Consider the following 111,985-nt stretch of genomic DNA (forward strand, 5'->3'; position numbering starts at 1 on the left):
GTTCAGGATCGCCGTCGCGTCACGGAATTCGGCCTCGGTGAGGCGGACGTCGCGGATGAAGCCGTGCAGATGCGTCACCAGCGAAACCATGATCTCACGCGTCCGCGGATCCTGCGTTCGCTTCATCACCTCCAGCACGGCCGGCGTGACGTCCTGCTGTCGCTCGATAAGCATGCCTCACCTCCCCTGGCATTTTTTGCAGGCGGCTGCGGCTTATCAAAAATAATCGATGATTTGTCAATCCTTGGCGCTCAAGCAGCCGGCGCCCTGCATCAGAATTCTTGCCATCATATTGAAATACCGTACTCTCGTTCAGGACTATAGATCAGAACGAGGTAGAGTTGACTTAGGATAATCGTTTATTTAAGACCTGCCGAGTGACATGACGCGAGAGGCTCCCGCAGTGACCGCTGACGGCGCTCCCAAAAGAACAGTGTCGGAGGCTCGCGCTGCGGCCGTGCTGAACGCTGGAGTGGATGGCGCCGGGGCTTGGCAGAGCGTGTTTGTCGACGACGGCAAGAACACCATCGCGAGCCAGCTGGTCGAGCGCCTGCGCGAAGCGATCGTTTCGGGCCAGCTCGAGGCCGGCGCCAAGATCAATCTCGACCGGGCCCGCGAGATCTTCGCGGTATCCCTCAGTCCGCTGCGGGAGGCTCTGGCCCGTCTCATCCCGGATGGTCTGGTCATCTTCGAGGACAATCGCGGCTATCGCGTCGCGCCGGTGTCGGTCACCGATCTTCGCGAGATCACGAGGCTACGGGAAGAATTCGAGACGCTGGCCTTGCGCCAGGCGACGTCGGTTGCCCCTCCCGAGTGGGAGGGCGACGTGATGAGAGCCCTCCACAGGCTGAACACCGCTGAACGAAACCCGGCGGATCCGGCGACGCTCGAGCGCTGGGAGGCGCTGCATCGGGAATTCCATCTCACTTTGCTCGCCGGCTGCCAGATGCCGCTCCTGCTCGGCTTCTGCCGAACCCTTCTCAATCTCAACGACCGCTATCGCCGCAGCTTTCTCGTTCGCACGTCCGGCGATCGCAATGTCAGCGTCGAGCATAGCGAGATCGCGCAAGGCGCGGTGGCGCGCGACGCCGATTTCGCCTGCGAACGCCTGCGGGAGCATATCCATCGGACGGGGAGCAATCTGGCCGCACATCTCTCGGACAGGATAGCGCCGTGAGCCGAACCTCGCCGCCCCTGGGTATCGCGCATTTCTCCTGCATCGAGATGCGTCCGGCCGATTTCGTCGATTTGGCTGGGCAGGTCGGATACGCCTCCGTCGGCCTGCGGCTCCACCCCGCCTTCCCGGGAGCGCCATTCTATACGCTGGCCCCGCGCAGTGCAGAGATGCGTCAAACCAAGACCGCCCTTCGGCAGGCCGGGATCGGCGTCTATGACATCGAGTTCGTCGTGCTCGACGGCGCATTCTCTCCGACGAATCTCTCCGCCGTCTTGGATTCTGCGGCGGAGCTCGGTGCACGCCGATTGAGCGTCTGCGGTGATGATCCGGACAATGGGCGCTTCGTCGCGAACCTCTCGGCCTTGGCAGAATTGACGGCCGCTGTCGGCATGGCAGTCGATCTCGAGATCATGCCGTGGCGGCAGATCGGGACGCTCGAGACCGCGGTCAGGGCTGTCGCCGCGACAAGAATGACGAATGTCGGCGTGCTCGTCGATGCGCTGCATTTGGCGCGTTCGGGCGGCAGCCCGGGCGATTTGATCAGGCTGCCGCCGAGCATGATCCGAAGCGTTCAGCTTTGCGATGCACAGGCCGAGCGTCCCGAGGACACTGCAGCTCTGATTGCCGAGGCGCGCGGCGGGCGGCTGCTCCCGGGGTTCGGAGCTTTGCCGCTCGGCGACCTCCTCGGCGTCATTCCACAGGACGCCGTGATCTCGGTCGAAGTGCCGAAAGGTGCTGAACCCGGCGAGGTTCATCTGCGAGCGCTCTTCGACGCGACAACGAGGATACTCCACACGAGAAGGTCCGCCGCGTAACCCGTCCGCCCTGCGCGGCGCTCACTGACATCACCGGACTGATCCTTCAGAAGATCGGCCGTCCCGGGAGAGGTTATGAACTACACGCTCGATTTCACGCCTGTGATCGAAGGCATGCCGGCCCTGCTCATGGCGTGCCTGGGCACTTTCGGCCTCGCTTTGGGCGGGATGGCGCTCGCCATCGTCATCGGCGTCGGCGGCGTGATACTGCGCGACTCGAAGATCGCTCCGGTGCGCTGGCTGGTGAAGGCCTTCGTCGAGCTGATCCGCAACACGCCCTTCCTGGTCCAGATCTTCTTCATCTATTTCGCGTTGCCGCTGGCGGGCGTGAGGCTCGATCCGACGCCCACCGCGATCATCGCGCTCGGCATCAATGGCGGGGCCTATGCGATCGAGATCATCCGCGGCGGCGTGCAGTCGATCGGCAAGGGCCAGATCGAGGCTGGCCTCGCGCTCGGCCTGCACAAGGCGCAGGTCTTCCGGCTGATCGTGCTGAAGCCGGCACTCAGGGCGATCTTCCCGTCGCTGACCAGCCAGTTCGTGCTGCTGACGCTGACCACGTCTGTCGCCTCGGCGATTTCGGCCTATGAGCTGACTTCGGTGGCGCAGCGGATCGAGTCCGACAGTTTCCGCTCCTTCGAGGTCTACGGCACGATCACGCTGTTCTACCTCGTCATCTCCTGGGTGATGATGCGCTTCTTCGCGGCGATCTCGACCCGTTACTTCAGCTATCCGGTGAAGTGAGGGCGCGATGGGTGCGAACGAGTTCCTCTTCCTGCTCACCGGCCTCAAGTGGACCGTGCTGCTGTCGATCGTCGGATTCATCGGCGGCGGCGTCTTCGGGCTCGCCATCGCGCTGGCGCGGACCTCCGGCCGGCCGCTGCTCGAGCGGATCACGGCCGGCTATATCGCCCTGTTCCAGGGCACGCCGCTGCTGATGCAGCTCTTCGTCGTCTATTATGGGCTGGCGCTGGTGGGGCTGAAGCTCGATGCCTGGGTCGCCGTCGCGATCGGCTTCACGCTCCATGCCAGCGCCTATCTCGGCGAGATCTGGCGCGGTTCGATCGAGGCCGTGCCGAAGGGGCAGACCGAGGCCGCCAAGGCGCTGAGCCTGCATTACGTCTGGCGGATGAAGGACGTGATCCTGCCGCAGGCGATCCGCATCTCGCTGCCGGCGACGATCGGCTTCCTGGTCCAGCTGATCAAGGGCACCTCGCTCGCCGCCATCGTCGGCTTCACCGAGCTGACGCGCGCCGGCAACATCGTCTCCAACCAGATCTTCCAGCCGCTGCTCGTCTTCGGGATCGTCGGCGCACTCTACTTCCTGCTGTGCTGGCCGCTTTCGCTCTACGGCTCGCATCTGGAGCGGCGCATGGCCATCGCCACGCGCTGAGCAGACCTCCTTCACCGCCTACCCGTCAACAACGACCAAGGGAGAGAAACATGTCGATCTTCAAGCCCACCCGCCGCAGCCTGCTCGTGACCGGAGCAGTGAGCCTCGCGATGCCGGCCGTGCTCACCCGCGCGGCCTTCGCCACCACGCCGGATGAGATCAAGAAACGCGGCAAGGTGATCGTCGGCATCCAGGGCGACAACCCGCCCTTCGGCTTCGTGAATACCAGCGGCAAGCAGGAAGGTCTCGACGCTGCGATGGGCGAGCTCTTCGCCAAGGAGCTCGGCGTCCAGGTCGAGTTCACGCCGCTCGCAGTCGCCAATCGGATTCCGGCACTGACCGCGGGCCGCGTCGACGTGCTGTTCGCGACCATGGCGATGCTGCCCGAGCGCGCCAAGGCCGTTCAGTACAGCAAGCCTTACGCGGCTAACTACATCACGCTGGTCGCGGCGAAGAGCACCGTCGTCAAGACCAATGCGGATATGGGCAAGCTGGTGATCGGCGTGCCTCGATCCAGCACGCAGGACACGCAGATCACCAAGAATGCGCCCGAGGGCACGACGATCCGCCGCTATGACGACGACGCCGCAACCCTCCAGGCGCTGTTGTCCGGGCAGGTGCAGGCGGTCGGTGCCAACATGTTCTATGTCCAGCGGCTCAACGCGCAAAAGCCCGATACCTTCGAGGACAAGCTCGAATTCCAGCGCCTCTACAACGGCGCCTGCACCCGCCTCGGCGAAAAGGAGATCAACGCGACGCTCAACAGCTTCATCGACAAGATCAAGGCCAATGGCGAGCTCGCCAAGGCCTATGCCACCTGGATGAAGGTGCCCCTGCCCGAATTCCCGGCCAGCGTCGAAGGCGTGCCCTTCGTCGTGAGCTGAGCGAGCGACCGATCGGAACCGGGGCCATGAACCAGCCGAATGCCGAAGCGCCCTTGGGCGGGGCGGACGCCATGATCGCGATGAACCATGTCGAGAAATGGTATGGCGAGTTCAAGGCCCTGACCGACATCAATCTCGCGGTCCGCAAAGGCGAGCGCATCGTGCTTTGCGGGCCGTCAGGGTCCGGCAAATCGACGCTGATCCGCTGCATCAACCATCTGGAAGGCTACCAGAAGGGCGAGATCCGGGTCGGCGGCACCAAGCTCGGAGACGATGCGAAGACGATCGACGCGGTGCGCCGCGAGGTCGGCATGGTCTTCCAGCATTTCAACCTGTTCCCGCATCTGACCGTGCTGCAGAACTGCATGCTGGCGCCGATGCGCTCGCTCGGGGTGAGCAAGGCGGAGGCCGAGGCGACCGCCCGCACGCTGCTCGGACGCGTCAAGATACTCGAACAGGCGGAGAAATATCCGGCGCAACTCTCCGGCGGCCAGCAACAGCGCGTCGCCATCGCGCGGGCGCTCTGCATGAGACCCAAGGTGATGCTGTTCGACGAACCGACGTCGGCGCTCGACCCGGAGATGGTCAAGGAGGTGCTAGACACCATGATCGCGCTCGCCGAGGAGGGCATGACCATGATCTGCGTCACCCATGAGATGGGTTTTGCCCGGCAGGTGGCGAACCGCGTCATCTTCATGGCCTCGGGCGCGATCGTCGAGGAAGCGCCGCCGGAAGAGTTCTTCGGCAATCCGCGTCACGAACGGACCCGGCGGTTTCTCGGCGAAATCCTGCACAAGCACTGACAACCCCAACTGAACGGATCGCAGATGTCACGCCTCGTCTATGTCCTGAACGGACCGAACCTCAACCTGCTCGGCAAGCGCCAGCCGCACATCTACGGCCATGAGACGCTGGCCGATGTCGAGCGCGACTGCCGCAAGCTTGCCGAGGAACTGAAGCTCGAGCTGCGCTTTCACCAGTCCAATCGCGAATACGAGATCATCGACTGGATCCACGAGGCGCGTGAGACCGCCGGCGGCATCGTCATCAACCCGGCTGCCTTCACCCATACCTCGGTCGCGATCCTCGACGCGTTGAACACCTTCGAGGCGCCCGTCATCGAGTGCCACATCTCGAACGTGCACAAGCGCGAGGCCTTCCGGCACCATTCCTATGTCTCGCTGCGCGCGGACGGTGTCATCGCCGGCTTCGGCACCCAAGGCTACCAGCTCGCTTTGCGCCGCGTCGCCAGGCTCATCGACGAGAAGGCCGCGTGAGGGATCGATCCGATGACGCCCGTGAAGATCGCGGTGATGGGAGCCGGGCTGATCGGCAAGCGTCACGCCGAGCACGTCGCCAGCGAAGCCGGCGCCACGCTCTGCGCCATCGTCGATCCGTCCGAGATCGGCAGGACATTGGCCGAGCGGCTGGGCGCGCGCTGGTATCGCAGCTTTAGCGATATGATCGCCGAGGATCGGCCGGACGGTGTGATCATCGCGACACCCAACCAGCTCCACGTCGCGAACGGGCTGGAGGCGATCGAGGCCGGCATCCCCGCCATCGTCGAAAAGCCGATCGCCGACGATCTGGCCGGCGGCGCCAGGCTGGTGGAGGCTGCGGAGCGGGCTTCGGTTCCGCTCCTGGTCGGCCATCACCGTCGCTACAACCCCATGATCGCCAAGGCCAAGGAAATCATCGACAGCGGCAGGCTCGGCCGCGTCCTGTCCCTGCACGGACATTTCTGGCTGATGAAGCCGGATGACTATTTCGATGTCGGCTGGCGGCGGGAGGAAGGCGCGGGTCCCGTGCTCCTCAACCTGATCCATGATGTCGATCTGTTCCGCTACCTCTGCGGCGAAGTCGTCTCCGTGCAGGCGCAAGGCTCGAACGCCGTCCGAGGGCATGCGGTCGAGGAGACGGCCGTCATCCTGCTCCGCTTCGCCAGCGGCGCGCTGGGCACGGTGAACGTCTCGGATTCGATCGTGGCGCCGTGGAGCTGGGAGCTCACCACCGGGGAGAACCCCGTCTATCCGCAGCAGGACCAGGGCTGTTACCAGATCGGCGGCACCCATGGCGCCTTGACGGTGCCGCAGCTCGAGGTCTGGTCGAACCGCGACAAGCGCAGCTGGTGGGAGCCGTTGCAGCGCGAGCGGGTGCCGTTCGTCCCCGAGGACCCGCTCAAGCTCCAGATCCGGCACTTCTGCGACGTCATTCGCAATGGCGCCGCACCGATCGCTTCGGGGCGCGAAGGCCTGGCGACGCTCGCCGTCATCGACGCCGTCAAGCGCTCGGCGGCAACCGGGACGACCGTCTCGCTCGGTTGACGCCTCTCGGTGTGCCCCGCGCGGCTACTCGTACAGCCAGTTCGGCTCCCGGCGCTCCAGGAAGGCGCTCTGGCCCTCGATCGCGTCACGGCTTTCGAGCATCCGGATCGCCGCCGGGTAGGACCGGCTCATCGAGGCCGCGAGATCGGGGCTGGCGAGGCTGTCGCGGATGATGGCCTTGGACGCTTCGATCGCCAGCGGGGCATTGGCGACGATCATATGGGCGACGTCGCGCACCTTGCTGCGCAGTTCCGCTGCAGGAACGTGATCGTTGATCAGGCCGAGGGTCTTCGCTTCCGCGGCCGAAACCCGCCGGCCCGTCAGGGCGAGATCCATGGCGAACTTGGTCGGCAGGCTGCGCGCGAGGCGCTGCAGGCCGCCGCCGCCGAGCGCGGCCAATCCGACGCGAGGCTCCGGGAACCCGAACTCGGCATGGTCGGCCGCATAGGCCATGTCGCAGGCGAGCACGATTTCGGCCCCGCCGCCCAGGGCGAACCCGTTCACCGCAGCGATGACGGGCTTGTCGAGATCGAAGCGAGCGGTCAGTCCTGCATAGCCGGTCGGCGGATAGTCGTCGGCATTGGTCCGGGCACGGGCCTTGATGTCGCTGCCGGCGCAGAAGGCGCGCTCGCCTGCGCCCGTCAGGATCGCGACGCGTAAGGTGGGGTCGGCGGCATAGGCGTCGAAAATGCGGTGGAGTTCGCGGTGCGCCGACGGGTGGAGCGCATTGCGAACCTCGGGGCGGTTGAGGGTGATCCACAGCAGCGGCCCCTCGACCTCGACGAGGATGTGTTCGAGGCTGGTCAGGTCAGTCATGCGCCAGGCCGCCCAGGAACAGTTCGGCGACGCGAGGATCGTGCAGGATCTCCTTCGCTGGCCCGAAGATCCGTGCCTGCCCGAGCTCCAGCACCAGCGCGTGATCGGAGATCTCCAGAGCCGAACGCGCATTCTGCTCGATCAGCAGGATCGTGACGCCGGCGGCGCGCAATTCCTGCAAGGCGGCGAAGGTTTCCTGGACGAGTTTCGGAGACAGGCCGATCGAGGGCTCGTCGATCAGGATCAGCTTGGGATCGAGCAGGAGGCCGCGCGCGATCTCGAGCTGCTTCTGCTGCCCGCCGGAGAGGGTGGATGCCTGGACGGACGCCTTTTCGCGCAGTGCCGGAAACCGCTCGAACGCGCGCTCGATCCGTCGCGGCAGATCGTCGAGGCGCCGCGCCGCCGTCACGGCGCCGAGCTCGATGTTATGGCGCACCGAGAGCTGCGGGAAGATGTTGCGCCCCTGGGGAATATAGCAAATCCCTGCCGCCAGCAGGTCACGTGGCGGCAGGTTGGTGATGTCCCTCCCCTCGAAGCCGATCCTGCCGGCGCGCGCGGGCAGCATGCCGAAGATCGTCTTGAAGACGGTCGACTTGCCGGCCCCGTTCGGTCCGATCACCGTCGTGATGCCGCCGCGCGGGACCGAGAATGTCGTCCCGTTGAGAATGGTCATCCTGCCGTATCCGGCGGTGACGTTCTCGAGGGCCAGGACCGGTTCGCTCATCGAAGGATCAATGTCCGAGATAGGCATCGATCACGGCCGGGTTCGCCCTGATCTCGGCCGGAGTGCCGATGGCCAGAACGCGTCCCTCCGCCATCACCACGACGCGCTGACAGAGGCTCATGACGAACTCCATATTGTGCTCGATGACGACGAAGGTGGCGCCGAGCTCGGTATTGATGGCCCGCAACCGCTCTTTCAGCGCGCCCAGCATGGTGAGGTTGACGCCGCCGGCCGGCTCGTCGAGGAGGACGAGGCGCGGGCCCGCCATGAAGGCCATCGCCGCGTCCAGGAGCTTCTGCTGGCCGTAGGACAGGCCGCCGGCCTTCTCGCCGGCCAGATGCGACATCTTGAAGAATGCGATCATCCGGTCCGCCGCCTCGCCGAGGCCCGCATCGCGCGGCCCGAACAGCCGGCTGACCATCGTGCCGCGATGCTCCTGTCCGGCCAGGATCAGATTCTCGCGCACCGACATCTCCGGGAAGACCTGGAGAAGCTGGAACGTCCGGCTGACGCCAAGCCGGCTCAGCCTGGCCGGCCTCATGCCGGTGATGTCGTGTCCATCCAGCATCACGCGGCCGGCGGTCGGTTCGAGCTGACCGAGGACCGCGTTGAACAAGGTCGACTTGCCGCAGCCATTCGGGCCGATCAGGCCGAGGATCTCGCCCTTGTTGACATCGAAGCTGACGCCATCCACGGCGCGGATGCCGCCGAAATGCTTCTTGATGCCGTGGATCTCCAGAACCTTGGTCATGAGGCGCTGCCTGCATCATAGGTCGGAACGGCCGCCTGACGGGCGAGCGAAGCGCGGCGGGTACGGGCGTCCGCCGTCCGGCGCTCGACCCAGCCGAGGATGCCCGAAGGCGAGTAGATCAGCAGGACCATGACCAGCAGCGCATAGGCGATGAGATAGTACCCTTGCGTGTAGTCGCGCAGCCATTCGGGCAGGAGGACGGCGATCAGGGCTCCGAGCGCCGGCCCGAGGAAATAGCCGGAGCCGCCGACGATCACCATCAGAAGCAGGCTGAAGGATAGCGGCAGGCCGAACGGGTTGGGGTCGATGAACTCGACCAGCGGCGCGTAGAGCACGCCCGCCACCCCGCCCATCGTCGAGCCGATCGCGAAGGCCATCAGCGTGTAGCGGCGGGTGTCAACGCCGAGGGACTGCGCCCGCGCAGGGTTTTCACGCAGAGCAGTGAAGGCGCGTCCCCAGGGGGAATTGACCAGCCACAGCATCAGGCCGGCGCAGATCACGAGCCAGGCGAGCGAGAAATAATAGAAGTTCAGGTGGTGCTTGAGCGAGATCCCGAAGAGGGTCGGACGCGGAATGCCGAAGATCCCGTAAGTGCCCTTGGTCAGCCACTCCTCGTTGCGGAAGACGAGGTAGGCCAGCGTCGCGAAGGACAGGGTGACGAAGGCGAGGTAATGATGCTGGACACGCAGGGCCGGATAGCCGAGCAGCCAGCCGATCGCGAAGCACAGCGCGACGGTCAGCAGCAGGGGCGCATAGAGCGGCCAGCCATTCACCGTCATGATCGCCGTGGCGTAGGCGCCGATGCCGACGAAGGCGCCCTGCGCGAGCGACACCTGGCCGGCATAGCCGAGCGTCAGGTTGAGCCCCATCGCCGCGATGGTCATGACCGCCCACATGGCGAGCATGTAGTTGCCGAACCGCGAGAGCGTCAGCGGCAGGAAAAGCAGGATACAGGCCACGCCGATCGCAAGGGCGCAAGCGGCGGGGCGGGAGCGCAGCAAGGCGATCATACCGTCCGCTCCTCTTTGCGTCCCGCGATCCCGTGCGGGCGGAACAGGATCACGGCGATCAGGATGAAGAGCGGCACCGCGCTGCGGTACTGGGTGGAGATGTAGGCGGCGGCCAGATTGTCGACGACGCCGAGCAGGAAACCGCCGATGATGGCGCCGCGGAGCTGGTTGAACCCGCCGATGATGGCGGCGATGAACGCCGCAAGACCAAGGGTCTCGCCGCTGGAGAATTTGGCCAGATAGATCGGCGTGACCAGCAGCGAGGCGATCGAGACGAGCACCGCGTTGATGACGAAGGTCAGCAGGATCATGCGCTCGACCGGAATGCCGAGCAGCCGCGCCACGGTCGGGTTCTGCGCCGTCGCCTGCATCTGGCGCCCGATGGAGGTGCGCTCGAGCAGCAGGGTCAGGCCGATGATCGCGCCGATCGCGGTGACGATGATTCCGATGTGCTGCAGCGAGATGTTGGCGCCGAGAATGGCGAGATTCCTGTCAGGGACCAGCGAGGGAAATGGGTAGGCTTCGGCGCTGTAGAGATCCTTGACGCTTTCCTTCATGAAGATCGCCAGCGCCATCGTCGCGATCGCCATGGGCAGGACCCCGTGCTTGATCATGGGATCGACGAGCATCTGCTTGAACATCGCGCCGAGGATCACGACGGACATGCCGATCGTCACCAGGGCGGCCAGCCAATAGGGCGCGCCCATGCCCATCGCGATCAACGCGAAAAACGCCGGCAGCATGACGAACTCGCCCTGGGCAAAATTGATGGTTTGTGACGCCTGCCAGAGCAATGCGAAGCCGATCGCGACGACGGCGTAGATCGCGCCGGTGGCAAGCCCACCGACGATCAGGGTTGAAAATGTCGACATGGGCTCGTTCGAGACGCGAGGGGTTTCCGAGACACCACCAGAGCGGCGCCGGCCGGGCTACGGCTTCAGCGCGGGAAGGGTCTTGGTGATGACGGTGGTGCCGTTCTGGACCTCGGCGAGGAAGCCGATCCGGTCGAGATCGCCGTTCTGGTCGATGCTGACGTCCATCAGCATGCCGGGCTCGTCGGCAGCCTTGACCGACAGGCCCTTGAGCGCTGCGGTCAGACCCTTGGGGTCGAGCTTGCCCATTTTCTGCGTGCCGGCCTTGATCGTGTAGATGCCGAGATAACCCTTCATCGAATTGTGGTCCGGCACGTAGTTGTACTTCGCCATGAACTTGCGCCGATAGGCTTCGATCGAGGGGATCGGCGCATCAGCCGTCAGGCCGACATGGCCGCGGACGCCGTTGGCAGCGTCGCCGGCGAGCTCGATCACCTTCTGGTTGAGCAGCGTCGTTTCACCGATCAGCGGCTTCTTGATCCCCTGCTTCTGGATCTCCTTGAGGATGCGGGCGCTTTCCTCCTCGTGGAGATAGATGAAGACGGCATCGACCTCGGCCTGCTTGAGCTTGGCGACGTCCGCCGCGAAATCGACCTGCGCCGCCTCCGTGGAAATGTCGGCGCTGATCGTCACGCCGCGCGCCTTGAGCTCCTTGGTGATGCCGTCGCGGCCACCCTTGCCGAAATCGTTGTTCACCCAGATGACCGCGACATTCTTCGCCTTGAGATCGTCGGCCATATAGGCTGCGAGTTTCGGCATGGAGATCTGCTGGCCGAACGATGTCCTGATCAGCGTCTTCAGCCCCATCTGCGTCAGCTCGGCCGCTTCGCCGCCGATGACGTTGGTGACGCCCGACTCCGAGGTGAGCTGGGCGGTGACCTTGATGGAGCCCGAATAGACCGGCCCGAGCACCGCATAGGGATTTGCGTCCAATGCCTTCTGCACGAGGCCGCGCGCGACGCCGGGATTGGTCTGGCTGTCGGCGCAGTTCATCTCGATCTTCTGGCCGAGCAGCCCGCCGGCGGCGTTGATCTCCTCGATCGCGAGGTTCGCCCCATTGCGGAAATTGATCCCGACTGTCGCTCCCGGCCCGGAAAGCTCGCTGACACAGGCGATCTTCACCTGCGCCTGCGCCAGGTCGGCGAAGGCCACCACGGCGACGATTGACAGCGACGGCAGCATCAGGTTGCGCAGAGTCATGGAACCCTCCCCTTGGTCTCTTGCCGACAGGAACCGGGCGATGCCGCATCTGTCGACTGGACGTTCTCAGGGGTAATAGCGAGGCGCATCGCCGCCATGTCTATGCAATGAAGACAATGATCGTCATTGAGATAGTCAATGTCACTTCCGCTCGGCCTGCCTGGTGAATACCCGCGCGCACAGCGACCTGAGCCATTGGTTCGCCGGATCCCGATGATAGCGGGCGTGCCAGTGCTGCTTGACGAAGAAGCCGTCGATGGCGAACGGGCATTCGTGAACGGCAAGGCCGCCGAGCCTGGCGAGCGTCGTGCCGATATGGCGGGGCAGGGTCGCGATGAGGTCGCTATCCGCGAGGATCGACGAGAGCCCCAGAAATCCGGGAAGACGCAGGACGATCCGGCGATCGATGCCGTGGCTCGCCAGGGCCTTCTCGAGCAGCAACTGTCCGGTTCCGTAGATGATGCCGATATGGGCCGCAGCCTGATATGTGCGCAGCGACAGCCCCTGCGTCAGCTGCGGATGCCCTTGGCGCGCGAGACAGATCCAGTCCTGCTCGAACAGCTTCTGCTGATAGAAGCCGTTCTCGAGGCTCGGGATCAATCCCAGCGCCAGGTCGACATCGCCGGATTGCAGGGCGGCCGACAACCGGTCGTCGATCCGCGTGACGTCCAGCCGAATGCTCGGCGCGATCTCCCAGGCTGCCGACAGGAGCTCGGGAAGCAGGGTGATGTGACTCGCGTCGGTCATCGCGATGACGAACGACCGGGAGGAGGTCCCGGCGTCGAACGCGTTCCGCCATTCCGAGACCTGGCGCAGCGCCTGGAGCGCGTCCCGAACCGCGACGATAAGGCCGTCGGCGAGCGGTGTCGCCAGCATGCCGTCCGGCGTCCGCACGAAGAGCGGATCGCCGAAATGGCGCCGGAGCTTGCCGAGACCAATGCTGACGGTCGGCTGCGACAGGTCGAGCGCGTCCGCGGCTTTGGTAATGCTGCTGGTGGCGTGGATCGCATCGAACAGGCGCAGAAGCCGCAGGTCGAGGACGTCGATATCGTTCTGGCTCATTGAAAAAAGCTATGATGGTGATTTCCTTCATTACATAGACAGCTCACTCGCGCGGTCATAGCCCTTTCGCGATCGGATCGGTTGGGAAGGTCGACAGTGCGGATCTGCATCCTTGGCGCGGGAGCTCTTGGCTCCGCTATCGGAGGGACGCTCGCCGAGGCTGGGCACGAGGTCACGCTCGTCAACCGCAATCGTGGACATGTCGACGCCATTCGCGAGCGCGGGCTCGTTTTGAGGGGCGATGGCCATGATCGGATCGTGCATCTGGCTGCCGCCATCGACACCGCCGGGATGGCGCCCGTCGACCTCGTCCTCGTGCTCGTCAAATCTCCCGATACCGAGGCGGCGGTCTCGGCCGCCCGCAGCATCGTCGGGCCGGATACGTTGGTGATCTCTCTCCAGAACGGCGTCGGCCAGGAAGAACTGCTGACGTCGATCCTGGGCCGGCGGCATGTCCTCGCCGGCAGGACCTATACCGGCGGCGTCATGCTCGGGCCAGGCCATGTGCTCTGCGGCGTCGCTGGCAAGGAAACCATCATCGGCGAAATGGACGGCGCGGTAACGCCACGCGCCGCCGCTCTTGCGCAGGCGTTGACCGAGGCCGGCCTGGACACGCGCGTCAGCGCCGAGATCCGCGCCGTGATCTGGGACAAGCTGCTCGTCAATGTTGCGACAGGGGCGCTCGCGGCGGTGACCGGCCTGACCTATGGCCAGCTCTACCAATTGCCCGAGATCGAGGAGACCGCCGTCGCGGCGGTCGCAGAGGCGATGGCGGTGGCACAGGCCTGTGGAATCCGGCTGGCGACGAGCGACCCTCGCGCGCCCTGGAGAAAAGCCTCGTCGGGCCTGCCGCCGGAGTTCAAGACCTCGATGCTGCAAAGCCTCGAGAACGGCCGGCGGACCGAGATCGATTTCATCAACGGTGCCGTCGTCCGGGAAGGACGCCGGATGGGTGTTCCGACCCCGGTGAACGCGACGCTGGTCGCGCTGGTCAAGGGCGTCGAGACGAGAACGGGCATCTCGGCACGGGCGGTCGCCGCATGACGACACAGGCCTATCTCGAACATGTCGCGATTCGCGTTCGCGATCTTACCTGGCATATCCGCTTCTTCGAGGCCGTCTTCGGATGGAGGGTCCGGCAGGTCGACGGCGACGGCGCGGATCCGAAGCAGATCTGGATCGGCGGCATGCAACTGATCGCGGCTGCGGATTTCGACGGTGTGCGAGGCCATGCCGATCATGTCGGGATCCGGTGCGGCGACGTCGCGGCGGCCATTGCGGCCGCCCATGCCTTTTCCGACGTGACCACAGATCCGCGCGGAAGCCATTGGCTCAAGCTGCCCGATGGCTTCGTCGTCGAGCTCCTCCCGGCAGGCCCAGAGGCGCCCGCTGTCTACTCCACGCTTTGAGGTCTGCCATGGACGCCAAGAGCCCGCCCAAAAAAGCGCACGAACGCTACTTCGACGAGGTCGAGGTGGGCGAGGAAGGCATCACGCCCGAAGTCACCGTGACCAAGGAGATGATCAAGGCTTATGCCGACCTGACCGGCGACCATACGCCCGTGCATGTCGACGAAGACTTCGCCAAGGCTTCGCATTTCGGCGGCATCGTCGCTCATGGCCTCTTCGGCCTCTCGCTCGCGGACGGCCTGAAGACGCGCGGCTCGCTGCAGTTCCCGCCGGGCGCTTCGCTCGGCTGGAACTGGGATTTCAAACTGCCCATCCGCGCCGACGACACGATCCATGTGAAGTATCGCGTTGCCTCCATGCGCGAAACCCGCAAGCCGGGCTGGGGAATCGTGTCGATCGCCTCCGACCTCATCAACCAGAAGGGCGAGATCGTGCAGACCGGCGAGCACAAGCTGATGATCCTGAAGCGGCCGGAGGCCTGAGATGCCACAGACCCTGCCCCTCAGCGGAATCCGCGTGATCGACTACAGCCACTTCCTGGCGGGGCCGCACATGTCGCGTTGCCTGGCGGCGATGGGCGCCGACGTCATCAAGGTCGAGCGCCCGGGCGGCGGCGACGCCGGCCGCGCGCACGGCTATTTCAAGGACGGGCAATCCGGATATTTCCTTCAGCAGAACATGGGCAAGCGCGGCATCTGCGTCGACATGAAGGACCGACGCGGCTTCGACATGATGATGAATCTGGTCGAGACGGCGGACGTGTTCGTCGAGAACTACCGCCCCGGCGCGCTGGAAAAGCTCGGCCTCGGCTATGCGGCTCTCTCGGCGCGCAATCCCCGGCTGGTCTATTGCTCGGTATCCGCTTACGGGCACACCGGGCCGGATGCCGCAAGGCCTGGCTTCGGCCTGATCGCCGAGGCTAAATCGGGCGCCATGGCGCAGCTCGGCACGGACGGGGAGGCGCCGCCGCTGCTGCGCATTCCGATCGCCGACATGTATGCCGGCATGCACGGCGTCGCCGCAATCTGCGCCGCCCTGCTGGGCCGCGTCGCGACCGGCAAGGGACAGCATATCGACCTGGCGCTCTACGACTGCATGATCTCGATCCATGATTATGCCGTGCAGCGCTACACCTTCTCCGATGGCGAAGAGCTCCCCAGGCGCACCGGCTCGGATTCGCCGGAAACGCCGATCTATGGCGTCTTCCCGAGCTCGGACGGTTATATTGTGATCGCCGCCCAGGTTGACGAGGCCTGGGCCCGACTGGCGAGCCTGATCGGCGGCGCTGCGCTAGACCCGAAGTTCGCGACGCCGACCGGCCGTGCAACGCATTACCGGGAGGCGACCGCGCTGGTGAAGACCTGGAGCTCGGCACGCACGACGCGCGAATGCCTTGCGGCTCTCGACGCGTCGTCCGTTCCGTCCGCGCCCGTGCAGACGATCGACCAGGTGCTCGCGGATCCGCAGGTCGCGGCCCGGAACATGATTCTCGAGCAAACCCATCCGGTGCTCGGCAAAGTCAGGCTTCCCAATCTGCCGTTCCGGTTCTCGGACTGTGACACGACACCCCAGCGGGTCGCACCCTTGCTCGGTCAGCACAATGTCGAAATCGCTCGCGAGCTCGGCATCAGGGAAGAGGAGATCGCCGATATGCAGAGGGCGAACGTCTTGGCGAGCGAGCCGGCGGCCGGCTGACACACCGCTCCGGTCGTGCCGGCGGCGTTGGCCCCGGTCAAGCCGCTCTCGGCAGGCGCAAGCCCGGCGCGAGGCGGCCGACATGCTTGAGATCGTCGAGGAAGCGCCGGGTCTCGTTTTCCTTCGCCTCCTCGTCCGGCAGGCGCAGCAGATATGACGGGTGGACGGTCGCCAGCAGCGGCGTCCCATCCGGCAGCGCAAGCTCGCGCCCGCGTGCTGCCGCCAGCGGGCCGGCATGGCCGGTCAGCGCCTTGAGCGCGGTCGCGCCCAGCGCCACCACCAGCTGCGGCTTGACCAAGCCGAGCTCGAGATCGAGCCAGAAGCGGCAGGCCTTGACCTCGCCGGCATTCGGCTTCTCGTGGATGCGCCGCTTGCCGCGCAGCTGGAATTTGAAATGCTTCACCGCATTGGTGACATAGGCTCGGGTGCGATCGAGCCCTGCATCCGCCATGGCGCGATCGAAGACCTTGCCGGCCGGGCCGATAAAGGGCTTGCCGGCGAGATCCTCATGATCGCCCGGCTGCTCGCCGACGAAGATCACCGGCGCATTGCGCGGGCCTTCGCCGAAAACCGTCTGTGTCGCATCGCACCAGAGATCGCAGCGCCGGCAGGAGCGCGCAGCGAACGCCGCATCCTCCCAGCTCTCGATTGCCGAAAGGTCGGCAGCGGCCAGGTCCGGCGCCGGAGCAGGCCGTCGCTTCTGGGGTGATGTCGGCGCGCTCATGATCATCTCCTGCGTTCGCCTGGCGGCATCGGCAATCAGGGGAGCAATCAGTTCGGCCTCCGGCAGGTTCCGCCAGTATTTCACCGGCATCTCGGCCTTCATCGCCTTCGGCTTCAGCCGGGCCGGGTTGAAGATGCTGGCGTAATAGGTTCGCCACCACTCCTCCATCGCATCACTGGTCGGCGCCTGCGCCCGCGTCGCCGCCTCGCCGAGCTTGAGTTCGCGCCCGTCCCAGAGCAGCGTCCCGCGCGGCGTCAGGATCGTCCAGCGCATCGTCGTGAAACGCTCGACGAAGAAGGGCGCGACCTTCTCCAGGATGTGATGCTCGGGCTCGAACCAGGCGACGAAGGCCTCGCCGCCCTCCCCGTCATCGACCTCGCGGAAGCGCACGAAGGCGGTCATCTTGTGCATGTCGCGCCGGACCGAGCGCGCCAGCGCCTCGGCGCGATGGACGTCGTGATCGGAGGCGATCTGGAGCAGCTCGCGCTCCTCCTGCAGGCGCCAAAGCAGGCGGTAGAGCAGGTCGAAGCGCGCGGGATCGCTATGGCAGATCACCTGCTGCGCCAGCCCGACGAAGGCGCGCGGCACGCTGAGCGCCCTGCCGTCGCCGCCCTCGACCACATCCTCGCCGAACAGGCCGGTATCTTGATCGCCGACGCGCCAGTCGATCGCCGAGGGTGCGACCAGCGCTTGCGCGAAGCGCCGGGCGAAGTCGCGCCAGCCTTCGAAGTCGGCTGGATGGGACAGACGCGCGACGTACATCAGAGCAGCGCCAGTTGCTGCGGCTTCGGCGCCAGCTGCGCCTTCAGCCGCTCGCCGTCAAGCGCCGAGCCCGGCCGCCAATCGCTGGTGACGATGAACTGCCGGAGCACGCGCAAGGAGCGCACCAGCCGCCCGACATCCTCCAGCCTCAAGCTCCGGAAGCGGCGCATGGCGAGGATGCGATCGACGCTGCGCGTGCCGAGCCCGGGAATGCGCAGCAGCATCTCGCGCTCGGCGCGGTTGACGTCGACGGGAAAGCGGCCGCGATGGCGCAAGGCCCAGGCGAGCTTGGGATCGACGGAAAGGTCGAGCATGCCGCCCGGCGCTGCGTCCATGATCTCGTCGACCTCGAAGCCGTAGAAGCGCGTCAGCCAGTCGGCCTGGTAGAGGCGATGCTCGCGCATCAGCGGCGGTTCCGACAGCGGCAATTGCTTCGACGAGTCGGGGATCGGGCTGAAGGCGGAGTAATAGACCCGGCGCAGGCCATAGGCACCATAGAGATTGGCGCTGCGCTGCAGGATGGTCGCGTCGGTGGCATCGTCGGCGCCGACGATCATCTGCGTGCTCTGCCCCGCCGGCGAGAAGGCCGGCGCCCGTTTCGAGCGCTCGCGCTCGGCGGCGGCCTCGTCGATCCTGAGCTTGAGCCCGCCCATGGCGCTGCGGATGTCGAGCGGCTGCTTCTCCGGCGCGAAGCGCTTGAGCGAGGTTTCGCTCGGCAGCTCCACATTGATCGAGACCCGGTCTGCGAACAGGGCCGCGCGGTCGATCAGCTCCTGGCTCGCGCTCGGGATCAGCTTGAGATGGATGTAGCCGCGAAAATCGTGATCGAGCCGCAGGCTCTCGGCGACGCGCACCAGTTCGCCCATGGTGTAGTCCGGCGAGCGGATGATGCCGGAGGAGAGGAACAGACCCTCGATATAGTTGCGCTTGTAGAAATTCAGCGTCAGCGCCACGACCTCCTCGACCGAAAAGCGCGCCCGCTGGACGTTGCTCGAACTGCGGTTGATGCAGAAGACGCAGTCATAGGAGCAGAAATTGGTCAGCAGAATTTTCAGCAGCGAGATGCAGCGCCCGTCCGGCGCATAGGAATGGCAGATGCCCGAGCCCGTGGTCGAGCCGATGCCCTTCCCACCGACCGAATGGCGCTTCGCCGTCCCGCTCGACGCGCAGGAGGCGTCGTACTTCGCGGCATCGCTGAGAATTTCCAGCTTTTGAAGCGTGGTGAGCTGCGCCAAGCAAGCCTCCATGTTCACTATATGTTCTATCATGACGCAAACGCATCCCGTCCGCCAGAGGTTCCAAAGCGCACGATCGTCGCAGCCTCGCTCTCAGGTGGTTGGATGTTCCGCGCTAATCGCCATCGCATCAGCGATGCGCCAGGAGCTTTCGTTGACGAACTGCTGGGAACCGGACGTTCCTACCCGGCAGACCAAGAGCGAGCTTTCGTCAGGCCAAGTCAGGCCGCCAGCTCAAGTCACGCGACGGACCGACGCGCCAGGAACAGCTGTTCGAATTCAGGCGCGGGAAGCGGCCGACCGAAGTGATAGCCTTGCCCTTCGTCGCAGCCCATGCCCTTGAGGCGATTGGCCGTTTCGAGGTCCTCGATACCTTCGGCGATGATCGAGAGGCCGAGTGAGCGGCCGAGATCGATCGTGGCGCGGACGATGGCGGCGTCGCCGCTGTCATTCAGCAGCTGACGCACGAAGGTCTGGTCGATCTTCAACGTGTCGAGCGGGAACGCCTTGAGATAGCTCAGGCTGCCATAGCCGGTCCCGAAATCGTCGAAGGCGATCTTGACGCCGCGCGCGCGGATTTCGCGGAACGTCTTCTGCGCCTTTTGGGCATCCTCGATCAGGATGTCTTCGGTGACTTCCAGTTCAAGCAGCTCCGGCGCGAGGCCGGTTTCGTCGAGAAGCGTGGCGACCGTGTCCTGCAGCTCGCTGCCCTGCAATTGCGAGGGCGACAGGTTGACGCCGACCCGGACCGGCGTGCCCGCCATCTGCCATTGCCGGGACTGCTGGCAAGCCGTGGCCAGAACCCAGGTCGCAACCGCATCGGATAGAGGAGAATTGTTCAGCACCGGAATGAACTGCCCCGGCGGGATCAGCCCGCGCACGGGATGGCGCCAACGGATCAGTGCTTCCGCCCCGATCACGCTCCGATCCGAAAGGAGCACTTGCGGCTGGTAGAACAGCTCGAACTGATTTTTCTCGAGGGCAAGGCGGAGCTCGGCTTCGAGCGCCAGTTGCGACGCGATCCTGTCGCGCATGGCAGCTGCGAAACCGATCGGCTGTTCGTCGCGGGCCAGTATGGCTGCCTCGAGCGCCAGATGGGCGTTTCCGATCAGGTGGTCGGCACTCCAGCCTGATTCTGCCACGGCATAGCCGATGCGTACCGCCACCCGCTGGCGCCATTCGCCGAAGACAAGAGCGGCAGACCCAAAATCACGCGCAACGTCATTCGCCACCGCTGCTGCGAACTCCTTGGGCGCAATCAGAGCGAACTCGTCATCGGCGAAACGAGCGGCCTCGGCATCGGCAGGCATCAGCGCGCGCAGCCGTGCGGTAAACGCGACAAGCACCTGATCAGCGAATTCCCGGCCATGGATGTCGCTGAAGTGATGGAAGCGGTCGATGCCGATCAGGATCAAGGCCGATACGGGCGCGCCGCCCTTATCGAACTCTGATGCCAGACGCTCTGCGAGCGCATGCCGGTTGAGCAGCCCGGTCAGGTCGTCATGCTCGGCCAGATAACGAATCCGTTCGCGCTCGCGCTGCTTGATGGTGATGTCGCGCAGGACGAGGCCGAACTGACGCCCGTCAGTGCCCTGCCAGCTGGAGACGCTCGCCTCGAGGGCAAAGCGCTCGCCGTTGCGCCTGAGCCCGACGAGATCGAGGATGTGGTCGTCCACCGCCGCGGCATGCTGCAGGCGGGCGAGCTGCTCCGGGTCGGCAAGGCAGGCGGTGAAAGGCTTGCCGAGCGCATCCGCCTCCGGATAGCCGAATATCTTGGCCGCGCCGGGGTTCCAGAAGACGATGCGGCCTTGATCGTCGAGGCAGACGAGCCCATCGCCCAGCGACATCGCGATACGCTGGAAGCGTCGTTCGGCGATCCCGCGCAACAGCCCGCGCAAATCGATTTCGTGAAGCGCGATGGCGATCAGATAGGCGCCGAGCAGAAGGAGCCAACTGCTCGTGTCCACGATGATCGGCCAGGTCGTCTGGATGAGGAACGCCCCGACCTCCAGTGAAGCCGCCGCCCACAACACGATGGCGACGCGCGCCCTTGCGCTGGTGCGCCGCCAGAGCACGACCATCCCCACGAGAATGGCGACTATGCCGACGAGCGACAGCGGCAGGCCGGTGCTCTGCAGGGCGCGGCCCTGCAGCAGCGATTCGGCAGCCAGCAGTTGCAGCATGGAGCCCGGGATGACGCGGCCATTGGGGACGTTGAAGCGGTCGCCGAGTTCGACGGCCGTTCCGGCGACGATGACCTTGCGCCCCTTGAGGCGCGCCAGTGCCTGTGGCTCGCCGTCGAGCACCGCGATGTAGGGCACGGCCGGTACCGTATCGGTGCCGATGCTGAAATCGATGCGGAACGGTGCGCCCTGCTCGTCATGGCGGCCGACCAGCAGCGCGCCGAACGACGGCAGGAACTCGCCGATGCGTGCGCCGAGACCATAGCGGCGAACCAGCCCGTCCGTCTCGGGCAGAACATTCACCACGGCCGACCAGCTGTGAGCCGCGAACTCCGGCAAGGGCCGGTTCACATGCAATGTCAGCCCGCGATTGAGGTCGCCGGCTCTCTGCTGGAAGGTCGGCAGCACGACGGAACCACCGGCCTTCGCCAGCGCCTCCGCGAAAGCCGCGTCGTCGACGGGATTGGAGCGGGCGCTGAAGTCGACGTCGAAAAGGATCTCGGTGGCGCCTGCCGTCTCGAGCTGCTCGATCAGCTTGGCATGATGGCGGCGCGGCCATGGCCAGACGCCGATTCGCGCCAGCGAGGGGGCGTCAATCTCGACCAGCGCTATGGTTTCGCTGGCCGGACGCTTCGGCCAGAGGAAACGCTTGTCGCTGATGAGATCCGCGAATGCTGCGGGCAGGCCGACCAGCCAGGCCAGCGCAAGCAGCCCGCAGGCAATCAGGTGTGGCCGATACAGCGTCACGTCCGTCTGCCACCCTGCCGGGTATCGAGTTCAGTCATCCCGACCCTAGCGCGGAAAAGCTGACGATTTCGTCAAGACATCAGCGCCCGAGATTCACCCTCACGCTGAGGCCGCCGAGGTTCAGCCCGATATTCACGCCACCGGCACCATTGCCATTGCCGTTTCCACCGCCGTTCCCGTTGCCGCCGGCATTGTTGCTGCCATTGCCGCTGTTGCCGTCAGCGTTGCCACCGCCGTTTCCGTTGCCGTTGCCGCCGGCATTGTTGTTGCCATTGCTGCTGTTGCCGCCAGCGTTGCCATTACCATTTCCGTTGCCACCGCCGTTCCCGTTGCCGTTGCCGGCGTTGCCTGAGGCATGGCCGTCGCCGCTGTTGCCGCGGCCGTTCCCGCCGACATTGCCATTGCCGTTGTTACCGCTGCCATTGCCGATGCTGCCGGGGCCGCTGGACTTGGCGTTCGCCTGGCCGTTGACGCTGGCCAGAGTCTGCGCAGCCTCGGAGCGACCGAGCTCCGAACTGCCGCCGCGCTGGACATTGTTCGAGGTGCTGCCTGCGGGCGACAGGTCCTGGGTCGACCAGGTCGTGCTCTGCCTGCGCCCGGAGGCATTGGCTGTCGCATCGGCATTGCGCGCCAAGCCCTTGGTCACCGCCTGGACGTTGACATTGACCTCGCCCAGCGCCGTGCCGATGCGCACGGTCCCGCCGCTGCTGGAAACAGCGCGGTGCGAAGGCTCGCCGGCGCTGGCCCGGCGCTCTTCCTTGCCTGCCGCTGGCGGCCGCGACAGGCCGTCACGCGGGACGGAAATCGCGCGGATCGAGGGGGTGCGCGGCGCTCCCTGCTGGATCGGATTGAACTGCCCGCTGCCAGAGAACCTGAGGCCAGAGGCCCCGGTTCCGGCCACGCTGGCGGCCTGGCCGGGCTGGACCAGCGCGAACTGACCGGAGCGGAAATCCGAGACCTGCACCTGGCCGCGCTGAACGTCGACCTTGGCGCTGCCCGAGGTCACGGTGACGCGGAACTGCGTGCCCTTGACCACGGCGGCGAGGAAGGGGGTCTCTACCTCGAAATGCTGGACGTTCTTCTTCTCCACGTCGAGCAGGATCGAGCCCGCCTGCTGGAGGATGGTCGAGCGACCCGAGCCACTCGTCGTCGGCACGGCGACCTGCGCGTTCGCCGAGATCAGCATGCTTTCGGCGCCGCGGACCAGGAGGACGCGGCCATTGCGTCCGGTGCGGATGGTATCGCCGGGCTTCAGCGTCGTGGCCTGGCCGAGCGAGACCGGCTGCACGCCGGCCCCGGCGATCCAGGCTTCGCCCGAGACCTTGCTGACCTGCCAGATATTGTCCTCCGCCAAAGCCGGCCTCGGGCTCAACGCTTCCAAGAGGGCCAGAAGGCCCGCAGCGAAGAGTATGCGGATCGCTCGCGGCATGGGTCGGCGGTCTCCATCCTGGAGGTGAAAGCCAGCTATGCCCCTTTGCTAACAGCCAGTTATGAATTCTGACTTAGCGTGGTCGTCTATAATCGAAGGCCGCATTAAGCTTTGATTAACCATGTCAATTTACCGATTTTGGTGGGGTGCAGGCTGGCTGAGCCCAAAAAGGCGGATGCGTACTGAGCATGGCACGGCGGCGGGCGGACAAGCTATGCAACGACAGCTTGCGGGCAGCGATACTTCTGCTCTCTCTGTGTTCGCCGGTCTTGATCGCGCCGGCGCATGCCCAGAACAGCCTCCGTCCGGTTCCGCCAATCCAGCCCAGTGACCAGGGTCTCGAGCAGCGGCGGGCCGAGCGGCTGCAGGAAACCCAAACCGGGATCTCGGTCCCGACTGCCAGATCCGCGCCCGACCAACCGGCCGGCGAAGACCGGGCGCTGTTCACGCTTGCCGCGGTGAGGATCGAAGGCGACAGTCCACTCGATTCCGGCGATATCGCTGCCGTCTATCGGGACAGGCTCGGCAGGCCGATCTCACAAGCGGGCCTCGCCGCCCTCGCGAACCAGATCGGCCAGCTCCATCGCGACGCCGGCTATCATCTGACACGCGCGATCGTCCCGCCCCAGGACATCAAGGGCGGCATCGTCACGATCCGGATCATCGCCGGTACCATCACCGAGCTCGTGGTGCAGGGCGACGAGGCTAACCGATTCGGCACGCGCCGCATGCTGGCGCCGATCAGCGAGGAGACGCCGGCCAGGTTGGAGACGCTCGAACGCCGGCTCCTGCTCGTCAACGATCTGCCGGGCGTGCGCGTCAAGGACACCACGCTGGAGGAGATCGGCACCAGTACCGGACGCTTTCGCCTGACCGTGATGCTCGACAGCTGGAGCGTGTTCGTCTCCGCGGGCTTCGACAATGCGGCTTCGAATGCCGTCGGCCCCTGGCAGGCCTATTTCGGCGCGGCGCTGAATTCGCTGCTCATCCCCGGCGATACGCTGGCGGTCAATCTCTCATCGGTACCGGGCTCGACGCGGGAGCTCCGCTATGGCCGCATCTCCTATGACGCACCGCTCGGCGGTGATTGGCTGCGGGTCGGCGTCTCGGCCTCGCGCAGCGTGGTCTGGCCCGGCGACCTGCGTCGCCTCGACCGTGTTCGGTCCGATGCCGAGAACCTGGAGGCCAGAGCGACCATCGTCGCATTGCAGACACAGCGGCAGTCGCTCTCGCTCACCGCAGGGTTCGGGCTGAGCGACGTCACCGAGGAGAGCGCCTTCGGCGTCAACTACCGCGACCGCCTGCGGATCGCGAGCCTGACCGCCGACTATCGCCTTCGCGATGATTGGCAAGGGACGACCTATGCCACGCTCGGCCTGCGCAAGGGCCTCGGCATCGACGGCGCCTCACGCCGCTACGACCCGCTGCTCTCGCGCTTCGACGGCTCGGGCAACTTCTACGCCCTGCAGGGCGCGCTGACGCGCTATCAGGGCCTTGGCGGCAACTGGTCGATGAAGCTTGCGGCCTCGGGTCAGGTCAGCTCCGAGGCGCTGCTGATCTCGCAGCAATTCTATCTTGGCGGCGCCGCCTTCGGCCGCGCTTTCCAGAGCGGCTGGCTCGCCGGCGACAACGGCATCGCCGGTTCGACCGAGCTGCGCTACGACTACCGGCCGGCTCTGTCTTTCCTGAAGAACGTCCAGCTTTTCGGCTTCGTCGAGGGGGGAGCCGTTCGCAGCTATGCAGTGCCGAAAGACATCGTCCAGTCCCTCTCCGCCGTGGGTGGCGGCGTGCGCCTGCGGTTCAACGATTCCGTCGAGGCGGGCCTCACCGTTGCTGCACCACTGAGCTACAATTCGCCTATCCGAGGCGGCCGGGGCGCAACCGTCCTGTTCTCACTCTCGACGGTTCTGAAGGCTTGTCCCGAGCGAAGCGAATGGCGCTGCGGATAAGCAGCCCCCCTGCCCTGACCATCTTGCGATGGCGGAACATGCGTGGTCGCCGCCACTTCATGGTTCACGGCCTGTGCGGCAGGCAGTACCTGCGGCATGGCAGCGGCAGCGCCGCGTCACTCGGAATATCCGTTCCAAAAAGGGTGACTGGATTTGAGACGCACGCAAGCGCTGGATATTCCCGCGCTTTTTGCTCTTCTGGTCCCGCCTGATCACAACATCGCCTGCCGCCACCCTTCGCCCTGTCAGGCCGGGACGAGCTTCGGTGGATTGCCGCGAACTTTGAACGACTCCTTCAAAGCCCAGTTCCTGAAACCTTGCACGCGCGGATCGTCGAAACGGCTTTCGTGGATCAGGAGGTAATATTCTCCGGCGCTGTCGAGCTCGCTGGTCAGCGGAACGGTCAAGCCGCGCATGCCCTCCTCATGCGCCAGGATGATGTCCGGCACCAGGGCAATGCCACGGCCCTGGCGCGCCGCATCGAGCGACATGAAGAAATGCCCGAACTGCAGCGTTTGCTCGATCTCGACCGCCGCGCGCACGCCATGAGCCTTGAGCCAGTCGGGCCAGGCATGGCGGCGCGTCGAGGTATGGATCAGCGGCCAGCGCACCAGATCGGCCGCAGTGACGTCCGTCTCACCCAACAGACCCGGTGAGCAGACCGGGACCAGCCGATCGGGAAAGAGTTCGTCGGCATGGACCCCGTCCCAGCGCGTCAGCATGGATAGCTCGATCCGTGGCTGGTTGCGCTCGTAATGCCGGCCCGGCAGGCGGCCGACGCGGATCGCGACATCGGCCTCATGGGCGAGCAGATCCGCCGGCTCGATCGACGAGACGACGCGCAGCTCGATCTGCGGGTGCAGGCTGGTGAAGAGGTGAAGCCGCGGCATCAGCCAGACCGAGGCGATCGTCGGCAGCACCGACACCGTCAACGTCGCCCTGTCCTTGCGCCGGCTGAAGCGGCCGGCGGCGCGCTCGAGCTCGTCGAGCATGCTCTCGACACTCCGGAAGAACTGCTCGCCCTCGGCGGTGAGCTCGATCCTGCGGGTAAAGCGGCGGAACAGCTCCTGCCCGAGATGGAGCTCGAGCTCCTTGACCTGCCGGCTGACGGCGCCCTGCGTCAGGCTCAGCTCCTCGGCCGCCTTGGTGAACGACAGATGGCGCGCAGCAGCATCGAAACCGCGCAGCGCATTCAATGGCGGCAGACGCCTCTTTCGCATGCAGCACCTCTCTCATGCATGAGACTAGATCATGCATGAGCGCCGAACAATTCGTTTGTGACGACCGGGCGACGGCTTCATCGTCTCGTCAACGCCGGACCTGCCCTGGGCAAGGCACCGGTGAACGGGGAACTGCCGATGACGATCGAGCCAGCGATCGCGCTCGCCATGCGCGACATCGCCAAGCGCTATGGCGCGACCTGCGCACTGCGCAGCGCCGAGCTGACCTTGCGCGCCGGCCGCGTCCACGCTCTGCTCGGCGAGAACGGCGCCGGCAAGTCGACCCTGGTGAAGATCATCGTCGGCGCGGTGAAGCCCGACAGCGGCAGCGTCGCTCTGTCCGGGAAGCCCGTCGCCTTCCGCTCGGTGGCCGAGGCGATCGCCGCCGGGATCGTGCCGATCTATCAGCATCTGAGCCTGTTTCCCGAGCTCTCCGTCCTCGACAACCTTTCCGCCTTCCAGCTCGTCGCCGGCCGGGCCGGCCTCAGCCGCAAGGCGTTGGTGCCCCGGGGCGAGGCCAAGACCTGGCTCGCCCGCGTCGGGCTCGACCTCGATCTCGACCGCGCGGTCTCGTCGCTCTCGCTCGGCGAGCGCCAGTTGCTCGAGATCGCCCGCGGCGTCGGCCGCAATTGCCGCATACTCGTCCTCGACGAGCCTACTGCAGCGCTGAACGGGGCCGAGGCCGACCGGCTCTTTGCCGTGGTCCGCGATCTCTGCGCAGGCGGGACAGCCGTGCTCTTCATTTCGCACAAGTTCGACGAGATCGAGCGCCTCGCCGACGAGGTCACCGTGCTGCGCGACGGCGCCACCGTGATCGACGCAGCCCCGATCGGCCGGCACGACCGCGCCACGCTGGTCAAGGCGATGCTGGGCATGCAGGTCGAGCACGAGCACCGTTCCGGCAGCGCCCGGACGGAGCCCGTCCTGACAACAGCCAATGTCCGCATGGCAACTGGCCATAGTCTCGACCTCTCGGTAAGCGCCGGCGAAATCGTCGGCCTCGCGGGCCTGGTCGGCTCCGGCGCGCTCGCCATCGCCGCGACCCTGGCCGGAGCCGCTCCCGGGCAGGGCGAGATCGCCGTCGGCGAGCAGAGTTTCGCCCTCGGCGACCGGCGCGCGGCCGTCCGCCTCGGCGTTGCCTATGTTCCGGCCGACCGCCATGCCGAGGGGCTGTTTCCGCCGGTCAGCGCCATCGGCAACGCCTCGGCCAGCGCGCTCGGGCGCTTCTCCGCCCGCGGCCTCCTCGGCAAGGCACGCGAGCGCAATGCGATCGAGCCGCTGCTGCGCCGCCTGCACCTGCACCCGGCCCGCCCCGATGCCGAGGCCGCGAGCTTCAGCGGCGGCAACCAGCAGAAGCTCCTGATCGCGCGCTGCCTCGCCTTGCCGAACCTGCGCGCTCTCGTCCTGCTCGAGCCGACGCGCGGGGTCGATGTCGCGGCCCGCGCCATGATCCACCGCGCCGTCATCGACATGGCCCGCACCGGCGTTGCCGTTCTGGTCGCATCGAGCGACCTCGATGAGCTCACCGCGCTCTGCGACCGCTACCTCGTGGTCCGGGACGGCTCGATCGCGCAGGACCTGCCGGGCGATGCCTCGACCGAGACGATCATGGCCGCGCTCGCCGGAAAGGCCGCGGCATGAGCAGCTTTCCTCTCGGCGACCGGGGCCCGCCCAGCATGCCTGCCATCCTGCGCCCGCCAGCCATCCTGATCGTCACGGCGCTGCTCTTCGGGCTGAGCGCCCTGGCGGTGCCGCGCTTCGGCACGCTCGGCAATATCGAGAACGTGCTGCGCATCGCCGCCATCCTCGGCATCGTCGCCTGCGGCCAGGCCATCGTCGTCATCCTCGCGGGCATCGAGTTCTCCTTCGGCGCCTCGGCAGCGCTGGCGAGCGTCGTCATCGTCATGGCTCTCCCGACGGCCGGTGTCGTCGGCGCCTTCCTCCTCGGCGCGTTGCTGATCGTGGGTGTCGGCATGGTCAACGGCCTGCTCGTCGCGCGCTTTGCCGTGCCGCCGGTGATCGCGACGCTCGGCATGCTGATGATCGCTTCGGGTCTCGCGGCCTGGCTCGCCGGCGGTCTGCCGATCGATGCGCCGCCCTCGGACGCCTTTTCCTTCCCGGCCCGCGGCCGCATTCTTGGCATACCCGTCCCGATCATCTGCGCCGCCGTCGCCTTCGCTCTGTTGCATGTCCTGCTCGCCAAGACCCGGCTCGGACGCGGCTGGTATCTGGTCGGCGCCAATGCGACGGCCGCCAGGCTCGCAGGGCTTTCCGTGCCCCGCCTCGTCTTTGCCGGCTATGCCGTGGCGGGCCTGTTCTGCGCGCTCGGCGCCGTCATCCTGACCAGCCGCGTCGCCTCGGGCCAGCCCATGCTCGCGCCGAACCTGCCCTTCGAGACCATCGCCGCCTGTGCCGTCGGCGGACTGCCGCTCGGCGGCGGGCGCGGCAATGTCCTGCAGGTCGCCTGCGGCGTGCTGATCGTCGCCATGCTCAACAACATCGTGGTGCTGCTCAACCTGCCGACCGCCTACCAGCTCATCCTGCTCGGCGCGCTCGTCGTCGCTGCCGTGCTGCTGCAGCGCGACTGGGCCTTCCTCGGCAACGCCGCCCGCGTTCTGATCGGCGGGAGGCGCGGATGAGCGCCGCCATCGCCCCACGCCTGCTGGTCGCGCCCGCCGGCATTCTCGCCGCCGGTCTGATCTTCGCGGCGGTTGCGCCCGGCTTCCTCTCGCTCGGCAATGCCGCCAGCATCGCCGGCCAGGCCTGGGTCCTCGTCCTGCTCGCGACCGGCCAGATGTTCGCCCTGGCGGCCCGCGGCTTCGACATCTCAGTGGGCGCCATCGCCGCGCTCGCCGGAACCCTCGCCGCAATGGCCGCCAACAGCTTCGGGCTGATGGGCCTGCTGGTCGCCCCCCTGGTCGGCCTCGCCTGCGGCACGCTGAACGGCTGGCTGATCGGCCGTCTCGCCTTGCAGCCGATCGTCGCGACGCTCGGCTCGCTGGTCGCGTTGAAAGGGCTCGCTTTGCTGGTCAGCGATGACGGCCAGGCCGTGCCGCTCACCGAAGCCGGCCAGGCCACCAGCCTCGCCTTCGATCCCGTGCTCGGCCTGCCGCCGCTCGCCTGGCTCGCCCTCGTCTGCGTCCTCGGTGCCCAGTTTCTCCTGAGCCACGCCACGCTCGGCAAGCGCATCCTGATGCTCGGCGCCAATCCCGAAGCCGTCGGCCTGGTCGGCGCCGATGCCGGCGCCCTTCAGATCCGCGCCTACCAGCTCTGCGGGCTCTTCGCCGGGCTCGCCGGGGCGCTGATGACGGCCCGGGCCGGCGCCGGCCTGCCGACCGAAGGCGCCGGCATGGAACTGCAGGCGATCGCCGCCGCGATCATCGGCGGGACCGCCCTGTCCGGCGGCGTCGCCAACGCCCTCGCCGTCGCTGCCGGTGCCTTCTTCGTCCAGGTCGTGCTGACCGGGCTCAACCTCAGCGGCGTCTCGCCCTTCCTGGCGCAGGTCACCGTCGGCCTCGTCATCCTCGGCTCCGGCCTGATGGACACCGCACTCCGCTCGCTTTTTTCCCGCAACCGCCAGACCAAGGAGATATCGCCATGACGTCCCTGACCCGTCGCAGCCTCCTGCTTGCCTCCATCGCCATCGCCGCGCTGGCGTCGCCGGCCCTCGCCCAGGAGAAGACGATCGGCATCGCCGTGCCGAACCTCGCCTCCTCCTTCTGGATCTCTGCCGTCTACGGCATGGAGAGCGAGGCGAAGGCGAGCGGCGCCACGGTTCTGAAGCTCAATGCCGGCGGCGACGCCAACGCCTCGCAGCAGATCGCCCAGGTGCAGGACCTGATCCAGCGCAAGGTTGCGGCGATCGTGATCGGCGCCACCAATGGCGACGCGGTCAAGCCGATCGTCGAGCGCGCGATCGAGGCCGGAATCCCGGTCGTCGGCATCTCCTCGCCGCCGAACACGCCGAAGCTCGCCTCCCTGGTCAGCGCCGACCATGCCGACATGGGCAAGCTCCAGGCCGAATGTCTCGCCAAGGCGGTCGGCGGCAAGGGCACGGTCGCGATGATGGCGGGCCCTGCCGGCCAGGCCTGGTCGGACCTGCGCGCCAAGGGCTTCCGCGAGGCGCTGGCCAAGGCGGCGCCCGACGTCAAGATCGTCGCCGAATCCCGTCTCGCCGACAACCGCAACGCTGCGCTCGGCACCGCCGAGGACTGGACGCAGCGTTTCCCCGACCTCGCCGGCATCTATGCCGCGACCGACGACATGGCCGCCGGCGTCGTCTCGGCCTTCAAGTCGGCGAGCAAGCCTGTGAAGGTCTCGGCCTCGAACTTCAGCCCGACCGCCCAGCAGATGCTGAAGGACGGCGACATCGCCTGCACCTCGATCCAGCAGGTGGTCGCCCAGGGCAAGGCCGCGATGGCGCAGGCGCTGAAGGCCGCGGCGAAGCAGCCGGTCGAAGCCCGTGTCGTCATGCCGGCGCTGCTGGTGACGCGTGACAACGTCGCGACAGTCGATCTCTCCTCGGTCGTCGCCCCGACCGATTATCGCCCCTGACGGACGCACGCTCATGCTGCCCAGCCCCGGACGCTTCCCCTACTCGCCCATCGTCGACCGGCCGGACTTCACCTGGCCGGGCGGCAAGCGGCTCGCCGTCTATGTCGCGCTCTGCGTCGAGCACTTCGCCTATGGCTCCGGGCTCGGCCTGCCCTATTCGCCCGGGCTCCAGCACCCCAACACCTACAACTGGGCCTGGCGCGAATACGGCAACCGCGTCGGCGGCTGGCGGCTGATCGAGCTCTTCGACGAGTACCGCCTGCCGCTCTCGGTGCTGCTCAACACCGAATGCTACGCGCACTGCCCGGAGCTGGTCGCAGCCCACCGCCGCCGCGGCGACGAGATCGTCGCCCATGGCCGCACCAATTCCGAGCATCAGAACGGCATGGAGATCGAGGCCGAGCGGCGGCTGATCGCCGAGGCGACGCAGGCGATCGCCAGCCACGAGGGCGCTGCGCCCTCAGGCTGGATGAGCCCGGGCGCCCATCCCAGCGCCAGCACCGAGGACCTGCTGGCTGAAGCCGGCTACGCCTACACCATGGACTGGCCGATGGACGACCAGCCGGTCTGGCTGAACACCAAGGGCGGCCCGCTGCTGGCGATGCCCTATCCGCACGAGGTCAACGACGTGCCGATGGTTGTGCTGCATGACGGCACGGCGCAGGCCTTCGCTGATATGGCGATCGACAATCTCGACGAGATGCTGGTCCAGTCCGAGCAGCAGGCGCTGGTCTACGGCATGACGATCCACACCTTCATCGTCGGCCAGCCTTTCCGCATCCGGCAGTTCCGCCGGGTGCTCGACCATCTCAACAAGCATCAGGACCGCATCTGGTTCACCACGGCCGGCGCCTGCGCGCGCCATTACGCCAGCCTCTTCCCGGCTCCTCAGGCCGGCTGACGACAAGACAAGGAAACGCCCATGACGTCCCCTTCCGCACCCGGCGCGCATCCGCGCCGGCGGGTCGCCATCGCCGGTCTCGGCGCCGTCGGCCTCAAGATCGCCAGCGTGCTCGACCAGGGCGTGCCCGGCTGCGAACTCGTCGCCGTCTCCGCTCATGACCGCGACAAGGCGCGCGAGCGGCTCTCGCATCTCTCCCGGCCGATCCCGGTGGTGGCGATCGAGGAGCTCGAAGCGCTCGCCGACATCGTTGTCGAATGCGCCCCGGCCGCGCTGCTGCCGGCCATCGCCGAGCCTTTCCTGCGTGCCGGCAAGACGGTGATCGTTCTCAGCTCCGGCGCCATCCTCTCGCATGAGGGCCTGATCGAGATCGCCCGCGCGCATGGCGGCCAGATCGTCGTGCCGACCGGCGCGCTGCTCGGCCTCGACGCCGTCACCGCAGCGGCCGAGGGCGTGATCCGCTCGGTCCGGATGATCACGCGCAAGCCGGTGCGCGGCCTCGTCGGCGCGCCCTATCTCATCGAGAACAACATTACCCTCGACGATGTCCGGGAGCCGACCCGGGTGTTCAGCGGCACGCCGCGCGAGGCCGCGATCGGCTTCCCGGCCAACCTCAACGTCGCCGTCGCGCTCTCGCTCGCCGGCATCGGGCCAGACCGGACGACGCTGGAGATCTGGGCCGACCCGGCGCTGACCCGCAACACCCATACGATCGAGGTCGACGCCGACTCCGCAAGCTTCTCGATGACGATCGAGAACGTACCGAGCGACAACCCGAAGACCGGCCGCATCACTGCACTCTCGGTCATCTCCTATCTGCGCAAGCTCGACGCTCCCCTGCGCATCGGCTCGTAAGCCGGACTCACGAGGAACCATCATGGATCTGGGAATTGCTGGACGCACGGCGCTCGTACTGGGTGCCGGCGGCGGGCTCGGCCGCGCCATCGCCAGGGCACTCGCACGCGAAGGCGCCAGGGTCGCGCTCGCCGATATCGACGAGACGGCGCTCGCCGCCACGGCCGCTGACCTCTCCGCCCTGGGCGCACCGCATCTGGCGCGGCGCTGGGACATCGACCGCCTCGACGAGGCCGACGGGCATCTTGCCGCGATCGCCGAGACGCTCGGACCGGTCGACATCCTCGTCAACAACACCGGCGGTCCGCCGCCCAGCCTCGCCGCCGGCGTGCCATCCGAGACCTGGACGGCACAGTTCCAGGCGATGGTGCTCTCCGTCATCGCGCTCACCGACAAGGTGCTGCCGGGCATGCGCGAGCGCGGCTTCGGACGGATCGTCACCTCGACCTCCTCAGGCGTGGTCGCGCCGATCCCGAACCTCGCCATCTCGAACGCCTTGCGCCTGTCGCTGGTCGGCTGGTCGAAGACGCTGGCGCGCGAGGTCGCGGCGTCCGGCATCACCTGCAACGTCATCCTGCCGGGGCGGATCGCTACCGACCGCATCCTCTTTCTCGACGAGCAGAAGGCCAAACGCGAAGGCCGGCCGCTCGCCGACATCGTCGCCGAGAGCACGGGCGCGATCCCGCTCGGCCGCTACGGCACGCCCGAGGAATACGCCGACGCCGTCGCCTTCCTCGCCAGCGCCCGCGCCGCCTACATCACCGGCTCGGTCATCCGGGTCGATGGCGGCTATCTCCAGAGCATCTGAAAGGATCTGAGATCATGACCGAACTGCCCCAGCGCGACGCTGTCTGGCGCGAGGACATCCGCCGCCGCTTCCTTGCGGTCGACACCTCCAACGTCGCCGACGTGCTCGACACGCTCGGCCTGCCGGACCAGAGCCTCGCACCGCAATTTGCTCCCTACCCCGCGACCACCGGACAGCTCGCCGGCTTCGCCTATACCATCCGCGGCCAGATGACGCCGTTCCCGCTCGGCGGCGATGCCGAGAAGATGAAAGCCTGCCAGGGCGTCTCGCCCGGCGAGGTCACGGTCTGGAGCGGCGACGGCGAGGGCATCTGCTATTTCGGCGAATTGATCGCGATCGGCATGAAGGAGAAGGGCTGCGTCGGCGCGCTCGTCGACGGCGGCATCCGCGACATCCGTTGGATCGGCGAGCAGGCCTTCCCGGTCTATGCGCGCTACCGCACGCCGGTGCAGTCGATCGGCCGCTGGAAGGTCAACGCCAGCCAGGTCCCGGTACTGATGCGCGGCGCGACCAGCCGCTATGTCGAGATCAAGCCGGGCGACTTCATCCTCGCCGACGATGACGGCGCCATCGTCATCCCAGCCGAGCGGATCGAGGAGGTGCTGGCCGAAGCCGAGCGGCTGACCGCCGTCGAGGTCAACATCCGACGCGAGCTCTCGCGCGGGCTCTCGCTCGCCGATGCTCTGGCGAAATACGGCCACGTCTGACCGACTATCGCGGGAGGTCAGGCTGTCAAAGCCTCGCGCAGCGGGACCATGAACTCGCGCGCGAGCTGCGACAGCTCCTCGTGCAGCGGATGCAGGATGGCGATCTCGTAGGAGATCGCCGGCCGGAACGGCCGGCGCACGACGTCGGCCGTGAACGGCGCGCTGACCACGGGATCGACGATCCCGACCCCGATGCCGGCGGCGACGAGCTCGCAGGCCGACGAGAAGAACTCCGTCTCGGCAACCACATTCCAGCGCGCGCCATATTCGGAGAAGGCAGCGGCGAGCTTCTGGTAGACGGGATCGCCGCGGAACAGGGTGACGAAGGGCACCCCGTCGAGATCGGCCGGGGTGATCTCCTCGCGTTCGGCCAGGGGATGGCCGAGCGGCAGCATGCACTGGCACTGATAGCTGAAGACCTCCATCTGCGCCGTCGGATAGTCGAGCGGCAATTCGGCGATGGCGAAGTCGAAGGTCCGCGTCGACATTAGCTCCTTTACGCTCTGCGATGCCCGTGTGATGATCTTCATCTGCAGTCCCGGCCGCTCGGCGGCGAAGACCGAGAGCAGCCGCGGCAGCAGCGCGATCGAGATGCTGGGATAGGCGGTGATCGCGAGATGCCCGCGCTTGCCGGCCCGGATCTCTCCCGCCACCCGCACAGTGTTCTCGACCGCCTCCAGCGCCCGGCTCGCCTCCGCATAGATCAGATGCGCCTCCGGCGTCGGCTGCAGCCGCGTGCCGCGCCGCACGAACAGCGGCACGCCGAAATCATGCTCCAACGCGGCGATCATCGTGCTGACGCCGGGCTGCGAGATCCCGAGAAGTTCGGCGACGCGCGTCATCGTGCCGTGGATCATCAAGGCGCGGAAGCATTCGAGCTGGCGCAGGCGCATGTTAGCTTCATATGATTTTCTGATAATGAAGCCAAATCAAATTATTGGATTTGCATAACGATTGAGAGTTTCCTTGACGGCATAGCGAATGAGCCAGCGAGGAGATCGCCATGAACACGCAGGTCGGAGCGCTCCAGCCGGCGCTCGAACTGATCCCGGCCCGCAGCGGCGTCGCCGCAAGGGTCAAGCGCGGCCAGAGCGTCCGCGTCGTCAATACTCATGGCAAGCAGGTCGTCGACACCTGGGCCTTCAGCGCCGCCGATATCGACGAGCACCTGTCGATGGAGCACAGCCGGGCCGCGATCCTGAAGCTGATGCCGGCGGTCGGCGACACGCTGGTCAGCAATCGCCGCAACCCGATGCTGACCGTGGTCGAGGACACCACCCCCGGCATCCACGACATGCTGATCGCCGCCTGCGACGAACATCGCTATCGCCAGCTCGGCGCGCACGGCCATCACGACAGCTGCACCGACAACCTCAAGGCCGCGCTCGCCGAGCTCGGCATCGCCGTGCCGCTGACGCCGAGCCCGCTCAACCTGTTCATGAACGTGCCGGTGCGCGCCGATGGCAGCCTTGCCTTCGAGGCGCCGGTCAGCGAACCCGGCCAGCATATCGCCCTGCGCGCCGAGATGGACCTGATCATCGTCTTCTCGGCCTGCCCGCAGGACATGGTGCCGGTCAATGCCATGCATCCGACCGACGCGCACTACCAGATCGCCTGACGGGAGGCTCATCATGCGCAAGCTGCCCTCGCTCAACGCCGTGCGCGCCTTCGAGGCGACGGCGCGCCATCTCAGCTTCACCCAGGCCGCCAACGAGCTCTGCGTCACGGTGACGGCGGTGAGCCATCAGGTCCGCCATCTTGAAGCCGTGCTCGGCCTGAAGCTGTTCGAGCGCCAGGCGCGGGCGCTCGCGCTGACCGCCGCCGGCGAGACGTTGTTCCCGCTTCTGCGCGATGGCTTCGACCGGCTCGCAGATGCCTTCGCCCTGCTCGACGATACCCGCTCGGCCGACGCCGTCACCGTCTCGACCACCCGCGCCTTCGCCGAGCGCTGGCTGATGCCGCGCCTCCCGGCTTTCCACGCAGCCCATCCAGCGATCACCGTCCATATCGACGCTTCCGAGGAGGTGATGGACCTGCGCGCCGAGGGCATCGACCTCGCCATCCGCTATGGCGCGGTCCCGGCCGATCAGCGTCAGACCGTGCTGCTGGAAGACAGCTACATCGCCGTCGCTTCCGGCAATCTCTGCCCGGCCGGACGCCGCACAGGCATCGCCGACATGCTCGGCCGCCCGCTGATCGGCTATCGCTGGAAGAACCGCACGCTCGAAACGCCGGACTGGTCGGCCTGGCTGGCGCAGGCGCTGCCGGGAAGGGTGCCGGACTTCCGCCAGTCCTGGTTCAGCGAGGAGACTTTGGCCTTGCACGCCGCCGGTCGCGGGCTTGGCCCGCTGCTGTGCAGCAACATCCTCGTCGACGATGCCTTGCGCGATGGCAGCCTGATGCGCCTCGACGGCGGCAGCCTGCCGGGCTTCGCCTTCCGGCTGGTCGAGGGCGCGACGCCGCGCAAGCGCTCGACCGTGCTGTTCCGCGACTGGCTGCGCGCCGAGGCCGCCGCCTTCCGCCGGCGCGAGGCGCCCGAGCTCACCCTGCCACAGGCTGCGTGAAATAGGGCAGTTCCTCGGTCCGGACCTGGTATTCGCCGGCCGCGACCAGTCGCTCGACATGGGCGACGATCGCCTCCAGCGGCGCGAACCAGACCTTGCGCGTCGCCAGCACCTGCTCGAGCCAGCGCTCGACCACGGCCCAGCGTGCCAGGCGCCCGGTCAGGAACGGATGCCAGATCCCCATCCAGAAGCCGCCTGTTTCGTATTGCGCCTCGAACTCGGCGAAGGAGGCTGCGAGGCCCTGCTCCGGCGGCTGCACCGGCATCATGTAGCCGATCTCGGCATAATGGGCGAAGGGCGGCCAGTCGTCCGAGCCCCAATGCGGCGGCACCTCATACAGAAACTTGCCGCCCGACCGCATCCGGTAGGGGATGTCGTCTGCCATCAGCGAGGAATCATAGGAAAAGCCGTGCTCGATCAGGAGATCGATCGTCGCCTGCGTCGCGTTGTAGACCGGTGCGCGATAGCCGCGCGGCGTGCGACCCGTCATCCGCTGGTGGATGGCGAGCGCCTTCTCGAAGGCGCTCCGCTGCGCCTCCGGCGAGATCTCGGTCGGGTCCTCGTGGAGATAGCCGTGATGGCCGATCTCGTGGCCGCCCGTCAGGATCGCCTCGACCGCGTCAGGATAGCGCTCCATCGTCCATCCCGGGATGAAGAAGGACTGCTTCAGGCCGAGCCGGCGATAGGTCTCGAGGATGCGCGGCACGCCGACGGTCGGCCCGTAGCGCCCCATGGTGATCGGATAGAGCCGGTTCCAGCTGTCCTTCGGCCTGGCGATATGGATCAGGCTGTCGGCATCGACGTCGAAGGTGATGGCGCAGGCGCAGCGCGCCCCGTTCGGCCACGGGATCGGATTCTGGATCAAGGCCGTTCGACTCCCTCACCTAGGCCGCTTCGGCGCGGCGGCCGGCGATGAGCTCGTCGACCAGCCCCGGCACCGCGGCATGCGCCTCGGCGATCGAGCGCTTGTGCCGGGCATCGCCGAATTCCTGATAGTCGATCGCGATCGTATGGATCGATTCGACGCCGAGATAGTGCGAGCAGGTCCGGATATGCGGGTCGAGCTGGTTCATGTCGGCACGCACGCCGCCCGGCCCGAAGCCGAACTCGCCGCGCGAGCTCAGCACCACGAGCGTCTTGCCGCTGAGGATCGTCTCCAGCGGAAAATCGCCGCGCGCCAGGTCGAAGCTGAAGGTCTTGCCGATCCGGATGATCTTGTCGAACCACGACTTGAGCTGCGCCGGCATGCCGTAATTGTACATCGGCGTGCCCATCACGATCACATCCGCCGCGGCGAGCTCGGCGATCAATTCGTCGGACAGGGCAAGCTCCGCCTTCTGCTGCGGCGTGCGGGCATCCTCCGGCGTGAAGGCCGCCGCGACCCAGGCTTCGTTGAGAAATGGCGGCGGATCACGCCCGACATCGCGGGCGATCACCTGCGTATCGGGCTCGCGCGCCAGCCAGGCCTCGACGAAGGCCCTTGACAGGGCACGGCTAAGCGAGCGGTCGCCGCGGGCGCTGGCGTCGATGTGAAGAAGCGTCGTCATGGCAGGTCCTCGTTGAGGCGGCAGGCCACCAGGCTTGCCGGTTGCAACGAAGATGGGTCGCCGCCCGCGGTCGCACCAACGAGTTTTTCTTCAGGGCTCTGAAGAGATTTTCATCACGCGTCCCGGCGCCGCTAAACGCTTGCCGAAGCGCTGTTTTCCGACCTTTCCGACCGGGCCAAGAATCTCTCAAGCCCGGTTGAGCAAATCTCACTTTCGCAAGCCGAGGCATGCTGCTGCCATCGTGCGGGATGGGCGAAAAACGATCCGAGGGGAGCCCAATCCTCATTCCAGCACGGGAGATCAGCATAACCCTGACCACGCGAGATATGGCCGCGGCGCTCGCGGCGAGCGTCGGAATCACAGCCCTGCCGCGCCGGGCGAGCGCGGTCGGAGCAGCATCGAGCGCGATCCGGCTCTCGGCTATTTCTCCCGAGGTCGCCGGCCGGGATTGCGGCTCGGGCGAAGAGCGCGTGGCCGATGTGCTTGCGAAGGCGCATCGCGGCAAATTGCCCCGCTAGAGCCCGTTCCATCGACGACGGGCAGAGGCTCAAGCCACGCGCCGTTGCGGCGCCAGCGCGAAGTCGTAATGCAGGTGGCGATAGGGCCGGTCGACCCGCGTGCCATCGGGAGCCGTGCCCGCCGGCATTTCGGTGAAAGGACGGATCAGCGAATCCTTGACGCCGAATACGACGTCGGAGTCGAGATAGGCATCGCCCTCGACGAAGACATGGGTGACGAGCGGCTCATGCGCCGGCGCAGCGATCATGAAATGCACATGGGCCGGCCGATAGGGATGGCGCCCCTGCGCCGCCAGCATCTCGCCAACCGGCCCGTCATTCGGGATCGGGTAGGCGGCCGGCATGATCGTCCAGAAATGGAAGGCGCCATCCGGCGCAGTCCGCAGCCTTGCCCGCATGGCAAGATCGTGATCCTCGTCGAGCTGCTGGACGTCGTAATAGCCGTCGCCGTCGGAATGCCAAACATCGACCGCCGCGCCGGCCAGCCCCGGACCGCCGGCTGAGCTGACCGAACCGGTGACCAGCAGCGGCACGCCGGCGAGCCCTGGCGAAATATTGGCTCCGAGCGGCAGTTCCGGCGGCTCCTGCACATAGAACGGGCCGAGCACCGTAGTCTCCGTGGCGCCGCCCGGGAGGTGGTGATTGATCGCGTCGACCAGCATGGAGACGCCGAGCGCGTCCGAGAGCAGGATGAACTCCTGACGGTTGGCGGTGCACATGTGCCCCGTACGGGTCAGGAAGGCGATCGCCCGCGACCACTCCTCCTGGGTCGGCTCGATCTCGCGCAGGAAGTCGTGGAGATGGCGGATCAGAGCGTCGCTGACCTGACGGAGGCGCGGATCGCTGGCCTGCCCCACCCGCTCGCGGACGGCGGCGGTGATCGAGCGCTCGTCGAAATTTCTCACGCTGTTCTCCCGTTGCCTCGTCGCCAGTCAGACTTGGGGCATGTCCCTCGCAGCGGCGACGCCATCGGCCACGCAGAACGCCTCACCCTGCCGGATCGGCCTGGTAGACGAAGGGCTGGACAACCACGCTCGCCATGTCGGCCTCAGCTCGCCGGTGCCGCAGGCTCGTCGGCCGGTGCGCCCTTCAGCCAGCCGGCGCCGCGGGCATAGAGCGCCTCGACCTCGCGGCCGGTGAGCCCGGGCATGTCGGGCTTGACCTTGTAGCCGATGCGGGTCTGCAGATAGGCGAGATGGCGATAGCCCTCCGGAAAGCGCATCAGCACCTCGCGATCGAGCGAGAGCGTGGCGGAAGGATCAACCGGATCGATCCGGTCCTTCTCGTAGATCGGCTGCCGCAGCACGATGCCCCAGCGCTCGTCGCGCTTCTCGAGGAAATCGTAGAAGCGGCCGGTGCAGACGACGTCGCAGACGATGCCCTCGACCTCGGCGCGCTGGTTGATCGTCATCTTCGTCTGGGAGATCGCTCTTGCGCCCGCGACGTCGATCGCGATGCCGCCGAGGAAGTGCAGGATGCGAACGCCGCGTTCGAAGCCCTCGCGGCTGACGCGGATGAATTCGTCGCCCGTCCCCTGGAACCAGGTCGCCATCATCCGTCCCTCGGGATGCCAGACGCCCCGGAAGCGATCCCAGTCGCCGGCATCGCGCCAGACCACCCAATTCTCCAGGAGGTCGCGGATGGCGCGCCGGTCGGCCTGATCGCTCGCTGCGGTCATCGCTGCCTCCCCACAATTTGTTCATCTACAGGAACTAGTTTTGTATAATGGCCAACTCGAGTCAACCGGAGAGCAGACGATGAGATCGATCTCGCTCGCGCATCTCACCGTGCTCGATGCGGGCCCGCTGGATCTGATCGATGCCGGCGCGGCAGGCGGCTTCGACGCGATCGGCCTGCGCATCGTGCCGCCACTGCCGGGCGATACGATCGTGCCCGTGGTCGGCGACATCCCCCTGCAGCGCCGCATCAAGGAGCGGCTCGCCGCGACCGGCATTCGTATCCTCGACATCGAAGCCATCTGGTTGTCGCCGCAGACCGCAGTCGACGATCTGGAACCAGCTTTGGACGTCGGGGCCGAGCTCGGCGCGCGCCATGTGCTGACCGTAGGCTTCGATGTCGAATCCGCCCGCCTCCTCGACAATTTCGGGCGCCTGTGCACGCTGGCGAACGCACGCGGGCTGCGGCCGATGCTGGAGTTCATCCCCTATGCGACGATCGCCGATCTCGGCAGCGCGCATGAACTCTTGCGGCAGGCGGCGCCCAGGGATGCCGGTCTCCTGGTCGATGCGCTGCACCTCAGCCGCTCGGGCGGCAGCCCAGCCGACATCGCCGGTTACGACCCCGGGCTGTTCTCCTACATCCATCTCTGCGACGCCCCCGCCGCGCGCCCTCCTGCCTCGGGCTTCCGTGCCGAAGCGCGAGCGGAGCGGCTCTATCCGGGGCTCGGCGAATTGTGGTTGGACGCATTTCTCGACGCGTTCGCGCCCGATACGCCGGTCGGCGTCGAGGCGCCATCGACCGCTTTCGCGTCCTGCTCGCCCATGGAGCGCGCCCGGCGCGCGGGCGACGCCACAAGGCAGCTGCTTGCCCGAAACGCGGCCGCCCGCCCCTGATCTCCCGCTTTCCTCCCTGGGACGAGCTTGCTAAGTTTGTTCATACTGATGAACTGAGGGATCCAGGTTGACGGTAGAGCCGAGCGAAGACACGCGCAGCGCCGTGAAATCGGCCGATCGGCTGCTCGACCTGTTCGAATTGCTGGCGCGCGTCAATGGCGGCCTCTCGCACAGCGCGATCACCGCGGCGCTCGGCATCCCCAAGAGCAGCCTGACGCAGCTTCTCAAGACTGCGACGGGGCGCGGCTACGTCGCCTATTCGGCTGCCGGCAAGAGCTATCGCCTGGGCGAGCGCTTCACCAGCATGGCGCGCCTGACCTCACGCCGGCAGGACCTTGTTGGGCTGGCCCAGCCGGTGCTGGAGCGGATCACCGCGCAGACCGGCGAATCCGCGGCGCTGAACATGCTCAAGGGCGACGACGCGGAGGTGGTGGCGACCGTTAGCTCCTCGCAGCGGCTGGTCTCCCATATGCGGCTCGGCGATCTCGCGCCGCTCTATGCGACCTCCGGCGGCAAGATCATCCTGGCGCATATGCTGCAGGATCGGCGGGACGAGTACCTGGCGCGCGTAAGGTTCGAGACGATCACGGCCAACACGCTGTCCTCAGCGGCGGAACTCCGCCGGCAGCTCGACAAGATCCGGCGCGACGGCATCGCCTATTCGCACGAGGAATTCACCCCGGGCATCATAGGACTGGCGAAGGCGGTGCTGGCCGAGGACGGACAGGCGCTCGGCTCACTCAACGTTGCCCTCCCAGCGATCCGCTACACCCCGCGGGCGGAAGCGCTGATCGCGGATGCGCTCGACGAAGCGGTGGCGGAGCTCCATCGCCGGCTCGCCAGCGCCTGAAGCGCGACCGCGGCAGGTTCAGCACGCCCCGTAGCGCTCGCGCAGGTCGATCCGCCGCCCGCTCGCGGCAGCCTCGGCTACCGCGAGCGTCGCGATCAGCGTGCGCGCGCCGTCCTCGACCGGCTGCAGCGAGGCAGCCTCGCCCCTGACCAGGTCGCGGAAATGGTCGAGCTGGGCGATATAGGGGTCGAGCGTCGGCGCATGGATGCGCTGCGCCTGGATCGGCAGGTTCCAGCTCGGAGCCTCACTTGCTTGCGTCCACTGCACCAGATTGGGGAATTCCAGCGCGCCGCGGCTGCCCATGAAGCGATAGCTGCTCTCGCCGCTGAACGGGAACTCCGGCGACTCGCCGACGCCCTGTTCGGTGGTCCAGGGCGAGACGGCGCTGTCGCTGACGAAGAAGCTGCCGATCGCGCCGTTCTCGAACTCGATCAGCACGCCGGCCGTGTCCTCGACGGCAAAGCCGCGCCGGCGGTTGGAGAGGACGGCGCCGACCGCGACGATCTCGCCGACGGAAAAGCGCAGGAAGTCGATCTCGTGGATCAGGTTGATCAGCACCGGCCCGCCGCCGGCCTGTGTCCGCCAGGGCGCCGCACTGAAATAGGCGTCCGGCTTGTGCACCGCCCAGATCGCCGAGACGCCGACGAGATCGCCGATCCGGCCCTCGTTAAGCAGGGAGCGCAGGGTCGCGACCTGGCGATGATGGCGTCGATGATGGCCGACCAGCGAGCGGATGCCGGCGGCCTTCGTCGCCTCGATCAGCGCAGTCGCCGTTTCCAGCGTGTCGGTGACCGGCTTCTCGATCAGGATATGAATGCCGCGGCGGGCGCATTCGATGCCGTTCTGCGCATGAAGCTGGTTGGGCGAGGCGATGATGACAGCGTCCGGACGGGTCTCGTCGAGCATCGCGCGATAGTCGGCGAAGACGCGCGCATCGGGGTTCCGGGCTGCGACCTGCTCGGCATTGACGTCGGCGATTCCCGCCAGCTCGAAGTCGGGATGCGCGGCGATCTTGGCCAGGTGCTTGCGCCCGATCAGCCCCGCGCCGATCACGCCGATTGCGATGGTCTTCATGGTTCCACGGCTCCCTATGACCGCCATGCGCCGCTGCAATTAACTTGCAGGATAATTGTGATCCGATTAACCTGGTGGATAATTACTGTCAAGCGCGGTAGGATGAGCTGATCGGGCAAGCCTCCCAATCGGAACGGGCAATCGGGATCGCGGGATGACAGCAGTGACCACGCGCAGGCGGGCCCGCAACGAACCGGCCAAGGTCCGCCGCCGGGATCGCGAGAAGACGAAGGCCGAGATCCTGCAGATCGCCTTCGAGGAGTTTGCCGAGAACGGGCTGCTCGGCGCCAATGCCGACGCGATCGCCGCGCGGGCGGGGATCACCAAGCGATTGATCTTCTACTATTTCAACTCGAAGGAAGAGCTCTTCGTCGCCGTGCTGGAGATGGCTTATGGCAGGATGCGCCAGGCGGAGGAGAGCCTGCATCTCGAGACACTCGCACCGGAGGCGGCAATCCGCCGGCTCGCCGAGTTCACCTTCGACTTCCACCAGGCCAATCCGGAATTCGTGCGGCTGGTCGCGATCGAGAACATCCATCGCGGCCGGCATGTCGCCAGCAGCGAGACGCTCCAGCAGATGACGCGGCCGATCATCGGCCAGATCGAGCGCGTGCTCGCCAAGGGCAAGAGCCTCGGCGCGATCAGGCCGGAGATCGATGCCCATGCGCTCCATGCCACGCTGAACGCCCTCTCGATCTTCTCGGTCGCGAACCGGCACACCTTCGAAGCGCAATTCCGCTGGGATATGTCATCGTCAGAGGCGAAGCTCCGCCAGCGGGCTGAGATCGCCGAGGTGCTCTGGCGCTATGTCCGCAGCGACGACGCCTCACCCACCAACGAAGCCGGTTGAGCGGCCTCAGCGCTTGCGCTTGCCGTCCTCGGCCAACAGTTCCTTTCGGGCCCTGGCCATGACCTTTCGGGCCTCGTCGTCGACCACCGGGAACTGCGGATCGAGCTTTTCCAGCCGGTTGACGATCGTCGCCGCGACGATCAGCCGGGTGAACCATTTGTTGTCGGCGGGAACGACATGCCAGGGCGCGTGCTTGCTCGCCGTCTCGGCGATCGCGTCCTGGTAGGCGCCCTGATAGTCGTCCCAATGCTTGCGCTCGGCGAGATCGCCCGCATCGAACTTCCAGTGCTTATCGGGCTCGTCGATCCGCGCCAGCAGGCGCCGGCGCTGCTCGTCCTTCGACAGGTTGAGGAAGAATTTCAGGACGACGGTACCGTTGCGGGCCAGATGCTTCTCGAAATCGCGGATGCTCTCGAAGCGATCGCGCCAGACATGCTTGCCGATGAGCTTGGGCGGCAGTCCCTGCTTGCGCAGCAACTCTTCGTGCACGCGCACGACCAGCACCTCCTCGTAATAGGAGCGGTTGAAAATGCCGATCTCGCCGCGCTCCGGCAGCGCGCAGGCGGTGCGCCAGAGGAAATCATGGCGCAGCTCGAGCGAGCTCGGCGCCTTGAAGGAGGTGACCTCGCAGCCCTGCGGATTGACGCCGGACATGACGTGCTCGATCGTCCCGTCCTTGCCTGCGGTGTCGATCGCCTGCAACACGATCAGAATCGACCAGCGCTTCTCCGCAAAGAGCCGTTCCTGCAGCTCGCGCAGGCGCTTGACGCCGGTCTGCAGCAATTCGCGCGCCTCGTCCTTGTCGATCGCGAGGCCGCAGGTCTCGCCGGGGTCGAAATGCTTCAGCTTGAAGTCATCGCCGTCCGTGACACTGAAGCGCTTGACCATCTCGTCCGGCAGCATGCCTGGCATCCTCTCGCAGAAAGACCTCTGTTCAATCTGTCGACCCGTCGCCGATTGTCCAGCCTTGCGGCTGCGTTCAGACAATCAGCTCCGCTACCGGCAGCCGGGCTCGCACTGCCGCGGGTGCCCCCGCGGCGAGGCCGAGCCTGAAGACGTTGACGAGGCGGCGACCTTTGGGAACGCCGTGTCGCTCGATAAGTTGCCTATTGCTTGCCGGCCGATCGGCCAGCACCGAGACCGGACAGGCGGCGAGCCCCTGCGCCGTCATCGCCAGCCAGGCCCGGTAGAAGGCGCGCCCGGTCACGAGCGGGTCCTCGCCCTCCGGCCGATGGAAGAGCGCGATGGCGCCGTTCGCGAACGTGCCGCGCTCGCTCACCAGCCTCGCTGCAAGACCCAGCCGACGCAGCGGCGGGAACAGCGGCCCGAGCACCAGCCTGGTGCCGAACGCGACCACGCCCGGCATCGCCATCGCCTCGGCGCTGAGCCCGTCGCGCAGATAGGCCGGATCCGATCGCGACAGCCGCATCCAGCGCAGCAACTCGGCACGATGGGCATCATCGCAGAGGAAGTGGAAGCCGGCCTCGTCGGCGAGCCGCGCGATCTCCCCCACCGCCGGCGGATCGCGAACAAGCAGCAGGTCGGTCGACGAAGCCGCCAACCCATCCAAAGCTGCTTCGCCGGCTGGACCGAGGGCACGGAAACCACCGCGCCAGCTGATGCGGCTGGCGACCAGATCGGCCAGCTTATCGAGAGCGCCACCAGCTGCGGTAACAATACGCGCCACCGGCAACAGATCTCCCGAGATTGCGGCTTCAGTCGCAGGCTCGATCTCGACGATCCTCAGCCCGTGCCGGCCGAGCGCCAGCGACAGCCCTTCAACCGCGGCACCGTGCGAGAGCCTGACATCGTGCCCCGTGGGATCGGCGGCCGGCAGGCGTCGCGCGACGTCCGCCAGCAGGAGCAGTTCATCGTCGCCGACAAGCCGCCAGCGCGTCGGCTGGATGTTGTGGACGCTTGGGGCCAGCCGGACCTCGGCGAGCAGGTCTTCGAGAAGAGAAGGGTCGAGCATCAGCCTGCGTCACCCATAGATGTCATCCCGGACAAGCCGCCGCAGGCGGCGCCGATCCCGGCTCCATGCCTGAACCGTTCCGGAATGGGTCCCGGGTCTAAGCTTCGCTTCGCCCGGGACGACCAGATCAGGAATCAAGGCGTCATCATGAGACAGCATCGTGGTCGATCAGGCTCTTGCCGAAGAGGTGTAGCCGATGCAGCGGCTTGGCGCCCGCTTTCTGTGCCTGCCTGAGGCTCGGCCCGTTGACGTCGGCGATCCAGGTGCCGCCGAGCTCGTCATAGCCAGCGGCCTTGAGCGCGCTCGTCACCTTAAAGAGCATGGCGCCGTTGAGCCCGCGATTATGGAAGGCGCGGCTGACCGACTGGTAGACGATGACGGCGCGCCGGTTGGTCCAGCGATGCCACAGGAACCGAAAAGGAAAGCTCGGGCCGATCCGCCCGCCGGCCGCCTTCACCAGCGGGTTGAGATCGGGGATCGCGATGATCGCCCCGACCGGCTCGCCCTTGTGGTGCACCACGGTCGAAATCCGCTTGTCGATCACCCACATCATGTCGCCGGCCTGGAAGCGATATTCCTCCGCCGTCGGCGGCACGAACATCGGGTTGGCGTCGAAGCCGTCATTGAGGATGAGGCGCGACTCTTCCAGCCGCTCGGCGAAATGCCGTCGGTCGATCGGCATCCAGCGATAATCGGGATCGGCGAGGATCGCCTTTTGCTTGTCGCCGAGCAGCCCGGAAGGGTCCACATCGGCCAGCGCGATCCGGAAGGTCGTCATCGGGAAGGTCGGCGCATAGCCGTTCGCCTCGAGCAGCTGCGCGATATGCGGCGGGCTGAAGAGCATGTCGGTGAAGGGCGCGTTCTCGAAGCCGCCGGTGACGACGCCGGCCTGCTGCATCGCGGTCAGGTTGAAGTTGCCGACGAGCTCCGCCATGCCGCGCTCGCGCGCCCAGCTCTCGGCGGCACCGAGCAAGGCCGAGGCGATCTCGGGGTCATCGGCGCAGTCGAAATAGCCGAACTGGGCCCGAGCCGTGCCGTGGCGCGCATTCGAGGCGTCGTGGATCGCAGCGACGATGCGTCCGAGCGGTCGCCCGTCCTTCAGCGCCGTGAACAGTTCGAAGCGACCGTGCCCGTCCCTGACCAGCGGATTGCGCTTGGGATCGAGCATGCGATCGAAATCTGACCACATCGGCGGCACATAGGGGCTGTCGGCGGGATAGACCTCTGTCGTGACGGCAAAGGCGGCCTTGCGGTCGCTACTGGTGATCTCGATCATGCCGGGACCTTGCTCGGTGCGCTCGCCAGGAGCCGGCGCACCAGCGCCAGCGCGGTCTCGGTCGCCGGATCGTCAGAGACCACCGGCACGGTCAGCAGCAACAGGTCGAGCGGTTCTTCGCCGAGCACGAGCAGATGGCTGGCGGAATGGGCCGCCATCAAGGCCGCGAGCCGTTCGGCGACCGGATCGGTCGGCGGCCAGGGCCAGCTTCGCCCGGAGGCATGGAGCACCCCGATCTCGCGCAGCGCCGGCTTCAGGATGGCAGGATCGTAGTCGCGCAGCTCCGCCTCGCCGAGCCGCCGGGCATGGCTGAACAGCGGATGCCCGGCGAGCAGAGCGATCAACGCCTCCCGCGTCTCCGCCCGCGAATGGGCGAGCGAGCCGAGGACGCCGGGCGCCGTCGCATCGAAGAGGCTCGACAGCGCATCGACTGCGAGCGCAATGGCGAGCACGCCGGCGAGCGTCACGGCGCAGAGTCTCACGCCGTGGGCGAGGTCGGCACCGGGCGTGACATGCGCGGCGGCCGCTCCGAGCAGCAAGGCCGCCGCGACGCGCACGCCGAGCAGGTAGAAGCCTTGCCGGCGCGTGGGAGCCGCTCCACCCGTGACCAGCACGATCGAAACCAGCAGCAGTGCGCCGACACCGCCGAGCCGGACCGGCATGTCGGGCATCAGCTCCCGGAAATCGCTGAGCGCGAAGGGCAGGATCAGGAAGGCGCAGAGCCCCAGCCGCCAGACGCTGGTGTTCTCCGCCTCGGTCAGCGAGGCCGGGTCGCGCCGGAACAGCAGCACGCCGCAGAAGGCGACCGTCAGGAACTGAAAACCGGCCAGCGCCAGATCATAGGCCCAGTGATGATCGGCGAGGCCGACGAGGCTGCCGAGCACGAGCAGGCCAGAGCCGGCGAGCACGGCGATCTTGCCTGCGCGCGGCGCATGCCGGCGCAGCATGCCCTCGGTGACGATCAGCGCCCCCAGCGGGAACAAAGCGGCGCAGGCCAGCGCCAGCCGCTCGAGCAGCACGCTGCCGCTCCACCAGCTCAGGCCACGCAGCAGGAAGAGCGCGGCGACGAGCCCCATCGCCACGAGGAAGCGCGTCGTCAGCGCCCCGCGCGGATCGCGCCGGCGCAAGGTCAGCATGGCGACGGCGAGCCCCAGCGCGCCGCAGATGTCGACGATGGAATCGGCGACCAAAGCGGGATTGGCGAAGCCGCCATTCATAGCCCGGCCACCATCTTGGCCAGCGCCCGCACCACGAACGGCTTCAGCAGCGCCGCAATCGGCGCTGGCAGAGGCCGTTCGACCGCCGGCCGATGGGGATTGAAGAACCAGCCGCGGCAATCGGTGCCGGTGCGCCTGCCCAGCACGAGCGCGATCGCCTCATAGGCCATCATCATGCCGGTGGTGATCACCATCGGCGCGAAGGACATGCGGCTGCGCCGGCCTGCCGCGACCTCGCCGGCGATGGCAAGGTCGACATGGTGGCGCGAGCGCGAATGCAGCATCACATGCGTCACCTCGCACAGCAGCGCCGTGCGCTTGTCGTCCTCGCCGAGCGTGCGCCAATCCTTGCCGAGGGTCGGGAAGCCGAGGCGCTCTTCCGGGCGCGGGTCTTCCGGCCGAACCACGATCACCGAGGGCAGCGGAGCCATATAGGCGTCGATCACGCTGGCGCCGGCGGCTTTCGCCGTGCGGTAGAGATGCAGGCCCGCGGCGATGTCGTCCATGCCGTTGACGATCACCTTGCAGCGCCCAGCGATCTCCGGCAGGCGCTGCGCCCATTGCGCGCCGAGCACCTCGATCTCGATCTCCGGATTGATCGCGCGCGCCGCCTCGGCGGCAGCTTCCGCCTTGGGCTGGCCGACCGTGCCGGCATTGGCGAAGACCTGCCGGTTCAGGTTCGAGATCTCGAAGACGTCGATATCGGCGATGACGAAACGGCCGACCCCGGCCCGGACCAGCGCCATGAAGGCGGCCCCGCCCATGCCGCCGACGCCGCAGACGAAGACCGTCGCCTGCCGCAGACTTGCCTGCTCAGTCTCGCTGACGAAGCCGATATTGCGGGTGGTGAAGAGCTCGTAGCTGAACCCGGGAATCATGGCTTCGTCCTCGCGGTGCGTGGACGCAATGTGCCGCAACGCCTGCCATCGTCGAGCCAATGCAGCAAGGGCAGCACCAGCCTCTGCAGCAGCAGGAAGGCGGAAGCGCCGATCAGCCCCGGCAGGGAGGCCCGCGGCACCTGCCCGAGCAGGTAGCGCCGCGCCGCCGCCAGATCCATGCGGCCGAGCTGGAGCACGTCGTCGCCGCGCTCGTAGTCGAGCGTCTCCCGGCAGAACGCGTTGTAGCTGGCATCACGATGCTGGGCGGCCTGCTCGAAACTCTTCTTCAGATCGTCGGAGCCGCCGGTATAGGCGTCGGTGATCACCGAACGGGCTTCCTCGAAGCCGGCTTCCTCGCCCACGCCGAAGACGTGGCGGTGCCCGCGCATGATCTGCCGGGCGAGGGTCAGATGCGCGAAGCTTTGGCGGCTGCCGGCATCCGGCGAGGGATAGACGTCGGAGAAGGTCTCGCAGACCATGCCGACCACGCTGGGGACCTGCGTCACGTTCGAAATCCAGCGCGGCCTGAGGCCCCCGCGCACGAACAGCACCAGCACGGTCAGGCCGTAGAGCACCCAGGAGAGCCCGCGCCCGCGCACCTCGGGATCGACCATGACGAGGCCGAGATGCGTGACCTGCTCCGGCTCGCCGTTGAGCTGGAGCTGCATCTGCGCCAGGGCGTTGAAGGCGACCGGGCGCCCGGTCGCCGTCTCGCTGATCAGGGTGACGATGCTCTGGCTCAGGCGCTCGCGCTCACCGGAGAAGACGCCATAGGTCAGCGCGCCCTGCGCCAGCGTCCGCCCCGCCACGGTGCGCAGCTGCTCGACCAGCGCCGCGAGCTCGGCATCGTCCAGCACCGCGCCCGGCCGCTCGATGATCCGCGTCGTCAGGCCCGGCGCGGTCGCGAGCGTAAGGTCGAGCGTCGGCCGCCGCAGCGCCTTCAGCCAGAAGCCGAGCATCAAGCCACCGCCGGGGCGGGGGCCTGGCTACGCTCCTTCACCAGCCTGGAGATGCCGGCGAAGTCGAGCTTGCCGGAGCCGAGCACCGGCACGGCCGGCACCACCATCACCTCGGCCGGGATCATCAGGTCGGCGGCGCCCTTGCTCTTGGCGAAAGCCTGGAAGGCGGCGCGCGTCGCGTCCTTCTGCTGCGTCACCAGCACAAGCCGCTCGCCCTTGCGGGCATCGGGCAGGCTGGCGACGCCGGAGAGCACGCCCGGCCAGCATTCGGCGGCGAGCGCCTCGACCGCGGCGAGCGAGACCATCTCGCCGGCGATCTTGGCGAAGCGCTTGGCGCGGCCCTTGATCGTGACGAAGCCGTCCTTGTCGATCACGACGATGTCGCCGGTGTCGTGCCAGCCCTCGGGCGGCGGCTCGAGTACGCCGGGGTTCTCCGATTTGAGATAGCCCAGCATGATGTTCGGCCCGCTTACATGCAGCCGGCCGCCCTCCTCGACGCCCGGCATCGGCTCGAGCCTGGCCTCCATGCCGGGCATGATCCGGCCGACCGTGCCGAAGCGGTTGAACATCGGCGTGTTCAGCGCCAGCACCGGCGCGGTCTCGGTCACGCCGTAGCCTTCGAGGATGCGCAGGCCGAACTTCTCCATATAGGTCCGCCGCGTCGTGTCCTTCACCGGCTCGGCGCCGGCGACGATGTAGCGCAGCGAGCGCAGATCGTAGGGGTGCGCGGCGCGGGCATAGCCGGTGAGGAAGGTGTCGGTGCCGAACAGGATGGTGGCGTTGCAGCCATAGACCAGCTCCGGCACCATCCGGTAGTGCAGCGGCGACGGGTAGAGATAGACCGGCACGCCCGAGACCAGCGGCAGGACGAGCCCCGCCGTCAGGCCGAAGGAATGGAAGACCGGCAGCACGTTGAAGACCTTGTCGCGCCGGCCGAAATCGATCCGGGCCGCGGCCTGCGCCGCATTGGCCAGCATGTTTCGGTGCGAGAGCACCACGCCCTTGGGCGCCCCTTCCGAGCCCGAGGTGAACAGGATCGCGGCGCGATCCGAACCCTTGGCCTCTTCGATCGGCGTGCCATGGCGCCAGAGCGCCTTGAGCTTGTCTCCAGTCGAGACGGTGGCGCGCACGTCTTCCAGATAGACGATGCGAACCTCGGCCTGCAGCGCCTCGATCAATGGCCCCATCCGGCCCTTCTCAACGAAGGCGCGCGAGGTGACGATGGTCTTCACTTCAGCCGCCTTGCAGGCCGCGGCGATATTACTCGCGCCGGCGGTGAAGTTGATCATCGCCGGCACGCGCGCCGCCGACATCAGGCCGAGCAGCGTCACCGCCGCACCATTGGCGTTGGGCAGCATCACGCCGATCGCCTCGCCCTTGCCGGCCAGCGGCATCAGCTTGCGGCCGAGCACCTCGGCGCCGATCAGCAGGCGCTTGTAGGTGAGGCTTCCGGTGATCGGGTCCTCGACCGCGACGCGGCCCTTGCCGTTGACCACAGCCGCTTCCGCCACCGCCGAAAAGACGCTGCGGTCGATGTCGGTGGTCTTGAAGATCAGGTCGGACATGATCTGGTAGAGTGCCGCACCTGCCGCCTGGCGCCGCGGCTTGCCCTTCAGCTCTTCCGGGACGGACAGCGAGACCGGCTCCAGCACGGTGACCTGCACCTTGGGGAACCAGCGCCGGCGCACCTGCTCGCGGGTCAGCCGCGAGAAGATCGTCGCCTCCAGCCCCTCGATCCGGACCGGCACGACCTTGGTCCCCGACTTCTCGGCGATCATGCCGACGCCGTCATAGACCTTCATCAGGCTGCCGGTGACGGTGAGGCGCCCCTCGGGGAAGATCACCAGGCTCTCGCCGTTCTTCACGGCGTTGATCAGCGAGCGCGTCGCCAATGGGCGCGACGGGTCGAGCGGCATGGCGCGCGTCAGCTTCAGGAAGGGCTTCACCCACCAGCGCTGGGCGATGCCGTGGTCGATGGCGAAGACCGGCTCCTTGTCGAGGATCGAGAGCGCCAGCGCCGCATCGAGGAAGGAGACGTGGTTCAGCGCGATGATGGCGTTGTCGCCGGCCTTGGCGATGTTCTCGCGGCCGGTGACCTCGACCCGGTAGAAGGCGCGGAACAGGATCGACAGGAAGTCGCTGAGCGGATTGGTCGGCAGCGTCCGCAGGATCCAGACGGACGCCGCGATGGTCAGCACGCCGATCAGCAGGAAGAGATGGCTGAGCGTCAGGCCCGCCGCCTGCAGCAGCGCGACAACGACGGCCCCGGCGACCATGAAGGCGGCCGAGAGCACGTTGACCGCGGCGACGATGCGGGCGCGTTTGTCGGCCGGGGCCCAGGCTTGCGCCGCGGCGAAGGACGGCACGACGAAAACGCCGCCGGCGATGGCGAGGCCGGCGAGATCGATGCCGACGCGCCAGGCGGCGGGACCCGCGAAGAAGGCGCCGATATCCTGCGCCGGCTGATGCGCGACGATGCCCGAGACTGCCCAGCCGAGATCGAGCGCGAACAGGCCCATCACCACGCCGGCGACCGGCACCGGCAAGAGCACGATGCGCCCGCTCGACAGGAAGGAGCCGATGCCGGAGCCGACCGCGATCGCGATGGCGAAGATGCCGAGATAGGTAGAGACGACCATCTCGGTGCCGCCCATGCCGTTCTTCACCAGCGAGGGCAGGAGCGACATCACCACCGCGCCGATCAGCCAGAACAGCGAGACCATGACGCCGGTGCGCCACAGCCTTGCATCGCCCCACAGATCCCTGAGCAGGTCGCGGGTCGAGCGCAGGATGTTGCGGTCGACAACGAGATCGGGTGCCGCTGGCCCGGTCTTCGGGATGAACAGCGTCGCGACCCAGCAGGACAGCGCGAAGACCAGGATCAGCAGGCTGAGCTGCGCGGCATCGCCCCCTTCACGCGCCGTCAGGCCGCCGGCAATGGTGCCGAGCAGGATCGCGATGAAGGTCGCGCCCTCGATCAGGGCGTTGCCGGCAGGCAACTCCTCAGGCTTCAGATGGTCGGGCAGGATGCCGTATTTGATCGGCCCGAAAAGCGCCGCGATCACCCCGAACAGGCCGAGCGCGACGAACAGCACCGGCACGGAATGCAAGGTGAAGCCGAGGACTGCGACCGCCGCCGCGCCGATCTCCGCGAGCTTGAGCCGCTGCGCCATCACCGCCTTGTCGAACCGGTCGGCCATCTGGCCGCCGACACCGGAGAGCAGGAAGAACGGCGCGATGAAGAGCCCGCCCGCCAGGGTCACCAGCGCTTCGCCATGCGAGCCGGCGAGCTTGTAGAGAATAATGAAGACCAGCGCGTTCTTGAGAAAGTTGTCGTTGAAGGCGGAGAAGAACTGCGCCCAGAACAGCGGGGCGAAGCGCCGCTTCAGCATCAATGTGTCGATCATGGCGATCTCACGGGAAGGGACAGAGAGGTTGCATCGGCCAGGCTTTAGCAACTCTTGCCTGCGCCGGCCGATGTGGCGAAGCGGTTAAGTGAAGGTGACCGACAGAACCGTCATTGCGAGGAGTATTGCGACGACGCAATCCAGGGATGGCAGAGCGAGACCTTTTGGATTGCTTCGCTCCGCTCGCAACGACGATCGGCACCGTAGCGACACTCACAGAGCCGGCTTGCCGACGTCCATCAGCAGGCGCTCGGTACGGGCATCCTCGATCCGGTTCACCAGCTTGGACGCCTCGTGCATGTCGCGCACCGTCTTGGTCATGGTGATGCAGGACTGGACCAGCATCACGCAGCCCATGGCGAGATAGCCCTTGGCCCACCAGTCGAGCGGCAGGAACAGGATTCCGGCGCCGACCATGGCCGCCGCGGCGAAGAAGGAGGCGTAGGTGAAGCTGACCCAGGCGCCGCTATGGGGCTGTACGTTCTGGTTCATGGTTTGCTCCCGTCGGGTGCGTTTGCAGATGAAAGAGATCAATTCGCCTGGAGTTGCCGGCTGCGCAGCCGGTCCAGCACATCATCAGCCGTGCTCCGCAGCCTGGGGCCGAAGCCCTTGGCGGCGAGCTTCTCGGTGACCGAGGCCGCGGCCGCGCCGTCGAGTTCGTCGAGCGCGGTGTCGGCCGCCTCCGCCTCGACCTGGCGCTCGCGCAGGCGCTTCAGCGTCTGCTCGGCCTCGGCCAGCGTCGATTCATGGGCAGGTCCGGTCTCGATCCGGCCCTGCCGCATCTGGCGTACGGCCTCCGAAGCGCGGGCGAGGCGCCGGCCGCGGTCGAGTTCGGCGATGCGCGCCTGGGCCTGGCCGATATGGCGGCGCAAGCGGACGATCTCGGCGGCGAACAGCGCCTGCGCGCCCGCCGCCGCATCGCGATCGGCCTCGAGGGCGGCGATCGCCTCGGCGCCCTCGCGGGCGAGAACCTCGTCGCCGGCCGTGAGCGCAGCGGCGACCCGATGCTCCAGATCGGCGATGCGAGCGGCGCTGGCGGCGAGCCGCTCGCTCTCCTGTCGGTCCTGTGCGATCGCGACCGCAAGTGCCTTCTTGGCGCGCTCGAAAGCGCCGGCGGCATCGCGCATCTGCTGGTCGAGGATGAGGAGCGCGTTGCGATCGGCGAAGCGCTCCTCGGCAATGGCGGCGCTGCCGCGGACGAAGGTGAGAAACATCTTGAACATTGACGCTTCCTTGCTATGAACGTTGTTCAAGAAACAAGGCATAGCCCAATCATGAACGTCGTTCAAGGAATATCTTGAACGACGTTCACAAAATTTGAGATTGACGGAATGACCACGACGGCAGCGCGCCGCGAGCGGCTACGCACCCAGTTGATCGACGCAGCCGAGAAGGCCATTGCCGAGAAGGGGCTGGCCGGCCTGAAGGCGCGCGAACTGGCGCAGGAGATCGGCTGCGCGCTCGGCGCGATCTACAATCTCGTCGCGGACATGGACGAACTCGTGCTGCGCGTCGGCTCACGCACGCTGGCACGGCTCGATGCGGCGCTGAGCGCGGCCGAGGGCGAGGATGCGCCGGCCTGCGCGGATGCCGCAGCCGACAGGCTGGTCGCGGTCGCCCTCGCCTATTGCGCCTTCGCCCGCGAGAACCTGCAGCTCTGGCGCATCCTGTTCGAGCACCGCATGGCGGAAGGCGCGGTGGTGCCGGACTGGGCGGTGAGCGAGCAGATGACGCTGTTCCGCCACATCCTCGAGCCGCTCAGCGTGCTGCTGCCGGATCGCGCCGAGGCGGAGCGCATGCTGATGAGCCGGACCCTGTTCTCGGCCGTGCACGGCGTCGTCGCGATCGGGCTGGAGCAGAAGCTGATCGCCGTCCCGCATCGCGATCTCGATCGCCAGATCGAAGGTTTGGTCCGCCTTGTCTGCAGGGGGCTCACTGCCCCGGCCTGAGGCTGGCGAGCGACAGCCGGATCGCCAGGCCCGCCGCGCTGATGACATGATCGGCACTGAAGGTTCGGGCATATCGGATCCGGCCTCCCGAAAGGACATCAGCATGACCACTACCCGCAGCCTCCTGGCGGGCGCCGCCCTCTTCGCCACGCTCGGCCTCGCCGGCTTCGCGGTCGCGCAGGGCCATCAGGGCCATGGCAGCCATGGCGCGACGACGCCTGCCGCCGCCAATACGGCCGCGACGCAAGGCTACAAGGCCGCCAACGACAGGATGCACAAGGAGATGGACATCGCCTTCAGCGGCGACGCCGATGTCGATTTCGTCCGCGGCATGATCCCGCATCACCAGGGCGCCGTCGACATGGCCAAGGTCGTGCTCGCCCATGGCAAGGACCCGGAGCTGCGCAAGCTCGCCGAGGGCGTGATCACCGAGCAGGAGAAGGAGATCGCCTTCATGCGCGCGTGGCTGAAGCAGCGCGGCAAGTAGTGCCTGTCGCCTACCTTGGGTTGGTGACGATCCAGGGTAGGTTTCCCGCCGCCGCTTGCCCTGCAAGGCCGGCACTGGCAGAGAGGCGCTTCAGAGTCTGTTTGACACCTCCGCCCTCATCCTGAGGAGCCGCGCAGCGGCGTCTCGAAGGATGCTCCAGATGGTTCCGGAGCCTCCTGAAGCATCCTTCGAGACGCCATGCCTGCCGCATGGCTCCTCAGGATAAGGGCTCAGGAGACTTGGCGAACGGTCTTTCTCGTCTCCGGCTGCTCGCGGGTTCGATGAAAAAATACCTCGACTATCTCTGGCCCCTGATCGGCCTCGTTGCTGTCGTCTGGTCGGTCGACCTGCTCTGGGACAAGCTCAAGGCCGAGGCCCTGACCAATGAGGCCGTCGCGGCCCAGCTCGAGCAGGCCGGCCTCTGGGAATCGGTCCGGATCGTCGCCACCGGGATCGGCCAGAAGATCGCGCTGATCCCGCCGACCGCCTTCTTCCATGCCGGGCTCGCGACGCTCGTCGCCTATGCCGCGCTCGCCTGGTACGACCGGATCGCGCTGCTGCATCTGCACCGCGAGAAGGGCATCTCCTGGGCCTATATCTCGCTCTGCTCCTTCGTCACCTACGCGCTCTCGCACAATATCGGCGCCTCGGTCTTCTCCGGCGGCATGGTGCGCTACCGCGCCTATCACGCGAAGGGCCTGAGCGCGCCCGAGATCGCGGTGCTGGTGGCGCTCTGCTCCTTCACCTTCGCTTTCGGCACGATCCTCCTGATGGGGTGCGTGCTGATCGGCGAACCGCAGATCCTGCGGCCGCTGCACCGGCTTTCCGACTGGTTCGGCATCGGCGACAAGCAGGCGCGCCTGATCGGCTTTGGCCTGCTCGCCTTCTGCGCGCTTTACACGGTCGGTGCCTGGCTGCGCTTCAAGCCGCTCAGGATCGGTTCGTTCGAGCTGGTCTATCCGCGTCTGCCGATCGTCGCCAGGCAGTACTTCGCCGCCCCGCTGGAGCTGATGGGCGCCGCCGGCATCATCTATTTCGCCCTGCCGGAGCAGGGCAATCCCGGCTTCTTCATCGTGCTCGGCGCCTTCCTGATCTCGTTCTCGGCCGGCCTGCTCAGCCAGGTGCCGGGTGGGGTCGGCGTGATGGAGGCGGTGTTCCTGGCGGTGATGCCGGGGGTGCCGGCCCCGGCCGTTTTCGCGGCATTGCTGGTCTGGCGGATGTTCTACCTGATCATTCCGCTGGTGATCTCCCTGCCGATCGTGCTCGCATTCGAGCGGACCCAGCTACGCAAGGCCCTGGCGCACGAGACGCAGGTGAAGGCACAGGAGCAGGCAGCGGCCAAGGCCGCGGCCCTGCACATCGACAAGCCGGAGTAAGGCCTCAGCGCTTCAGCGCGATCGCCGCCGCGCCGAACATCAGGAGGCTGCCGATCGCTTCGGCGGGGCCGAACGGCTCGCCGAGCGCAAAGACGCCTGCTCCGACCGCGCCCGCCGGGCTGATGAAGGCATAGAGCCCGGCCCGGAAGGCGCCCCAGTCGCGCACCAGCCTGAGATAGATGGTGAAGCCGATCAGCGAGCCGCCGATCACCAGCACCGCGACCGCCGGCAGCACCGGCCACGAGACCAGCGCGGCGAAGTGGGCCGGCTTCACGTCCTCCAGCAGCGCCGACATCAGGCAGAGCCCGAAACCGCCGATCAGCGTCTGCCAGCCGGCCAGCGTCAGCGTTGGGATGCGGCCCATCACCGGCCGCGACCAGACCGCGCCGAAGCAGTAGAGCAGCGTGCCGGCCGCGACCGCGGCCAGGCCCCAGAGCTCGAGCGGCCCGCCTTTGGCCGCGGCGAGGCCGCCCAGCGCCCGCGTCGAGAACAGGAAGCCGAGGCCGACCGCGCCAAGCCCGATCGCCGCGAGCTTGCGCCCCCCGATCGCATGGCCTTCGATCAGGTAGCTCGCGATGATGGTGAAGATCGGGATGGTCGCGAAGTTGACGATCGCCGCGAGCCCGGTCGGCGCCTGCGCCGTGCCCCAGAACAGCAGGGTGTAGTTGCCGGTATTGAGCAGCAGCGCGGTCATGACGACGCGCGGCCAGGCTGCAGCCGGCACCTTCAGCACGTCCCGCCCGGCCCAGGCCAGCATCAGCGTGCCGGCGATGACGAAGCGCGATGCCGCCAGGAAGACCGGCGGAACATGCTGGGCGCCGACCTTGATCGGCAGCCAGGTCAGGCCCCAGACGAGGCACATCAGCGCGAATAGGACGGCGTTGCGGGACATGGCTGCGCTTAACGATGGGGAGATGGAAGGACCAATGCCGGTCCGGCATGCGGCCATGGCTTTGATGGAGGAGCGCCTGCGCCGTCCTCTGGCCAACGCCCGTGCCGCGCTCTATTATAAGAGAATAGAAGGTATGATGATGGACGATCTCGCGTCAAGATTGGCTGAACGGCTGCGTGGAGAGCGCGAGGCGCGCGGCTGGAGCCTGAATGATCTCGCCGAGCGCTCGGGCGTCTCGCGCGCCATGATCAGCCGGATCGAGCGCGGCGAGGCGAGCCCGACCGCGGTGCTGCTCGGCCGGCTCTCCGGCGCCTTCGGCCTCACCCTGTCGAACCTGCTGGCGCGGATCGAGAATGCCGGCGAGCGGGTTCGCCGCGCCAAGGACCAGCCGCTCTGGCGCGACCCCGAGACCGGTTTCGTCCGCCGCGCCATTTCTCCGGCCGGCAATGGCGATCTCGAACTCGTCGCCGGCGAACTGCCGCCGGGCGCGGCAATCGCTTATCCCGCCAGCTCCTACGCCTTCATCCGCCAGCAGATCTGGATGCAGTCGGGCCTGCTCGATTTCGACGAGGGCGGCGTCGTCACCAGACTGGAGGCCGGCGACTGCATGGAGCTAGGCCCGCCCAGCGATTGCCGCTTCAGCAACCCCGGCACCGAGCCGGCGCGCTATCTCGTGGTGGTGAGCAGGCGCTGAGCGCCGTCACACGCTCCCGACCGTCCGGAGCTTCGCCCGCGGGTGGATCTCGCTCTGCGAGAGCACCGGAGTCTCGCGGCGGAAGCGCTCGATGATCTGGCGCACGAAGGGCCGCGCCATGCCCGAGGTGACCAAGGCCGGCATCTCGCCGAGCCGGGCCGCGTCCTCGAACTTCTCGCGCACCTGATGGACGAAGTCCTGCAGCCGCGAGGGCTGCATGGCCAGGTGCCGGTCCTCGCCCTGGCCGACGATCGATTCGGCGAAGACGCTCTCCCAGGCCGGCGACATGGTGATGATCGGCAATTGCCCGTGCTGGTTGGAGAACTGCGCGCAGATCTGGCGGGCGAGGCGGACGCGGACATGCTCGGCGATGTCGCGCGGGCTCCTGACGCTGCCGGCGACCTCGGCGATGCCCTCGACGATGGTGGCGAGGTCGCGGATGGAGATGCGCTCGGACAGCAGGAGCTGGAGGACGCGCTGGATGCCGGTGGTCGAGATCTGGTTCGGCACGATCTCCTTGACCAGGTCGGCGTGGTCCTTCGGCAGTTCGCGCAGCAGCTTCTGCACCTCGCCATGCGAGAGCAGCTCCGGCATGTGCGACTTCAGCACCTCGGTGAGATGGGTCGAGATCACCGTCGCGGCGTCGACCACGGTGTAGCCGCGCAGTTGCGCCTCGTCCTGCAGCGCCCCGTCGATCCAGGTCGCCGGCAGGCCGAAGGTCGGCTCCAGCACATTGTGGCCTGGCAGCGTAACGCTGCCGCCCATCGGATCCATCGCCATGTACTGTCCGGGATAGACCATGCCGTGGCCGGCATCGATCTCCTTGATCTTGATGAAGTAGTGGTTCGCCTCGAGCTGGACGTTGTCGACGATGCGCACCGCCGGCATGACGAATCCCAGTTCGGCGGCGAGCTGGCGCCGCAGGGCCCGGACCTGGTCGGTCAGCCGGTCGGCACCCCCCGGGGCGTTAACCAGCGGCAAGAGGCCGTAGCCGATCTCGATCTTGAGTTCGTCCAGCTTGAGCAGGTCGTTGAGCGTCTCTTCCTTCGGCGTGCCGTCGGGCGCGAGCGGCGAGGCCGCCTGCGCCTGCACGGCAGCCTCCGACTCCCGCGCCTTGGCGAGCTTGCCGAAATGCCGCGCCAGCCAGCCCGAACCGCCTGCGAGCACAAGGAAGGGCAGCATCGGGATGCCCGGCAGGACCGCGATCAGCAGCATCACCGCTGCCGACATGCCGAGCGCCTTGGGGTAGCCCGAGAGCTGCTTGCCGAGCGCCTTGTCGGCGGCGCCGCGCACGCCCGACTTCGAGACGAGCAGGCCGGCCGCGGTCGAGACGATCAGCGCCGGGATCTGGCTGACCAGGCCGTCGCCGACCGTCAGCAGGGTATAGCTGTGCGCCGCGGCGCTGAAGCTCATGCCCTGCTGCGCGACGCCGATGATGATGCCGCCGATCACGTTGATGAAGGTGATCAGGAGGCCCGCGATCGCGTCGCCGCGCACGAACTTGGAGGCACCGTCCATCGAGCCGAAGAAATTCGCCTCGTCCTCCAGCGCCTTGCGCCTGACCTTGGCGACGTCCTGGTCGATCAGCCCGGCCGAGAGGTCGGCGTCGATCGCCATCTGCTTGCCAGGCAAGGCATCGAGGGCAAAGCGCGCCGCGACCTCGGCGATACGGCCCGAGCCCTTGGTGATGACGACGAAGTTGACGATGATCAGGATGGTGAAGACGATCACCCCGATCACGAAGTTGCCGCTCATCACGAAGTTGCCGAAGGCTTCGATGACGTGGCCTGCAGCAGCAGTGCCCTCATGGCCATGGGCGAGGATGAGGCGCGTCGAGGCGAGGTTGAGCGCGAGGCGCAGCATCGTCACGATCAGCAGCACGGTCGGGAAGGCCGAGAACTCCAGCGGCTCCTCGATGAACAGCGCCGTCATCAGGACGAGCACCGAGAGGATGATCGAGAGCGCCAGCAGCATGTCGAGCAGCATCGCCGGCAGCGGGAAGATCAGCACCACGAGGATGCCCATCACGCCGATGGCGAGGAACAGGTCCGGCCGGTTGAGCAGCGCGCCCATCTGGCCGCGCGTCGGCATCGCCATGCCGTTGCCGCTGCCTGCCGTCACATCGCTCATCGAAGAACCGCTCCCACGCGCCACCCCTCCGCGAAGAGCAGCCGTACCCGGCAATTCTTGCCGGGCTCATGGTGAACGAGTGGTTAAGACCCCTCAAAAAATCCCATCTGGAACCTTTCTCTGAACGGACTGTTATCGGATGGCCGCCTTCCGGCCGCATTCAGCCGTCCAACTTCGAGGCGGGCCGACGACACAAGGCCACCTGGCCAAAGCCTTCTGGAGGAAATTTTGGATAGACGTTCATTCATGCTGAGCCTGTTCGGTGGTCTCGCCGTCGCCAGCGTCGGCGGCATGGGCATCGCGCAGGCCGCGACCGCTGTGCCCGCCGCTGCCCCGCTGCCGAATCCGGAAGATCTCGCTCCCGAGCTGAAGGCCGGTCTCGACAAGACCGATGCCGACTTCAGCCAGGTGGTAGTCCGTGATCGCGTCGTCGTTCGCCGGCCACGGCCCTATCGTCGTCCGGTCGTCGTGCGTCGCCGCGTCGTTGTGCGCCGTCCGCGCCGCGTCGTCGTTCGCCGCCGCGTAATCTACCGCTGAGAGCAAATCCGATCGGCAGGCGGCCTTCGGGCCGTCTGTCACATTTGAAGCGGCGCCGAGACCGTCTGTCGGAGGAATAAGCCGTTTGAGCGAAGGACGCGAAAGCCTACGCGACGAGATCGTCACGGACATCCCGGCCAGGCTCGATCGCCTGCCCTGGTCGCGCTTTCACACGCTCGTCGTCGTCGCGCTCGGCGTCACCTGGATCCTCGACGGTCTCGAGGTCACGCTGGCCGGATCCGTGTCCGGTGCGCTGAAGGAAAGTCCGGCGCTCAAGTTCACCAACACCGATATCGGTCTCGCCGGCGCTGCCTACATTGCCGGGGCGGTCATCGGCGCGATCCTCTTCGGCTGGCTCACCGACCGTCTCGGCCGCAAGAAGCTCTTTACCATCACCGTACTGGTGTATCTCTCGGCGACAGCCGCGACCGCCTTCTCCTGGAACCTGTGGAGCTTCCTGCTCTTTCGTTTCCTCACCGGCATGGGCATCGGCGGCGAATACACCGCGATCAACTCGGCCATTCAGGAACTTGTGCCGGCGCGCGTGCGCGGCTGGACCGATCTCGTCATCAACGGCTCCTTCTGGGTCGGCGCCGCGATCGGCGGCGTCGCCGCCATCGTCCTGCTCGACCCCGCGCTGGTGCCGCCCGACACCGGCTGGCGGCTCGCCTTCTTCATCGGCGCCGCGCTTGGGCTCGTCGTCATGATCCTGCGGCGATGGATCCCCGAAAGTCCGCGCTGGCTGATGAGCCATGGCCGCATTGCCGAGGCGGAGGCGATCGTCGCCCATATCGAGTCCTTCTCGCCGCCGCAGCCTGCCGCGACGCTGCCGACACTCACTCTGCGCCCTCGCCCGGGCACGCCGATGAGCGAGGTCGCCGATACCCTCTTCGTCACGCACCGGCCGCGCACCCTGGTGGCGCTGGCGCTGATGACCTCGCAAGCCTTTTTCTACAACGCGATCTTCTTCACCTACGCGCTGATCCTGACCGACTTCTACGGCGTTCCATCGCAGGCGATCGGCTGGTTCATCCTGCCCTTCGCAGCCGGCAACTTCCTCGGCCCGCTCCTGCTGGGCCGGCTCTTCGACACGCTCGGCCGGCGTCCGATGATCGCCGCCACCTATATCCTGTCTGGCCTGCTCCTCGCCGGCACCGGCTTTCTCTTCGCACGCGAGATCGTCAGCGCCAGCCAGCTCACCATCTGCTGGAGCATCGTCTTCTTCTTCGCCTCGGCCGCGGCGAGCTCCGCCTATCTCACGGTCAGCGAGACCTATCCGCTCGAGATCAGGGCGCTGGCGATCGCCGTGTTCTATTCGCTCGGCACCGGCCTCGGCGGCATCGCCGGCCCCTGGCTGTTCGGCGCCCTGATCGACACCGGCTCGCGCATGAGCGTGTTCGGCGGCTATCTGTTTGGCGCAGCGCTGATGATCGCGGCCGGGCTGATCGCCTGGCGCTTTGCGATCAAGGCCGAGCGCCGCTCGCTCGAAGACATCAGCAAGCCGCTGGGAGCGGTCTGAGAATGAGGCGGACATCGGCGGCGCGATTGCGCCTCAGACCGTCACAACAAGCTAACGGCCGGTCTCCCGCGCCGTCGGCCCTTTGTGAACCATCGTCGCAACACCAGCGTGACGCTCGGTCAGAAAGGGGAATAGAGTGGCCTCGTGGGAACGCGGCGCCCGGATCGAACCAACTGGAGGCATGACATGGATCGACGTTCATTTGTGATGGCGCTCTTCGGCGGTCTCGCCGTAGCCAGCGTCGGCGGCATCGCCGCTTCGGAAGCCGCACAGCCCAAGATCGCCCCGCTCCCGACCAGGAAGCCTGAGGAGCTGTCTGAAGAGCTGAAGGAAGGCCTCGACAAGACCGACGCCGACTTCAGCCAGTACTATTATTATCGCCGTCCGCGCTATGTCCGGCGCTACTACTACCGCCCGCGCTACTATTACCGTCCGCGGCGCTACTATTATCGTCGCCGCTACTATTATTGAGTGACCTTGGGTGGGCCGGAGTTCTCGCTCCGGCCCATCTGCATTTCAGGGCTTGTCAGAGCGACGTCGTCCGCGCCTGGCCCGGTTCGGCGACGGGAACGCCCGCAGAGACATACTCGCTCAGCTTGTTGCGCAGCGTCCGGATCGAGATGCCGAGGATCTTGGCGGCGTGGGTCCGGTTGCCGAGGCAATGGTCGAGCGTGTCGAGGATCAGGTCGCGCTCGACATCGGCGACGGTGCGCCCGACCAGGCCGCGCGTCACCGCCTCGGCCGTCTGCGCCGCCCGAGAGGCCACGTCGCGTCCGCTGGCCGGGCCGAGCGTCTCGCCTTCCGGCGTCAGCATCGCCTCGGTGCCGATCTCGACGCCCTGCGCCAGCAGCACGGCACGATGCACGGTGTTCTCCAGTTCGCGGACATTGCCGCGCCAGCTGTTGCCGAGCAGGAGCTTGCGCGCCTCGGCTGCGATAGGCCGCAGCGGCATGCCGTTCAGCTCGGCGTATTTCTTGGCAAAATGGTCGGCCAGCGCGAGGATGTCGCCCGGCCGCTCGCGCAGCGCCGGCAGGCGCAGATGCACGACGTTGAGCCGGTAGAACAGGTCCTCGCGGAAGGAGCCCTCGCGCACCGCGTCGCCGAGATTGCGGTTCGAGGTCGCGATGATGCGCAGGTCCACCTTGACCGGCTGCGTGCCACCGACTCGATCGATCATCCGCTCCTGCAGCGCGCGCAGCAGCTTGGCCTGCAGGCGCACATCCATCTCCGAGATTTCGTCGAGCAGGAGCGTGCCGCCATTGGCCTCCTCGAACTTGCCGATCCGCCGGGCGATCGCGCCGGTGAAGGCGCCCTTCTCATGGCCGAACAGTTCGGATTCGAGCAGATTGTCGGGGATGGCGGCGCAGTTCACCGCGACGAAGGGCTTGTCCTTGCGCAGCGACTTCTGGTGCAGATGCTGCGCGATCATCTCCTTGCCGGTGCCGCTCTCGCCGGTGACCAGAACTGGCGCATCCGAGCGCGCGATCTGGTTGGCGAGCTGGACGACCCGCTCCATCGCCGGATCGCGCCAGATCAGGCTGGCCTTGTCGCCGGCGACGGCGGCGAGCACGGCGGCGATCAATTCGGGATCGGGCGGCAGCGGCACGTATTCGCGCGCCCCGGCCTGGATCGCGGCGACGGCGGCGCGGGCATCTGTCGAGGTGCCGCAGGCGACGAGCGGGGTGCGGATGCGCTCGGCCTCGAGCGCCGCGACGAGTTTGGCGATCGGCTGCTCGACATCGACCATCAAGAGGTCGCCGCCCTTGGTGCGCAGCACCGCCAGCGCCTGCTCGACGCTCTCGGCATGGGTGACGGCGGCGCCCTGCGACACCGCGATCTTGGCGGCGGTGATGAGCTGGCCCTTGAGGCTGCCGACGATGATGAGGCGCATGGCTCAGGCCTTCCTTGAAGAATGCAGTCGTTCCGGCCGGTGCGTCACCGGTCGGTCTTGATGATTTCCGTCATGGTCACGCCGAGACGCTCCTCGACCACCACGACCTCGCCGCGCGCCACCAGGCGCTCATTGACGAAGATGTCGATCGCTTCGCCGACGCGCCGGTCGAGCTCCAGCACCGTGCCGGGCGTGACGCGCAGGAGGTCGCCGACTGCGATCCGCGAGGAGCCGAGCACGGCCGAGACGGTGACCGGCACGTCGAAGACCTGCTCGAGATCCTCCGCCGTCTTGACCGGCACAGGCCCGGAGCGCGCGACCGAGTCACCCCCGGCATCGTGATCGAAGGAGAGGTCGGCCGGATTGAGCGGCGGCAGGTTGAGGTCGTTTTCGTTTGCCATTGTCCCTTACCCCGCTGCCGGGCCGAAGACGGCCCTGACGGCCTTGTCGACCGCCTCGTTGAGCGTTGCGCTTTCGATCGCGATGCCGCCATCGGCCCATTCCAGCCGGCCATCGCCGAGGGCGATGTCGGGTTCGCCCAGCACGACGATCCGGCCGGCGAATCCGGTCTCGCGCGCCAGCGCCGACAGCTTGGCCTCGACGGTCTCGACCAGGCTCTCATGCACTCGGATCGCCAAATGCGGCGCGTGCCGGGCATGGGCGAGGCATTCGCGCGCCGCATCGAGCAATTGCGCCAGCGGCTTGTCGGCAAGAGCCGCACCGGCAAGGCTGCGCGCGGTCTTGATCGCAAGCTGCGCAGCCTGCGCCTCGATCTGCGCCAGCTGCTCATCCTGGTGTGCCAGCAGTCGCTCGCTCTGGCGCACCAGTTGCGAGAGCAGCGCGCCCAATTGCTGGTCGGCCTCGCGCCGCGCATGGTCGAGCCCGCTGTGGAAGCCGTCCGCCCGGGCGGCCTCGAGCGCGGCTTCGTCGACCGCCTTGCTGCCATTGCCGCGAAAGTCGGTGGCGAACATGAATTTCTTGGCTGCTGCCATGTCAGTAGACCAGCTCGTCTTCAGCGTTGCCCTTGGAGATGATGATCTCGCCCTTTTCGGCGAGGTCCTTGGCCAGGGTCACCATCTTCATCTGCGCTTCGTCGACCTCCTTGAGACGCAAGGGCCCGAGGCCCTGCATGTCGTCCTGCAGCACCTTGGCGGCGCGCTGCGACATCGCCCCGAGGAAGAAGGCCCGCATCTCCTCGTTCGCACCCTTGAGGGCGCGGGCCAGCGTGTCCTTGTCGACCTGGCGCATCATGGTCTGCAGGCCGGCGGAATCGAGCTTGCCGAGGTCTTCGAAGGTGAACATCAGCGCGCGGATGCGCTCGGCCGATTCCTGGTTGGTGGCATCGAGCGCGGCGAGGAAGCGCATTTCGGTCTGGCGATCGAAGCCGTTGAAGATCTCGGCCATCATCTCGTGCGGATCGCGCCGGCGCGTCTGCGTCAGCGTCGAGACGAATTCGGTGCGCAGCGTGTTCTCGATATGGTCGAGCGCCTCCTTCTGCACCGCTTCCATGCGCAGCATCCGGCCGACCACCTCGATCGACAATTCGTTCGGCAGATTGCGCAGCACATTGGCCGAATGATCGGGCCGGATACGCGAGAGGATCACGGCGATCGTCTGCGGATATTCGTTCTTGAGGAAGTTCGCGAGCACGACGGCGTCGATATTGCCGAGCTTCTGCCACATGTTGCGGCCGGCAGGACCACGGATCTCCTCCATGATCAGAGCGACCTGGTCGGTCGGCAGGATCTTCTCCAGCAGCGAGATCGTGCGATCGAACGAGCCGGTGATCGCCCCCGCGCTGGACAGACGGCCGACGAAGTCGAGCATCAGCTTCTCGACCTGGTCGGCATCGACCGTCCCGAGCTCGGCCATGGCGCGGGTGATGATCCGGATCTCTTCGTCGTCGAATTCCTGCCAGATCACCCGGCCATGGTCTTCACCGAGGATGAGCAGAATGACTGCGGCGCGCTGTGGCCCGGTCATGCTGTCGAGCATCATCGGGCCGTCGGAATAGTTCGTCATCTCGCTGTCGGCGTCGCTGCTTCCGCTGCGGGTTGCGATGGCGCGTGTCGCGGCCATGGTTCAGGCTCCCGTCACGCTGGTGCTTTCTCGTGGATCCAGCTGCGCAGCACCGCGACGGAATCCGCCGGATTCTGCGCGACCATGGCGCCGATCTTCTCGACCGACTGGGCCTTGAGCTGGCCCTTGATCTGCGCGATCGCGAGCATGCGCTCTGACGGCGCCTCGACGTCGATGCCACCCTCTCCGCCGGCACCCGTCGCCGCGCCGCCTGAGACGGACGGGAACGCCGACGGATCGCCCGTGCCCTGGTCGACGACGACCATGCCGTTGCGCATGAAGCTCGGAATCGCTCGGAGCTCGCGATCGGGCGCCAGCACCTGCTTGAGCAGCGGGCGCACCACCACCATCAGCACCATCAGGATCAGCAGCGCGATCACGCCCATTTCGGCGAAGCGGACGACGTCCTCCCGGGTGAACGACGCGAGCTGCTGCATCAGCGTCTGCTCGACGAGGTCCGTCGGCGCCTGCGGCGCCTCGGCGAAGCGCAGGTTGACGACCTCGACCTGGTCGCCGCGCTGGCGGTCGAAGCCGACCGCGGTGCGCACGAGCTGCGAGATGCGCTCCAGCTCCTCGGGCGGCCGCGGCTGGTAGGCGACATCATTGCCCTGCCTGCTGTAGAGCCCGTCGACCAGCACGGCGACGGAGAGCTTGCGGATGCGCCCGCCCTCCTGCACTTCGGTCCGGGTCGTGCGCGAGATCTCGTAGTTGACGACTTCCTCGTTCTTCGAGCTGGTGTCGCGCTGCGCGCCCTGCTGCTGGCCCTGGTTCTGCTGCGCGCCCGGCAATTCGTTGCCGACGGTGACGCCCTCGCGCTGCTCGTTCGAGGCGGAGGCCTCGTTGCGGTTCTGGCTGGAGCGGATGACCTTGCTTTCGGGATCGAAGGTCTCGGAGCGGCTCTCGATCCGGTTCGAATCGAGCATAGCCGAGACCTGCACGCGGGCGCGGCCCGGGCCGACGATGCTGGCGACGATGTCGTCGACCTGCGACTTGATCCGCCGCTCGATCGCATTCTGGCGCTCGTCCAGCGCCACGCCGACCATGCCCTGCTCGCCCTGGGCGCCGTCGGCGAGGAGCCGGCCGCGCTCGTCGACGATCGAGACCCGCTCCGGCTTCAGGCCATCGACGGCCGAGGAGACGAGATGGCGGATCGCCCTGACCTGGGCATTGTCGAGGTCGCCGGCGAGCTTGAGCGCGATCGAGGCGCGCGGCGGCTCGCGGTCGCGCTCGAACAGGCGCCGCTCGGGAATGACGAGATGGACGCGCGCCGCCTGGACGCGGCTGATCGAGCGGATGGTGCGCGAGAGCTCGCCCTCGAGCGCCCGCAGATGGTTGATGTTCTGGACGAAGCTGGTCGAGGAGAAGGCGTCGCCCTTGTCGAAGATCTCGTAGCCGACGCCGCCGCCGGACGGGATGCCTTTGCCGGCGAGCTCGAGCCTGAGCTTCGGCACGTCGGCGCGCGGTGCAAGAATGGTCTGCCCATCGCCGCGCAATTCGTATTTGACCCCGCGCGTATCGAGGTCCTTGGTGATGGCGCTGACGTCCTGGCTCGACAGGTCGGCGAAGAGCACGCCCATCGCCGGCTGCGACATGCGCACCATGACGAAGGCGAAGAAGCCGATTAGCGCCAGAGTCACCGCCAGCATAGCCGCCAGCCGCGCCGCGCCGAATCTCCGGAACTGTTCGACTAGCCCGTTCACGCCGTTCTTCCGTCGCCCGGTGCCTGCGAGACCAACGCACAGACACACCACTAGGCAAGTTTTTCCCGGTGCATGGTTAGCGCCCGGTTAACGGCGGTTAGGAAACGGCACAGTTCGGCTGAAATGCCACATGGCCGAAACGCGAAAACGCCGGCCTCTCGGCCGGCGCCTCTCGAATGTCTGCGGTCGCCAGAAGAAATTACTGGCGGTAGTGCTGGATGCGGGTGGTGCGCAGACCAGCGAGGCCATGCTGGTCGATCGACATCTGCCAGCTCAGGAATTCGTCGACCGTCAGCGTGTAGCGCTGGCAGGCTTCCTCCAGGCTGAGCAGGCCGCCGCGCACGGCAGCGACGACTTCGGCCTTGCGCCGGATCACCCAGCGGCGCGTGTTCATCGGCGGCAGATCGGCGATCGTCAGCGGGCTGCCATCGGGCCCGATCACATATTTGACGCGCGGTCGCAGCGGCTCGGTCATTGTACTCTCACACAACTCAACAGACCTACTGCCAGAGAGCTTAGCCCCGACGGGCTTAAATTTTGCCTAAAGCAATCACGCAGGCTTTCGGCATGGCTCATGACGGGTTTGTCAGGACGTGCTCTTCACCGATTTGACCCTGTCGAGCGGGACCTTGATCGCGCCGATCAGCAGCGTCGGCACGGTGGTCGAAAAGTCGATGCCGTCGACCTTGCCGGTGATCTCGGTCTTGACCGTGATCGCCGCGCCCGAGACGTCGGTGCCGTCGACAGTGATGGTATATTCGCCGTCGGGCGCAGTGGAGCCCGTCGAGGTCTTGCCGTCCCAGCTATAGGTCTGGTCGCCCGCCGTCAGCGTCTTCGTGCCGGTATAGACCACCTTGCCGCTCGAATCCTTGATGGTGATCGTGCCGGTGCCGCCCTTGGAGGCATTGAGCGTCCACTCGGCCTTGCCTTCTTTGAGCGGCGTCGCGGCGCCATCGGCCGTGACGGTCTGGCCGACGAACCCGATCGCGCTCGCGCCCGTCGTCGCCTTGCTGACGCCGAGCAGCGCGGTCAGCGTCTCGTTCTGCTTGAGCTGCTGCTCGACGCCGGCGAACTGCACCAGTTGCTGGGTGAACTGGTTGGTGTCGAGCGGATCGAGCGGGTTCTGGTTCTTGAGCTGTGTCGTCAGCAGCGTCAGAAACTGGTCGAAGTTATTGGCGATCGAGGTGCCGTTGCCGCTCGCGGTGTTGTTCTGTGCCGCCGCGATCTGCTGGGCGGTGAGCTTGCTGGTATTGGAGACGGCCATGACACGTCCCTCCTTCAGATGCTGAGGTCGACGCCGCCGAGGCGGCCGCCGGTTCGCGGCAGGGTTGCGACATCGGTGACGAGTGCGCTGTCTTCGCTGGCCTGAACCCAGGTGCGGCGGCCGCGCGGCGCCTCGTCACCCTGCTGCTGGCGCCCACCGGCCTGCTGGCCGCCCGGATCGCGCAGGCTGAGATCGATTCCGCCCTCGGAGGGCTTCAGTCCAGCCTGCTCGAAGGCGCGCTCCAGCGTGCGTGCGTCGCGCTGCAGCATGTGGAGTGTCTCGACCCGGTCGACGGTCAGCTTGGCGCTGACGTCGCCCTTGTCGGAGATTTCGAGGCTGACGTCGATGCGCCCGAGCTCGGCCGGATCGAGCCTGATGTCGAAGCGCCTGTTGCCGGCGAGTGCCTTCGCGCCGATCTCGATCGGCACGACATGCAGCGGCGTCGGCCGCCCGGCATCTGCGGAAACAGCCTTGTGGGCTGCTTCGGCCTGGGCACGGGCCGTCGCCTGGGCGGCGGCGTCGAGCTCCGTCAACGGCGCCTGCGGTGCGGTCAGGCTCTGCGGGCCCGCCGCGAGAATGGCCTGCGGGCTCAGGGGCGCGCTTGCCTGCTGCACGCCGCTGGTGGCTTCCGTCGACGCGGCCTGCGTCGTCTGGGCGGTGGCTGCGGGCGCAGTGGCGGCATCGGCGGCCTTGGTATCGCTCGTCGCCTTCGCATCGCTGCCAGCGGCGCTCGCGGCGACCTTGCCGGCGTCGCTATCGTCCTTGGCGGTGGCCTGCGCCTCGCCGGGCTTGGTCTCAGCCGTCTTCGCAGCGCTTTGGTCCGCGCCGCCGGACTTGGCTTCGCCCGATTTGCCGTCCGTCTTGGATTCGGTGCCGGCAGCCGGAAGCTGCGGCTGCAGCCCTGCCTTGATGTCGGCAGCGGCGGCCTCGCCGCCCGCGCTCGCCCGGCCGTCTGCCTTCGCCGGCAGCGCTGGCGGGACCGGCACGGCGATAGCCTCGCCGGTCGCCTGCGCCGTAGCCCCGGTCGCCGTCAGGGCCTTGCCGTCCTCGGTGGTCGTGCCTTCCGGCTTCGCCGGCTCGCCGCCGTGGAGCGCGGCGGCCGCGAGGGCGAGGAATTCCGCGGCGATCGGTGTCGGCGGCACGGGCTGCATCACCGCGCCAGCGGCGGCCTGCTCGTCCGGGCTGCCCTTGCCGATCACCGGCGCTCCATCGAGGGCAGCGGCCAACGCGGCCTTGCGCTCCTCGATCGTCTTGCCCCCGACAGGCTTGTCGTCGGCAGCCGTCTCGCTCGTCTTGGTCTGGCTCGCCGAGGTGTCCTTCGTCGCGTCCGCGCCGACCTCCGCCTTCGTCGTGTCGGATGTCTCGCTGGCGTCCGCGGCCTTCCTGTCCTTGCCGGTATCGTCGGCGCGGGTCGACGATCTGGCATCGGCCGCGCTCGTCTTGCGGGCGCCGTCGTCCGGCTTCGCCTGATCGCGCATGCCGGCGTCATCGCGGGCATTGCGGTCGTCGTCGAGACGCCCGCGGGGACGGTCGTCATCCAGGCGCGGGCGCGGCCGATCCGCCGGCTCGGGCGGCAAGGTGAAAGCCTGTTCCGAGGCGTCCCGTTCGGGGCCGCGGCGGCTCGGAAACGTGATCTCAGGCAGCGCAGAGGAACGCGAGACCGGCGCAGCTGACATGGGTACTCTCCGGAACGGAACCGTGACGATGTGGCCGCCGCTCTCCCAGCAAGAGGCGAGCCAACCAGAAAATCTCTATGATTCAATGTCTTGAGTGAATCGACTCGATCCCGGACCCGGCAGGAATGACGTCATCGGACGGCGCCACTCGGCAGGAATTGCCGGCCGGATGCTGGCCCGCATCTATCAAAACCGCTATAGAGCGCCCAAATCCTCGGACGCTTCGCGCCCGAACCCGCCTGGACCCCTGATGACCGTTTCGCTCAACTCGCTCGACATCGCCAAGCCGCCTGCGGCCACACGCGTCGTCGCGGCCATGTCGGGCGGCGTCGACTCCTCGGTGGTGGCAGCGCTGCTGAAGCGCCAGGGCTATGACGTCGTCGGCGTCACCCTGCAGCTCTACGACCATGGCGAAGCCGTGCACCGCGCCGGCGCCTGCTGCGCCGGCCAGGATATCCACGACGCCCGCCGCGTCGCCGAGGCGATCGGCATTCCGCATTACGTGCTCGACTATGAGAGCCGCTTCCGCGACGCGGTGATCGAGCGCTTCGCCGAGAGCTATCTCGCCGGCGAGACGCCGATCCCCTGCGTCGAGTGCAATCGCACCGTGAAGTTCCGCGACCTGCTCGGCCTCGCCCGCGAGCTCGGGGCCGATGCGCTCGCCACCGGCCATTATGTCGCCAGCCGCGATCTCGGCACAGGCCATCGCGGCCTCTTCCGTGCCGCCGACGAGAGCCGGGACCAGAGCTATTTCCTCTATGCCACGACGCAGGAGCAGCTCGACCTGTTGCGCTTCCCGCTCGGCGGCCTCGACAAGGTCCAGACCCGGGCGCTCGCCGCCGAGTTCGGCCTCGCCATCGCCGACAAGCCTGACAGCCAGGATATCTGCTTCGTGCCGAACGGCCGCTATGCCGAGGTGATCGAGCGCCTGAAGCCGGGCGCCGCCCGGCCCGGCGCCATCGTCCACCTCGACGGCCGCGTGCTCGGCGAGCACGAGGGCGTGCTGCGCTACACCGTCGGCCAGCGCAAGGGCCTCGGCATCAGCAGCGCCGAACCGCTCTATGTCGTCGCGCTCGACGCCGAGAACGCCCGCGTCATCGTCGGCCCGCGCGAGGCGCTCAGCGTCAGCCGCGTCGACCTGCGTGATCTCAACTGGATCGGCGACATCGCGCTCGCCGACCTGCCGCCCGAGGGCATCGAGGTCGCGGTCCGCGTCCGCTCGACCCGCGCGCCGCGCGAGGCCCGCCTGCTTGCCGACGACAAGGGCGTGCATGTCCTCCTGGCGCAGGGCGAGGAGGGCGTCTCGCCCGGCCAGGCCTGCGTGATCTACGACCATGCCGGCAGCGGAGCCCGCGTGCTCGGCGGCGGCGTCATCATGGCCAACCGGGCGCCCCGCCCGGCGCCGCAGCCCGAGCCCGCCTACGCCATCTCATGACGACGACGAACGGTCTCGACGCGCAAAGGCGCGTCTACGCGGTCTGGGCGAAATTCTACGACCGGATCTATCAGGGCCTGCTTGCCCGCGCCCAGCGCGAGGCGGTTGCGGCAGCCTGCGCCAGCGGCCGCGACATCCTCGAGATCGGCGTCGGCACGGGACTCACCCTGCCCTATTTCGAACCCGACAGGCAGGTTGTCGGCGCCGACCTCTCGCTGGACATGCTGCGCGTGGCGCGAGCCAAGGTGCTGAGCCAGAATCTCGCTCATGTCCGCGGCCTGATGGTGATGGACGCCTGCCGGCTCGGCTTCGCCGACAACTCCTTCGACGCGGTCACCGCGCAGTTCGTCATCACCCTCGTCCCCGATCCCGAGCAGGCCCTCGGCGAGATGGACCGGGTGCTGCGCCCGGGCGGCGAGATCGTCATCTCCAGCCGCCTCGTCGATGATGGCGGCTTCGCCGCCCCGTTCTGGAAGGCGGTCGCGCCATTGGCCAGGGCGATCGGCTGGAGCAGCGATTTCAAGGTCTCGCGCCTGACCGACTGGGCCGCGCGAACCGGCCGCTACGAGACCGTCCATGTCGGCCAGGGCTATTTCAAGGTGGTCCGGTTGAGGAAGCTGAGCTGAGCCACGTCATGAAGGCTTGACGCCGGCGCCCCCCGCCCCCTATATCCGCGCCGTCGCGATTGACCGCCGTTAACGGCGCGTCGCCATCGGGGCGGGGTAGCTCAGCTGGTTAGAGCAGCGGAATCATAATCCGCGTGTCGGGGGTTCGAGTCCCTCTCCCGCTACCATCTTGCCCCCCGAGGTTTTCTGGTCGGGACGTGGTCGCCGCCGATCAGGTTCGTTCGACGAGTGCACCAGCTCGACACTCTGCCCGGTTGACATCGAGGTTGCCGTCCCCAACTGCGTCGGGATGTCCCCGATATCAGACAATCTCACGCGCCGACCGAAAAGAGCCCTGCTGCTGCGCAATCCAAAGGCGCGCCGCGGCCAGGAGTCGATCGACCCCCTTCTCGATCGCCTGAAGGATGGCGGGCTCGACGTCACCGTCGAAACCTTCGAAGCCCTACCGGAAATCGCGCGCGACATCGTGCGCCTGCGCCACAGGGCAGATCTCGTCATCGTCTGCGGCGGCGACGGCTCGGTGTCGTCGGCTGCGCTCGCAGCGATGGAAAGCGGCCTGCCGCTCGGCATCATTCCGATGGGAACGGCAAATGACCTGGCGCGCACGCTCGACATCCCGATGGATCTCGTCGGCGCGGCAGACATCATCGCTCGCGGCGAGATACGCCAGGTCGACGTCGGTACGGTCAACGGCTACGCCTTCTTCAACGTCGCCAGCATCGGGTTGAGCAGCGAGCTGGCGCAAAGCCTCGACCCGGTGCTGAAGAAGCGGTTCGGGAGACTGGGCTACGCCGTGGCCGCCATGAAGGTCATGACAGGCGCGTCGCGGTTCAAGGCCAAGATCACGGAGAAGGGGCAGACGACCGACGTCGAGACCTACCAGATCGCCGTGGGCAACGGCCGACACTATGGCGGCGGCAACGTGGTCGAGGAGAATGCCGAGATCGATGACGGGCATCTCGATCTCTACAGCCTGGAGATGACGAATCTCTGGAAACTGGCGCTGATGCTGCGCTCGTTCCGGTCGGGAACTCACGGTGCATGGCGCGAGGTCCGCACGGCGAAATGCGTCGAGTTCGATATCGAGACGAGGAAACCGATGCCGGTGAACACCGATGGCGAAATCGTCACCGCCACGCCAGCGCGCTTCAAAGTTCATCCGAAGGCCGTTTCGATCTTTGCGCCAGGCGCGCATGAGCGTTCGGACATCGCTCGGCCGGCGCTGTATCACCGCTGACTCCACGGTAAAACAGGCATGCCCACGATCGAGGCCGGCGTCAGCCAGCCTCTGTGGCGCGTGTCCCATCGGCTTGCCGCAGCGCGCCGGCCGATTGCCGCACCACTTCGGCGATCTCCAGGAGTTGCTTCGCCAGCGGGCTTGTCTTGCGCCAGACCATGCCGATCGTCCTGGACGGCTCCGGCGCCCTGAAATGCGTGATCGCGACGCAGGCCGAGCGCGTTTCGACCGCCACCGCCATTTCCGGGATCAGCGTGACGCCGAGCCCGGCATCGACCATCTGCACCAGCGTCGAGAGGGAGCTGGCATCGAGCAGGTCGCGCGACTGCACGGTCCGCGGCTTGGTGCTGCAGAACGACAGCGCCTGGTCGCGGAAGCAATGCCCCTCCTCCAGCAGCAGCAGCCGCATCTCGCGCAGCGCCTCGCGGTCCGGGGCCGGCTTGCCCTCGTCCGAACGCGGCCGCACCAGGACGAAGCGCTCGGTGAACAGCGCGACCTCGGTCAGCGACGGCTCGGACACCGGCAGCGCGACGATCGCCATGTCGAGCCGCCCCTCGCTCAGCTCCTGCACCAGCTTCGGCGTCAAAGTCTCGCGCACATTGAGGTCGAGCTCGCCATGCAGGCGGGTGAGATCGCTGATCAGGCCGGGCAGCAGATAGGGCGCAACCGTCGGAATCACGCCGATGCGCAGGCGCGTGACTTGCCCGTCTCGCGAGGTATGCGCATAGCCTTCGAGCTCGTCGAGCGAGCGCAGCACGTCCCTGGCCCGCGCCGCGATCTCTTCGCCGAAGCGCGTCAGCCGGACCTGGCGCCTGTCGCGTTCGAACAGCCCGCCGCCCAGCTCCTCCTCCAACGCCTTGATCTGCTGCGACAACGCCGGCTGCGAGATCGCGCAGGCCTCGGCCGCGCGTCCGAAATGGCCGTGCCGCGCCAGCGCCTCGAAATAGCGCAGCTGCTTGAAGGTCAGATTTGTCATAATCCCAGCTTATCGTCGCGATCAGAAAATCGGAATTAAAATAATGAAATGGCCCTGCTAAGACCCACCCCGGAACCCAGCCGAGCTTCGGAGAGAGACATGAACGCGAAGACTGAGGACAGCACGGGAAAATGCCCCGTCGCCCATGGCGGGGGCGCCCGGCAGAACCGCGACTGGTGGCCGAACCGGCTGCCCGTCGAGCTGCTGAGCCAGCATTCGGCCAAGTCGGATCCGCTCGGCCAGGCCTTCGACTATCGCGAAGCTTTCGCCAAGCTCGACTACGCAGCGCTGAAGAACGACCTGCGCAAGCTGATGACCGACTCGCAGGATTGGTGGCCCGCCGACTTCGGCCACTACGGCCCGCTGTTCATCCGCATGGCCTGGCATAGCGCCGGCACCTATCGCCTCGCCGACGGGCGTGGCGGCGGTGGTCGCGGCCAGCAGCGCTTCGCGCCGCTCAACAGCTGGCCGGACAATGTCAGCCTCGACAAGGCGCGCCGCCTGCTCTGGCCGATCAAGCAGAAATACGGCCAGGCGATCTCCTGGGCCGACCTGATGATCCTGACCGGCAATGTCGCGCTGGAGACGATGGGCTTCCGCACCTTCGGCTTCGCCGCCGGCCGCGCCGACACCTGGGAGCCGGATCAGGATGTCTACTGGGGCCGCGAGACCACCTGGCTCGGCGGCGATCTGCGCTACGCCCATGGTTCGGAAGGCGTCGAGAAGCCTGCCGGCGAGGCCGTTCTCGTCGCCGATGACGACGCCGATGGCAAGGTGCATTCGCGCAATCTCGAAACGCCGCTCGCCGCGACGCAGATGGGCCTGATCTACGTCAACCCGGAGGGTCCGGACGGCAACCCCGACCCGCTGCTCGCCGCCAGGGACATCCGCGACACCTTCGCCCGCATGGCGATGGACGACGAGGAGACCGTCGCGCTGATCGCCGGCGGCCACACCTTCGGCAAGACCCACGGCGCCGGCCCCACCGACAATGTCGGCGTCGATCCCGAGGCCGACGGCCTCGAAGCGCAGGGCCTCGGCTGGCATAGCGGCTTCGGCTCTGGCAAGGGCGGCGACACCATCACCAGCGGCCTCGAGGTCACCTGGACCCAGACGCCGGCACAGTGGAGCAACTTCTTCTTCGAGAACCTCTTCGGCTTCGAATGGGAGCTGGAGAAGTCGCCGGCCGGCGCGCATCAATGGGTCGCCAAGAACGCCGAGGCGATCATTCCGGACGCGCATGACCGCTCGAAGAAGCGCAAGCCGACCATGCTGACGACCGACATCTCGCTGCGGGTCGACCCGGCCTATGAGAAGATCTCGCGCCGCTTCCTCGAGAATCCGCAGGCCTTCGCCGAGGCCTTCGCCCGCGCCTGGTTCAAGCTGACCCATCGCGATCTCGGCCCGCGCTCGCGCTATCTCGGCCCGGAAGTGCCGAAGGAAGAGCTGATCTGGCAGGACGTGGTGCCGGTGGCCGACCATCCGCTGGTCAACGCCGCCGACATCGCCGTGCTCAAGGACAAGATCAAGGCCTCCGGCCTTACCGTCTCCGAGCTGGTCGGCACCGCCTGGGCCTCGGCCGCGACCTTCCGTGGCGGCGACAAGCGCGGCGGCGCCAATGGTGCGCGCGTCCGCCTCGCCCCCCAGAAGGACTGGGAGGTCAACCGCCCGGCCCAGCTCGCCAGGGTGATCGATGTTCTCGACGGCATCCGCCGCCAGTTCAACAAGGAAGCTGGCGGCGACCAGAAGGTCTCGCTGGCGGACCTGATCGTGCTGGCCGGCAATGTCGGCGTCGAGCAGGCGGCCAAGGCCGCCGGCCATGACGTGAGCGTGCCGTTCACCCCGGGCCGCACCGACGCCAGGCAGGAGCAGACCGACGTCAACTCCTTCGCGGTGATGGAGCCGGCGCTGGACGGCTTCCGCAACTACCGGAAGCCGGGCGTCAGGGTGCCGGCCGAGGCGGCGCTGATCGACCGGGCCCAGCTGCTGACGCTGACCGCCCCCGAGCTAACCGTGCTGATCGGCGGCCTGCGCGCCATCGACATCAACGCCGACGGTTCCAAGCACGGCATCCTGACCGAGCGGCCGGGCGCGCTGACGAACGACTTCTTCGTCAACCTGCTCGACATGGGCACGCAGTGGCGGGCGACCTCCGAAGCCAAGGAGGTGTTCGAGGGCACCGATCGCAAGACCGGCGCCGTCAAATGGACCGGCACCCGCGCCGATCTCGTCTTCGGCTCGAACTCGATCCTGCGCGCCCTCGCCGAGGTCTATGCCAGCGCCGACGCCAAGGAGAAGTTCGTCAAGGACTTCGTCGCGGCCTGGGCCAAGGTGATGAACCTCGACCGTTTCGACGTCGCCTGACGCCGAGGAAACCGGCCGCCCGGCGTGATCGCCACGCCGGGCGCAAAAGGGTGGCCGCGCCCGCAAAGGGCGCGGCACATTCCTCAATGTAAGTGGAGAAGAGATTCAAGAACAGAATTCATAAGATTTCTCGAAACGGCAGATCGACCCAGACGCCTGTCAGTATCGATAACCTCGATCTTCATCACCGAATACTGGGCATTCGCCCGCTATAGCGAGCGAGCCATAGCTTCACAATTCGTTCATGTTTCCTGTGGTCAGCTCTACGAAGGGCGACACCAAGGAGAGAAACCATGAACCGACGTTCATTCATCGCCACGCTGTGTGGTGGACTCGCCGCGAGCGCCGCGGGTGTGAGCCTGGCGAGCGCGCCGGTCGCCGCCGCCTCGCTTGCACCGGAGAACGCGGCCCGGCTCGACGCGGCTCCCGCCGAGTTCAGCCAGTACTGGCGCCGTCCGCGCCGTCGCCGGACGGTCTGCTCGGTCCGACGCAACCGCTACGGCCGTCGCGTGCGCGTTTGCCGGACCGTCTATTACTGACGACATCGCCCCGGCCATAAGGGCCGGGGCGCTCCCCCGTCTGACCCAACCGCACCAGGGCAGGGTCTATGTCGCGGCGGCGGCATCCGCCCTATCATGACCATGGGTCATGATAGGAGCCGCGAGCATGAACCATATCGCAGGGATTGCCGCCTTCGCCGGATTTGCGATCATCGCACTGCCGGCGCAGGCGACCGAATGGATCGGGCGCTGGGGCGCGCCGGGCTGCAGCGCCGACGACACAGTGATCGGCCTCGACGCCAAGGAGCTTGACTTCTCGACATTCGAGGCGAGTTGCCGAACGCTGCGCGCCGAGCGCCGGCGGGACGTCTACGAAATCGCCGGGGAATGTCATGGCGAAGGCCGGCCGATGCGGGTCGTCTTCACCGTCCGTGTCGATGGCGACACGCTCTCCTTCATCCGCCAGCGCGGCTTCGATTTCAGCCCGAAGCGTTTCCGGCGCTGCCGCTGACACCACCTCGCGGCCCTGCCTGCGCATCGTCATCCTGCAGCACCCGCCAGGCCGCGCCGTCGAGATCGGCGTACTGGCCGCTGCGCATGCACCAGAAGAAGGCACCGAGGCCTAGAAGCCCGAGGCCGAGCGCCAGCGGGAACAGAATCACGATGATGTTCATGACTGCGCCTCCCCCGCTGCACGGGCGCGCAACGCATTGAGCGTCACCACCAGCGAGGAGCCGGACATCGCGACGGCGGCGACCAGCGGCGTCGCCAGCCCGGCGATGGCGATCGGCACCGCGACCGCATTGTAGAGTACGGCGAACCAGAGGTTCTGCAGCATCAACCCGCGCGCCTTGCGGGCGATTCCCAGCGCGGCCGCGACCGGCGCCAGGCTCTCGCCGAGGAAGACGATGTCGGCCGCCGCCTGCGCCAGATGAGTGGCGCTGACCGGCGAAAGCGAGACATGGGCGCCCGCCAGGGCCGGCGCATCGTTGAGCCCGTCGCCGACCATCAGCACCTTATGGCCATCGGCCGCCATTTGTTCGAGCAGCGCGAGCTTGTCGCCAGGCAGCAGGCCGGCATGCAGCTCGGTCACGCCGAGCTCGGCGGCGATCGGCGCCACCGCCTCGAAGCGGTCGCCGGAGAGGATCGCGACCTCTAGCCCGGCCTTGCGCAGGGCGGCGATGGTCTCGCGCGCCTGCGGGCGTAGCGCCTGCCCGAGCGCCAGCACGGTGCAGAAGGCGCCATGGCGATAGGCGATCAGCGAGGCGCCGGGATGCAGCGCCGCGACCATGGCCGCCTCGGACTGCGCGCCGCAGAAGGCGACGCTGCCGAGACGCCGCTCATTGCCAACCTGCCCCACGCGAAGACCTTGCCCCTTCTCCTCGTGCACGTCCTCCGCCGCACGCGAAACACCGAGCGCCCTTGCGAGTGCCTGCGCCAACGGATGCCCGCTCGCCGCCGCGAGCGCGCCGATCTCGGCTCGCCGCTCGGCCGGCAGGGCCTCGGGATTGAGGATCTCCGGCTCCGGCAGGGTCAACGTCCCGGTCTTGTCGAAGACGGCGATATCGGCCTCGGCCAGGCGCTCCAGCGCATCGCCCTGCTTCAGCATGATCTTGCGCTTGAACAGGGCGGAGGCCGCGACGACCTGCACAGCCGGGATGGCGAGGCCGAGCGCACAGGGACAGGTGATGATCAGCACGGTGACGCCGATCATCAGCGCTTCCGGCCAGGACATGCCGAAGGCCAGCCAGCCGAGGAAGGTCGAGGCCGCCAGCGTGTGCACCACCGGGGCATAGAGCCGCGCGGCGCGGTCGGAGAGGCGGACATAGCGCGAGCGGTTGCCGACCGCCTGGTCCATCAGCCGGTCGATCTCGTCGAGCAGAGTGCCCTCCCCGGCCGCATTGACCCGCACGGTCAGAGTGCCGGTGAGATTCAGCGTGCCGGCATGGACGCGCTCGCCCTGCCCGATGTCGACCGGGGTGGTCTCGCCGGTGACGAGGCTCTGGTCGAGATCGGACCGGCCGGTCTCGACGATGCCGTCGACTGAGACGCGCTCGCCCGGCCGCACCAGCACGAGATCGCCGGGCGCGATCGCGGCGATCGGCAGCACCGTGGTGCTGCCGTCGCCGGAGAGCCTCGTCGCGGTCTCGGCCTTGAGCGCAGCGAGATTGCCTGCAAGATCGCGGGTGCGCTGGCGCATCAATTGGTCGAGATGGCGCCCGATCAGCAGGAAGAAGAGCAGCATGACCACGCCGTCGAAATAGGCGTGGCGGCCATGGTTCCAGGTCTCGGCGACCGACATGACCAGCGCGAGGACGACGCCGATGGTGATCGGCACGTCCATGTTGACCGCGCCGGCCTTCAGCGCCCGAAGCGCGCTCTCGAAGAAAGGCCGGCCGGCATAGGCCGCCGTCGGTAGCGCGATCAGGGCGGAGAGCCAGTGGAAGAAGTCGCGCGTCGTCGGGTCGATATCGCCCGCATTGCCGGACCAGACCGCGACCGAGAGCAGCATGATGTTCATCGAGGCGAAGCCGGCGACGCCGAGCGCGCGTAGGAGATAGCGCTCCTCGCTCGCGGCTCCCGCCTCCTGGCGCTCCGGCGCGAAGGGATAGGCCTTGAAGCCGAGCGCGGCGAGCTTCTCGACCACCGCCTCCGGACGCAGCAGCGCCTCGCGCCATTCGACCGAGACGCGCTTCAGCGCCAGGTTGACGCGGGCGCCCAAAATGGCAGGCTCGCGGGCGAGCCCGCCCTCGATCGCCTGCATGCAGCCGGCGCAGCGTATGCCGTCAACCGCCAGCTCCATGCTGGCGATGCCGCCATTGCGATGACGGACGAAGACGGAGAGGTCCTGCGCCGCCATCTCAGCGCTCCAGAGTGACGCGGCTGCGCGAGACGAAGACGACCTCCTCGCCGCGCCTGACCTGTAGCTCGAGGATCCAGGAGCCGGCCTCGATCGTCTCGAAGCGGGCCTCGTAGCGCCCTGGCCGGCTCTCGCTCAGCGAAAGGTCATGGTCGCGAGCTGAGGTCGCCCGGTGACGCAGACGAGCGCTGGTGGCGAGGCCGGCGAGCGGCCCGCCGCTGCGATCGGCCAGGGTGACGGCGAGCGTCGCGCCGTCGGCCTGCCGGGCCAGCGTCGTGGAGGCGGACCAGCCGCGCGCATCGCGCTCGTGCTGGCGGGCGATCTCTTCGTTGAAGCGCTGGCTCGCCTCATAGGCGCTGCGGGTCTCGACGCCCGGCATGGTCCGCAGCGCCATCGTCAGGATGGTCGCATTGACCGAGACGACCACGCCGAAGAACAGGATCAGCATGGCGGCGACCATGCCTCCGGTCAGCTCGACGGGCCGGCGCGAAGCGATCGGCCTTGGGGTCTCATAGGGCATGATGATGACTCCGCAGCAGCTCATCGATGGGTCTCCGGCGCCATGAAATGGTCGTCGGCTCGCACCGTCTCGCCGGCAAAGAGATCAGAAGCGGTGATGGTGATCACCTGCGAGGCCGCGAGCGGCACGCCGGCCGGGACGGTGACGAGCACGCGCACCTCGCGCGAGGAATCGGGATCGACGGTGACGACCGGCCGCAGATCGGCACTGGGCGGGGCTCCGACCGCCTCGATCCTGATGCCGGGCAGGCCCGAGACCGTCAGGGCGAAGGGCCGATGCTCCGGACGCTTGTTGAGCAGGCGCACCGCATAGGCGTTGCGGATCGCCCCGTCGCTCAGGGTGACGAACAGCGGCGTGCGCTCATGCAGCACCGAGATGCCGGCGGTGCTGCGGGTCGCGAGCTGCCAGAGCATGGCACCCCCGACGATCGCGATCAGCGCCAGATAGATCAGGGTGCGCAGGCGCACCAGCCGGTAGATCGCAGGTTTCCCGGCCAGGCGGCGCTGGACATTGCCGTCGGTGTCATAGGCGATCAGCCGGGTCGGCCGGCCGATCTTGGTCATCACGGTGTCGCAGGCGTCGATGCACAGGCCGCACTGGATGCAGTCGACCTGGGCGCCGTCGCGAATGTCGATCCCGGTCGGGCAGACCGCGACGCATTGGAAGCAGTCGACGCAGTCGCCCGCCGGCGCGCCCTGCGCCTTGAGCCTCAAAGCCTGTTTCACCGAGACGCGCGGCTCGCCCCGGTCGTAGCGATAGGTGACGTTGAGCGCTTCGTCGTCGGTCAGCGCTGCCTGGATGCGCGGCCAGGGACACATGTACTTGCAGACCTGCTCGCGCATGATCCCGGCGAGCGTGTAGGTGGTGAAGGTCAGGATCGCGATCCAGACATAAGCCGAGAGCGGCGCGGTGAAGGTCGCAAGCTCGCGCACCAAAGTCGGCGCATCCGCGCAGTAGAGCACCCAGGCGCCGCCGGTCCACCAGGCGATGATCAGCCAGACCGCGTGCTTGGCGCCCTTGCGCCAGAGTGTGTCGAAGCCCCAGGGCTCGGCGTCGCGGCGCATGCGCTCGCGCCGGTCGCCCTCGAAAAAGCGCTCCACCGAAAGGAAGAGATCGGTCCAGACCGTCTGCGGGCAGAGATAGCCGCACCAGACCCGGCCGGCGACCGCGTTCATCAGGAACAGGACGAAGGCGGCCAGGATCAGCAGGCCGGTGAAATAGTAGACCTCCTGCGGCCAGATCTCGATGAAGAAGAAGTAGAAGCGGTTGTTGGCGATGTCGGCCAGGACCGCCTGGTTGGGGAGATACGGGCCGCGATCCCAGCGCAGGAAGGGCAGCAGGTAATAGATGCCCAGGCACAGGAAGAGGATCAGCCACTTCGCGCGCCGGAACGGGCCCGCCACGCTCTGCGGATAGACCTTCCGCGACGCCGCAAAGAGCGGAATGTCGTCCTGGTCGGCCTCGGCGGTGCTCACGCTACTGCCCTCCCCCCAGCGAGTGGACATAGACGGTCAGCGCCTTGATCGTGGTCTCGTCGAGACGTCCGGCCCAGGCCGGCATCACCCCGTTTCGGCTGTTGGCGATGGTCTCGGTCAGCGAGGCCATGTCCATGCCGTAGAGGCTGATCGCGTCGGTGAGGTTGGGCGCACCGAGCTCCTGATTGCCTTTGCCCGTAGCGCCATGGCAGGCGGCGCAATTGTCGGCGAAGACCTTGCGCCCGAGCTTGAGGTCCGCCTTCGGCTCGGTCGACAGGCCGGCAAGCTCGCGGACATGGCTGGCGACGGCAAGAATCTCCTCGCGCTTCAGCACGCCGTCGCGCCCGAAGGCGGGCATCTGGCTGACACGGGTGTCGTTGTCGCCGGCAACGCGAATGCCATGGCGGATCGTCTGCTGGATCGCCGGGAGCGAGCCGCCCCAGAGCCAATCGTCGTCGTTGAGGTTGGGATAGCCCTTGGCACCGGCGCCGCCGACGCCGTGGCACGCCGCGCAATTGTCGCCGAAGGCGGCCTTGCCCTGCGCCATCGCGATCTGGAACAGTGTCGGATCGGCCTTGATCTGCGCAGGCGTGGCGTCCGTCATGCCGGCGGCCTGCGCCGCGCGCTGCGCCTTGAGCCTGGCCATGTCCGCGCCGATGTCGATACGGCTGGCGTAGCCGATCACGCCTTTGGTCGTGTCGGTCAAAAGCGGCCAGGCCGGATAGACGATCCAGTAGCCGATCGACCAGACGATGGTGGCGTAGAAGATGCCGAGCCACCAGCGCGGCAGCGGCGTGTTGAGCTCGCGGATGCCGTCCCATTCATGGCCGGTCGTCGGCATGCCTGTGGCGGCATCGACATGCGGATCCTCGTGCTTCTGGTCCATCGGTCAGTCCTCGCGCAGCGGGTTGAGCGCGGCTTCTTCGAAACGGGCGCGGTTCTTCGGCCAGAAGGCGTAGACACAGACCCCGAGAAAGACGGCGACGAAGTAGAGGAGCCCGGCGGATTGGGCGAAGCCGGCGAGCCAGTGATAGGTGGTTTGCATGGGTTGGCTCAGCGGATGTTGGCTTTGTCGTCGTAGAGCTTGAAGTCGACCATCGTGCCGAGCGCCTGCAGATAGGCGATCAGGGCGTCGGCTTCGGTGATGCGCTGCGGATTGCCGTCGAAATCGCGCGACTGCGCCTTGGGATAGCGCTTCTCCAGATCGGCCTGGCCGGGATGGTCGGGCGTCGCCTGCGCCTTCAGGTCGTTCTGCGCCTGTGCGATCATCTCGTCGCTATAGGGCACGCCGCCGGCGCGATTGGCGCGCAATTCGTCGGCGATGTCCCCGACCTTCAGCTCGGTCTTCTCCAGGAAGGGATAGCCCGGCATGATCGACTGCGGCACGATCGCGCGCGGTTCGGAAAGATGCGCCCGCTGCCATTCGTCGGAATACTTGCCGCCGACGCGGGCGAGATCCGGCCCGGTCCGCTTCGAGCCCCATTGGAACGGCTTGTCGTATAGGCTCTCGGCCGCGAGCGAATAATGCCCGTAGCGCTCGACCTCGTCGCGCAGCGGCCGGATCATCTGGCTGTGGCAGTTGTAGCAGCCCTCGCGGACATAGATGCCGCGCCCGGCGAGTTCGAGCGGCGTATAGGGCCGCACGCCCTGCACCGTCTCGATCGTGTTGCGGAGGTAGAAGAGCGGCGCGATCTCGACGAGTCCGCCGATCGAGATCACCAGCAGGACGCCGATGACCAGGATGATCGAATTCGTCTCGAAGATCTTGTGCTTGGCCCAGAGCGAACGCCGCGGCGCCTTGTGGTCGATGCTCGTCATGACGACTCCTCAGGCGGTGGCGAGCTGGCGCGGCGGCAGCGCCAAGGCTTCCGGCATCTCGGAGGCTTCCTCAGAGCGCACGGTCATCCAGAGATTGAAGGCCATGATCAGTGCGCCGCTCAGGAAGAGCGCGCCGCCCAGCGCCCGGATCACGTAGAACGGGTGCATCGCCGCGACGGTCTCGATGAACGAGTATTCGAGGAAGCCGAGCGAGGTGTAGGCCCGCCACATCAGGCCCTGCAGGATCCCGGAGACCCACATCGCCGAGATGTAGAAGACGATGCCGAGGGTCGAGACCCAGAAGTGCCAGCTCACCAGCCTGAGCGAGTAGAGCCCCTTGCGGTTCCACAGCCAGGGCACGAGGCAGTAGATCGCGCCGAAGGAGATGTAGGCGACCCAGCCGAGCGCGCCGGAATGGACGTGGCCGATGGTCCAGTCGGTGTAGTGCGAGAGCCCGTTCACCGCCTTGATCGACATCAGCGGCCCCTCGAAGGTCGACATGCCGTAGAAGGCGAGCGAGACCACCATCATCCGCAGCACGGGATCGGTGCGCAGCCGGTCCCAGGCGCCAGACAGGGTCATGATGCCGTTGATCATGCCGCCCCAGGAGGGCATCCACAGCATGATCGAGAAGGTCATGCCGAGCGTCTGCGCCCAGTCGGGCAGCGCGGTGTAGTGGAGATGGTGCGGGCCGGCCCAGATGTAGATGAAGATCAGGGCCCAGAAGTGGATGATCGAGAGCCGGTAGCTATAGATCGGCCGCTCGGCCCGCTTGGGCACGAAATAATACATGATCGCGAGAAAGCCGGCGGTCAGGAAGAAGCCGACCGCGTTGTGGCCGTACCACCACTGGAACATCGCATCCTGCACGCCCGACCACAGCCCGTAGGATTTCGGCGACAGGATCGAGACCGGAACCGCGACATTGTTGCCGATATGCAGGACCGCGATGGTCACGATGAAGCCGAGATAGAACCAGTTCGCCACATAGATGTGTGGCTCGGTGCGCTTCTTCAGCGTGAACAGGAAGACCAGGAGATAGGCGACCCAGACCAGGGTCAGCCAGAGATCGGCATACCATTCCGGCTCAGCGTATTCCTTGCCCTGGGTGATCCCGAGCAGGTAGCCGGTGCCGGCGATGACGATGAAGAGGTTGTAGCCGAGCACGACGAACCAGGGCGAGAGATCGCCGGCGAGCCGGGCCCGGCAGGTGCGCTGGACGGCATAGAACGAGGTGCCGATCAGGACGTTGCCGCCGAAGGCGAAGATCACTGCCGAGGTGTGCAGCGGCCGCAAGCGACCGAAATTGGTCCAGGGCAGGTCGAAGTTCAGCACCGGGAAGGCAAGCTGCAGCGCGATGATCAGCCCGACGGCAAATCCGGCGATGCCCCAGACCATCGCCGCGACGGTCGCGAACTTGACCGGCCCCATATTGTAGTTGGGCTTGCCGTCGATCTCCTGGGGCGCGATCGCCGGCGAGCCGTCGAAGCAGCGATTGCCGATCAGGATCATGCTGGCCGCGGCCGCGGCCGCACCGAGCATGGCGTGGAAGGCGTAGCCGGAGTTCTCGGTCAGTGCAGCGATCAGGATCAGCGGCAGCACGCTGGCGCCCGCGATCAGCATCCCGATCATCTCGCCGACCGTCATTGCCCGGACAGGGCTCGTCGTCGCCGTCACCGCTGACTCCCGCTTCGTCGCGGGCGCTGGGATGCGCCCTCCGCGTGAGGCTTAGCGGCCGGCTGGGCGGGGGGCTTTGATCCAGGTCAAGGGCAGGACGGGACGGACTGCGGCGCGAAGGCGCAGCTCACGCCGCGATGGCGAGCATCCGTTCGGGGTTCATCACGCGCACGCCGCCGGGCACGATCAGGATCGTCTTCTCCTTGGCCAGGCGGGTGAAGGTGCGGCTGACCGTCTCGATCGTCAGGCCGAGAAAATCGGCGATGTCCTGCCGCGTCATCGGCAGCGGCACCGTCACCGACGGCTTGCCGAGCCTTGCCCAGCGCTGCTGCATGCCGAGCAGGAAGCAGATCAGCTTCTCCTCTGCGGTGCGGCGGCCGAGCAGCATCATCTGCTCATGGGCGAGCGTCAGCTCATGCGTCGCGAACTCGTGCAGACGCTTGAGCAGATGCGGCTTGGCGTCGACCAGCGCCGTATAGGCGGCGCGCGAGAAGGCGCAGACCGCGACGTCGCCGATCGCATCGGCGGAGAAGCCATAGGCATCGCGCATGGCAAGTCCGAGGAAATCACCTGGCAGCGCGAAGCCGACGACCTGACGGCGGCCGTCGGACAAAAGCTTGTAGAGCCGGACGACGCCGCCCGTGACGTTGTAGACACAGTGCGCGTCGGCCCCTTGCGAGAACAGCGTGTCGCCGGAGGCAAAATGCGTCGGCATCGCCAGCTGCTCCAGCAAGGCGAGCTCGTCATCCGTCAGCGACGCGCAGACGCTGACCAGGCGGACCATGCAATTGCGGCATCCGCTCTCGCCATGGGCGGCGGCGCTGCACGCCAAGGGCTGACAGTTCACGATCGCACCTTCCTGCTCATGCGCGGAGCTTACCGCATGCGCGAAAGCCGACAAAGCGCGCGCGCCGCCGCAGGGCTTCGGATTTGATCCAGATCAATGCGGCAACAGGCCCTGCGCAACGAGGTTGCTGCCTGGAAACTCGGGAGAGCCGCACGTGATGGGCGATGACATCTTCGAAGTCGCGCGCATCCAGCCTGATAGCGCCGACACGGTCTACGGGCTCGTCACCCTGCTGCATCCCGAGCTCACGCCGGATGGCTGGGCCGCCTTTGTGCGTGACCATTCGCAGGACGGAGCGCAGCCTTCCGGCGTCTTCGCCCTGCGCGACGCGCGCGGCATGCCGCATGCCTTGTTCGGCTTTCGCATCGCGCGGAGGATCACGGGCGGTACGACGCTGGAGATTTCCGAGATCGCGATGCTGCGGCTACCCGGAACCTGCCTCGTCGATGCATTGCTGCGCTTCGCCAATCAACTCGCCGCGCAGCTCGACCTGCCGCGCATCGCGATTTCGCTGGAGCGCTCGGCGGCCTGGCCGCAGGATCACGACGCCCTGCAGCGCTGCGGCTTCCAGATCGACCGTGTCATGGTCCTCGGCCGCGCCAGGCTCGAGCCGGCGGCGTGATCGTCCAAAGCCGCTCCAGCGAAAGTGCGCAGCGGTTTCGCGTCCGGAACTGTGCAAAACAGAAAGCTGAGGCACAGCCAGCGAAGTGGCTTCGCCGGATATGATCGAGCGGTGGCCGCATCTAAAGCCGCCACCGGGTCGTCGCCCACCATGCGCCCACCGCAATGGCGACCATGGCGAGCGCTACTAGAATCGCCTCGCTTATCGGGTCGGCTCCTTCCGTGCGCCCATGAAGTTCGCGAACCAGGCGCCGTCGACGACGTCCGTGCTGCCCTCTCGCTGCACCGCCGTCACCCGGCACAGCAGCTCGATTTCCTCGAAGGACAGATCATAGAACGGCAGCAGCATCGGATTGCCGACGATCGAACGATCACTCTCGGCCACAGCCTCGCCGTCCATGAACCTCATCCTCCCTTTGCATTCGCGCGCGAACCGTGTCGTCGGCGTCTGCCGAAGCAACACAATCACCCGCACCCCGCCACACCCAAATGGGGGGTCAGGTCGATATTATTGTTCCTGATGGTACCGATTTTGGCGAATTCGCATAGACCCCTCGGCACCGGCGCATCTTGAACCGCGACATTGCCGGCGCCAGATGGCGCGGACGCCGGCAATCCGGCATGCCCAGCCCTGGACTCGCAGCCCATGCCCGCCTCTCTCCAGCTCGGTCTCGACACCTTCGGCGACGTCACCGCCGGCCCGGACGGGGCCCTGCTCCCGCATGCGCAGGTGATCCGCGACCTCGTCGAGCAGGCCGTGCTCGCCGACGAGATCGGCATCGACTTCTTCGGCATCGGCGAGCATCACCGCTCCGATTTCGCGGTCTCCTCCCCGGAGACCGTGCTTGCCGGCATTGCGACCCGCACCAGCCGCATCCGCCTCGGCTCGGCCGTCACCGTGCTGAGCTCGGACGATCCGATCCGCGTCTTCCAGCGCTTCTCGACGGTCGATGCGCTCTCGAACGGGCGCGCCGAGGTCATCCTCGGCCGCGGCTCCTTCACCGAATCCTTCCCGCTCTTCGGCTTCGACCTCAAGCAATACGAGGTGCTGTTCGAGGAGAAGCTCGACCTCTTCGTCGAGCTGATCCGCAAGAAGAAGATCACCTGGGAAGGATCCTTGCGCCCGCCGCTCCGCGACCAGCAGGTCTTCCCGCCGATCGAGGCCGGCGAGCTGACGACCTGGATCGGCGTCGGCGGCAGTCCGGAATCGGTGGTCCGGGCGGCACGCTACGACCTGCCGCTGATGCTCGCCATCATCGGGGGCCCGGCACAGCGCTTCGCGCCTTACGCCCAGCTCTATCGCGACGCGATGGGGCGCCTTGGCCAGGCCGAACGACCGATCGGCGTGCACTCGCCCGGCTATGTCGCCGAGACCGATGAGCAAGCGGCCGAAGAGTTCTTCCCCGCCTTCAAGGCGATGCGCGACCGCATCGGCGCCGAGCGCGGCTGGGGTCCGCTGTCGCGCGCGGAGTTCGAGCGCGAGGTTTCGGGCGGAGCGCTCTATCTCGGCTCAGCCCGAACCGTCGCCCGCAAGATCGCCGCGACGGTGAAGGCGCTCGGCCTGCAGCGCTTCCAGCTGAAGATCAGCGCCGGCCCCCTGTCGCAGGACAAGCTGCTGCGCTGCATCGAGCTCTATGGCCGCGAGGTCATCCCGATGGTGCGGGAGTTGCTCGCGGCCTGAAGCGCATCGAGGCGTCACGCGGCGCCGTGCGCCTCGACATAGAGCGCGTAGAGCGAGTGCGAGCTCGCCATATAGAGCCGGTTGCCCTTCGGCCCGCCAAAGCAGAGATTGGCACAGCGCTCCGGGAGGCGGATGAAGGCGAGCGGCTTGCCGGCCGGGCTGAACACCATCACGCCGTCGAGATCCTCCGGCTTGCCTCTCAGCGTGAAGACCTTTCGTCCTCCGACATCGCTCGGCTCGGCGTTGAGCGCGCCATTGCTGCCATAGCCGCACCAGAGATTGCCGTCGCGATCGACGCGGAAGCCGTCGAGGGCGCCGAAATCGGCAGCGTCGACCAGCTTGACCTTGTTCGAGACCTTGCCGTCGGCGTCGACATCGTAGCTCCAGATGCTGCGGTTCGGCGTGCCGCGCCACTCGACGACATAGAGCTTCTTCTCGTCGGGTGAGAAGGCGAGCCCGTTCGGATTGACCAGATCGGTGATCACCGCCGTCAGCTTGCCGTCCGGCGCGAGCCGATAGACATTCGTCGTCGCCTGTTCCGGCTTGGCGCGCGATCCCTCCCATTCGCCGTTGATGCCGAAGAGTGGGTCGGTGAACCAGATCGTGTCGTCCGACCTGACGACGATATCATTCGGCGCGTTCAGCCGCTTGCCCTCGAACTTGTCGGCGAGAACCGTGATCCGGCCGTTCTTCTCGGTGCGGGTGATGCGCCGCGTCACCGAATGCTCGCAGGTCACCAGTCGTCCCTGCCGGTCGCGGGCATTGCCATTGGCGTAGTTGGCGTTCTCGCGGAAGACGGAGAAGCTGTTCTTCACCTCGTCGTACTTCATGATCCGGTTGTTCGGGATGTCGCTGACAAGGAGATAGCGCCCTTCCGGGAAATAGACCGGCCCCTCGGCCCAGCGCATGCCGCTGCCGAGCTGCTCGATGGTGCTCGAATAGATCCGGTACTTGGCGAAGCTCGGGTCGAGAATCTCGACGGCCGGGTCGGGATAGCGCTGGTTGGGCTTGAACGGGAAGGCCTGCGCCAAAGCAGGCGCCGCCAGCACCGAGCCGGCCGCAGCGGCGAGCCCGCCCTTGAGCAGGTGACGGCGAAACATGTCGATCATCGCATTTCCCCCTGTGCTCTTGTTGTCACGGCTGTTCCTTCGGACGCCGCATTGGCTGCGTCCGTTCTCAACCGCCGTTCGACGGATCCTGCGCCGCCGCCTCAGCGACGGGAGCGCTCTCGGATCACTTCCAGTCCGGCCGCCATCTGGCGAACTCGGCCTTGGTCTCGGCATTGGCCGGATAGAGCCCGAAGATGCCGCGCCCTTCCCGCACCTTCATCTCGACGAAATCCTCATAGGCCGTCTGCTCATAGGCCTCGGTCGCGACCTCGTTGGCGAGATGGGCCGGGATCACGCAGACGCCCTCGCCGTCGCCGACGACGATGTCGCCGGGGTAGACCGGCACATCGCCGCAGCCGATCGGCGCATTGATGTCGAGCGCGTGGTGGTGGATCAGGTTCGTCGGCGCACTCGGCCGGCTGTGATAGGCGGCAAAGCCGAGCGCGGCGATATCGGGGCTGTCGCGGAAGCCGCCATCCGTGACGATGCCGGCGGCCCCCCGCTGCATCAGCCGCGTCACCAGGATGCAGCCGGCCGAAGCCGCGCGCGCATCCTTGCGGCTGTCGATCACCATGACATGGCCGGGCGGGCAGGTCTCGACCGCGACGCGCTGCGGATGCTGGGTCCCCTCGAACACGCTGAGATGGTCGAGGTCCTCCCGCGCCGGGATGTAGCGCAGCGTAAAGGCCTCACCGACCATGCGTGGCGCGTTGGCTGAAAGCGGGCGCACATCCTGGATGAACTGGTTGCGCAGACCGCGCTTGAACAGCGCCGTGGTCAGGGTCGCGGTCGAGACGCGCTTCAGCTTCTCGCGGCTTTCGGGGGTCAGGGCTTCAGTCATTTGTCGGCTGCTTTCAGTTTACGCGGACCATTCCAGAGCGGGTCATCCCGGACAGGCGCCGATCCGGGATCCATTCCTGAACCGTTCCGGCATGGATCCCGGGTCGCCCTTCGGTCGCCCGGGATGACGATGGAACGAACGGGGGCAACGTTATTCGATCTTCACATTGGCCTTCTGCGCCACCTCCGCCCAGCGCTTGGTCTCGCTGGCGATATGGGCGGTGAACTCGGCCTGGCTCGAACCGACCGGCTCGACGCCGAGCTTCTTGAGCTGCTCGATCACCGCCGGCTCGCGCATGATCGCCTGCGTCTCGGTCGAGAGCCTGGCGACGATCTCCGGCGGCACCTTCGACGGCGCGAAGAAGCCGTGCCAGGAGCTCGCGTCATAGCCCGGGATGAACTCCGACAGCGCCGGCAGGTCCGGCGCGACCGCGAGGCGCTTCGGCGTCGCCGTCGCCAGAGCCCGGATCTTGCCGGCCTCGACATGCGGCCAGGCGATGGTGATGTTGTCGAAGGTCAACTGGATCTGGCCGGAGAGCAGGTCCTGCGTCACCTGCCCGCTCGACCGGTAGGGCACATGAGCCATGTCGGTCCCGGTCGCGACCTTGAACAATTCGGCCGCCATATGGGTCGAGGTGCCGGCACCCGAGGAGCCGAAGGAATATTTGCCAGGGTTCTTCTTCAGGAGCTCGATCAGCTCCGGCACCGTCTTGGCCGGAAGATCGAGATTGACCATCAGGATGTTCGGCACGCTCGCCACCTGCGAGATCGGCGCGAAATCCTTGATGTGGTCATAGGGCATCTTCGAGTAGACGGCCGGATTGATCGCATGGCTGGAGACCGTGCCCATGGTCAGCATGTAGCCGTCCGGATCGGCCTTCGCGACTGCGGCCGCGCCGGTATTGCCGCCGGCCCCGGCCCGGTTCTCGACGATGAACTTGCCGCCGAGGCGCGCGCTCAGCCGGTCGGCCAGGATGCGGCCGAGCAGGTCGGTGGTTCCACCGGCAGCGAAGGGCACCACGATGGTGACGACCCTGCTTCCGGGATAGCCGCTCTGTGCCAAAGCCGGCGCGGCCAGCATGGCGCCGGCTCCGGCGAGCAGGCCGCGGCGTGTGATCGATGTCATCCAATCCTCCCTGGTCATTGTCTCATCCGACCGTGCCGTTCCGGCGTCTTGCGGCCGCCTTGTCACTTCCATAGCACGCAATTCCAGATTTGAAATCTGAAATTTCAGACTTGATGTCGCTTGCGCTTTGTGATGTCTGGTGCGGCAATGGCGATAGGCGCAGCGCGAGCAGAATCGTGACGCAGCCATCCCAGAGGAATTGGAATGTCGAACGCGCTCGCCATCGAACCCGTCTCGCCGCATCTGCTGCGCTCGCTGCGCGAGCATGTGCACGAGCGCCTGCGCCGGGCGATCGTCGCAGGCAAATTCCGTGAAGGCGAACGGCTGAACGAGCGACAGCTCGCCGACATGCTGGGGGTCTCTACCACGCCGGTGAAGGACGCGATCCGCATGCTGGAGAGCGAGGGCCTCGTTCGCACGGAAGCCCGCCGCGGCGTCTTCGTCGAGTTCTCCGCCCGCCAGGCGCTGGAGATGGCGCTCGGCCGCGCCGCGCTCGAAAGCGTCATGACCCATATCGCCGCCAACCGGATCGACGCCGGCGAGATCGCCGCGATGGCTCGCCTGATCGACGAGATGGCCCACGCCACCGAGCACGGCGACCTGGAAGACCTCGTCAATCTGAACGAGGCCTATCACGGCATGATCCACCGCATCTCCGGTTGCGGCTATCTCGAGCGCCGGCTCGACGGCCAGCGCATGTACGACCACGCCCAGCGCATCGCCCTGCTCGGCGAGCCCAGCGAGCGGGCCCGCGGCTTCGAGGAGCATCGCGGCATCTTCGAAGCACTGCGCGCGCACGAGCCGGCCAGGGCCGAGCAGCGCATGCGCAGTCATATCGTGCGCTCCGCCAAGAGCCATGTGCGCCAGGTCTTCGGCGCCGATGCGGAAGGATTGGATTACGATGAGTGACAGGGTTCGCAGCGCGCTGCGCGGCATTTCCGGCGTGCACGTCACCGCCTGGAAGAGCGATGGCGAGGCCGACTGGGCGCTGACCGGCAAGATCGTCGCGCGCATCGCGCAGGCCGGCATCCACAATATCGTCTCGGCCGGCAACACCGGCGAATTCTACCCCATGACCACGGACGAGGTGGTGCGCAGCCATGCCGTCGCCGCCGAAGCCGCTGCCGCCAAGGCGCTGGTCACCGCCGGCATCGGCAGGTCGCTGCGCGAGGCGATCGCCACCGGCAAACTCGCCGCCAGGGCCGGCTGCGACGCAGTGATGGTGCATCACCCGCTCGATCCCTTCGCCGCCCCGCAGAGCCAGGCCGACTACATCCTCGCCATCGCCGAGGCGCTTGATATCCCGCTCGTCGCCTATATCCGTTCGGACGCGATCGGCGTGAAGGACCTCGCCCGCGTCGCGACGCATCCCAATGTCGCCGGGGTCAAGTTCGCCTCGTCGAACATGATGCTGCTCGCCGAATGCGTGCGCGCCACGCAAGGCTCGAGCGCCAACTGGATTTGCGGCCTCGCCGAAGGCTGGGCCGCGCCTTTCCACGCGCTCGGCGCCCGCGGCTTCACCTCCGGCCTGGTCAATGTCGCGCCGGAGCGCTCGCTGGCGATCTGGCAGGCGCTGGAGAACAACGATTACGACCGCGCCCGCCATCTCGTCGACGAGATCGCCGGTTTCGAGACGCTGCGGACCAAATACGGCAACGGCGCCAACGTCACCGTGGTCAAGGAGGCGCTCGGCCTGCTCGGCACCAATGTCGGGCCGGTGCGCCTGCCCGGCCTGCCGGAGCTGAACGACAGCGAGCGCGCCGAACTGCGCAAGATCGTCGGAAGCTGGGGCAGCCAGCGCGCGGCGGCGGAATGACCTCTGTCATTCCGGGGCATCGCGCAGCGATGAGCCCGGAACCCACGACCGGGTGAGCCCCTCATCGAGCGGAAGCCGTTTCACCCAGCCGTGGGTTCCGGGTTCGCCCTTGCGGGCCGCGCCGGAATGACAAGACGTTGAATTGACAAAGAACATACCGAGGAAACGCCGATGTCCCATCCCCGCAAGACGCCCGACACGCTGCGCTCGAAGCGCTGGTTCGGCGCCAGCGACCTGCGCTCCTTCGGGCATCGCTCGCGGGCGCTGCAGATGGGCCTCAACCATGACGAGTTCATGGGCAAGCCGGTGATCGGCATCCTCAACACCTGGTCCGAGATCAACCCGTGCCACACCCATCTGCGCGACCGCGCCGAGGCGGTGAAGCGCGCGGTCTGGGCCGCCGGCGGCTTCCCGGTCGAGATCCCCGTGATGTCGGCCTCGGAGCAGTACCAGAAGCCGACGACCATGCTCTATCGCAACTTCCTGGCGATGGAGGCGGAGGAATCGATCCGCTCCCACCCCCTGGATGGCGCGGTGCTGCTCGGCGGCTGCGACAAGTCCACCCCGGCTTTGATCATGGGCGCCTGCAGCGCCGGCCTGCCCTTCATCTTCGTGCCGGCCGGGCCAATGCTGCGCGGCAACTGGGCCGGCAAGACGCTCGGCTCCGGCGCCGATGTCTGGAAGTACTGGGCCGAGAAGGAAGCCGGCAACATCTCCGACGCCGACTGGCGCGACATGGAGAGCGGCATCGCCCGCTCGCACGGCACCTGCATGGTGATGGGCACCGCCGCGACCATGATGAGCCATGCCGAGGTACTGGGCCTGACCCTGCCCGGCGCCTCCGCCATCCCCGCCGCCGACGCCGCCCATCCGCGCATGGCAGCTGCCGCCGGTAAGCGCATCGTCGAGATGGTCTGGGAGGACCTGACGCCGGACCGCATCCTGACCCGCGAGAGCTTCGAGAATGCGCTCACCGTCCACATGGCGGTCGCCGGCTCGACCAACGCCATCATCCATCTCGTCGCCATGGCCGGCCGCGCCGGCGTGCCGCTGACGCCCGATGATTTCGACGCCTTCTCGCGCAAGGTCCCGGTGATCGCCAACCTGCGTCCCTCAGGCGACTTCCTGATGGAGGATTTCTTCTATGCCGGCGGGCTGCCGGCGCTGCTGAAGCAGCTCGAAAGCAAGCTCCACACCGGCGCCATGACCGTGACCGGCAAGCCGATCTCCGAGACGATCGCGCTCGCCAAGGTCTATGACGACAACGTCATCCGCCCGCTCGACCGACCGGTCTCGACCGCCAACGGTCTCGCCGTGCTCAAGGGCAATCTCGCCCCCGGTGGCTGCGTCATCAAGCCCTCGGCGGCCGAGGAGCGCCTGCTCAGGCATTCCGGCCCGGCCCTCGTCTTCGAGGATTATGATGCGATGATGAAGGCGGTGAACGACGAGACCCTCGACGTCACCGCCGACCATGTCATGGTGCTGAAGAACTGCGGACCGGTCGGCGGCCCCGGCATGCCTGAATGGGGCATGCTGCCGATCCCGAAGAAGCTGCTGAAGCAGGGCGTGCGCGACATGCTCAGGCTCTCCGACGCCCGCATGTCCGGCACCAGCTATGGCGCCTGCGTCCTCCACATCGCGCCCGAGGCCTATATCAAGGGCCCGCTCGCGGCGGTCAGGACCGGCGATATCATCAGCGTCGATGTCGAGGCGCGCAGCATCTCGGTGAATCTGAGCGACGCCGAGATCGCCGAGCGACTGAAGAGCTGGTCGCCGCCCGACCGCGACTATCCGCGCGGCTGGGGCAAGATGTCAGCGGCTCATATCCAGCAGGCCGACAAGGGCTGCGATTTCGATTACCTGACCGGCACGGCCAAGGTGGCCGAGCCGGAGATCCACTAGCCGATGGCCGCCTGCCAGTGCGGAGCGGCGGTATTGCCGGCCGGACATGCCCTAGCGGAAGATCATCGATCCAAGGCCTCATGCGAGACTTGCCGGCACCTTTCCGCAGGACACGGAAGGTGATGTCCCGATACCGCCGCGCGCTTTCGGGGCCGGCTCGCCGGGCCGACTTACCGGCGGATAATGGGACGCGGATATTGACGCGGTATGGCAAGTCTGGAAGAAGCACGCCCAAGAAATAGGGCCGCTGGCCCTTCTTGCCGTCATTCCCGGAGTGCACCGTGACTTCGCCAGCCGCGCAGCGATTCATCGATCGCGTCAACGACCGCTCCATCGTCATCGGCATCGTCGGTCTCGGTTATGTCGGCATTCCGCTCGCCCTCGCGGCGTTGCGCCAGGGTATCAAGGTCATCGGATTCGACATCGACCAGAAGCGCGTCGACGACCTCAATGCCGGCCGCAGCGCGATCAAGCACATTCCGATGGAGCTGATCGTCGAGGGTGCCAAGTCCGGCAAGTTCATCGCGACCACCGATTTCGACCGCATGGCCGAACCAGACGCGCTGCTGATCGCGGTGCCGACGCCGCTGACCAAGTATCGCGAGCCGGACCTGTCCTATGTCGTGAAGACCACAGAGGCGATCGGCAGGCGCCTGCGCAAGGACCAGCTCGTCGTGCTGGAATCGACGACCTATCCCGGCACCACCGACGAGGTCATGCGCCCGATCCTGGAGAAGGCGACCGGCCTGAAGAGCGCCGAGGAGTTCTTCCTCGCCTTCTCGCCCGAGCGCGAGGACCCCGGCAATCCCGATTTCGGCACCTCGACGATCCCCAAGGTCGTCGGCGGCGACGGCGCCGATGCGCTCGCCATGTCGCTCGCGCTCTACGGCGCGCTCGTCGTCAAGGCGGTCCCGGTCTCCTCGACCGCGACGGCCGAGGCGGTCAAGCTGACCGAGAACATCTTCCGCGCCGTCAACATCGCCCTCGTGAACGAGCTCAAGGTCGTCTACGAGGCGATGGGCGTCGATGTCTGGGAGGTGATCGACGCCGCCAAGACCAAGCCGTTCGGCTTCATGCCGTTCTATCCGGGGCCGGGCCTCGGCGGCCACTGCATCCCGATCGACCCGTTCTACCTGACCTGGAAGGCGCGCGAATACGACGTCGCCACGCGCTTCATCGAGCTCGCCGGCGAGATCAACACGCGCATGCCCTACCGTGTGGTCAACAAGCTCGCCGAGCTGCTTGACTCCAAGGGCCACAAGAACCTCAGCGACGCCAGGATCCTGGTGCTCGGCATCGCCTACAAGAAGAACATCGACGACATGCGCGAGAGCCCCTCGCTCAAGCTGATCGAGCTGATCGAGAAACGCGGCGCCCATGTCGAATTCCATGATCCCTTCATCCCGGTGATCCCGCCGACCCGCGAGCATGCCGAGCTGACCGGCCGCAAGAGCGCTCCGGTCGACAAGGTCTCGCTCGCCGGATTCGACGCCGTGCTGATCGCGACGGACCATGACAACGTCGACTATCCTGCGATCGTCGCCGGCTCGAAGCTGGTGGTCGACACCCGCAATGCCTGCGCCCGCGCCGGCATCAAGGCGGACAACGTCTTCAAGGCCTGATAGAACGGTGCCGGCGGGGCCTCCCCGGCCGGCGCCACGAGAGCAGGATGCGAAAAAGCGGGAACCGGTTTTTCGCAGAAACCCTGCTCTGAACTCTTAGAATCGATCACGTTCTATGATTCTGGATCGGGTCGATTCAAAATCATCGTGGTCTAGACGAGATCGAGACGGATAATCATGACGAGCTTCGCGCTGATCGGCGCCGCCGGTTACATCGCTCCCCGCCACATGACGGCGATCAAGGCCAATGGCGGCGACCTCAAGGTGGCCTATGATCCCAACGATTCCGTCGGCATCATCGACAGCCACTTCCCGCAGGCGCATTTCTTCACCGAGTTCGAGCGCTTCGACCGCCATGTCGACAAGCTGCGCCGCCGCGGCGAGCATATCGACTATGTCAGCATCTGCTCGCCGAACTATCTGCACGACGCGCATATCCGCTTCGGCCTGCGCGCCGGCTGCGAGGTGATCTGCGAGAAGCCGCTGGTCCTCAACCCCTGGAACATCGACGGCCTTGCCGAGATCGAGCAGCAGACCGGCCACAAGGTCAACACGATCCTGCAGTTGCGGCTGCACCCGGCGATCCAGGCGCTGAAGGAGCGCGTTGCCAAGTCGAACGAGCGCCACTCGGTCGACCTGACCTACATCACCTCGCGCGGCCGCTGGTATCACGCCTCCTGGAAGGGCGACGATGCCAAGTCGGGTGGTGTCGCCACCAATATCGGCGTCCATTTCTTCGACATGCTCGCCTATGTCTTCGGCCCGCTGCAGTCGCAGACCGCGAGCCTGCGCGAGGGTGAGCGCGCCGGCGGCCTGCTTTCCTACGAGAAGGCCGATGTGCGCTGGTTCCTCTCGGTCGACTCCAACGACCTGCCGGACTCCGTCAAGGGCAAGAAGACCACCTACCGCTCGATCACCCTCGACGGCGAGGAAGTCGAGTTCTCGGAAGGGTTCACCGACCTGCACACCCGCAGCTATCAGGAGATCCTCGCCGGCCGCGGCTACGGGCTCGACGATGTCCGCTTCTGCGTCGAGGTGGTCTCGCAGTTCCGCAACCTGCCGATCGTCGCCGGCGGCGAGCGCCATCCCTTCGTCGTCAAGCATCTCAAGGGCTGAGCCGCGATGGCCGCGTCGCAGATGCGTGACGATCCGCGCTTTCCGGGCGTGGCCATCCATGAGAGCGCCTATGTCGACGACGGCGTGACCATCGGCGCCGGCAGCAAGGTCTGGCACTTCGTCCACGTCCTCGGCCAGACGCAGATCGGCAAGGACTGCGTCCTCGGCCAGAACGTCATGGTCGGCCCGCGCGTCAGTATGGGCGACGGCTGCAGGGTCCAGAACAATGTCGCGCTCTATGACGGCGTCGTGCTCGAGGACGGCGTCTTCTGCGGCCCGTCCTGCGTCTTCACCAACGTCAACAACCCGCGCGCCTTCCTGAACCGCAAGTCGGAGTTCCGGAAGACCCTGGTCAAGACCGGCGCCAGCATCGGCGCCAACGCCACCATCGTCTGCGGCCACACCCTCGGCGCCTATTGCTTCATCGCCGCCGGCGCGGTGGTGGCCAAGGATGTGCCCGATTTCGCCCTGATGGCCGGCGTGCCGGCCCGTCGCATCGGCTGGATGAGCCATAACGGCGCCAGGCTCGGCCCCGACCTCACCTGCCCCGAAACCGGTCGGCGCTATCGCGAGACCGGGCCCGATACCCTGGAGGAGATCGTCTGATGAGCGAGCGTCCCGCGATCGAGTTCATCGACCTCAAGGCTCAGCGCCAGCGCATCGGCAAGGCGATGGACGAGGCGATCCTGAAGGTCGTCCATGACGGCAACTACATCCTCGGCGAGCAGGTGGCTCAGTTCGAGGCCGGGCTCGCTGCCTTCTGCGGCGCCAAGCACGCGATCGGCGTCGCCAACGGCACCGACGCGCTGATCCTGGTGCTGGAAGCCCTCGGCATCGGCCCGGGCGACGCCGTGCTCTGCCCGAGCTTCACCTTCGCCGCGACCGCCGAGGTCGTCGCCTGGATGGGCGCGACGCCGGTCTTCGCCGAGATCGACGAAGCCACCTACAACCTCGACCCGAAGGCGATCGCCGCCGCGCTGGAGACCGCCCGCAAGCACGAGCTCAAGCCGCGCGCGCTGATCACGGTCGATCTCTTCGGCCAGGCCTGCGACTACGAGCCGATCGAGGCCTTCTGCAAAGAGAACGGCCTTGTCCTGATCTCCGACTCGGCTCAAGGCTACGGCGCCCGCTACAGGGGCCGCGTCGCAGGCGCGATCGGCGATTTCGCCACCACCAGCTTCTTCCCGGCCAAGCCGCTCGGCTGCTATGGCGATGGCGGCGCGATCCTGACCGACAGCGATGAGCATGCCGAATTGCTGCGCTCGCTGCGCTTCCACGGCAAGGGCTCGTACAAATACGACAACGTCCGCGTCGGCGTGAATTCGCGGCTCGACACCATCCAGGCCGCGGTGCTGATCGAGAAGCTCAAGGTCTATGCCGACGAGATCGAGCAGCGTCAGGTCGTCGCCGCCCGCTATACTGCGGCGCTGAAGGACCTGGTCACGACGCCCTATGTCATGCCGGACAGCGTCTCGACCTGGGCCCAGTACACGATCCGAGTCGACGCCGGCCGCCGCGACGCCTTCCAGGCGGCGCTGAAGGCCAAGGGCGTGCCGACCACGGTCTACTATCCCAAGCCGCTGCACCAGCAGACCGCCTACAAGCACTTCCCGGTCGCGGGCAACGGCCTGCCGATCTCCGAGCGCGTCGCGCAGGAGGTCGTCGCCCTGCCGATGCACCCCTATCTCGACGCAGAGACGCAGGACTACATCATCGCGGCCGTGCGCGAGGCCCTGGCAGCACCGGCGGCCGCGGTGGCATGAGCCGGCCGCTTCGGCTGGCTTATCTCTCCCTCGAGACGCCGCGGCCGGGTCAGGCTTCGCAGACCCACATCGACGAGATCATCGCCAGCCTGAGGCAATCGGGCTGGCAGGTCGAGCTCTTTGCCACGACGCGCGGGGGCGCGAGCGCCCGCACGTCCTTCCTGCAGCGCCTGCTCGACTATGGCCGGGTGCAGCTCGCCCTGGGCCGCCGGCTGGGTGAGTTCGACGCTGTCTTCGTCCGCTCGCATTTCATGGCACTGCCGCTCGCGCTCTGGGCCCGCCGGCGCAAGGTGCCGGTCGTGCAGGAGATCAACGGCAAGCCGGCCGATATCGGCGTGACCTATCCGGCCCTGAAGCCGTTCGCCCCGCTGCTCTCATGGCTCTACCGGACGCAATACCGCATGGCCGGCCATCTGGTCGCCGTCACCGAAGGCCTGGCGCAATGGGCCCGCGGCTTTTCCGGACATGACCGCGTCAGCACCGTCTCCAACGGCGCCAACACCGAGTTGTTCACGCCGGAGGGGCCCCGCGCCGACATCACCGGCCGCTATGTCGTCTTCGTCGGCGGCCTCGTCGCCTGGCACGGCATCGGCACCATGCTCGCAGCCCTCCGCGAGCCGGCCTGGCCGGCGGATGTCAGGCTCGTCATCGTCGGCGACGGCATCGAGCGCGGCAAGGTCGAGGCCGCGAAGACCGATCCGCGCCTGCTCTGGCTCGGCCGGCAGCCCTATGACGCGGTGCCGGCCCTGCTGCGCGGCGCGCTCGCCGCGCTCTGCGTGATCGAGGACCAGGACGGCCGCTCGGCCGCGGGCGTCGCGCCGCTCAAGCTGTTCGAGGCGATGGCCTGCGGCATCCCGGTGATCGCCAGCGACCTGCCCTTCCAGGCCGAGCTCGTCAGGCAGGCGGATGTCGGGCTGGTCATTCCGCCCGCCAGCCCCTCCGCCATCGCCGCAGCTGTCGCAACGCTCGCCGATCAGCCGGACGAGGCCGGCGCATTGGGCAAAAATGGTGCAAGCTACGTTGCTCGTGAGGCCAGCTGGCAGCAGCGTGGCCGTGAGATCGACCTGATCCTGAGGTCACAGGTCACGGAGGCGGGCCGGTGATGCGCATCGCCCTCGTCTGCATCTCGCCTCTGCAGCACGATTCGCGCGTCCTACGTCATGCCGCCCTGCTCGCCCAGGCCGGCTATGAGGTCCGCATCTTCGCGCAGGCGCCATTGCCGACAACGCCGCCGACGCCGGTGACTGTCCTGCCCGGTCCGGGCAGCGACACGCGCGTGCGGCTCGGCATGGTGCTCCGGCAGGCGCCCGCCTCGCTGCTGCCGATCAGCGCCGACGCACTCTATTGGGGCTCGGCGACGAAGCTGGCGGCGCGCCGGGAGCTGCTGCGCTTCAAGCCCGACCTCGTCATCGCCAATGACTGGCGCGCCCTGCCGATCGCCCATGCCGCCAAACACGCCTGCAAGGCCCGCATCATCTACGACAGCCACGAATACGCCTCGGAGGAATTCGCCGACAGCTGGCGCTGGCGCCTGCTCGCCCGCCGGCACGTGGTCAGGATCGAGGAGCGCTACATCCGCGAGGCGGACGCCGTGATGACGGTGAGCGACGGCATCGCCGACGCGCTGGCGGCGCGCTACGGCCTGGCGCGGCCGACCGTGATCTCCAACATGCCGGCCTGGCAGGAAACCGCCTTCCGGCCGACCGGCGACCGCGTCACCGTGCTCTATCACGGCGTCGTCGTGCCGCGGCGCGGGCTGGAGACGCTGATCGAAAGCGTCGCCCTCTGGCCTGCCTCATTCCGCCTGGTGATCCGGGGCCCGGCGCAGGGCGGCTTCGACCAGCATCTGCGCATGCTTGCCGGCGATCTCGGCGAGCGCGTGTCCTTCGCCGCCGCCGTTCCGCCCGATCAGATCGTGCCGACGGCCGCGCAAGCCGATATCGGCATCTTCCTTTTGTCGAACAGCACCACGCATGCGCGTTTCGCCATGCCCAACAAGATCTTCGAGTACATCCAGGCGGGGCTGATGGTGATCAGCAGCGACCTGCCGGAGATCCGCAAGGTGGTCGACAGCGCAGGCTGCGGCTTGCTGCTGGATCGTGACACCCCGCAGGCGATCGCCGCCAGCCTTGCCGGCCTCGACCCGGCCAGTATCGATGCCTGCAAGCGCGCGGCGCTCGCGCGGGCGAAGGAGCTGAACTTCGAGGTGGAAGGCGGCAAGCTCCTGAGCTTGGTGACTGAACTCGCACACGCCGGCGCGGCATAGCGCCGCCGGGCAGCTCCAAGCCCGCAGAGACCACCGGCGGAAGTCTACCGCGCCATGCCCGGCAAGGCCTTGCCGGCCCCCGCGACGGCCTGCTCCATCGCCGCAAAGAAACGGTCGGCTTCCGCCTCCCAGTTCAAGGTCCGCGCGGCCTCGAGCGCGCGCAACTTGCAGGCATTGATCTCGTCGCGCTCGAAACCGTTGATTGCATCGGCGATTGCTCGGGGGGTCACCTCCGGAATCGATCGGCCGAGCTCATGCTGCCGCAGCAGCGCAGTCATCTCGGGCAGGTCGGAGACACAAAGCGCGAGGCCCGCCATCGTGTATTCGAAGAACTTGTTCGGCAGGACATGGACATTCTGCTGCGAATGTCCGGGCAACGCGAACAGGCCGATGTCGAACCGGGCCGCCTCCTTGACCAGATCGATCATCGGCACCGGCGGCGCTAGCACTACGCGATCGCCGACGCCGGCGGATAGGATGCGCCGAGCGAGCGTTTGGAGATATTCGGCCGGAGCCGGGCCGCGGATGGTCAGGCGGAACTCCGGGCGCCAGAGCGCGACGCTGTCGATGCAGGTTTCGAGCCCGCGTCCCTCATAAACGACGCCGTGATAAAGCACCTCGATGGTCTCGCCACAGGGCCGAAAAGCGTGCGCCTCATAGCGCGGCATGTTGCGGATCAGCAGCGGCTTTTCCGGCAGTCGGTAGAGCTGGTGCAGCCGGTCGGCGATACCTTGCGAGACACAGCTCGTCACCACCGCCTCGGCGATGCCGGTCCGTTCGATGGCAGCGATCAACGGCCTGTTGAGCAGCCGCCAACGCCAGCGCTGAGCGTATTCGTCCACGGCGAGTTCGTGCGTATCGTATGCGTAAGGAACGCCTTGTTCCGCCGCGAGCTTGCGCACGATGGGCAGCGCGCTCCAATCATTGGCCAGCCAGATATCGGCCTTTTTCTCCTTCGCCCGCCGGTAGAGCTGCCCGAAGCGGTTGTCGATCCGCCAATAACTCGCCGACGCATGCTCATCTCGGAGATAAACGCCGGCGACATCGGCCAGCCGCAATGCCGACCTGACAGCCGAGTACGCGGCGCGCCTCAGCGGTTTCGGCAATGTCCGCCACAGGCGCCGTGCCCGGCCGGGCGTGGGTTCCGTCGCAACGGGAGAGACCGTATCGGCAGCATGATCGCCAGGCTCCGGCGCAGGAACGGCCGTAGTGCTTGCGGCCGAATGGGCAGCCGCCGGAATATCCAGGCAAAGCCATTCCGGCGGCTTTGAGCGTGCCCCGGACAGCCCTATGGCGACGACGTCCCAGCCACGCTCCCAGAACAGGTCGCCCTGCCTGCGCACGCGCGGATCATCCTCGATGGCCGAGACCGAAATCAACCCGATCCGCAGCGGACGTGTCGCGCTGGCCTTGACGTTCATTGCAACAATCTCGGCGGTAGCGGAGCCGGTTTCAAGACGAACCGCGCAGCGATCGGACAAGGGTGAACCTGAAGGCGATTTGTCTTTGGCAACGTCGACCTGACCCGTCTCCGGAGCGTAGAACAGACTTTCGGCTCCGGATAATGCCGGGCGCTGGTATCGCCCGGCATTATCCGGAGCCTGTGCGGATCGCAACCCATTCCTGTCGCGGCCGGGCCAGCGCTCGCCATCCGCGCTACAGCACGCCGCCGCGGCGCCTCTGGACAGCGCGCAAAACTCGCTTGGCCGCCTTGGCCAGCCCGGACGAATGGTCATCGGACGCCAGCAGCGCTTGAGCGCGCTCAAGGAGTCCAAGTTGAAATCGCTCCGGCAGGCAATGCCAGAAAAGCTTCATGAGGCGAAAGATCGACCCCCGGCTCGGCCCGCTTGCAAGGCCACGCAGGTCGATGGTGCCGCTCGCCGACTTGCCTTTCCCGCTCGCGGCGGAGGCGAGCGCCTTGCCCATGCTTACGGCATGGCCGCGGCCGAGTTCCTGCGACAGCACGGTGTCGCTGAGCAAGATCGCGCCCGGACCGGAACGCAGCAGCAGTTCGGCGGCGTCGGCACCATAGACCGCCGCCACCGGAGCGCTCAGAATGGTGGCTCTTCGGCGTCCCATGGCCCGTCGTGACAGGTAGTCGTCGACGCCCTCGACGAAGCTGCGCAGCGAATATCGCTCTGTCGCGATGACATCGCGATAGGCCCGCTCGGTCATCGCTACCAAGAAGGGAATGTCCTCCAGCCGGGCTAACACCTCCTCGATATTGGAATAGTCCTTTTTCAGAAGGATATAATGCTCGCCGGCGCGGACAGCTCCCGAATACTCGCCCTCGAAAAGCACCAGCGCGGTACGAAGGCGGATCGCTTCAAAGATCTTCGGCGAGATCTGGTTCATTTTCACCAGACCATCATGCTCCTTCAGGAAGCGCTCGGCGAAAACCTCGAACGAAAGATCGGCATGCTCGCGCCCCAGCTTTGCCAGACGGCCATCGATGTCAAAGACGTTGCTGCCGCTTTCTGTTCCGAGCGTCGCACGGGCCGAGCCGATGAAGCGATACCAGTCGGTTCCGTAGATGCGCTTGCCCTCGTCGACCTCGATGTCGACAGCCACGCCACGCGCCGCAGCCAGACGTTTCACATCGACGCCGATGCTGTATTTCTCCCGGCCGAGCGCGCCATAGTGAAGGGCTAGCGAGCGACCGCGATAGGCGATTCGCAGCTTGCGCTCTGCCATAGGCATGGCGAAACTGTCCATGAGCGGATCTTCCGGAACATAACCGGTGAGCGTCGGAATGAAATCGACCTTCGGAAAACGGCTCTTAGGGTAGACGAAGTCGAGCCCACCCGGCGGCACGGTAGTAAAATGGGCATCGATGCCGAGGCGTTCCATCCAGCGCCGGGTCGTTTCGACATTGTCGTATTCGTCCTGCGCGAACAGGAGCTTTGGTCCGCGGTAGGCTGCGACTGCCGCTGCGATGCCCGGCGATAGATGTCCCCGGACCGAAACCCTGACCGAATAGTGGATGGCAAGCGCATCGTAGCACGACAGGTCGAGGCCCGCCCCTTCTCCGTCGGCAGATTCGACGAGTTCCGACGCAGGCAGGAAAAAGAAGCGATGCCGCGAATGCTTCCGGAACCCTTCGAGATGCTGGGCCACCGTGCTGATATGTGCGGAATGGTCGTCATAGAGCATCAGTACGTTCAAGGCCGGCCGCAGTTGAGCGAGGCGCGCGGCGAGCGTGTCGAGATGCGATAGCAACTCCTCAAAGCGCCTGTCATAGGAGCTTAGGGAGGCGGCCTCAAGCCGATGCCCGACCATTGCGGCGTCGCTGCGCGACGCTGCGAGGCGCCGCATCGCCTCGGCGAAGCCCTCGGCATTCGCCGCGGTCGTAAACAGGTCGGAGCGCTCGGCCAGGGCATCGATCGGCGTGGTGACGACGGGCAGGCCGCATGCCACATACTCATAAGCCTTGAGCGGCAGCGAGCCGCGCATCAAGACGCTGTCCTTGAAGGGGATCATCCCAACGCAGGCTTGACGCGCCAGGCTGGCAATGCCGCCACTGTCGAGCAGGCCGTGATAGGTGACATTCGGCCGGCTCCGGAGTCGGCTCCAATCGTCGCCGCCGTCGACGGATTTCCCGCAGAACCAGAACTGCCAATCCGGCAACAACTCCGTGAGCTCGGTCAGCAGCGCAAAATCCAGCCGGTTGTTGATGCCGCCTTGGAACAAAGCGACCTTGCCGCCAGCTGGCGGGGCATAGCTGCTCGCTTTGGTCTGCTCCCAGAAGACAAAGTCACAGCCATTCGGAAGAACGATGACGGGCTTTTCGGCCGGCAGCACCCGGCGATGGCTCTCGGCAACGCCCTCCGAAACCGCAACGACGAGATCCGCCTGCCGGATCGCCGCCAAAGCGAGCTCGGACAGGTCGTTGGCGATGATCCTGACGTTGTCGGCCCGAGTAAGATAATCCTCGGTCGCATGGTATACCACGGCAGCCGGATGCAGGCGCGCGACCACGCCCGCAATAAGGAGATTGTAGAGCCAGACGAGCGGCCGGCTGACTCCGCGCTCGCGCAGAGCCGCCGCGAGCCGCGCCGCCTGCGCCGGACTATAGACCGGCCCGATCCTGACGATCGTGATGTCGTGTCCCTCGACCGGCTCGAAGCTGATGGCGTCGCCATGGCCGTTGGTCTGCACGAAAAAGGTCGGCCAGCGGCACGCGAAGCGAACAGCGTAGTGATAGCGGTTGCTGCGCGGTTCGGTGTGCCAATCCGACCATGTCAGCATGACCACTGCATCGAAGGTTTCTGCTGCAGAATCCGACATGAAATCCAAGGTGCTGCGTTGGCGCCATGGCTGGGGCCGGCGTCGCCCGCACCTGTTACAGGACGTCGCCCAAGCTGTCGACGTGCATCGAGGAGCGGGGATCTGTCGGCCGTCGCTCTACCGCCGTGCCCTCATCGGGCGTTGCAATTGGCGTCCCGCACGAGCCGGCCGCCGGCGGAACGCCGCTCTTCGGGCCGCTTCAGCCCCGAGGGATAGGCAGCACCCGCTCACGGATCTGGTGCAGTCCCGCGTTTCTTCGAATTGTCCTCACACGAACGGCGTGCCCATCCCGCTCGAAAATACTTCAGCCTTGCGGAGGGCACTGCTGGAACACCTCGTTATAGTTCAGCTCCTTAATGCCGCTTATCCAGTCCGCCTTGGCGGGCAGGCCGGGGTTGGCGGCCATGAACGCGAACATCCGGTTGTTGATTTCGCGGGAGTAGTGCTGGAAGTCGTAATAGTTGTCGAGGTTGTCGGTGACGTCGCGCCATTGCTCGAAATCATAGTACCGCACATTCGGCCGATCGGCCGCCAGCTTCTGGAGGCGCTCCTTGAACTCCTGGCGCACCGCCAGTATCTCCGGTTTGGTAACGGCGTGGGAATAGGCTTCGGCGCGCGAATAGGGAGGGGTGTAGAGATAGAACTGCGTCTGCGGGTTGTCCCGGATCAGCGGCTCCAGGTTCTGGTCAAAATTGGCGTTGAGTGCCAACCGGTAGAAGGCGAGACTACCTTCATCGAGCGGAGCGCGCGAGGGTAGCTTATTGCGGTCGAAGAACTTGCTGACCTGCTTCTCGACTTCACGGCAGGCATAAGTGCGGCTTGTGAAAAACTCGATCCAGTTGCCAACATTGTCAGGATCGATCGCCTGAATCATGTGCGGCTTCCAGAAACCGTTGTAGAGCGACGTCAAGGACATCTGCGCGATGTCTCGGCTGAGCAGATAATAGCGCAGAACCCCGACCGGGTCGGATTTGTACAGATATTCTGGAAATACATAAAGGTCATTGCGCTCTTCGAACGGAATAAACCAGATATGCGGGTCGATGCCCCAGACCACGGTGCGCAGCGGTTGCTTCGCAAACGCCGTGCGCAGCACGGTTGCTTGCTCGTAGGCCCGGCCGCCGTTCATCGTCAGCTTGATGAAGTGCCCGCCAAAGAGGCTGTTGGCGAAGCTCGGACGCGTGGTCATTGCGGTCGAGGTACCCATGACTACGCTGTCAAAGGCCTGGTGGCGAATCACCGCTGGATAGAGAAAGCGCTCTTGCGAGTAGATGCCCGGCTTGTAGAAGGATGCCGGCCGAAAATATTGGATAGGATCGACGACATAGTTGAAGGCCGCGATGATCATGGCCGGCAGGCCAGTCAACAGTGCAATCACGAACAGGTATCGTCGCACGGCTGCGCCTTCAGAACTGAAAGTATAGAAATTCGCGAATGGTCTGGGTCGACCAGATGCTCGCAAAAACGACGGCCGCTCCGATACTTCCGACATAGAGCGCCCAAGCCGAGGTCGGACGCCAGCGCCACCATTCGCCGAAGGCGCCGTTGCTACGGAATTCCCAGCCAGGCCGGAACGATGCCATGAACTGTTGAGTGTTTGGCAGTATCAAGGCGATCGCCAGCAGGACGGCGCAAAGCAGCCATGCCGACAGCTTGGCGAGCTCCGGCTGGAGCGTCACATTGCCGGGACTCAACATCGAGATGAGGATGGCGTTGGCAGTCGTCAGCGACGGCGCGCGGAAATAGACCCATGCCACGACGACGGCAAGGAAGGTGATGAGCCAGCAGGAGGCCGTCCAGAGCAAGCCGCGCGGCTGAAACCCTAGCCGCGTGCAAAGCGCGCGCCAGCTATGATTCACGACCAGATAGAAGCCGTGCAGCGCGCCCCAGACCACGAAGGTCCAGCCCGCGCCGTGCCAGATTCCGCCAAGAAGCATGGTCAGGAACAGGTTGAGATAACGCCGAAACGGCCCGCGCCGGCTACCGCCGAGCGGAATATAGAGGTAATCGCGCAGGAAGGTCGACAGCGTGATGTGCCAGCGCCGCCAGAAGTCGGTGATATTCGTCGCTTTATAGGGCGAGTTGAAATTGATCGGCAACTGGATCCCGAACAGGCGCGACAGCCCGATCGCCATGTCAGAATAGCCCGAGAAGTCGAAGTAGAGCTGCAACGTATAGGATAACGCGCCGATCCAGGCCTCCAGGAAGCCGAGTGGCTTGCCTGAAGCCGCGGCTTCGAAAACAGCTGAAGCCTGCGGCGCGATCTCGTCGGCAAGGACGAGCTTTTTGAACAGGCCGATGAGGAAGATCGTCAGGCCGACGACGAAGTTCTCCAGCACCGGCGAATAGGTCTTCGCCTCGCCGAACTGCGGCATCATCTGCTTGTGGTGCAGGATCGGCCCCGCGATAAGATGCGGGAAATAAGTGACGAAAAGAGCGTAGTGGACCGGGTTGTACTCGCGCGCCTCGCCGCGATGGGCATCGACCAGGAAGGCGATCTGCGTGAAGGTGAAGAAAGAAATGCCGAGCGGCAGGACGATTTGGTTGACCGCGAATTCGATGCCGGTCAGCGCGCTGAAATTGGCGACGACGAAGTTGGTATACTTGAAATAGCCGAGCAGCAGCAGATTGGCGCCGACGCCGAGGGCGAGCACCAACTTCTTCACCCCCTGCCCGCTCGATGTCTGCAGGCAATAGCCCAGCCCGTAGTTCATACTGATCGAAACCAACAGAAGAACGAGGTATTTTTTGTCCCAGTAACCGTAAAAAAACAGCGAAGCCAAAGTAAGAAAAGCAGCAGCAGCAATCCGATTGAGCTTTCCGATCAAAAAGAACACAACCAATACGATCGGAAGATAGCCAAAGATAAACTGGCCGCTAGTGAATAACATGTCGCTCTTTCGGGACCTTATCTCGGCACAGATCGGCGCTGCCTTAACTCAGCGCCGGACCGATTGCAAGCAAGCGGCATGGCAGCGTGCTGCTAGGCAAGCCGCCATGCGGCTACTTGTCGCGCCCGCCTCATTCCGGCGGGGCTACCGGCGAGTCCGGTTTCGGAGGCTGTTCGGCACCTCTGACATTCGGGTAGCGGGTCATTCGCGGTTTGGATGTCGATGCCTGAGAGCCGCGGCCGGGTGACCGAGGTCAAGAGATGAAGCGCTATCCGGAAAGCCCGATCGAGGAGGAGTGCTCGGCGGTGGCGCCGCTGCTGGCGAGATGTTGGGCGGGGCAGGTCACGGACCGACTTGGCGAGGTGCCGGACGCGATCTGCTGCATAGTCCCTACGGGTTGCGCCTGACCGATGCCGCCAGTCCATATTCCGCCCGGGGATGCGGTCTATTGGTGGCGCCGGCGTTCGTCCGGCTACCGTCGCTCCGCACCATCCCACGACGTCGTGCTGCCGACCGAGCACGAAC

The 111,985-nt window shown here is 66.7% G+C and carries 107 protein-coding genes and 1 tRNA gene (1 of these 108 running past the window's edge); 52 read left to right on the forward strand and 56 right to left on the reverse strand.

Annotated elements, in window-relative coordinates; translation table 11 throughout:
• A protein-coding gene (locus tag CXY91_RS11980) for a dioxygenase family protein (RefSeq protein ID WP_100961548.1) crosses the window boundary here: on the reverse strand, positions 1–174 show its 5' portion. The gene continues 720 nt to the left of window position 1, outside the view; 174 of the gene's 894 nt are visible here — the first part of the coding sequence; its start codon is at positions 172–174; its stop codon lies off the left edge, out of view.
• 325 nt (positions 175–499) lie between these two features.
• On the opposite strand from CXY91_RS11980, the gene CXY91_RS11985 reads away from it, so the two are divergent.
• The 8 genes from CXY91_RS11985 to CXY91_RS12020 all read left to right on the forward strand — a co-directional run bounded on the left by CXY91_RS11985 (position 500) and on the right by CXY91_RS12020 (position 6,593).
• Positions 500–1,177, forward strand: coding sequence for a GntR family transcriptional regulator (locus CXY91_RS11985; RefSeq protein WP_244543896.1), 678 nt, complete (start codon positions 500–502; stop codon positions 1,175–1,177).
• Complete coding sequence (locus tag CXY91_RS11990; RefSeq protein ID WP_248307448.1) at positions 1,174–1,992, forward strand: sugar phosphate isomerase/epimerase family protein; 819 nt, start codon at positions 1,174–1,176, stop codon at positions 1,990–1,992. The genes CXY91_RS11985 and CXY91_RS11990 overlap by 4 nt, the downstream gene beginning before the upstream one ends.
• Positions 1,993–2,067: 75 nt before the next feature.
• Entirely contained in the window at positions 2,068–2,736 is a 669-nt protein-coding gene (locus tag CXY91_RS11995) for an amino acid ABC transporter permease (RefSeq protein WP_091837225.1), read from the forward strand.
• Between the two features lie 7 nt (positions 2,737–2,743).
• Positions 2,744–3,385, forward strand: coding sequence for an amino acid ABC transporter permease (locus tag CXY91_RS12000; RefSeq protein WP_091837227.1), 642 nt, complete (start codon positions 2,744–2,746; stop codon positions 3,383–3,385).
• A gap of 56 nt (positions 3,386–3,441) precedes the next feature.
• Positions 3,442–4,269: a transporter substrate-binding domain-containing protein gene (locus tag CXY91_RS12005; RefSeq protein WP_199777430.1), complete on the forward strand. Its 828-nt coding sequence runs from the start codon at positions 3,442–3,444 to the stop codon at positions 4,267–4,269.
• Between the two features lie 71 nt (positions 4,270–4,340).
• Complete coding sequence (locus CXY91_RS12010; protein WP_100961914.1) at positions 4,341–5,072, forward strand: amino acid ABC transporter ATP-binding protein; 732 nt, start codon at positions 4,341–4,343, stop codon at positions 5,070–5,072.
• Positions 5,073–5,096: 24 nt separating this feature from the next.
• Entirely contained in the window at positions 5,097–5,546 is a 450-nt protein-coding gene (gene aroQ / locus CXY91_RS12015; RefSeq protein WP_091837231.1) for a type II 3-dehydroquinate dehydratase, read from the forward strand.
• Positions 5,547–5,558: 12 nt separating this feature from the next.
• Positions 5,559–6,593, forward strand: coding sequence for a Gfo/Idh/MocA family protein (locus tag CXY91_RS12020; RefSeq protein ID WP_100961550.1), 1,035 nt, complete (start codon positions 5,559–5,561; stop codon positions 6,591–6,593).
• A gap of 24 nt (positions 6,594–6,617) precedes the next feature.
• Here CXY91_RS12020 and CXY91_RS12025 read toward each other — a convergent pair whose 3' ends face one another.
• The 7 genes from CXY91_RS12025 to CXY91_RS12055 all read right to left on the reverse strand — a co-directional run bounded on the left by CXY91_RS12025 (position 6,618) and on the right by CXY91_RS12055 (position 13,028).
• Positions 6,618–7,409 carry an enoyl-CoA hydratase-related protein gene (locus tag CXY91_RS12025; RefSeq protein ID WP_100961552.1) on the reverse strand — a complete coding sequence of 264 codons (792 nt, stop codon included), beginning with the start codon at positions 7,407–7,409 and terminating at the stop codon, positions 6,618–6,620.
• Positions 7,402–8,133, reverse strand: coding sequence for an ABC transporter ATP-binding protein (locus CXY91_RS12030; protein ID WP_091837235.1), 732 nt, complete (start codon positions 8,131–8,133; stop codon positions 7,402–7,404). Before CXY91_RS12030 ends, CXY91_RS12025 begins: the two co-directional genes overlap by 8 nt.
• 7 nt (positions 8,134–8,140) lie before the next feature.
• On the reverse strand, positions 8,141–8,884 hold the full coding sequence (locus CXY91_RS12035) for an ABC transporter ATP-binding protein (protein ID WP_100961554.1): 744 nt from the start codon (positions 8,882–8,884) through the stop codon (positions 8,141–8,143).
• A complete protein-coding gene (locus CXY91_RS12040) occupies positions 8,881–9,894 on the reverse strand; it encodes a branched-chain amino acid ABC transporter permease (RefSeq protein WP_100961556.1) in 1,014 nt (337 codons plus the stop codon). Before CXY91_RS12040 ends, CXY91_RS12035 begins: the two co-directional genes overlap by 4 nt.
• Complete coding sequence (locus tag CXY91_RS12045) at positions 9,891–10,766, reverse strand: branched-chain amino acid ABC transporter permease (protein WP_091837242.1); 876 nt, start codon at positions 10,764–10,766, stop codon at positions 9,891–9,893. Before CXY91_RS12045 ends, CXY91_RS12040 begins: the two co-directional genes overlap by 4 nt.
• A 57-nt stretch (positions 10,767–10,823) precedes the next feature.
• Positions 10,824–11,948: an ABC transporter substrate-binding protein gene (locus CXY91_RS12050; RefSeq protein WP_100961915.1), complete on the reverse strand. Its 1,125-nt coding sequence runs from the start codon at positions 11,946–11,948 to the stop codon at positions 10,824–10,826.
• A gap of 159 nt (positions 11,949–12,107) precedes the next feature.
• On the reverse strand, positions 12,108–13,028 hold the full coding sequence (locus tag CXY91_RS12055) for a LysR family transcriptional regulator (protein WP_100961558.1): 921 nt from the start codon (positions 13,026–13,028) through the stop codon (positions 12,108–12,110).
• Between the two features lie 96 nt (positions 13,029–13,124).
• On the opposite strand from CXY91_RS12055, the gene CXY91_RS12060 reads away from it, so the two are divergent.
• From CXY91_RS12060 to CXY91_RS12075, 4 genes are read left to right on the forward strand one after another with little or no spacing between them, the layout of a single operon-like run.
• The gene (locus CXY91_RS12060; RefSeq protein WP_100961560.1) at positions 13,125–14,072 is read left to right on the forward strand and encodes a ketopantoate reductase family protein; all 948 of its coding nucleotides are present in this window, start codon (positions 13,125–13,127) and stop codon (positions 14,070–14,072) included.
• The gene (locus CXY91_RS12065; RefSeq protein ID WP_100961562.1) at positions 14,069–14,437 is read left to right on the forward strand and encodes a VOC family protein; all 369 of its coding nucleotides are present in this window, start codon (positions 14,069–14,071) and stop codon (positions 14,435–14,437) included. Before CXY91_RS12060 ends, CXY91_RS12065 begins: the two co-directional genes overlap by 4 nt.
• Before the next feature lie 8 nt (positions 14,438–14,445).
• Positions 14,446–14,919: a MaoC family dehydratase gene (locus CXY91_RS12070; RefSeq protein ID WP_100961564.1), complete on the forward strand. Its 474-nt coding sequence runs from the start codon at positions 14,446–14,448 to the stop codon at positions 14,917–14,919.
• Position 14,920: 1 nt separating this feature from the next.
• Positions 14,921–16,132 (forward strand): CaiB/BaiF CoA transferase family protein, encoded by a 1,212-nt coding sequence (locus CXY91_RS12075; protein ID WP_100961566.1) that lies wholly within the window; start codon positions 14,921–14,923, stop codon positions 16,130–16,132.
• 37 nt (positions 16,133–16,169) lie between these two features.
• Here the strand turns inward: CXY91_RS12075 and CXY91_RS12080 are convergent, their stop codons facing one another.
• The 4 genes from CXY91_RS12080 to CXY91_RS12095 all read right to left on the reverse strand — a co-directional run bounded on the left by CXY91_RS12080 (position 16,170) and on the right by CXY91_RS12095 (position 23,137).
• Positions 16,170–17,618, reverse strand: coding sequence for a UdgX family uracil-DNA binding protein (locus CXY91_RS12080; protein ID WP_100961568.1), 1,449 nt, complete (start codon positions 17,616–17,618; stop codon positions 16,170–16,172).
• Positions 17,618–18,865 (reverse strand): putative DNA modification/repair radical SAM protein, encoded by a 1,248-nt coding sequence (locus CXY91_RS12085; RefSeq protein ID WP_100961570.1) that lies wholly within the window; start codon positions 18,863–18,865, stop codon positions 17,618–17,620. The genes CXY91_RS12080 and CXY91_RS12085 overlap by 1 nt, the downstream gene beginning before the upstream one ends.
• Before the next feature lie 227 nt (positions 18,866–19,092).
• Positions 19,093–21,783 (reverse strand): EAL domain-containing protein, encoded by a 2,691-nt coding sequence (locus CXY91_RS12090; RefSeq protein WP_100961572.1) that lies wholly within the window; start codon positions 21,781–21,783, stop codon positions 19,093–19,095.
• A gap of 79 nt (positions 21,784–21,862) precedes the next feature.
• Positions 21,863–23,137 carry a FecR domain-containing protein gene (locus CXY91_RS12095; RefSeq protein ID WP_248307449.1) on the reverse strand — a complete coding sequence of 425 codons (1,275 nt, stop codon included), beginning with the start codon at positions 23,135–23,137 and terminating at the stop codon, positions 21,863–21,865.
• Positions 23,138–23,400: 263 nt separating this feature from the next.
• Between CXY91_RS12095 and CXY91_RS12100 the strand changes: the two genes are divergently transcribed.
• Positions 23,401–25,161, forward strand: coding sequence for a ShlB/FhaC/HecB family hemolysin secretion/activation protein (locus tag CXY91_RS12100; protein WP_100961576.1), 1,761 nt, complete (start codon positions 23,401–23,403; stop codon positions 25,159–25,161).
• Positions 25,162–25,406: 245 nt separating this feature from the next.
• Here CXY91_RS12100 and CXY91_RS12105 read toward each other — a convergent pair whose 3' ends face one another.
• Positions 25,407–26,381, reverse strand: a complete 975-nt coding sequence (locus CXY91_RS12105) for a LysR substrate-binding domain-containing protein (protein ID WP_100961578.1) — start codon at positions 26,379–26,381, stop codon at positions 25,407–25,409.
• 138 nt (positions 26,382–26,519) lie between these two features.
• On the opposite strand from CXY91_RS12105, the gene CXY91_RS12110 reads away from it, so the two are divergent.
• The 8 genes from CXY91_RS12110 to CXY91_RS12145 are packed head-to-tail and all read left to right on the forward strand — an operon-like array spanning position 26,520 to position 34,206.
• Positions 26,520–28,022 carry a sugar ABC transporter ATP-binding protein gene (locus CXY91_RS12110; RefSeq protein ID WP_100961580.1) on the forward strand — a complete coding sequence of 501 codons (1,503 nt, stop codon included), beginning with the start codon at positions 26,520–26,522 and terminating at the stop codon, positions 28,020–28,022.
• Positions 28,019–29,020 carry an ABC transporter permease gene (locus CXY91_RS12115; RefSeq protein WP_100961582.1) on the forward strand — a complete coding sequence of 334 codons (1,002 nt, stop codon included), beginning with the start codon at positions 28,019–28,021 and terminating at the stop codon, positions 29,018–29,020. Before CXY91_RS12110 ends, CXY91_RS12115 begins: the two co-directional genes overlap by 4 nt.
• Positions 29,017–29,982, forward strand: a complete 966-nt coding sequence (locus tag CXY91_RS12120; protein WP_100961584.1) for an ABC transporter permease — start codon at positions 29,017–29,019, stop codon at positions 29,980–29,982. The genes CXY91_RS12115 and CXY91_RS12120 overlap by 4 nt, the downstream gene beginning before the upstream one ends.
• The gene (locus CXY91_RS12125; protein WP_248307450.1) at positions 29,979–30,935 is read left to right on the forward strand and encodes a substrate-binding domain-containing protein; all 957 of its coding nucleotides are present in this window, start codon (positions 29,979–29,981) and stop codon (positions 30,933–30,935) included. The genes CXY91_RS12120 and CXY91_RS12125 overlap by 4 nt, the downstream gene beginning before the upstream one ends.
• A 13-nt stretch (positions 30,936–30,948) precedes the next feature.
• Complete coding sequence (locus CXY91_RS12130; RefSeq protein WP_100961586.1) at positions 30,949–31,836, forward strand: polysaccharide deacetylase family protein; 888 nt, start codon at positions 30,949–30,951, stop codon at positions 31,834–31,836.
• A gap of 21 nt (positions 31,837–31,857) precedes the next feature.
• Positions 31,858–32,691, forward strand: coding sequence for an aspartate dehydrogenase (locus tag CXY91_RS12135; protein ID WP_100961588.1), 834 nt, complete (start codon positions 31,858–31,860; stop codon positions 32,689–32,691).
• Between the two features lie 22 nt (positions 32,692–32,713).
• Complete coding sequence (locus CXY91_RS12140) at positions 32,714–33,499, forward strand: SDR family oxidoreductase (protein ID WP_100961590.1); 786 nt, start codon at positions 32,714–32,716, stop codon at positions 33,497–33,499.
• Between the two features lie 14 nt (positions 33,500–33,513).
• Positions 33,514–34,206, forward strand: a complete 693-nt coding sequence (locus CXY91_RS12145) for an RraA family protein (protein ID WP_100961591.1) — start codon at positions 33,514–33,516, stop codon at positions 34,204–34,206.
• Between the two features lie 17 nt (positions 34,207–34,223).
• Here CXY91_RS12145 and CXY91_RS12150 read toward each other — a convergent pair whose 3' ends face one another.
• Complete coding sequence (locus CXY91_RS12150; RefSeq protein ID WP_091837293.1) at positions 34,224–35,099, reverse strand: LysR substrate-binding domain-containing protein; 876 nt, start codon at positions 35,097–35,099, stop codon at positions 34,224–34,226.
• 110 nt (positions 35,100–35,209) lie between these two features.
• Between CXY91_RS12150 and CXY91_RS12155 the strand changes: the two genes are divergently transcribed.
• Both CXY91_RS12155 and CXY91_RS12160 read left to right on the forward strand, forming a co-directional pair.
• Entirely contained in the window at positions 35,210–35,824 is a 615-nt protein-coding gene (locus tag CXY91_RS12155) for a DUF1989 domain-containing protein (RefSeq protein ID WP_100961593.1), read from the forward strand.
• 13 nt (positions 35,825–35,837) lie between these two features.
• A complete protein-coding gene (locus CXY91_RS12160; RefSeq protein ID WP_100961595.1) occupies positions 35,838–36,770 on the forward strand; it encodes a LysR substrate-binding domain-containing protein in 933 nt (310 codons plus the stop codon).
• Here the strand turns inward: CXY91_RS12160 and CXY91_RS12165 are convergent.
• Positions 36,748–37,635 (reverse strand): polysaccharide deacetylase family protein, encoded by an 888-nt coding sequence (locus CXY91_RS12165; RefSeq protein ID WP_100961597.1) that lies wholly within the window; start codon positions 37,633–37,635, stop codon positions 36,748–36,750. The genes CXY91_RS12160 and CXY91_RS12165 overlap by 23 nt on opposite strands.
• A 19-nt stretch (positions 37,636–37,654) precedes the next feature.
• Positions 37,655–38,317, reverse strand: a complete 663-nt coding sequence (locus tag CXY91_RS12170) for an FMN-dependent NADH-azoreductase (protein ID WP_100961599.1) — start codon at positions 38,315–38,317, stop codon at positions 37,655–37,657.
• A 227-nt stretch (positions 38,318–38,544) separates the two neighbouring features.
• Between CXY91_RS12170 and CXY91_RS12175 the strand changes: the two genes are divergently transcribed.
• Positions 38,545–38,835: a hypothetical protein gene (locus tag CXY91_RS12175; protein WP_158673387.1), complete on the forward strand. Its 291-nt coding sequence runs from the start codon at positions 38,545–38,547 to the stop codon at positions 38,833–38,835.
• Between the two features lie 29 nt (positions 38,836–38,864).
• Here CXY91_RS12175 and CXY91_RS12180 read toward each other — a convergent pair whose 3' ends face one another.
• Entirely contained in the window at positions 38,865–39,740 is an 876-nt protein-coding gene (locus CXY91_RS12180; RefSeq protein ID WP_100961601.1) for a dioxygenase family protein, read from the reverse strand.
• 143 nt (positions 39,741–39,883) lie between these two features.
• Positions 39,884–40,513 (reverse strand): nuclear transport factor 2 family protein, encoded by a 630-nt coding sequence (locus CXY91_RS12185; RefSeq protein ID WP_100961603.1) that lies wholly within the window; start codon positions 40,511–40,513, stop codon positions 39,884–39,886.
• Between the two features lie 79 nt (positions 40,514–40,592).
• On the opposite strand from CXY91_RS12185, the gene CXY91_RS12190 reads away from it, so the two are divergent.
• Together CXY91_RS12190 and CXY91_RS12195 are read left to right on the forward strand one after the other, a co-directional pair.
• On the forward strand, positions 40,593–41,408 hold the full coding sequence (locus CXY91_RS12190; protein WP_100961605.1) for a sugar phosphate isomerase/epimerase family protein: 816 nt from the start codon (positions 40,593–40,595) through the stop codon (positions 41,406–41,408).
• 103 nt (positions 41,409–41,511) lie between these two features.
• Positions 41,512–42,258 (forward strand): IclR family transcriptional regulator, encoded by a 747-nt coding sequence (locus CXY91_RS12195; RefSeq protein ID WP_199777414.1) that lies wholly within the window; start codon positions 41,512–41,514, stop codon positions 42,256–42,258.
• 18 nt (positions 42,259–42,276) lie between these two features.
• Here the strand turns inward: CXY91_RS12195 and CXY91_RS12200 are convergent, their stop codons facing one another.
• Positions 42,277–43,332 carry a Gfo/Idh/MocA family protein gene (locus CXY91_RS12200; protein WP_100961609.1) on the reverse strand — a complete coding sequence of 352 codons (1,056 nt, stop codon included), beginning with the start codon at positions 43,330–43,332 and terminating at the stop codon, positions 42,277–42,279.
• Between the two features lie 154 nt (positions 43,333–43,486).
• Here CXY91_RS12200 and CXY91_RS12205 point away from each other — a divergent pair, with 154 nt between their 5' ends.
• Entirely contained in the window at positions 43,487–44,182 is a 696-nt protein-coding gene (locus CXY91_RS12205; protein WP_100961611.1) for a TetR/AcrR family transcriptional regulator, read from the forward strand.
• Positions 44,183–44,188: 6 nt separating this feature from the next.
• Here the strand turns inward: CXY91_RS12205 and CXY91_RS12210 are convergent, their stop codons facing one another.
• From CXY91_RS12210 to CXY91_RS12250, 9 genes are all read right to left on the reverse strand, one after another.
• Positions 44,189–45,085 carry a polyphosphate kinase 2 family protein gene (locus CXY91_RS12210; protein ID WP_248307451.1) on the reverse strand — a complete coding sequence of 299 codons (897 nt, stop codon included), beginning with the start codon at positions 45,083–45,085 and terminating at the stop codon, positions 44,189–44,191.
• Positions 45,086–45,161: 76 nt separating this feature from the next.
• A complete protein-coding gene (locus CXY91_RS12215; RefSeq protein ID WP_248307452.1) occupies positions 45,162–46,154 on the reverse strand; it encodes a hypothetical protein in 993 nt (330 codons plus the stop codon).
• 145 nt (positions 46,155–46,299) lie between these two features.
• Positions 46,300–47,430 (reverse strand): GNAT family N-acetyltransferase, encoded by a 1,131-nt coding sequence (locus tag CXY91_RS12220; RefSeq protein WP_100961615.1) that lies wholly within the window; start codon positions 47,428–47,430, stop codon positions 46,300–46,302.
• Complete coding sequence (locus CXY91_RS12225; RefSeq protein WP_100961617.1) at positions 47,427–48,647, reverse strand: hypothetical protein; 1,221 nt, start codon at positions 48,645–48,647, stop codon at positions 47,427–47,429. The genes CXY91_RS12220 and CXY91_RS12225 overlap by 4 nt, the downstream gene beginning before the upstream one ends.
• Positions 48,644–49,525, reverse strand: coding sequence for a ThiF family adenylyltransferase (locus CXY91_RS12230; RefSeq protein ID WP_100961619.1), 882 nt, complete (start codon positions 49,523–49,525; stop codon positions 48,644–48,646). The genes CXY91_RS12225 and CXY91_RS12230 overlap by 4 nt, the downstream gene beginning before the upstream one ends.
• The gene (locus CXY91_RS12235) at positions 49,522–50,484 is read right to left on the reverse strand and encodes a hypothetical protein (protein ID WP_100961621.1); all 963 of its coding nucleotides are present in this window, start codon (positions 50,482–50,484) and stop codon (positions 49,522–49,524) included. Before CXY91_RS12235 ends, CXY91_RS12230 begins: the two co-directional genes overlap by 4 nt.
• Complete coding sequence (locus CXY91_RS12240; RefSeq protein WP_100961623.1) at positions 50,484–53,891, reverse strand: acyl-[ACP]--phospholipid O-acyltransferase; 3,408 nt, start codon at positions 53,889–53,891, stop codon at positions 50,484–50,486. Before CXY91_RS12240 ends, CXY91_RS12235 begins: the two co-directional genes overlap by 1 nt.
• 213 nt (positions 53,892–54,104) lie before the next feature.
• Positions 54,105–54,383 carry a YiaA/YiaB family inner membrane protein gene (locus tag CXY91_RS12245; protein WP_091837337.1) on the reverse strand — a complete coding sequence of 93 codons (279 nt, stop codon included), beginning with the start codon at positions 54,381–54,383 and terminating at the stop codon, positions 54,105–54,107.
• 38 nt (positions 54,384–54,421) lie between these two features.
• Entirely contained in the window at positions 54,422–55,114 is a 693-nt protein-coding gene (locus CXY91_RS12250) for a PspA/IM30 family protein (protein ID WP_100961625.1), read from the reverse strand.
• 108 nt (positions 55,115–55,222) lie between these two features.
• Here CXY91_RS12250 and CXY91_RS12255 point away from each other — a divergent pair, with 108 nt between their 5' ends.
• The 3 genes from CXY91_RS12255 to CXY91_RS12265 all read left to right on the forward strand — a co-directional run bounded on the left by CXY91_RS12255 (position 55,223) and on the right by CXY91_RS12265 (position 57,703).
• Positions 55,223–55,840: a TetR/AcrR family transcriptional regulator gene (locus tag CXY91_RS12255; protein WP_100961627.1), complete on the forward strand. Its 618-nt coding sequence runs from the start codon at positions 55,223–55,225 to the stop codon at positions 55,838–55,840.
• A gap of 103 nt (positions 55,841–55,943) precedes the next feature.
• The gene (gene copM / locus CXY91_RS12260; protein ID WP_100961918.1) at positions 55,944–56,327 is read left to right on the forward strand and encodes a CopM family metallochaperone; all 384 of its coding nucleotides are present in this window, start codon (positions 55,944–55,946) and stop codon (positions 56,325–56,327) included.
• A gap of 281 nt (positions 56,328–56,608) precedes the next feature.
• Positions 56,609–57,703: a lysylphosphatidylglycerol synthase transmembrane domain-containing protein gene (locus tag CXY91_RS12265; RefSeq protein WP_199777415.1), complete on the forward strand. Its 1,095-nt coding sequence runs from the start codon at positions 56,609–56,611 to the stop codon at positions 57,701–57,703.
• Positions 57,704–57,707: 4 nt separating this feature from the next.
• On the opposite strand, the gene CXY91_RS12270 is transcribed toward CXY91_RS12265, so the two are convergent.
• Complete coding sequence (locus tag CXY91_RS12270) at positions 57,708–58,595, reverse strand: DMT family transporter (RefSeq protein ID WP_100961629.1); 888 nt, start codon at positions 58,593–58,595, stop codon at positions 57,708–57,710.
• Between the two features lie 139 nt (positions 58,596–58,734).
• Here CXY91_RS12270 and CXY91_RS12275 point away from each other — a divergent pair, with 139 nt between their 5' ends.
• The gene (locus CXY91_RS12275; RefSeq protein WP_199777431.1) at positions 58,735–59,289 is read left to right on the forward strand and encodes a helix-turn-helix domain-containing protein; all 555 of its coding nucleotides are present in this window, start codon (positions 58,735–58,737) and stop codon (positions 59,287–59,289) included.
• Positions 59,290–59,295: 6 nt separating this feature from the next.
• Here the strand turns inward: CXY91_RS12275 and flhA are convergent, their stop codons facing one another.
• A complete protein-coding gene (gene flhA / locus CXY91_RS12280) occupies positions 59,296–61,419 on the reverse strand; it encodes a flagellar biosynthesis protein FlhA (RefSeq protein WP_100961631.1) in 2,124 nt (707 codons plus the stop codon).
• 228 nt (positions 61,420–61,647) lie between these two features.
• Here flhA and CXY91_RS12285 point away from each other — a divergent pair, with 228 nt between their 5' ends.
• The 3 genes from CXY91_RS12285 to CXY91_RS12295 all read left to right on the forward strand — a co-directional run bounded on the left by CXY91_RS12285 (position 61,648) and on the right by CXY91_RS12295 (position 63,946).
• Positions 61,648–61,956 carry a hypothetical protein gene (locus CXY91_RS12285; RefSeq protein ID WP_143079733.1) on the forward strand — a complete coding sequence of 103 codons (309 nt, stop codon included), beginning with the start codon at positions 61,648–61,650 and terminating at the stop codon, positions 61,954–61,956.
• Positions 61,957–62,041: 85 nt separating this feature from the next.
• Positions 62,042–63,475: an MFS transporter gene (locus CXY91_RS12290; RefSeq protein WP_248307453.1), complete on the forward strand. Its 1,434-nt coding sequence runs from the start codon at positions 62,042–62,044 to the stop codon at positions 63,473–63,475.
• Between the two features lie 186 nt (positions 63,476–63,661).
• The gene (locus tag CXY91_RS12295; protein ID WP_199777416.1) at positions 63,662–63,946 is read left to right on the forward strand and encodes a hypothetical protein; all 285 of its coding nucleotides are present in this window, start codon (positions 63,662–63,664) and stop codon (positions 63,944–63,946) included.
• Positions 63,947–64,001: 55 nt separating this feature from the next.
• On the opposite strand, the gene flbD is transcribed toward CXY91_RS12295, so the two are convergent.
• From flbD to CXY91_RS12335, 8 genes are all read right to left on the reverse strand, one after another.
• Positions 64,002–65,366: a sigma-54-dependent transcriptional regulator FlbD gene (flbD, locus tag CXY91_RS12300; RefSeq protein ID WP_100961635.1), complete on the reverse strand. Its 1,365-nt coding sequence runs from the start codon at positions 65,364–65,366 to the stop codon at positions 64,002–64,004.
• A gap of 44 nt (positions 65,367–65,410) precedes the next feature.
• Positions 65,411–65,767, reverse strand: a complete 357-nt coding sequence (gene fliN / locus CXY91_RS12305) for a flagellar motor switch protein FliN (RefSeq protein ID WP_100961637.1) — start codon at positions 65,765–65,767, stop codon at positions 65,411–65,413.
• Between the two features lie 6 nt (positions 65,768–65,773).
• The gene (locus tag CXY91_RS12310) at positions 65,774–66,358 is read right to left on the reverse strand and encodes a FliH/SctL family protein (RefSeq protein ID WP_091837365.1); all 585 of its coding nucleotides are present in this window, start codon (positions 66,356–66,358) and stop codon (positions 65,774–65,776) included.
• Position 66,359: 1 nt separating this feature from the next.
• Entirely contained in the window at positions 66,360–67,388 is a 1,029-nt protein-coding gene (gene fliG / locus CXY91_RS12315) for a flagellar motor switch protein FliG (RefSeq protein WP_244543925.1), read from the reverse strand.
• 71 nt (positions 67,389–67,459) lie between these two features.
• Positions 67,460–69,145, reverse strand: coding sequence for a flagellar basal-body MS-ring/collar protein FliF (fliF, locus tag CXY91_RS12320; RefSeq protein WP_100961641.1), 1,686 nt, complete (start codon positions 69,143–69,145; stop codon positions 67,460–67,462).
• A gap of 199 nt (positions 69,146–69,344) precedes the next feature.
• Complete coding sequence (sciP, locus tag CXY91_RS12325) at positions 69,345–69,620, reverse strand: CtrA inhibitor SciP (protein ID WP_038359348.1); 276 nt, start codon at positions 69,618–69,620, stop codon at positions 69,345–69,347.
• A gap of 111 nt (positions 69,621–69,731) precedes the next feature.
• Positions 69,732–70,409: a flagellar hook assembly protein FlgD gene (locus CXY91_RS12330; RefSeq protein WP_100961643.1), complete on the reverse strand. Its 678-nt coding sequence runs from the start codon at positions 70,407–70,409 to the stop codon at positions 69,732–69,734.
• A 14-nt stretch (positions 70,410–70,423) separates the two neighbouring features.
• The gene (locus tag CXY91_RS12335) at positions 70,424–72,085 is read right to left on the reverse strand and encodes a flagellar hook-length control protein FliK (protein WP_100961645.1); all 1,662 of its coding nucleotides are present in this window, start codon (positions 72,083–72,085) and stop codon (positions 70,424–70,426) included.
• A gap of 250 nt (positions 72,086–72,335) precedes the next feature.
• Between CXY91_RS12335 and mnmA the strand changes: the two genes are divergently transcribed.
• The 4 genes from mnmA to CXY91_RS12355 all read left to right on the forward strand — a co-directional run bounded on the left by mnmA (position 72,336) and on the right by CXY91_RS12355 (position 75,383).
• Entirely contained in the window at positions 72,336–73,520 is a 1,185-nt protein-coding gene (mnmA, locus tag CXY91_RS12340) for a tRNA 2-thiouridine(34) synthase MnmA (RefSeq protein ID WP_100961920.1), read from the forward strand.
• A complete protein-coding gene (locus CXY91_RS12345) occupies positions 73,517–74,146 on the forward strand; it encodes a class I SAM-dependent methyltransferase (protein WP_091837377.1) in 630 nt (209 codons plus the stop codon). The genes mnmA and CXY91_RS12345 overlap by 4 nt, the downstream gene beginning before the upstream one ends.
• A gap of 90 nt (positions 74,147–74,236) precedes the next feature.
• Positions 74,237–74,313: transfer RNA gene (locus CXY91_RS12350), tRNA-Met, on the forward strand.
• A 2-nt stretch (positions 74,314–74,315) separates the two neighbouring features.
• Positions 74,316–75,383: a lipid kinase gene (locus CXY91_RS12355; protein WP_465246854.1), complete on the forward strand. Its 1,068-nt coding sequence runs from the start codon at positions 74,316–74,318 to the stop codon at positions 75,381–75,383.
• Positions 75,384–75,423: 40 nt separating this feature from the next.
• Here the strand turns inward: CXY91_RS12355 and CXY91_RS12360 are convergent, their stop codons facing one another.
• A complete protein-coding gene (locus tag CXY91_RS12360) occupies positions 75,424–76,359 on the reverse strand; it encodes a hydrogen peroxide-inducible genes activator (protein ID WP_100961649.1) in 936 nt (311 codons plus the stop codon).
• 99 nt (positions 76,360–76,458) lie between these two features.
• On the opposite strand from CXY91_RS12360, the gene katG reads away from it, so the two are divergent.
• The 3 genes from katG to CXY91_RS12375 all read left to right on the forward strand — a co-directional run bounded on the left by katG (position 76,459) and on the right by CXY91_RS12375 (position 79,734).
• Positions 76,459–78,723: a catalase/peroxidase HPI gene (katG, locus tag CXY91_RS12365; protein ID WP_100961651.1), complete on the forward strand. Its 2,265-nt coding sequence runs from the start codon at positions 76,459–76,461 to the stop codon at positions 78,721–78,723.
• Positions 78,724–79,016: 293 nt separating this feature from the next.
• Entirely contained in the window at positions 79,017–79,262 is a 246-nt protein-coding gene (locus CXY91_RS12370) for a hypothetical protein (protein ID WP_100961654.1), read from the forward strand.
• A gap of 127 nt (positions 79,263–79,389) precedes the next feature.
• Entirely contained in the window at positions 79,390–79,734 is a 345-nt protein-coding gene (locus CXY91_RS12375) for a hypothetical protein (protein ID WP_100961656.1), read from the forward strand.
• Here the strand turns inward: CXY91_RS12375 and ccoS are convergent.
• From ccoS to CXY91_RS12420, 9 genes are all read right to left on the reverse strand, one after another.
• Positions 79,703–79,897, reverse strand: a complete 195-nt coding sequence (gene ccoS, locus CXY91_RS12380; RefSeq protein ID WP_091837389.1) for a cbb3-type cytochrome oxidase assembly protein CcoS — start codon at positions 79,895–79,897, stop codon at positions 79,703–79,705. The genes CXY91_RS12375 and ccoS overlap by 32 nt on opposite strands.
• Positions 79,894–82,083, reverse strand: coding sequence for a heavy metal translocating P-type ATPase (locus tag CXY91_RS12385; protein ID WP_100961658.1), 2,190 nt, complete (start codon positions 82,081–82,083; stop codon positions 79,894–79,896). The genes ccoS and CXY91_RS12385 overlap by 4 nt, the downstream gene beginning before the upstream one ends.
• Before the next feature lies 1 nt (position 82,084).
• A complete protein-coding gene (locus CXY91_RS12390; protein WP_158673388.1) occupies positions 82,085–82,603 on the reverse strand; it encodes a FixH family protein in 519 nt (172 codons plus the stop codon).
• A gap of 20 nt (positions 82,604–82,623) precedes the next feature.
• Positions 82,624–84,078 carry a cytochrome c oxidase accessory protein CcoG gene (gene ccoG, locus CXY91_RS12395; RefSeq protein ID WP_248307454.1) on the reverse strand — a complete coding sequence of 485 codons (1,455 nt, stop codon included), beginning with the start codon at positions 84,076–84,078 and terminating at the stop codon, positions 82,624–82,626.
• A gap of 1 nt (position 84,079) precedes the next feature.
• Positions 84,080–84,964: a cytochrome-c oxidase, cbb3-type subunit III gene (gene ccoP, locus CXY91_RS12400; RefSeq protein ID WP_100961664.1), complete on the reverse strand. Its 885-nt coding sequence runs from the start codon at positions 84,962–84,964 to the stop codon at positions 84,080–84,082.
• Between the two features lie 3 nt (positions 84,965–84,967).
• A complete protein-coding gene (locus CXY91_RS12405) occupies positions 84,968–85,123 on the reverse strand; it encodes a cbb3-type cytochrome c oxidase subunit 3 (RefSeq protein ID WP_091837401.1) in 156 nt (51 codons plus the stop codon).
• A gap of 8 nt (positions 85,124–85,131) precedes the next feature.
• On the reverse strand, positions 85,132–85,896 hold the full coding sequence (ccoO, locus tag CXY91_RS12410) for a cytochrome-c oxidase, cbb3-type subunit II (protein ID WP_100961666.1): 765 nt from the start codon (positions 85,894–85,896) through the stop codon (positions 85,132–85,134).
• Positions 85,897–85,905: 9 nt separating this feature from the next.
• The gene (ccoN, locus tag CXY91_RS12415; RefSeq protein WP_100961668.1) at positions 85,906–87,543 is read right to left on the reverse strand and encodes a cytochrome-c oxidase, cbb3-type subunit I; all 1,638 of its coding nucleotides are present in this window, start codon (positions 87,541–87,543) and stop codon (positions 85,906–85,908) included.
• A gap of 157 nt (positions 87,544–87,700) precedes the next feature.
• Positions 87,701–88,357: a helix-turn-helix domain-containing protein gene (locus CXY91_RS12420; RefSeq protein WP_100961670.1), complete on the reverse strand. Its 657-nt coding sequence runs from the start codon at positions 88,355–88,357 to the stop codon at positions 87,701–87,703.
• Between the two features lie 217 nt (positions 88,358–88,574).
• Here CXY91_RS12420 and CXY91_RS12425 point away from each other — a divergent pair, with 217 nt between their 5' ends.
• Positions 88,575–89,042 (forward strand): hypothetical protein, encoded by a 468-nt coding sequence (locus tag CXY91_RS12425; RefSeq protein ID WP_210202603.1) that lies wholly within the window; start codon positions 88,575–88,577, stop codon positions 89,040–89,042.
• Positions 89,043–89,243: 201 nt separating this feature from the next.
• On the opposite strand, the gene CXY91_RS12430 is transcribed toward CXY91_RS12425, so the two are convergent.
• Positions 89,244–89,441, reverse strand: a complete 198-nt coding sequence (locus CXY91_RS12430) for a hypothetical protein (protein ID WP_091837413.1) — start codon at positions 89,439–89,441, stop codon at positions 89,244–89,246.
• Positions 89,442–89,687: 246 nt separating this feature from the next.
• Between CXY91_RS12430 and CXY91_RS12435 the strand changes: the two genes are divergently transcribed.
• Positions 89,688–90,722 carry an LLM class flavin-dependent oxidoreductase gene (locus CXY91_RS12435; RefSeq protein ID WP_091837416.1) on the forward strand — a complete coding sequence of 345 codons (1,035 nt, stop codon included), beginning with the start codon at positions 89,688–89,690 and terminating at the stop codon, positions 90,720–90,722.
• Between the two features lie 14 nt (positions 90,723–90,736).
• On the opposite strand, the gene CXY91_RS12440 is transcribed toward CXY91_RS12435, so the two are convergent.
• The 3 genes from CXY91_RS12440 to CXY91_RS12450 form a co-directional block, all read right to left on the reverse strand.
• Positions 90,737–91,831 (reverse strand): SMP-30/gluconolactonase/LRE family protein, encoded by a 1,095-nt coding sequence (locus CXY91_RS12440; RefSeq protein WP_465246855.1) that lies wholly within the window; start codon positions 91,829–91,831, stop codon positions 90,737–90,739.
• Between the two features lie 124 nt (positions 91,832–91,955).
• Positions 91,956–92,672 carry a ribonuclease activity regulator RraA gene (locus CXY91_RS12445; protein ID WP_199777417.1) on the reverse strand — a complete coding sequence of 239 codons (717 nt, stop codon included), beginning with the start codon at positions 92,670–92,672 and terminating at the stop codon, positions 91,956–91,958.
• 150 nt (positions 92,673–92,822) lie between these two features.
• Positions 92,823–93,797, reverse strand: a complete 975-nt coding sequence (locus tag CXY91_RS12450) for a Bug family tripartite tricarboxylate transporter substrate binding protein (RefSeq protein WP_100961674.1) — start codon at positions 93,795–93,797, stop codon at positions 92,823–92,825.
• Positions 93,798–94,001: 204 nt separating this feature from the next.
• Between CXY91_RS12450 and CXY91_RS12455 the strand changes: the two genes are divergently transcribed.
• From CXY91_RS12455 to CXY91_RS12495, 9 genes are all read left to right on the forward strand, one after another.
• Positions 94,002–94,706, forward strand: a complete 705-nt coding sequence (locus tag CXY91_RS12455) for a GntR family transcriptional regulator (protein WP_100961676.1) — start codon at positions 94,002–94,004, stop codon at positions 94,704–94,706.
• Positions 94,699–95,613, forward strand: coding sequence for a dihydrodipicolinate synthase family protein (locus CXY91_RS12460; protein WP_100961678.1), 915 nt, complete (start codon positions 94,699–94,701; stop codon positions 95,611–95,613). Before CXY91_RS12455 ends, CXY91_RS12460 begins: the two co-directional genes overlap by 8 nt.
• Positions 95,614–95,784: 171 nt before the next feature.
• Complete coding sequence (araD, locus tag CXY91_RS12465) at positions 95,785–97,515, forward strand: L-arabinonate dehydratase (protein WP_100961680.1); 1,731 nt, start codon at positions 95,785–95,787, stop codon at positions 97,513–97,515.
• A gap of 281 nt (positions 97,516–97,796) precedes the next feature.
• Positions 97,797–99,137 (forward strand): nucleotide sugar dehydrogenase, encoded by a 1,341-nt coding sequence (locus CXY91_RS12470; RefSeq protein WP_100961683.1) that lies wholly within the window; start codon positions 97,797–97,799, stop codon positions 99,135–99,137.
• Positions 99,138–99,314: 177 nt separating this feature from the next.
• Positions 99,315–100,253, forward strand: a complete 939-nt coding sequence (locus tag CXY91_RS12475) for a Gfo/Idh/MocA family oxidoreductase (RefSeq protein ID WP_100961685.1) — start codon at positions 99,315–99,317, stop codon at positions 100,251–100,253.
• 6 nt (positions 100,254–100,259) lie between these two features.
• Positions 100,260–100,859, forward strand: a complete 600-nt coding sequence (locus CXY91_RS12480; RefSeq protein ID WP_100961687.1) for an acyltransferase — start codon at positions 100,260–100,262, stop codon at positions 100,857–100,859.
• Entirely contained in the window at positions 100,859–102,016 is a 1,158-nt protein-coding gene (locus CXY91_RS12485) for a DegT/DnrJ/EryC1/StrS family aminotransferase (protein WP_100961689.1), read from the forward strand. The genes CXY91_RS12480 and CXY91_RS12485 overlap by 1 nt, the downstream gene beginning before the upstream one ends.
• Positions 102,013–103,119: a glycosyltransferase gene (locus CXY91_RS12490; protein WP_100961691.1), complete on the forward strand. Its 1,107-nt coding sequence runs from the start codon at positions 102,013–102,015 to the stop codon at positions 103,117–103,119. The genes CXY91_RS12485 and CXY91_RS12490 overlap by 4 nt, the downstream gene beginning before the upstream one ends.
• Positions 103,119–104,282 (forward strand): glycosyltransferase, encoded by a 1,164-nt coding sequence (locus CXY91_RS12495; RefSeq protein ID WP_100961693.1) that lies wholly within the window; start codon positions 103,119–103,121, stop codon positions 104,280–104,282. The genes CXY91_RS12490 and CXY91_RS12495 overlap by 1 nt, the downstream gene beginning before the upstream one ends.
• A gap of 44 nt (positions 104,283–104,326) precedes the next feature.
• Here CXY91_RS12495 and CXY91_RS12500 read toward each other — a convergent pair whose 3' ends face one another.
• The 4 genes from CXY91_RS12500 to CXY91_RS12515 form a co-directional block, all read right to left on the reverse strand.
• Positions 104,327–105,763 carry a glycosyltransferase gene (locus CXY91_RS12500; RefSeq protein WP_158673389.1) on the reverse strand — a complete coding sequence of 479 codons (1,437 nt, stop codon included), beginning with the start codon at positions 105,761–105,763 and terminating at the stop codon, positions 104,327–104,329.
• Positions 105,764–105,938: 175 nt separating this feature from the next.
• Positions 105,939–108,569, reverse strand: coding sequence for a glycosyltransferase (locus CXY91_RS12505; RefSeq protein WP_100961697.1), 2,631 nt, complete (start codon positions 108,567–108,569; stop codon positions 105,939–105,941).
• Between the two features lie 304 nt (positions 108,570–108,873).
• Positions 108,874–109,947 carry a hypothetical protein gene (locus CXY91_RS12510; RefSeq protein ID WP_100961699.1) on the reverse strand — a complete coding sequence of 358 codons (1,074 nt, stop codon included), beginning with the start codon at positions 109,945–109,947 and terminating at the stop codon, positions 108,874–108,876.
• A 28-nt stretch (positions 109,948–109,975) separates the two neighbouring features.
• The gene (locus CXY91_RS12515; RefSeq protein ID WP_100961701.1) at positions 109,976–111,460 is read right to left on the reverse strand and encodes an MBOAT family O-acyltransferase; all 1,485 of its coding nucleotides are present in this window, start codon (positions 111,458–111,460) and stop codon (positions 109,976–109,978) included.
• Between the last annotated feature and the right edge of the window lie 525 nt (positions 111,461–111,985).

This window comes from Allobosea sp. FBZP-16 (assembly GCF_002831785.1).
Taxonomy (GTDB): domain Bacteria; phylum Pseudomonadota; class Alphaproteobacteria; order Rhizobiales; family Beijerinckiaceae; genus Allobosea; species Allobosea lupini.

What these genes read in the sequence shown, in the direction of transcription:
- CXY91_RS12250 (WP_100961625.1), bottom strand. Translation starts at nt 55,114, where the DNA reads ATGTTCAAGATGTTTCTCACCTTCGTCCGCGGCAGCGCCGCCATTGCC.
- CXY91_RS12130 (WP_100961586.1), top strand. Translation starts at nt 30,949, where the DNA reads ATGCTGCCCAGCCCCGGACGCTTCCCCTACTCGCCCATCGTCGACCGG.
- CXY91_RS12105 (WP_100961578.1), bottom strand. Translation starts at nt 26,381, where the DNA reads ATGCGAAAGAGGCGTCTGCCGCCATTGAATGCGCTGCGCGGTTTCGAT.
- CXY91_RS12405 (WP_091837401.1), bottom strand. Translation starts at nt 85,123, where the DNA reads ATGCAAACCACCTATCACTGGCTCGCCGGCTTCGCCCAATCCGCCGGG.
- CXY91_RS12075 (WP_100961566.1), top strand. Translation starts at nt 14,921, where the DNA reads ATGCCACAGACCCTGCCCCTCAGCGGAATCCGCGTGATCGACTACAGC.
- CXY91_RS12110 (WP_100961580.1), top strand. Translation starts at nt 26,520, where the DNA reads ATGACGATCGAGCCAGCGATCGCGCTCGCCATGCGCGACATCGCCAAG.
- CXY91_RS12055 (WP_100961558.1), bottom strand. Translation starts at nt 13,028, where the DNA reads ATGAGCCAGAACGATATCGACGTCCTCGACCTGCGGCTTCTGCGCCTG.
- CXY91_RS12040 (WP_100961556.1), bottom strand. Translation starts at nt 9,894, where the DNA reads ATGATCGCCTTGCTGCGCTCCCGCCCCGCCGCTTGCGCCCTTGCGATC.
- fliG (WP_244543925.1), bottom strand. Translation starts at nt 67,388, where the DNA reads ATGACGAACTATTCCGACGGCCCGATGATGCTCGACAGCATGACCGGG.
- CXY91_RS12150 (WP_091837293.1), bottom strand. Translation starts at nt 35,099, where the DNA reads ATGCGCCTGCGCCAGCTCGAATGCTTCCGCGCCTTGATGATCCACGGC.
- CXY91_RS12155 (WP_100961593.1), top strand. Translation starts at nt 35,210, where the DNA reads ATGAACACGCAGGTCGGAGCGCTCCAGCCGGCGCTCGAACTGATCCCG.
- mnmA (WP_100961920.1), top strand. Translation starts at nt 72,336, where the DNA reads ATGACCGTTTCGCTCAACTCGCTCGACATCGCCAAGCCGCCTGCGGCC.
- CXY91_RS12385 (WP_100961658.1), bottom strand. Translation starts at nt 82,083, where the DNA reads ATGGCGGCGCAGGACCTCTCCGTCTTCGTCCGTCATCGCAATGGCGGC.
- CXY91_RS12010 (WP_100961914.1), top strand. Translation starts at nt 4,341, where the DNA reads ATGATCGCGATGAACCATGTCGAGAAATGGTATGGCGAGTTCAAGGCC.
- CXY91_RS12215 (WP_248307452.1), bottom strand. Translation starts at nt 46,154, where the DNA reads ATGCTCGACCCTTCTCTTCTCGAAGACCTGCTCGCCGAGGTCCGGCTG.
- CXY91_RS12475 (WP_100961685.1), top strand. Translation starts at nt 99,315, where the DNA reads ATGACGAGCTTCGCGCTGATCGGCGCCGCCGGTTACATCGCTCCCCGC.
- CXY91_RS12370 (WP_100961654.1), top strand. Translation starts at nt 79,017, where the DNA reads ATGAACCGACGTTCATTCATCGCCACGCTGTGTGGTGGACTCGCCGCG.
- CXY91_RS12170 (WP_100961599.1), bottom strand. Translation starts at nt 38,317, where the DNA reads ATGACGACGCTTCTTCACATCGACGCCAGCGCCCGCGGCGACCGCTCG.
- CXY91_RS12145 (WP_100961591.1), top strand. Translation starts at nt 33,514, where the DNA reads ATGACCGAACTGCCCCAGCGCGACGCTGTCTGGCGCGAGGACATCCGC.
- CXY91_RS12245 (WP_091837337.1), bottom strand. Translation starts at nt 54,383, where the DNA reads ATGAACCAGAACGTACAGCCCCATAGCGGCGCCTGGGTCAGCTTCACC.
- CXY91_RS12235 (WP_100961621.1), bottom strand. Translation starts at nt 50,484, where the DNA reads ATGCTCGGCTTCTGGCTGAAGGCGCTGCGGCGGCCGACGCTCGACCTT.
- flbD (WP_100961635.1), bottom strand. Translation starts at nt 65,366, where the DNA reads ATGCGCCTCATCATCGTCGGCAGCCTCAAGGGCCAGCTCATCACCGCC.
- CXY91_RS12295 (WP_199777416.1), top strand. Translation starts at nt 63,662, where the DNA reads ATGGATCGACGTTCATTTGTGATGGCGCTCTTCGGCGGTCTCGCCGTA.
- CXY91_RS12070 (WP_100961564.1), top strand. Translation starts at nt 14,446, where the DNA reads ATGGACGCCAAGAGCCCGCCCAAAAAAGCGCACGAACGCTACTTCGAC.
- CXY91_RS12445 (WP_199777417.1), bottom strand. Translation starts at nt 92,672, where the DNA reads ATGACTGAAGCCCTGACCCCCGAAAGCCGCGAGAAGCTGAAGCGCGTC.
- CXY91_RS12430 (WP_091837413.1), bottom strand. Translation starts at nt 89,441, where the DNA reads ATGGACGGCGAGGCTGTGGCCGAGAGTGATCGTTCGATCGTCGGCAAT.
- CXY91_RS12485 (WP_100961689.1), top strand. Translation starts at nt 100,859, where the DNA reads ATGAGCGAGCGTCCCGCGATCGAGTTCATCGACCTCAAGGCTCAGCGC.
- CXY91_RS12345 (WP_091837377.1), top strand. Translation starts at nt 73,517, where the DNA reads ATGACGACGACGAACGGTCTCGACGCGCAAAGGCGCGTCTACGCGGTC.
- CXY91_RS12020 (WP_100961550.1), top strand. Translation starts at nt 5,559, where the DNA reads ATGACGCCCGTGAAGATCGCGGTGATGGGAGCCGGGCTGATCGGCAAG.
- CXY91_RS12175 (WP_158673387.1), top strand. Translation starts at nt 38,545, where the DNA reads ATGCTGCTGCCATCGTGCGGGATGGGCGAAAAACGATCCGAGGGGAGC.
- CXY91_RS12025 (WP_100961552.1), bottom strand. Translation starts at nt 7,409, where the DNA reads ATGACTGACCTGACCAGCCTCGAACACATCCTCGTCGAGGTCGAGGGG.
- CXY91_RS12265 (WP_199777415.1), top strand. Translation starts at nt 56,609, where the DNA reads ATGAAAAAATACCTCGACTATCTCTGGCCCCTGATCGGCCTCGTTGCT.
- CXY91_RS12275 (WP_199777431.1), top strand. Translation starts at nt 58,735, where the DNA reads ATGGACGATCTCGCGTCAAGATTGGCTGAACGGCTGCGTGGAGAGCGC.
- CXY91_RS12335 (WP_100961645.1), bottom strand. Translation starts at nt 72,085, where the DNA reads ATGTCAGCTGCGCCGGTCTCGCGTTCCTCTGCGCTGCCTGAGATCACG.
- ccoS (WP_091837389.1), bottom strand. Translation starts at nt 79,897, where the DNA reads ATGAACATCATCGTGATTCTGTTCCCGCTGGCGCTCGGCCTCGGGCTT.
- CXY91_RS12140 (WP_100961590.1), top strand. Translation starts at nt 32,714, where the DNA reads ATGGATCTGGGAATTGCTGGACGCACGGCGCTCGTACTGGGTGCCGGC.
- CXY91_RS12200 (WP_100961609.1), bottom strand. Translation starts at nt 43,332, where the DNA reads ATGAAGACCATCGCAATCGGCGTGATCGGCGCGGGGCTGATCGGGCGC.
- CXY91_RS12205 (WP_100961611.1), top strand. Translation starts at nt 43,487, where the DNA reads ATGACAGCAGTGACCACGCGCAGGCGGGCCCGCAACGAACCGGCCAAG.
- CXY91_RS12480 (WP_100961687.1), top strand. Translation starts at nt 100,260, where the DNA reads ATGGCCGCGTCGCAGATGCGTGACGATCCGCGCTTTCCGGGCGTGGCC.
- CXY91_RS12505 (WP_100961697.1), bottom strand. Translation starts at nt 108,569, where the DNA reads ATGTCGGATTCTGCAGCAGAAACCTTCGATGCAGTGGTCATGCTGACA.
- CXY91_RS12420 (WP_100961670.1), bottom strand. Translation starts at nt 88,357, where the DNA reads ATGGTCCGCCTGGTCAGCGTCTGCGCGTCGCTGACGGATGACGAGCTC.
- fliN (WP_100961637.1), bottom strand. Translation starts at nt 65,767, where the DNA reads ATGGCAAACGAAAACGACCTCAACCTGCCGCCGCTCAATCCGGCCGAC.
- copM (WP_100961918.1), top strand. Translation starts at nt 55,944, where the DNA reads ATGACCACTACCCGCAGCCTCCTGGCGGGCGCCGCCCTCTTCGCCACG.
- CXY91_RS12210 (WP_248307451.1), bottom strand. Translation starts at nt 45,085, where the DNA reads ATGCTGCCGGACGAGATGGTCAAGCGCTTCAGTGTCACGGACGGCGAT.
- CXY91_RS12185 (WP_100961603.1), bottom strand. Translation starts at nt 40,513, where the DNA reads ATGACCGCAGCGAGCGATCAGGCCGACCGGCGCGCCATCCGCGACCTC.
- CXY91_RS12240 (WP_100961623.1), bottom strand. Translation starts at nt 53,891, where the DNA reads ATGATCGACACATTGATGCTGAAGCGGCGCTTCGCCCCGCTGTTCTGG.
- CXY91_RS12230 (WP_100961619.1), bottom strand. Translation starts at nt 49,525, where the DNA reads ATGATTCCCGGGTTCAGCTACGAGCTCTTCACCACCCGCAATATCGGC.
- CXY91_RS12120 (WP_100961584.1), top strand. Translation starts at nt 29,017, where the DNA reads ATGAGCGCCGCCATCGCCCCACGCCTGCTGGTCGCGCCCGCCGGCATT.
- CXY91_RS12085 (WP_100961570.1), bottom strand. Translation starts at nt 18,865, where the DNA reads ATGGAGGCTTGCTTGGCGCAGCTCACCACGCTTCAAAAGCTGGAAATT.
- CXY91_RS12255 (WP_100961627.1), top strand. Translation starts at nt 55,223, where the DNA reads ATGACCACGACGGCAGCGCGCCGCGAGCGGCTACGCACCCAGTTGATC.
- CXY91_RS12515 (WP_100961701.1), bottom strand. Translation starts at nt 111,460, where the DNA reads ATGTTATTCACTAGCGGCCAGTTTATCTTTGGCTATCTTCCGATCGTA.
- CXY91_RS12135 (WP_100961588.1), top strand. Translation starts at nt 31,858, where the DNA reads ATGACGTCCCCTTCCGCACCCGGCGCGCATCCGCGCCGGCGGGTCGCC.
- ccoO (WP_100961666.1), bottom strand. Translation starts at nt 85,896, where the DNA reads ATGACGAGCATCGACCACAAGGCGCCGCGGCGTTCGCTCTGGGCCAAG.
- CXY91_RS12220 (WP_100961615.1), bottom strand. Translation starts at nt 47,430, where the DNA reads ATGATCGAGATCACCAGTAGCGACCGCAAGGCCGCCTTTGCCGTCACG.
- sciP (WP_038359348.1), bottom strand. Translation starts at nt 69,620, where the DNA reads ATGACCGAGCCGCTGCGACCGCGCGTCAAATATGTGATCGGGCCCGAT.
- CXY91_RS12080 (WP_100961568.1), bottom strand. Translation starts at nt 17,618, where the DNA reads ATGTACGTCGCGCGTCTGTCCCATCCAGCCGACTTCGAAGGCTGGCGC.
- CXY91_RS12045 (WP_091837242.1), bottom strand. Translation starts at nt 10,766, where the DNA reads ATGTCGACATTTTCAACCCTGATCGTCGGTGGGCTTGCCACCGGCGCG.
- CXY91_RS12225 (WP_100961617.1), bottom strand. Translation starts at nt 48,647, where the DNA reads ATGAATGGCGGCTTCGCCAATCCCGCTTTGGTCGCCGATTCCATCGTC.
- CXY91_RS12330 (WP_100961643.1), bottom strand. Translation starts at nt 70,409, where the DNA reads ATGGCCGTCTCCAATACCAGCAAGCTCACCGCCCAGCAGATCGCGGCG.
- CXY91_RS12270 (WP_100961629.1), bottom strand. Translation starts at nt 58,595, where the DNA reads ATGTCCCGCAACGCCGTCCTATTCGCGCTGATGTGCCTCGTCTGGGGC.
- CXY91_RS12390 (WP_158673388.1), bottom strand. Translation starts at nt 82,603, where the DNA reads ATGCCCTATGAGACCCCAAGGCCGATCGCTTCGCGCCGGCCCGTCGAG.
- CXY91_RS12160 (WP_100961595.1), top strand. Translation starts at nt 35,838, where the DNA reads ATGCGCAAGCTGCCCTCGCTCAACGCCGTGCGCGCCTTCGAGGCGACG.
- CXY91_RS12495 (WP_100961693.1), top strand. Translation starts at nt 103,119, where the DNA reads ATGCGCATCGCCCTCGTCTGCATCTCGCCTCTGCAGCACGATTCGCGC.
- flhA (WP_100961631.1), bottom strand. Translation starts at nt 61,419, where the DNA reads ATGAGCGATGTGACGGCAGGCAGCGGCAACGGCATGGCGATGCCGACG.
- CXY91_RS11995 (WP_091837225.1), top strand. Translation starts at nt 2,068, where the DNA reads ATGAACTACACGCTCGATTTCACGCCTGTGATCGAAGGCATGCCGGCC.
- CXY91_RS12190 (WP_100961605.1), top strand. Translation starts at nt 40,593, where the DNA reads ATGAGATCGATCTCGCTCGCGCATCTCACCGTGCTCGATGCGGGCCCG.
- CXY91_RS12360 (WP_100961649.1), bottom strand. Translation starts at nt 76,359, where the DNA reads ATGACAAATCTGACCTTCAAGCAGCTGCGCTATTTCGAGGCGCTGGCG.
- CXY91_RS12455 (WP_100961676.1), top strand. Translation starts at nt 94,002, where the DNA reads ATGTCGAACGCGCTCGCCATCGAACCCGTCTCGCCGCATCTGCTGCGC.
- araD (WP_100961680.1), top strand. Translation starts at nt 95,785, where the DNA reads ATGTCCCATCCCCGCAAGACGCCCGACACGCTGCGCTCGAAGCGCTGG.
- CXY91_RS12460 (WP_100961678.1), top strand. Translation starts at nt 94,699, where the DNA reads ATGAGTGACAGGGTTCGCAGCGCGCTGCGCGGCATTTCCGGCGTGCAC.
- CXY91_RS12440 (WP_465246855.1), bottom strand. Translation starts at nt 91,831, where the DNA reads ATGATCGACATGTTTCGCCGTCACCTGCTCAAGGGCGGGCTCGCCGCT.
- CXY91_RS12125 (WP_248307450.1), top strand. Translation starts at nt 29,979, where the DNA reads ATGACGTCCCTGACCCGTCGCAGCCTCCTGCTTGCCTCCATCGCCATC.
- CXY91_RS12065 (WP_100961562.1), top strand. Translation starts at nt 14,069, where the DNA reads ATGACGACACAGGCCTATCTCGAACATGTCGCGATTCGCGTTCGCGAT.
- CXY91_RS12000 (WP_091837227.1), top strand. Translation starts at nt 2,744, where the DNA reads ATGGGTGCGAACGAGTTCCTCTTCCTGCTCACCGGCCTCAAGTGGACC.
- CXY91_RS12030 (WP_091837235.1), bottom strand. Translation starts at nt 8,133, where the DNA reads ATGAGCGAACCGGTCCTGGCCCTCGAGAACGTCACCGCCGGATACGGC.
- CXY91_RS12035 (WP_100961554.1), bottom strand. Translation starts at nt 8,884, where the DNA reads ATGACCAAGGTTCTGGAGATCCACGGCATCAAGAAGCATTTCGGCGGC.
- CXY91_RS12375 (WP_100961656.1), top strand. Translation starts at nt 79,390, where the DNA reads ATGAACCATATCGCAGGGATTGCCGCCTTCGCCGGATTTGCGATCATC.
- CXY91_RS12050 (WP_100961915.1), bottom strand. Translation starts at nt 11,948, where the DNA reads ATGCTGCCGTCGCTGTCAATCGTCGCCGTGGTGGCCTTCGCCGACCTG.
- CXY91_RS12310 (WP_091837365.1), bottom strand. Translation starts at nt 66,358, where the DNA reads ATGGCAGCAGCCAAGAAATTCATGTTCGCCACCGACTTTCGCGGCAAT.
- katG (WP_100961651.1), top strand. Translation starts at nt 76,459, where the DNA reads ATGAACGCGAAGACTGAGGACAGCACGGGAAAATGCCCCGTCGCCCAT.
- ccoP (WP_100961664.1), bottom strand. Translation starts at nt 84,964, where the DNA reads ATGGACCAGAAGCACGAGGATCCGCATGTCGATGCCGCCACAGGCATG.
- CXY91_RS12450 (WP_100961674.1), bottom strand. Translation starts at nt 93,797, where the DNA reads ATGACATCGATCACACGCCGCGGCCTGCTCGCCGGAGCCGGCGCCATG.
- ccoN (WP_100961668.1), bottom strand. Translation starts at nt 87,543, where the DNA reads ATGACGGTCGGCGAGATGATCGGGATGCTGATCGCGGGCGCCAGCGTG.
- CXY91_RS12490 (WP_100961691.1), top strand. Translation starts at nt 102,013, where the DNA reads ATGAGCCGGCCGCTTCGGCTGGCTTATCTCTCCCTCGAGACGCCGCGG.
- CXY91_RS12100 (WP_100961576.1), top strand. Translation starts at nt 23,401, where the DNA reads ATGGCACGGCGGCGGGCGGACAAGCTATGCAACGACAGCTTGCGGGCA.
- aroQ (WP_091837231.1), top strand. Translation starts at nt 5,097, where the DNA reads ATGTCACGCCTCGTCTATGTCCTGAACGGACCGAACCTCAACCTGCTC.
- CXY91_RS12435 (WP_091837416.1), top strand. Translation starts at nt 89,688, where the DNA reads ATGCCCGCCTCTCTCCAGCTCGGTCTCGACACCTTCGGCGACGTCACC.
- CXY91_RS12115 (WP_100961582.1), top strand. Translation starts at nt 28,019, where the DNA reads ATGAGCAGCTTTCCTCTCGGCGACCGGGGCCCGCCCAGCATGCCTGCC.